At 42.3% G+C, this 87,725-nt stretch carries 91 protein-coding genes and 3 tRNA genes (1 of these 94 running past the window's edge); 36 read left to right on the plus strand and 58 right to left on the minus strand.

All coding sequences use genetic code 11. From position 1 onward, the window contains the following. The 6 genes in view from NZ875_02950 to NZ875_02975 are tightly spaced (at most 32 nt apart) and all read left to right on the plus strand, a layout consistent with a single transcriptional unit that may run on beyond the window. Nucleotides 1–59, plus strand: partial view of a hypothetical protein gene (locus NZ875_02950; GenBank protein ID MCS7174693.1) — the final stretch only. 388 nt of this gene lie to the left of the window's left edge; 59 of the gene's 447 nt are visible here — the last part of the coding sequence; its start codon lies off the left edge, out of view; the stop codon is at nucleotides 57–59. Then, on the plus strand, nucleotides 50–2,374 hold the full coding sequence (locus tag NZ875_02955; GenBank protein ID MCS7174694.1) for an MMPL family transporter: 2,325 nt from the start codon (nucleotides 50–52) through the stop codon (nucleotides 2,372–2,374). The genes NZ875_02950 and NZ875_02955 overlap by 10 nt, the downstream gene beginning before the upstream one ends. Continuing rightward, nucleotides 2,352–3,629, plus strand: coding sequence for a glycosyltransferase family 4 protein (locus NZ875_02960; GenBank protein MCS7174695.1), 1,278 nt, complete (start codon nucleotides 2,352–2,354; stop codon nucleotides 3,627–3,629). Before NZ875_02955 ends, NZ875_02960 begins: the two co-directional genes overlap by 23 nt. Continuing rightward, nucleotides 3,589–4,218: a hypothetical protein gene (locus tag NZ875_02965; protein ID MCS7174696.1), complete on the plus strand. Its 630-nt coding sequence runs from the start codon at nucleotides 3,589–3,591 to the stop codon at nucleotides 4,216–4,218. Before NZ875_02960 ends, NZ875_02965 begins: the two co-directional genes overlap by 41 nt. Next, nucleotides 4,215–4,934 (plus strand): biotin--[acetyl-CoA-carboxylase] ligase, encoded by a 720-nt coding sequence (locus NZ875_02970; GenBank protein ID MCS7174697.1) that lies wholly within the window; start codon nucleotides 4,215–4,217, stop codon nucleotides 4,932–4,934. Before NZ875_02965 ends, NZ875_02970 begins: the two co-directional genes overlap by 4 nt. A gap of 32 nt (nucleotides 4,935–4,966) precedes the next feature. Beyond that, on the plus strand, nucleotides 4,967–5,629 hold the full coding sequence (locus tag NZ875_02975) for a hypothetical protein (GenBank protein ID MCS7174698.1): 663 nt from the start codon (nucleotides 4,967–4,969) through the stop codon (nucleotides 5,627–5,629). Between the two features lie 94 nt (nucleotides 5,630–5,723). On the opposite strand, the gene NZ875_02980 is transcribed toward NZ875_02975, so the two are convergent. After that, the gene (locus NZ875_02980; protein ID MCS7174699.1) at nucleotides 5,724–5,957 is read right to left on the minus strand and encodes a S4 domain-containing protein; all 234 of its coding nucleotides are present in this window, start codon (nucleotides 5,955–5,957) and stop codon (nucleotides 5,724–5,726) included. A gap of 46 nt (nucleotides 5,958–6,003) precedes the next feature. Between NZ875_02980 and NZ875_02985 the strand changes: the two genes are divergently transcribed. The 8 genes from NZ875_02985 to amrB are packed head-to-tail and all read left to right on the plus strand — an operon-like array spanning nucleotide 6,004 to nucleotide 14,495. Beyond that, on the plus strand, nucleotides 6,004–7,197 hold the full coding sequence (locus tag NZ875_02985) for a type II secretion system F family protein (protein MCS7174700.1): 1,194 nt from the start codon (nucleotides 6,004–6,006) through the stop codon (nucleotides 7,195–7,197). A 30-nt stretch (nucleotides 7,198–7,227) separates the two neighbouring features. After that, nucleotides 7,228–7,608: a hypothetical protein gene (locus NZ875_02990; protein ID MCS7174701.1), complete on the plus strand. Its 381-nt coding sequence runs from the start codon at nucleotides 7,228–7,230 to the stop codon at nucleotides 7,606–7,608. Between the two features lie 4 nt (nucleotides 7,609–7,612). After that, nucleotides 7,613–8,593, plus strand: coding sequence for a hypothetical protein (locus NZ875_02995; GenBank protein MCS7174702.1), 981 nt, complete (start codon nucleotides 7,613–7,615; stop codon nucleotides 8,591–8,593). Continuing rightward, on the plus strand, nucleotides 8,565–9,143 hold the full coding sequence (locus NZ875_03000; GenBank protein MCS7174703.1) for a hypothetical protein: 579 nt from the start codon (nucleotides 8,565–8,567) through the stop codon (nucleotides 9,141–9,143). Before NZ875_02995 ends, NZ875_03000 begins: the two co-directional genes overlap by 29 nt. 2 nt (nucleotides 9,144–9,145) lie before the next feature. Beyond that, complete coding sequence (locus NZ875_03005; protein MCS7174704.1) at nucleotides 9,146–9,610, plus strand: hypothetical protein; 465 nt, start codon at nucleotides 9,146–9,148, stop codon at nucleotides 9,608–9,610. Continuing rightward, nucleotides 9,607–10,071, plus strand: coding sequence for a hypothetical protein (locus tag NZ875_03010; GenBank protein ID MCS7174705.1), 465 nt, complete (start codon nucleotides 9,607–9,609; stop codon nucleotides 10,069–10,071). The genes NZ875_03005 and NZ875_03010 overlap by 4 nt, the downstream gene beginning before the upstream one ends. A gap of 12 nt (nucleotides 10,072–10,083) precedes the next feature. Then, nucleotides 10,084–13,665, plus strand: a complete 3,582-nt coding sequence (locus NZ875_03015; GenBank protein MCS7174706.1) for a type II and III secretion system protein — start codon at nucleotides 10,084–10,086, stop codon at nucleotides 13,663–13,665. Beyond that, the gene (amrB, locus tag NZ875_03020) at nucleotides 13,662–14,495 is read left to right on the plus strand and encodes an AmmeMemoRadiSam system protein B (protein ID MCS7174707.1); all 834 of its coding nucleotides are present in this window, start codon (nucleotides 13,662–13,664) and stop codon (nucleotides 14,493–14,495) included. Before NZ875_03015 ends, amrB begins: the two co-directional genes overlap by 4 nt. On the opposite strand, the gene murJ is transcribed toward amrB, so the two are convergent. The 6 genes from murJ to NZ875_03050 are packed head-to-tail and all read right to left on the minus strand — an operon-like array spanning nucleotide 14,482 to nucleotide 21,239. Next, on the minus strand, nucleotides 14,482–15,924 hold the full coding sequence (gene murJ / locus NZ875_03025) for a murein biosynthesis integral membrane protein MurJ (GenBank protein ID MCS7174708.1): 1,443 nt from the start codon (nucleotides 15,922–15,924) through the stop codon (nucleotides 14,482–14,484). The genes amrB and murJ overlap by 14 nt on opposite strands. Further along, nucleotides 15,921–17,114 (minus strand): pyridoxal phosphate-dependent aminotransferase, encoded by a 1,194-nt coding sequence (locus NZ875_03030; GenBank protein ID MCS7174709.1) that lies wholly within the window; start codon nucleotides 17,112–17,114, stop codon nucleotides 15,921–15,923. The genes murJ and NZ875_03030 overlap by 4 nt, the downstream gene beginning before the upstream one ends. Before the next feature lies 1 nt (nucleotide 17,115). Further along, nucleotides 17,116–18,279 carry a class I SAM-dependent rRNA methyltransferase gene (locus tag NZ875_03035; protein MCS7174710.1) on the minus strand — a complete coding sequence of 388 codons (1,164 nt, stop codon included), beginning with the start codon at nucleotides 18,277–18,279 and terminating at the stop codon, nucleotides 17,116–17,118. Next, nucleotides 18,275–19,366, minus strand: coding sequence for an iron-containing alcohol dehydrogenase family protein (locus tag NZ875_03040; protein MCS7174711.1), 1,092 nt, complete (start codon nucleotides 19,364–19,366; stop codon nucleotides 18,275–18,277). The genes NZ875_03035 and NZ875_03040 overlap by 5 nt, the downstream gene beginning before the upstream one ends. A gap of 14 nt (nucleotides 19,367–19,380) precedes the next feature. Beyond that, nucleotides 19,381–20,058, minus strand: a complete 678-nt coding sequence (nfi, locus tag NZ875_03045) for an endonuclease V (protein ID MCS7174712.1) — start codon at nucleotides 20,056–20,058, stop codon at nucleotides 19,381–19,383. Nucleotides 20,059–20,060: 2 nt separating this feature from the next. Further along, nucleotides 20,061–21,239: an LCP family protein gene (locus NZ875_03050; protein ID MCS7174713.1), complete on the minus strand. Its 1,179-nt coding sequence runs from the start codon at nucleotides 21,237–21,239 to the stop codon at nucleotides 20,061–20,063. Nucleotides 21,240–21,451: 212 nt separating this feature from the next. On the opposite strand from NZ875_03050, the gene NZ875_03055 reads away from it, so the two are divergent. The 6 genes from NZ875_03055 to NZ875_03080 all read left to right on the plus strand — a co-directional run bounded on the left by NZ875_03055 (nucleotide 21,452) and on the right by NZ875_03080 (nucleotide 26,215). Continuing rightward, nucleotides 21,452–21,850, plus strand: coding sequence for a hypothetical protein (locus NZ875_03055; protein ID MCS7174714.1), 399 nt, complete (start codon nucleotides 21,452–21,454; stop codon nucleotides 21,848–21,850). A gap of 77 nt (nucleotides 21,851–21,927) precedes the next feature. Beyond that, nucleotides 21,928–22,311: a restriction endonuclease gene (locus tag NZ875_03060; GenBank protein MCS7174715.1), complete on the plus strand. Its 384-nt coding sequence runs from the start codon at nucleotides 21,928–21,930 to the stop codon at nucleotides 22,309–22,311. Between the two features lie 11 nt (nucleotides 22,312–22,322). Beyond that, entirely contained in the window at nucleotides 22,323–23,579 is a 1,257-nt protein-coding gene (gene ablA / locus NZ875_03065; protein MCS7174716.1) for a lysine 2,3-aminomutase, read from the plus strand. Then, complete coding sequence (locus NZ875_03070) at nucleotides 23,549–24,430, plus strand: hypothetical protein (protein ID MCS7174717.1); 882 nt, start codon at nucleotides 23,549–23,551, stop codon at nucleotides 24,428–24,430. The genes ablA and NZ875_03070 overlap by 31 nt, the downstream gene beginning before the upstream one ends. A 15-nt stretch (nucleotides 24,431–24,445) precedes the next feature. Then, nucleotides 24,446–25,549, plus strand: coding sequence for a DNA polymerase III subunit beta (gene dnaN, locus NZ875_03075; protein ID MCS7174718.1), 1,104 nt, complete (start codon nucleotides 24,446–24,448; stop codon nucleotides 25,547–25,549). A gap of 3 nt (nucleotides 25,550–25,552) precedes the next feature. Beyond that, nucleotides 25,553–26,215: an ABC transporter ATP-binding protein gene (locus NZ875_03080; protein MCS7174719.1), complete on the plus strand. Its 663-nt coding sequence runs from the start codon at nucleotides 25,553–25,555 to the stop codon at nucleotides 26,213–26,215. Here the strand turns inward: NZ875_03080 and NZ875_03085 are convergent. Both NZ875_03085 and NZ875_03090 read right to left on the minus strand, forming a co-directional pair. Beyond that, a complete protein-coding gene (locus tag NZ875_03085) occupies nucleotides 26,189–27,511 on the minus strand; it encodes a TldD/PmbA family protein (GenBank protein MCS7174720.1) in 1,323 nt (440 codons plus the stop codon). The genes NZ875_03080 and NZ875_03085 overlap by 27 nt on opposite strands. After that, complete coding sequence (locus NZ875_03090) at nucleotides 27,508–28,896, minus strand: TldD/PmbA family protein (protein MCS7174721.1); 1,389 nt, start codon at nucleotides 28,894–28,896, stop codon at nucleotides 27,508–27,510. The genes NZ875_03085 and NZ875_03090 overlap by 4 nt, the downstream gene beginning before the upstream one ends. Before the next feature lie 202 nt (nucleotides 28,897–29,098). Between NZ875_03090 and NZ875_03095 the strand changes: the two genes are divergently transcribed. After that, a complete protein-coding gene (locus NZ875_03095) occupies nucleotides 29,099–30,061 on the plus strand; it encodes an RNA methyltransferase (GenBank protein MCS7174722.1) in 963 nt (320 codons plus the stop codon). Between the two features lie 44 nt (nucleotides 30,062–30,105). Here NZ875_03095 and NZ875_03100 read toward each other — a convergent pair whose 3' ends face one another. The 13 genes from NZ875_03100 to NZ875_03160 form a co-directional block, all read right to left on the minus strand. Then, on the minus strand, nucleotides 30,106–35,058 hold the full coding sequence (locus NZ875_03100; GenBank protein ID MCS7174723.1) for a DNA-directed RNA polymerase subunit beta': 4,953 nt from the start codon (nucleotides 35,056–35,058) through the stop codon (nucleotides 30,106–30,108). 25 nt (nucleotides 35,059–35,083) lie between these two features. Further along, nucleotides 35,084–38,602 carry a DNA-directed RNA polymerase subunit beta gene (locus NZ875_03105; protein ID MCS7174724.1) on the minus strand — a complete coding sequence of 1,173 codons (3,519 nt, stop codon included), beginning with the start codon at nucleotides 38,600–38,602 and terminating at the stop codon, nucleotides 35,084–35,086. 157 nt (nucleotides 38,603–38,759) lie between these two features. After that, complete coding sequence (gene rplL, locus NZ875_03110) at nucleotides 38,760–39,155, minus strand: 50S ribosomal protein L7/L12 (protein MCS7174725.1); 396 nt, start codon at nucleotides 39,153–39,155, stop codon at nucleotides 38,760–38,762. A 2-nt stretch (nucleotides 39,156–39,157) separates the two neighbouring features. Beyond that, a complete protein-coding gene (gene rplJ, locus NZ875_03115; GenBank protein ID MCS7174726.1) occupies nucleotides 39,158–39,718 on the minus strand; it encodes a 50S ribosomal protein L10 in 561 nt (186 codons plus the stop codon). Nucleotides 39,719–39,866: 148 nt separating this feature from the next. Further along, complete coding sequence (rplA, locus tag NZ875_03120) at nucleotides 39,867–40,574, minus strand: 50S ribosomal protein L1 (GenBank protein MCS7174727.1); 708 nt, start codon at nucleotides 40,572–40,574, stop codon at nucleotides 39,867–39,869. Between the two features lie 22 nt (nucleotides 40,575–40,596). After that, nucleotides 40,597–41,022 carry a 50S ribosomal protein L11 gene (rplK, locus tag NZ875_03125; protein ID MCS7174728.1) on the minus strand — a complete coding sequence of 142 codons (426 nt, stop codon included), beginning with the start codon at nucleotides 41,020–41,022 and terminating at the stop codon, nucleotides 40,597–40,599. A gap of 45 nt (nucleotides 41,023–41,067) precedes the next feature. Next, nucleotides 41,068–42,132, minus strand: coding sequence for a transcription termination/antitermination protein NusG (nusG, locus tag NZ875_03130; GenBank protein MCS7174729.1), 1,065 nt, complete (start codon nucleotides 42,130–42,132; stop codon nucleotides 41,068–41,070). Between the two features lie 7 nt (nucleotides 42,133–42,139). Next, on the minus strand, nucleotides 42,140–42,337 hold the full coding sequence (gene secE / locus NZ875_03135) for a preprotein translocase subunit SecE (protein MCS7174730.1): 198 nt from the start codon (nucleotides 42,335–42,337) through the stop codon (nucleotides 42,140–42,142). 27 nt (nucleotides 42,338–42,364) lie between these two features. After that, nucleotides 42,365–42,440, minus strand: a tRNA-Trp gene (locus NZ875_03140). A 4-nt stretch (nucleotides 42,441–42,444) separates the two neighbouring features. After that, nucleotides 42,445–42,591, minus strand: a complete 147-nt coding sequence (gene rpmG, locus NZ875_03145) for a 50S ribosomal protein L33 (protein ID MCS7174731.1) — start codon at nucleotides 42,589–42,591, stop codon at nucleotides 42,445–42,447. 31 nt (nucleotides 42,592–42,622) lie between these two features. Then, nucleotides 42,623–42,709: transfer RNA gene (locus NZ875_03150), tRNA-Tyr, on the minus strand. A 12-nt stretch (nucleotides 42,710–42,721) separates the two neighbouring features. Then, nucleotides 42,722–42,797, minus strand: a tRNA-Thr gene (locus tag NZ875_03155). Nucleotides 42,798–42,917: 120 nt separating this feature from the next. Further along, the gene (locus NZ875_03160; GenBank protein MCS7174732.1) at nucleotides 42,918–44,729 is read right to left on the minus strand and encodes an aldehyde ferredoxin oxidoreductase family protein; all 1,812 of its coding nucleotides are present in this window, start codon (nucleotides 44,727–44,729) and stop codon (nucleotides 42,918–42,920) included. A gap of 80 nt (nucleotides 44,730–44,809) precedes the next feature. Between NZ875_03160 and NZ875_03165 the strand changes: the two genes are divergently transcribed. Together NZ875_03165 and glyS are read left to right on the plus strand one after the other, a co-directional pair. Further along, a complete protein-coding gene (locus tag NZ875_03165) occupies nucleotides 44,810–45,673 on the plus strand; it encodes a glycine--tRNA ligase subunit alpha (GenBank protein MCS7174733.1) in 864 nt (287 codons plus the stop codon). Then, a complete protein-coding gene (gene glyS, locus NZ875_03170; GenBank protein MCS7174734.1) occupies nucleotides 45,651–47,666 on the plus strand; it encodes a glycine--tRNA ligase subunit beta in 2,016 nt (671 codons plus the stop codon). Before NZ875_03165 ends, glyS begins: the two co-directional genes overlap by 23 nt. Before the next feature lie 3 nt (nucleotides 47,667–47,669). On the opposite strand, the gene guaB is transcribed toward glyS, so the two are convergent. Beyond that, on the minus strand, nucleotides 47,670–49,142 hold the full coding sequence (gene guaB, locus NZ875_03175; protein MCS7174735.1) for an IMP dehydrogenase: 1,473 nt from the start codon (nucleotides 49,140–49,142) through the stop codon (nucleotides 47,670–47,672). Between the two features lie 119 nt (nucleotides 49,143–49,261). Here guaB and NZ875_03180 point away from each other — a divergent pair, with 119 nt between their 5' ends. Genes NZ875_03180 through NZ875_03200 form a run of 5 tightly spaced genes read left to right on the plus strand, consistent with a single transcriptional unit; the run spans nucleotide 49,262 to nucleotide 52,777 of the window. Continuing rightward, complete coding sequence (locus NZ875_03180) at nucleotides 49,262–49,531, plus strand: acylphosphatase (protein ID MCS7174736.1); 270 nt, start codon at nucleotides 49,262–49,264, stop codon at nucleotides 49,529–49,531. Nucleotides 49,532–49,541: 10 nt separating this feature from the next. Next, nucleotides 49,542–50,150, plus strand: a complete 609-nt coding sequence (tmk, locus tag NZ875_03185) for a dTMP kinase (GenBank protein MCS7174737.1) — start codon at nucleotides 49,542–49,544, stop codon at nucleotides 50,148–50,150. Then, nucleotides 50,140–51,246 (plus strand): ABC transporter permease, encoded by a 1,107-nt coding sequence (locus tag NZ875_03190; protein MCS7174738.1) that lies wholly within the window; start codon nucleotides 50,140–50,142, stop codon nucleotides 51,244–51,246. Before tmk ends, NZ875_03190 begins: the two co-directional genes overlap by 11 nt. Then, complete coding sequence (gene yfcE / locus NZ875_03195) at nucleotides 51,243–51,803, plus strand: phosphodiesterase (protein ID MCS7174739.1); 561 nt, start codon at nucleotides 51,243–51,245, stop codon at nucleotides 51,801–51,803. Before NZ875_03190 ends, yfcE begins: the two co-directional genes overlap by 4 nt. Next, complete coding sequence (locus NZ875_03200) at nucleotides 51,800–52,777, plus strand: hypothetical protein (protein ID MCS7174740.1); 978 nt, start codon at nucleotides 51,800–51,802, stop codon at nucleotides 52,775–52,777. The genes yfcE and NZ875_03200 overlap by 4 nt, the downstream gene beginning before the upstream one ends. 56 nt (nucleotides 52,778–52,833) lie before the next feature. Here the strand turns inward: NZ875_03200 and tsf are convergent, their stop codons facing one another. The 32 genes from tsf to NZ875_03360 all read right to left on the minus strand — a co-directional run bounded on the left by tsf (nucleotide 52,834) and on the right by NZ875_03360 (nucleotide 78,808). After that, complete coding sequence (tsf, locus tag NZ875_03205) at nucleotides 52,834–53,430, minus strand: translation elongation factor Ts (GenBank protein ID MCS7174741.1); 597 nt, start codon at nucleotides 53,428–53,430, stop codon at nucleotides 52,834–52,836. A 45-nt stretch (nucleotides 53,431–53,475) separates the two neighbouring features. Next, complete coding sequence (gene coaD / locus NZ875_03210; protein ID MCS7174742.1) at nucleotides 53,476–53,961, minus strand: pantetheine-phosphate adenylyltransferase; 486 nt, start codon at nucleotides 53,959–53,961, stop codon at nucleotides 53,476–53,478. A 4-nt stretch (nucleotides 53,962–53,965) separates the two neighbouring features. Beyond that, nucleotides 53,966–54,589, minus strand: coding sequence for a serine/threonine protein phosphatase (locus NZ875_03215; GenBank protein ID MCS7174743.1), 624 nt, complete (start codon nucleotides 54,587–54,589; stop codon nucleotides 53,966–53,968). Next, entirely contained in the window at nucleotides 54,570–55,436 is an 867-nt protein-coding gene (lgt, locus tag NZ875_03220) for a prolipoprotein diacylglyceryl transferase (GenBank protein ID MCS7174744.1), read from the minus strand. The genes NZ875_03215 and lgt overlap by 20 nt, the downstream gene beginning before the upstream one ends. A 3-nt stretch (nucleotides 55,437–55,439) precedes the next feature. Further along, nucleotides 55,440–55,874 (minus strand): hypothetical protein, encoded by a 435-nt coding sequence (locus NZ875_03225; protein MCS7174745.1) that lies wholly within the window; start codon nucleotides 55,872–55,874, stop codon nucleotides 55,440–55,442. After that, nucleotides 55,871–56,440: an aminoacyl-tRNA hydrolase gene (gene pth / locus NZ875_03230; protein ID MCS7174746.1), complete on the minus strand. Its 570-nt coding sequence runs from the start codon at nucleotides 56,438–56,440 to the stop codon at nucleotides 55,871–55,873. The genes NZ875_03225 and pth overlap by 4 nt, the downstream gene beginning before the upstream one ends. Continuing rightward, nucleotides 56,437–57,093, minus strand: coding sequence for a 50S ribosomal protein L25 (locus NZ875_03235; protein ID MCS7174747.1), 657 nt, complete (start codon nucleotides 57,091–57,093; stop codon nucleotides 56,437–56,439). The genes pth and NZ875_03235 overlap by 4 nt, the downstream gene beginning before the upstream one ends. Before the next feature lie 12 nt (nucleotides 57,094–57,105). Then, nucleotides 57,106–58,056, minus strand: coding sequence for a ribose-phosphate pyrophosphokinase (locus NZ875_03240; GenBank protein MCS7174748.1), 951 nt, complete (start codon nucleotides 58,054–58,056; stop codon nucleotides 57,106–57,108). A gap of 1 nt (nucleotide 58,057) precedes the next feature. Continuing rightward, a complete protein-coding gene (gene glmU / locus NZ875_03245; GenBank protein ID MCS7174749.1) occupies nucleotides 58,058–59,404 on the minus strand; it encodes a bifunctional UDP-N-acetylglucosamine diphosphorylase/glucosamine-1-phosphate N-acetyltransferase GlmU in 1,347 nt (448 codons plus the stop codon). 12 nt (nucleotides 59,405–59,416) lie between these two features. Beyond that, on the minus strand, nucleotides 59,417–61,618 hold the full coding sequence (priA, locus tag NZ875_03250; GenBank protein MCS7174750.1) for a primosomal protein N': 2,202 nt from the start codon (nucleotides 61,616–61,618) through the stop codon (nucleotides 59,417–59,419). Nucleotides 61,619–61,631: 13 nt separating this feature from the next. Then, a complete protein-coding gene (locus NZ875_03255) occupies nucleotides 61,632–61,847 on the minus strand; it encodes a hypothetical protein (protein ID MCS7174751.1) in 216 nt (71 codons plus the stop codon). 2 nt (nucleotides 61,848–61,849) lie between these two features. Next, complete coding sequence (gene pyrR, locus NZ875_03260) at nucleotides 61,850–62,383, minus strand: bifunctional pyr operon transcriptional regulator/uracil phosphoribosyltransferase PyrR (GenBank protein MCS7174752.1); 534 nt, start codon at nucleotides 62,381–62,383, stop codon at nucleotides 61,850–61,852. Then, on the minus strand, nucleotides 62,377–63,222 hold the full coding sequence (locus NZ875_03265) for a hypothetical protein (GenBank protein MCS7174753.1): 846 nt from the start codon (nucleotides 63,220–63,222) through the stop codon (nucleotides 62,377–62,379). Before NZ875_03265 ends, pyrR begins: the two co-directional genes overlap by 7 nt. Further along, nucleotides 63,152–64,342 (minus strand): tRNA guanosine(34) transglycosylase Tgt, encoded by a 1,191-nt coding sequence (tgt, locus tag NZ875_03270; protein ID MCS7174754.1) that lies wholly within the window; start codon nucleotides 64,340–64,342, stop codon nucleotides 63,152–63,154. Before tgt ends, NZ875_03265 begins: the two co-directional genes overlap by 71 nt. Continuing rightward, the gene (locus tag NZ875_03275; protein MCS7174755.1) at nucleotides 64,299–64,937 is read right to left on the minus strand and encodes a cyclodeaminase/cyclohydrolase family protein; all 639 of its coding nucleotides are present in this window, start codon (nucleotides 64,935–64,937) and stop codon (nucleotides 64,299–64,301) included. The genes tgt and NZ875_03275 overlap by 44 nt, the downstream gene beginning before the upstream one ends. After that, entirely contained in the window at nucleotides 64,934–65,674 is a 741-nt protein-coding gene (gene deoC, locus NZ875_03280) for a deoxyribose-phosphate aldolase (protein ID MCS7174756.1), read from the minus strand. Before deoC ends, NZ875_03275 begins: the two co-directional genes overlap by 4 nt. Before the next feature lie 11 nt (nucleotides 65,675–65,685). After that, entirely contained in the window at nucleotides 65,686–66,234 is a 549-nt protein-coding gene (locus NZ875_03285) for an HDIG domain-containing protein (GenBank protein MCS7174757.1), read from the minus strand. Between the two features lie 4 nt (nucleotides 66,235–66,238). Continuing rightward, the gene (locus tag NZ875_03290) at nucleotides 66,239–67,429 is read right to left on the minus strand and encodes a hypothetical protein (GenBank protein ID MCS7174758.1); all 1,191 of its coding nucleotides are present in this window, start codon (nucleotides 67,427–67,429) and stop codon (nucleotides 66,239–66,241) included. A gap of 53 nt (nucleotides 67,430–67,482) precedes the next feature. After that, nucleotides 67,483–68,145: a DNA repair protein RadC gene (gene radC / locus NZ875_03295; protein MCS7174759.1), complete on the minus strand. Its 663-nt coding sequence runs from the start codon at nucleotides 68,143–68,145 to the stop codon at nucleotides 67,483–67,485. Continuing rightward, complete coding sequence (locus NZ875_03300; GenBank protein ID MCS7174760.1) at nucleotides 68,105–68,698, minus strand: Maf family nucleotide pyrophosphatase; 594 nt, start codon at nucleotides 68,696–68,698, stop codon at nucleotides 68,105–68,107. The genes radC and NZ875_03300 overlap by 41 nt, the downstream gene beginning before the upstream one ends. Then, nucleotides 68,625–69,170 carry a Gx transporter family protein gene (locus tag NZ875_03305; GenBank protein MCS7174761.1) on the minus strand — a complete coding sequence of 182 codons (546 nt, stop codon included), beginning with the start codon at nucleotides 69,168–69,170 and terminating at the stop codon, nucleotides 68,625–68,627. Before NZ875_03305 ends, NZ875_03300 begins: the two co-directional genes overlap by 74 nt. Next, entirely contained in the window at nucleotides 69,167–69,535 is a 369-nt protein-coding gene (locus NZ875_03310) for a NusG domain II-containing protein (GenBank protein MCS7174762.1), read from the minus strand. Before NZ875_03310 ends, NZ875_03305 begins: the two co-directional genes overlap by 4 nt. Continuing rightward, nucleotides 69,519–70,571 carry an FAD:protein FMN transferase gene (locus NZ875_03315; GenBank protein ID MCS7174763.1) on the minus strand — a complete coding sequence of 351 codons (1,053 nt, stop codon included), beginning with the start codon at nucleotides 70,569–70,571 and terminating at the stop codon, nucleotides 69,519–69,521. Before NZ875_03315 ends, NZ875_03310 begins: the two co-directional genes overlap by 17 nt. After that, nucleotides 70,541–71,530 carry an AmmeMemoRadiSam system radical SAM enzyme gene (gene amrS, locus NZ875_03320; GenBank protein MCS7174764.1) on the minus strand — a complete coding sequence of 330 codons (990 nt, stop codon included), beginning with the start codon at nucleotides 71,528–71,530 and terminating at the stop codon, nucleotides 70,541–70,543. Before amrS ends, NZ875_03315 begins: the two co-directional genes overlap by 31 nt. 11 nt (nucleotides 71,531–71,541) lie before the next feature. After that, nucleotides 71,542–72,066: an AmmeMemoRadiSam system protein A gene (amrA, locus tag NZ875_03325; GenBank protein ID MCS7174765.1), complete on the minus strand. Its 525-nt coding sequence runs from the start codon at nucleotides 72,064–72,066 to the stop codon at nucleotides 71,542–71,544. Beyond that, on the minus strand, nucleotides 72,020–72,751 hold the full coding sequence (locus NZ875_03330) for a hypothetical protein (protein MCS7174766.1): 732 nt from the start codon (nucleotides 72,749–72,751) through the stop codon (nucleotides 72,020–72,022). The genes amrA and NZ875_03330 overlap by 47 nt, the downstream gene beginning before the upstream one ends. 82 nt (nucleotides 72,752–72,833) lie before the next feature. Further along, nucleotides 72,834–73,742 (minus strand): ACP S-malonyltransferase, encoded by a 909-nt coding sequence (fabD, locus tag NZ875_03335; protein MCS7174767.1) that lies wholly within the window; start codon nucleotides 73,740–73,742, stop codon nucleotides 72,834–72,836. Next, nucleotides 73,736–74,677: an enoyl-[acyl-carrier-protein] reductase FabK gene (gene fabK / locus NZ875_03340; protein ID MCS7174768.1), complete on the minus strand. Its 942-nt coding sequence runs from the start codon at nucleotides 74,675–74,677 to the stop codon at nucleotides 73,736–73,738. The genes fabD and fabK overlap by 7 nt, the downstream gene beginning before the upstream one ends. Further along, nucleotides 74,658–75,089 carry a 3-hydroxyacyl-ACP dehydratase FabZ gene (fabZ, locus tag NZ875_03345; protein MCS7174769.1) on the minus strand — a complete coding sequence of 144 codons (432 nt, stop codon included), beginning with the start codon at nucleotides 75,087–75,089 and terminating at the stop codon, nucleotides 74,658–74,660. The genes fabK and fabZ overlap by 20 nt, the downstream gene beginning before the upstream one ends. Then, entirely contained in the window at nucleotides 75,086–76,312 is a 1,227-nt protein-coding gene (gene fabF / locus NZ875_03350; protein MCS7174770.1) for a beta-ketoacyl-ACP synthase II, read from the minus strand. The genes fabZ and fabF overlap by 4 nt, the downstream gene beginning before the upstream one ends. Nucleotides 76,313–76,611: 299 nt before the next feature. Beyond that, nucleotides 76,612–77,088: a metallophosphoesterase gene (locus NZ875_03355; GenBank protein MCS7174771.1), complete on the minus strand. Its 477-nt coding sequence runs from the start codon at nucleotides 77,086–77,088 to the stop codon at nucleotides 76,612–76,614. Nucleotides 77,089–77,113: 25 nt separating this feature from the next. Continuing rightward, the gene (locus tag NZ875_03360; protein ID MCS7174772.1) at nucleotides 77,114–78,808 is read right to left on the minus strand and encodes a hypothetical protein; all 1,695 of its coding nucleotides are present in this window, start codon (nucleotides 78,806–78,808) and stop codon (nucleotides 77,114–77,116) included. A 207-nt stretch (nucleotides 78,809–79,015) separates the two neighbouring features. Between NZ875_03360 and NZ875_03365 the strand changes: the two genes are divergently transcribed. Both NZ875_03365 and NZ875_03370 read left to right on the plus strand, forming a co-directional pair. Then, nucleotides 79,016–79,459, plus strand: a complete 444-nt coding sequence (locus tag NZ875_03365) for a MarR family transcriptional regulator (GenBank protein ID MCS7174773.1) — start codon at nucleotides 79,016–79,018, stop codon at nucleotides 79,457–79,459. After that, complete coding sequence (locus NZ875_03370; GenBank protein ID MCS7174774.1) at nucleotides 79,456–80,454, plus strand: NAD-dependent epimerase/dehydratase family protein; 999 nt, start codon at nucleotides 79,456–79,458, stop codon at nucleotides 80,452–80,454. The genes NZ875_03365 and NZ875_03370 overlap by 4 nt, the downstream gene beginning before the upstream one ends. A 3-nt stretch (nucleotides 80,455–80,457) precedes the next feature. On the opposite strand, the gene NZ875_03375 is transcribed toward NZ875_03370, so the two are convergent. Continuing rightward, on the minus strand, nucleotides 80,458–80,925 hold the full coding sequence (locus NZ875_03375) for a methylglyoxal synthase (protein ID MCS7174775.1): 468 nt from the start codon (nucleotides 80,923–80,925) through the stop codon (nucleotides 80,458–80,460). A gap of 65 nt (nucleotides 80,926–80,990) precedes the next feature. On the opposite strand from NZ875_03375, the gene NZ875_03380 reads away from it, so the two are divergent. After that, nucleotides 80,991–81,833, plus strand: a complete 843-nt coding sequence (locus NZ875_03380; GenBank protein ID MCS7174776.1) for a DMT family transporter — start codon at nucleotides 80,991–80,993, stop codon at nucleotides 81,831–81,833. Between the two features lie 69 nt (nucleotides 81,834–81,902). Here the strand turns inward: NZ875_03380 and NZ875_03385 are convergent, their stop codons facing one another. Beyond that, nucleotides 81,903–82,541, minus strand: coding sequence for a queuosine precursor transporter (locus NZ875_03385; GenBank protein ID MCS7174777.1), 639 nt, complete (start codon nucleotides 82,539–82,541; stop codon nucleotides 81,903–81,905). Next, nucleotides 82,525–82,938: a preQ(1) synthase gene (gene queF, locus NZ875_03390; GenBank protein ID MCS7174778.1), complete on the minus strand. Its 414-nt coding sequence runs from the start codon at nucleotides 82,936–82,938 to the stop codon at nucleotides 82,525–82,527. The genes NZ875_03385 and queF overlap by 17 nt, the downstream gene beginning before the upstream one ends. Before the next feature lie 221 nt (nucleotides 82,939–83,159). Here queF and NZ875_03395 point away from each other — a divergent pair, with 221 nt between their 5' ends. The 5 genes from NZ875_03395 to NZ875_03415 all read left to right on the plus strand — a co-directional run. Next, complete coding sequence (locus NZ875_03395) at nucleotides 83,160–84,932, plus strand: ABC transporter substrate-binding protein (protein MCS7174779.1); 1,773 nt, start codon at nucleotides 83,160–83,162, stop codon at nucleotides 84,930–84,932. 61 nt (nucleotides 84,933–84,993) lie between these two features. Next, nucleotides 84,994–85,947 (plus strand): ABC transporter permease, encoded by a 954-nt coding sequence (locus NZ875_03400; protein MCS7174780.1) that lies wholly within the window; start codon nucleotides 84,994–84,996, stop codon nucleotides 85,945–85,947. A 9-nt stretch (nucleotides 85,948–85,956) separates the two neighbouring features. Continuing rightward, entirely contained in the window at nucleotides 85,957–87,042 is a 1,086-nt protein-coding gene (locus NZ875_03405; GenBank protein MCS7174781.1) for an ABC transporter permease, read from the plus strand. Beyond that, a complete protein-coding gene (locus NZ875_03410) occupies nucleotides 87,039–87,551 on the plus strand; it encodes an ABC transporter ATP-binding protein (protein MCS7174782.1) in 513 nt (170 codons plus the stop codon). The genes NZ875_03405 and NZ875_03410 overlap by 4 nt, the downstream gene beginning before the upstream one ends. Further along, the coding region (locus NZ875_03415; protein MCS7174783.1) for an ABC transporter ATP-binding protein at nucleotides 87,529–87,725 on the plus strand (197 nt) is incomplete at its 3' end. The genes NZ875_03410 and NZ875_03415, both read left to right, overlap by 23 nt.

Genomic DNA, 87,725 nt, shown 5'->3' on the forward strand with positions numbered 1-87,725 from the left:
TCTCAGTGAGGATCTTCGCTTATAGTCAGTTGTTTTTGGTGGTGAGACATTGGCTCTAATCAAGTTTGTGCTGAAACGTTCTAAAATCTTATTCGCCATTTTCTTATTCTTGACAGCTTTATTCACATCCTTCGGGATCATGAAAATCTCGATAAATTCCGATTTGACAAATTTGGCCGATAAGCTCGACGAAGTGTACAAAGAACAGATAGATTTCTTATCAAAAAAGCTATCCTCGAATACCTTAATAGTACTCGCCCACACTGAGGGAAATGTAGATAAAACTAAGAAAGCTCTAGAACTTCTCAAACAACGTTTTGAGGAAAGTGGACATATTGCTGAAACATTGAAGATGGACAATCCTGAACTATTCGTAAAATATGGTTTTCTAGGTCTAGATACAGAGATTCTGAAGCAAATGAGTAAAACGATGAATCTAAATGAGATCAATTTCCTTGATTTTTCCCAATGGAGGCAAACTGTCACCTCGTTGTCGCTGCTATATGAACTTGCTGAAGACTATTCTAATAGGAAAGGAATCGAACAATACATATTGGTATCCCCCGATCGAAACATAATTTTGATTAATTTCACACTGAGGGAGAATTTGAGCGAAGTTAAAGCTATCAGTCAAGCCATCTCTGATCTGCGTGGTATAGCGAGAGACGTTAGTAAGGCCACCGGTGTCAGATTTGCTTTCACTGGAACTCCGGCAGGTGTATACGAATCAAATAAACAAGTGCAGAGAGATTTTGCGATTACTTCTGTAGTTTCATTGACGGGTATTAGCTTGATAGTTTATTTAGGATATGGAAGTTTCAGCGTTCTTTTGTGCCTTTTTCTTTCGATGGTGGTCGGTATGTGCTTGACTCTCGGTTTAGCAGGTTTACTAGTTGGTGAAATCAACATAGTTACCTCTTTCGTGAACGCGATGGTTCTCGGTTTAGGAATAGATTATGGCATCCACGTCATGACAAGGATCAGTGAATACTCTAAGCAAGCGAACATCGAAGAGAGTGTGAAAGAATCACTCTCAGAGCTCCTCAAACCCAGCTTAATGGCTCTTTTGACGACCATTGGTGCCTTCTCCTCCATGTACTTTGGTTTATCTAAACCTTTCGTTCAAATGGCTACTTTCTCCATAGTGGGCATGTTATCCTTTTACTCAACGATGATGCTTTTCTTGCCATCTTTGATACTCATGTTTAGAATCCGTCCCGCAGAGCAAGATAGACTTAAATTCTTATGGTGGCTTTTTCAACTAGGTAAGTCTAGAAGATTTGCACTAGTAATGATCTTTATTTTCATTGTTCTGATTCCATTTGGAGTGTTGAACCTGAAAGAGTATTGGTACACACCATCTGGACTCGTTGCAGAGAAAGCGGAATCAGCTTTAGCCTTTTCTCAACTCAAGCAAAGCTTTCAAAGAGTAGGGTTCGGTGAAATTTGTGTCGTAGCAAAGGACCTGGAAGAGCTGCGCAAGATCGATAAACTTTTAAGGAATTCAAATCTTTTCATACCACCTCTTTCAGTGCTGAGCTTACTAGAATTCTCCAAATTTGATGGTGGTAAAAGTACGCTCGATTTGTACGCACAACTCAGTGAAATGGTGAACAACCCGTTCCTTTTGGCCGTTTTCAAAAGAATCGGAATGTATCCTCAAATACTTGACATGCTTAGACTCCTCAAGAGTTCAAAAGATCTAACTGATATCTTAAATGAACTTAGAAAGGACGTTCCTCTTTTCTTCTATGAAAAAGATGATCAAATCATGTATGTGCTTTATACAGACACAGTGAAAGATCTATACAAAAACAATCACTTAAAAACGGTACAAAATTTTCTATCTTCCAACGGCGTCAAAACTTTCGGAACACCCACCATACTTTACAAGATCATGGAAGACATGAGAAAAAGCATGTATCAGTTAACACTCTTGACAGTAGTGGGCATTTTCATCATGTTATTGTTCGGTACCAGATCCTTGAAGGGTAGTCTGCTGATCGTTACAGCAGTGCTGTTATCAATCTTTGTGACGTTTGGTATCGGTGTACTCTTCAAAATTCACTCTACTTTCATGACATTGTTACTGATACCATTACTTTTAGGCTTGGGGGTTGATGGTTTAGTTCACATGAGGTACGCTATTTTGAAAAACGAAGAAGCTCACACTTATAGAACGTTCAGATCTGTCTTCCTTTCAATCGCAACGACTATAGCTGCCTTTGGGAGTTTCTCCCTCGCACGTGGAAAGCTGCTTCAAGAGTTTGGTATACTTATGGGAATAGGCTTCACAGTTTGTTTTTTCATCACCATCGTTTTGAGTTTTCATTTTTTCGGAGGTGAAACACGTGAGAATTGCGATGTTCACTGAAACCTATATCCCCCAAAGGAATGGTGTGGCAACCTCTGTCTTTCTCTACAAACGAGCGCTGGAAGAACGAGGCCATCAAGTTTATGTGGTCACGACCGTTGGTGATAACAGTGATGACATCTTCGTATTGAAAAGTAGTCAATTCAAGTATGAATCGAACCATGTGATACCTTTGAATGGCCGATTGTTGCCCGTTCTTGATTTCGTTCGCAACAAAGCTGTTGAAGTTATACACAGTCATGCTCCATTCGCCCTAGGTTTGAGAGCTCTTGCAGCTCAAAAATATTTGAAACTTCCGCACGTACACACGTATCACACACTCTTGGTAGAGTATCGCCACTACATTCCAAAACCTCTCACACCTTCTAAGGAAAGTGTTGCAGAGTTTTCGGCTTGGTTCTGCAACATGGTCAACCATATAATCGCACCGACTGAGAACATCAAGCAAGAGTTAGTACGCTATGGTATAGTCAAGCCCATACATGTGATACCTACTGGTATCGATGTTGATTCCTTTGAAAAGTCCCCAAGCTTCGATGTGCGTCATAGGCACGGAATATCAAAGAACACAAAGCTGTTACTCTACGTTGGGAGACTAGCGAAGGAAAAGAATGTGACCTTTCTCCTCCACGTACTCAAAAACCTTTTGGATAGAAAGAACGATGTGCATCTAATACTCGTTGGTGACGGACCTGAAAGGACTCAACTTGAAGAAGAAGCGAAGCAACTTGAGATTGAAGATAGAGTCACTTTCACTGGTGCGATAGCTCGAGAAACTTTAGTTAACTATTATCGACAAGCTGACGTTTTCACCTTCGCTTCAACGACAGAAACGCAAGGTTTGGTGGTACTAGAATCACTGGCTTCTGGAACACCTGTGGTAGCTGTGGCGAAAATGGGTGTCGCGAATGTTCTGAAAGATGGAGAAGGTGCTTTCCTATTGAAAGAAGTTGACTTGCAAGAATTCACCGACAAAATAGAATTGCTACTTTCTGATCCGAAGTTGTCCGATGAAATGAAATTAAAAGGAAAAGTTTATGTGAAGAAACACTGGTCGATACAAAAAACAGTGGAAGAGCTTGAAAAGGTCTACCAAATGAGCATCTCAGAAGGTGCAGTTGAGGTGGAGTATTACAGTAGTGTTTGGTTAGAGATCATGATAGAGAAAATGAAGCAAATCTCAAGCAAGATTTTTACTGCAGGAGGTGGCAGGCGTGTTACCTTTGCACCTTTTTCTCGGACACGTAGTCGCTGACCATGCATTCACAAACAATGCAAAGATAAGAACTTACAGAGGTTCCAAACTGATAGGCCATATACTTTGGTCGTTCTTCGCCATCCTCGCCTTTACGTTCGATGTTTTCTTGTATTCGAAGCTAGGCATTTTAATAATTGCTGTGTTTTTTACTATACATGCCGTACTTGATGTATTACGTGTGAAACTTTACCCCAAAAAGAGGTTATTGGATCTCGTTGAGGTTTTGGGCCTCGGTTTAGCCTTCTTTTTCAACATGCTTGGTTCAAGGCTATTGAGGAGTTCTTATTTATCCAGCGAGTTTGTTCTTTACTTACTTGGTATGTCCTCCGTTTCGGTTGGTATTACGTATTTTTTCAGAAACTTCTATCCAAAAGATGAATTCATGTCAGATATAGATGGAATCTCTGAAAGGCTCGCAGTGTTTGTTTTCTTGATGGCATCAAAGCCGTTGTTTGTTTTTCTCTCACTTGTGATCGCATTTCTCTACCGCTTAATCTTTATCAAGAGACCAAACCACACTTGGTGGATCAGTCCCATGAGTGGTTTGTTAATAAGTCTGGCATGGAGGTTCATGTTGTATCAATGATCGGTGAAAAAATCATACATTTACCGATTACGAGCTCAACGAACGATTTTCTCAAAGAAAACTGGAATATTTTTCCGCACGGTACCGTGGTGGTGGCTGATGTACAAACGGCGGGGCGTGGTCGATTCAATAGACCTTGGTATTCACCCGAAGGAGGTCTTTGGTTTTCTGTACTTTTCAAGCCGAGGAAAAACGTCAAACCGAATTTTTACACCAAGTTGTGTGCTGTTTCTATTGTGAGAGCTTTGAAACATCTAAAAATAGATGCAAAATTGAAATGGCCAAATGATATCTACGCTGACGGAAAAAAGCTTGCAGGGATACTCACCGAAACTATTTTCAAGGAAGAAAAACTCGTAGCAGTGATCGTTGGAGTCGGTATGAACATAAACAACGATATTCCCGAGGAACTCAATACGAAGGCTACTAGTCTGAAGCTCTTGACCAACGTCGAGTATAAAAAGCTTTCAGTTCTATCCATGATCTTACGGCAGATCAACAAAGCTTTGAAAGTTTATTCGAAAAAACCTGAAGCTTTAACAAGAGTTTGGAAAAATCTTTTGATGCAAAAAGAAGGCCAGTTAGTCTGCGTTCGCACCGACGATGAAACGCTCAAGGGTGAAATAATAGCCATAAATGAAGATAGTATCACACTCAGGACGGACCGAGGTCTGACCAGTTTAACATCACTCGAGATAATAGGATTTCAAACGTGATATAATTTACGCTGAAAATAGGGGGGATTTCGATGAAGTGGGTGGCAATTGTATGCGTAGTTCTATTACTATCATCGTGTCTGAGCCTTAGAACAGATAGCACGATGCAAGAAATAGATTTGATCCTGATCCCGAACGTCGGGATCTCTGATGGTTTGAACCTCAAGACGGAATTTGATGTAGTACTAGAATCTAAAAATTACATCTCCAATCTCAGTGGATACATCAGAAGTGGTAACTCTTCTCAAAAGCTGATTTTCACCCCAGCTGGAACCTTGACGAGTAAAACCTGGACGGCAAAAGTTACAATCATCCCTATAGATGAAGTGAATATCGAGATAGAGTACTATGCATATGGTTATCTGAAAAGAACTTTGGAAAAAACATTCAAAGCCGATGACGATGGAACAGTTGAGGTAACACTTGATATGGTGCGCGAGACTCCAGTCTCTACTGAAGTAGAAACAAGTAAAGTGTATGTATTGCTCAAATCGAACCGCATCGTCACAAATGTTGCGGGTTACTTGAAGGGTGAGAATGGGATTTACGAACTGAGCTTTAAACCTCTTGGTACTAACTGGATCGCAGAAACAAGTGTTGCCACAAGTGAAGTATTGATATCTACAACTGTAGAATATTACATCTTCAAAAAATACGCATACGTGAAGGACACGATAACAAAATTTTGGCCTTGATACTGTAAAGGAAAAATTTGCCGCAAATTCACTCAAAAAGTGTAAGGATTCAGTAATGTCTTCGTGATCCATATTTTCAAACACATTCTTTAGGTCAAAGCGGTTCTCTTTTAGATTCTCTCAGAATTTTGAAACTATTTTCTTCTGTGACCATTGCCTCTACTTCTCGAAATGGAAAGATTATTCTTATTACATCACCAATTTTCACTTCATAAGATGATCTAACATTCCTCCCATTAACTTGAACCTTCCCACTTTCTATCATCTGCTGTGCAACTACTCTGCGTTTGATCAAACCAGTTTGTTTTAAATATTTGTCTATCCTCACAAATACCACCCATTCGTAGTATACTTTTTATTAAGAGGTGAAATGCGTGCCGTATTTCAAGTATACGGCCTTGACACCCGAAGGAAGAAGAATAGGGGGAACTGTTCAAGCAAACAACGAATCTCAAGCTATAGATCTCATCAGAAGAAGGAACTACGTCGTTCTGAAAGTACAACCCGTCTCTGAGAAAACGGAGATAGTGCTCTTTGGTGTACATCTGAACGAATTAGTCATTTTCTGTCGCCAGCTCACTACGATGGTGAGTGCTGGAGTGAGACTTAAAGATGCCCTTTCTATACTCTCACGTCAAAATGTTTTCTCGCCCCGCTTCAGAAGGATCATTAATAACTTGGTTTTGTCGCTTGAAATGGGCATGTCCTTCTCAGAGGCTCTGAGAAATGAGAAAGTTTTCGATCAGATATTCATCAATCTAGTTTCTGCAGGAGAAGAAGGTGGTGTACTAGATAAATCTTTGGAAAAAGCTGCGGATTTCTATGAATCATCGAAGAAGTTACACGATGAGGTTAGATCGGCGATGGCGTATCCGACGTTTGTTCTCTTTTTCGCAATAGGAGTGATATTTTTGATAACTTTTTATATCCTGCCGAGGTTGATTTCCGTTTTCGGCAATATACCGACCAGCGGAGTCGTTAGGTTCTTGATGAATGCGAACAGATATTTGTCGCAGAATTGGCTATCAGTTTTGATAACAGTTATCCTGGTGATCACCGGTGGCATAGTTTTTTCAAAAACGAGATATGCTAGCTATGTCAAAGAATGGCTCGCCACACTTTTTCCACCAGTGGCAAAATTGAGGAACATGATGGCCGTAGAACGCTTTTGTAGGGTACTGGGTACACTGACAGGAAGTGGTGTCCTCCTGACGAAGGCTATCGAAATGGCCGCAGCGGCGTCGAACAGTCCAAAAATGATACGCGTGAGTAAACGTGTTAGCGAAAGAGTTCGTGAAGGTGCAAGCTTAAGGCAAGCGATGCTTGAGAGTGGGGTTTTTCCTCAACTCGTCTACGAAATGGTTGGAACCGGTGAGGAGACGGGTAAGCTCGAAGAGGTGCTTGTGAAAGTAGCAGAATTTTACGAAGATCAGATAAGAACTGGTGTGAAAAAACTAGTTTCCCTCGTTGAGCCAATGTTGATCGCAGGTGTCGGTGGATTCATTGCGTTCATGGCGTTGACCATGTACTCAACGATCTTCCAATTGCAACAGACTATAGGCAGGTGATTCTGAACGGTCATCGAGATTCTTTTCAAATTGCTTGTTTTAGTTTGTTTTGCCGTTGGGGTGTTTTCATGCTTTCCCATCATAGACAAAGTCATCGAATATGTTGAACCACTGTATGTGAAGTGTTTAACATACTCAGCATTGAGGTATGTTCACGGACAGAATCCATCTGGAGTGGTGACGATAACTGTTAGCAATGGTGAGATAAAATTTAGATGTGTACCATCAGACAGAAACAAGGACGTCTTGACGATCACAATGGTTCCCAAGGGGAATGTGAAGCTCATAGCGAAAGATTCAACCTCTATAGTCCTATCGCCTGTCGCAGTGCTTAAAGCTGGAAGTATCGTGAGCGACAAGTGGACTGTCAGTTTTCCTCCAGTGGTTGTTAAAGTGAACATCAAGAGGTGATAATGTGCAGATATTTCACAAGATGATCACAGCGATCGATATAAGAAAGGATCGAATCTACGGGATGAGAGCAAGAAAATTTGGAGGTATCCTTTCGAAACCCGTTCATGATACGGTGAGAATCGAAGGCAACGTGGTTGAACATCTCAGAAAACTTAAAGAAAAACTGAATCCCGATGTTGAAGATATCGTTGTTACTAATTTTCCAGTTGAAGATGTGCTTTTCAATACCCTGGATATCCCAAAGGAGATAAAGAGATCGGAGCTCAGAAACTATGTAACGGCTGAGATGTCTAGAATTTTGAACTTATCTTCCTCAGAGATAGCTTTAGATTGTCTTAGAAATCCAATTGGAAAAGTGCTGGTAGTGCTTACAAAAAGTCGACGTTTGAACGAATGGGTATCGAACCTGACCTCGGCGGGTTTCCCTCTACCCGATGTAGTGATACCAGACGTTTTCAAGTATCTACAACTAATTAGGATAACTACTTTGGAAACTTGCGTTCTCATTCTTTTAACTCCCGATTACAGTGGGGTCGTTGTGTACATATCGGGATCACCCGTTGGAATGAGAACTTTCGGACATTCAATAGAAGAAACTCTCATGATAGTGAGTGAGGAAACCGGTTTGAATGAAACTGAAATAATCGAAGAAATCTCTAGCTCAGGGAGTGGTCGTGTGAGAGATGTCTTTGAATCAATCGTAGTTGATCTTCCTTATTCTGTTGAAAGAGAGATCATATTCATGCTCAGTTCAGCTTTGCCTGGTTCTTCCATAAGAGACGTCGCTAATTTCTATGTTTTCTGTGACCCACCAGATTTAGCCCAGCATTATTCTAGATTGTTCGAAACTGTAGAAACCTTCCAAGGAAAAATTAAAACTTTGCAACCACAGATTTCTCCGAAAGGACTCGCCATAGGAACTTTGGGACTATTGCTCCGTGGGGGTGAAGAATTTGGAAAGAATAAACTTGTTCAGGTATAAAAGGCCCATCTTGAAAATTTCTTCATTCATTGTCTTCACCGCCGCACTACTTTCACCGGTCTTAGCGATGCGTTTCACACTAGAATTTTACAAACGTTCTGCGATCAATTCCATTCAACTCAATCATAGTAAAATAGTGGAAAAATATAAACTCAACTTAGTGGATACACCATTACCTTCTCTTCTCTCAGAGCTCGACAAAATCAGCAATCAGCTCGTTCAAACTAGCAAACACTTGCAGAATCAAATAGACTACTTAGAATCACACATAAAAAATCACAACGAGAAAATGGAACCACTCATAAAGGTTTTAAGTTCTTTGCAAAAGAGCGATCAAAATTGGATAGTGTTGAGACAATTCGAGTATGACGACTCAGTCAAAGTTGAACTGTACGAACTTTACGAACCATATGTTCCCAGGAAAGCAGATCTGTTGGAGAAGGTTTTGATGGAGCTTGGGTATAAAGTGAGCAAAAATGTTACTTATGACGCATCCATGAGATTCCTCAACAAGAAAATATCGAATGTAATCATAGAGGGAAGGAAGTAATTATGCCGAGAAAATTGGCCATCATCTTGTCTCTATCGATCGTCTTGGTTCTGGCACTTTATCTCGATGTGTACGATTATCTAAGATTCAACAATCTTTCTGCAAAGTTGGAAAGTTCACTTGCGAGGATCGAGCAGTACGACAGGAACGTATCGGAAAAAAGAGATTATCTGACCAAGCTAGAAAAGTTGTTGCAACCAAGAACAAACATCAAACAAATTGAATCTCTGGTGCGGTCAAACAATTTGTCTTTCTCTACGCAAAAAGATGGAACTTTTTTGATCGAAGGTAGATGTGAGCCGGAGAGGTTAACTTCCATCTTAGTAGAGTTTCTCAGCTACGCAAACTTGATAATTCAATCCGTGCACATAGATGGTTCAGAGATCTCTCCTGTAACAATCGAGCAGACACGGACACCTGTTTTTTTGAACATCAGAGTCGTTCTGAAGGGTGTGAAACTCGAATGAACAAGCGCCTGATAGTGCTTCTGTTTGTGCTCGTTGGTGTCTGGGGGGTGGCAATCTACGTGTTGTTCTTTTATCAGAAATCCCCCACGTTAGCTACTGCTGCTCAGAGGACAGAGAGTGTGATTCAACCAATGATCAGAAGACTCAATGAATCTGAGATAGAGAGATTCAGAAAAAACGTTGAAATGCCACATCCGTTGGTAAACGTTTTTGAGCCTTACGTCATGAAACTCGATAAAGAGAAATTGATGCGTCAAGCTCTGTCTCAGTTAGAAGTGCTACCCGGATACAAGTTCAAAGGATATTTCTCAAGTGAAACCGAAAATTTTGTCTTGCTTTCAGATGGGACTGCAAGATCCATCGGAGCCATTCTTGATGGCAGATATTTGATAGTCCATGCGATGAGTTTTGCAGCGATTGTTCTGGATCTTTCAAGCGGAAATCTTTTAGTAGTGAGGTGAGGGAGGGGTACGATGAGGAAATCATTTTTGTTGTTGCTTTTAATCGTTAGCGCTCTGATTTTTGCAACTTCACTGATCAAAATCTCGCCTATTTTCAGCCCATCCGGTGTGACTCTGTCGTTCGAATTCGATAGCGATGTGAGTGAGAAAAATGTATATTTGGAGAAGAACGCCTCAGGCTCTCTAATTTCTATATACCTTCAAGGCATTAAACCAGTGCTCGATTCGTTCTTCCTACCCATTGCCTACGGGCCCGTTGAATCTTTGAGGATCATCAACACGCGTCAAGGAAGCCTGGCCATGGTTCAATTGCTCGTCCCGAAGCAACCTGAGATGACCCTGTCGCGACGAACGTTGAAATTATTCTTCCCATCATCCGAGAAGAGACTTAGTATCGCTCTGACTGGTGGGGATCTGGAAACTGCGATCAAATATTTGGCCGAAGAATTAAAGTTGAACGTCGTACTCTCTGAGGCGGTGAAAAACCATCAGGTTTCTTTGAAGTTAGACAATATACTGCCGGAAGATGTGCTCAGAAATATTTTGGTGATCGTTCGGGTCAACAACGAACCTTTAGCTTACAGTTACATGCCCGACGGAACCTTGCACATAGGCACGAGGAGCGACATCGCAACCAGATTTGAAAAATTTTGGGGTGTTTTCGAGGTTAAAGACGAGAAAATCGTTCAAAAACTCGAATCCTTGCTTTCTCCAAACGTTGTTATGAGCTATTTGGCAAACAAATCTGTACTCTTCGTTTACGGCGATGTCCAAGAACAAGAGATCATAGCGAAAATCCTATCGCTCACCCCCCAGATCGAGACTAGGGAATTCATCTCAGTTGGTTTTATCGAGGAAACCAAGAAGTTGTTGGAGGCATTGAAAGGTTTATACAGCTTTGAATACCATCTTCTCGATGGTCTTGATAAGTTCATTTTGAAATCTGATCCCCAAACGCTCGATAGAGTCTTCCACTATCTAGGTGAACTTGAAAGATCTATCAAATTGAAACAAGTCCAGCAACAAAGAATAGAGGGCACTGAACAACAAACGATTCAGCGAACAGTTACTGATGTGGTCAGGATCATATATCCTAAAGAAGCCATCGAGATTTTAAAAAAATTGAACATTGGGGTTGAAGAAATTTCCTTCGGTCAACTCCAATTGACTGCAGAACCTGAAAAGATTGAACTTGCCAAGAAGATCCTCGAAGATCTCGGTTTCTTTGATGTTCAACAAATCAGGAAGATCACGGTTCCGAAAGCTTACTCAGAGAAAGTTTTGGAAGCCCTAACACAGATCATCGGTTTGCCGGTTTCGCGCATTCTTGCCTACGAAGACAAAGCTGTTGTAAATATTGCCCTACTGGCGCCCGCATCTGTACAAAGCACTGCTGAAGAACTCATCCAACGTTTAATACACATTTTCACAACGACCAAACTCAGCGAGATTTTCTTCCTCAAGGATAAAGACACATCTAAGCAAATCGCAACAATTCTCAATCAAGTTTATGATGTAGAAGCGAGCAGCATTGAGAATGTCTTGAAAATCACTGGTACGCCTCAAGATGTAGAGAAAGCGAGAAGATTCATTGATACCTTTGTAAAGCAAAGACACACTAAGGTATTAAACCTGACTGTAGAGCAAGATTTGTTCATAGAGCTCAAAACTCTTGTTGAATTGACGTTCGATGTCAAACTTGAAGCGAATTTGAGATCGCTCGGTTTGATAATCATGAGTTCCGAAGACAAAGAACAACTCGAATTGGCTGCCAAAGAGATTGAAAACATTACGAAGCTTTTGCTGAAAAAACCATCGGAAACCTATGAACTGGTACCAGTTGTCGAAGGTGTTGATTTCAACGATTTAAGGCTGTTGATGACCGAAATCTACAAAGTGAAGATCGAAAAGACACAGTTTTTTTACCTGCTTGTGGGTCAGAAAGAGTCAATTGATGGTGCAAAACAGCTTCTAGAAAATATCCGGAGATTGGTTGGAAAACCTATCGAGACAACTTACAAACTCGTGAAGGTCAGAAACGATCTGGACATCAATGCTTTGACAAAAGCAGTCGGTAGTGTTACTAAGGTAGAATTGATCAACATCGATAATCTCTTACTAGTTAAAGGTGAAGAAACACAGATTTCTAAAGCGATTGAACTTATCAAAATCATTGAAGAGAATGTCCCCATCAAGGTTGAAGAAAACAAAAAGCAAACCGTGATTGTGAAACAGCATATACCAAACTTCCCCACCGAAGAGTTCAAAACCTATCTGGGGAAGATCGGTTTAGATGTAGACCTTGAGGCATTCTCTACGTTGGGTGTAGTAGTCATATCTGGTCAAGAGGAGAAAGTGATCAAAGCTGGTGAAGAATTCGAAAGATTCTCTCAGATGGTTCTGAAGAAGATACAAATTCAGAGAGAAGAAGAACAAAAAAGACAAGAAAAACCTTTGAAAGTGAGGAAGATTTCAGAAAGCGCTGTTGCTGTAGAATGTGACAACATACCACTCAAGGACATCGTTGAAGCTGTGGCAAAAGAGCTTGGTGTTTCACTCATTTTTGTCTCTTCTCCACAAGAGACCATTACGATGAAAGTTTCCTCCATCGATTGGCAACAATTCAAGAACGTCATCGAGAAGAACTACGGTTATTCCTTCATAGAAACAGAGAATGTGACTGTTTTTTTGAAGTCATCCCCTACAGTTGATAAAACTGTCGAGCAAAAGTTTATTTACAAAGTTTCCCACAACTTAGATAAAATAAAATCCGTTGTCGAATTCTATGGTGGGAAAGTTTATCTGGATGATCTGAACGATTTGCTCATCATAACTGGTATCCCACGACAAGTTAAAGAAGAGGTGGAAAAGCTCATTGGCGAACTCTCCAAGCCTTTGAAACAGGTTGAGATAGAGGCAAAATTTATTGATAGAGGGTTAGTCGATGAACTAACCAGGGAAGGAAACATCAAACTCAACATGACTCCAATGTCGCTGGAGATGGGTAGTTCAGGAGGATTGAACCTTTCTATGGGAGTAATCGACCTATTGGATTATAGAACGATCTTGAGCCTACTTGGAGGGGCCACCGCAACTGTATCTTTGACTGCTCAAACTTCTAACAATTTAACTGATCTTCTAGCGAGTCCGAGGATAGTAACACTGAGTGGTAAAGAAGCTCGTATCTTAATTGGTGAGCACGTTCCATACGTTGCAGGCATAGATGAAAATGGTCGTCCAATACCAGCGTTTATGGACGTGGGTATACAGCTCAGGATAACCCCAACTGTACGCACTGATGATACAATTCACTTGCGTTTATTCACCGAAGTTAGCGAGGTGAAAGAACGCAAGCTCTTGGGTCTCGACACTTACGGAAAAGTCTCCAGAGAAGCTCAAACGGAAGTCATTCTCAAAAACGGTCAAACTCTTGTCATAGGCGGACTTGTTCAAGATAAGATCGTTAAGAACATATCAAAAGTACCTATATTGGGTGATCTTCCTTTCATAGGTCAACTGTTCAGATCTGTGACCGATAAGAAATCGAAAACCGAACTTCTCATTTTCATCACAGCAAGGGTGGTTGAACCATGAAGAGAGAACCTGTCGTGGCAGGTAGTTTTTATCCCTCCTCACCAAAGAAATTGATCGAACTGATAGAAGCTTGCTTTAAATCCGAACTGGGACCAGGTGAGATTCCAAAGAAGCCTGAAAGAGTCCTTGAGAAGGCGCTAGCTGTGATAGTTCCGCATGCTGGATACATCTACAGCGGACCTGTTGCAGCACACGCCTATGCAGAAGTTATGAAGCTTGGCAATCCAAGACTCGTCGTGCTCCTTGGTCCTAATCATACGGGATACGGTGCACGTATCGGTGTGTGGTCCGACGGTAGTTGGTCCACACCGCTCGGTGAGGTTCGAGTGTGCCGACAAGCAGCCGAGTTCTTTTTAGAAAAGTGCAAAGAGGCTTCGAAAGACGTTCAATGTCATATAGCTGAGCATTCGCTTGAAGTCCAACTTCCATTTCTCCAATACACCTTCAAGGAATTTGAAATACTTCCAATAAGTATGTTCCCTGTCAGTTTATCTGTGTGCAAATCAGTCGCACAAAGTTTGGATGAATTATTGAAAGTTTTCTCCTCCACATTGTTCGTAATTTCGAGCGATTTCAATCACTATGAAGATGACCAAACTACGAGAAGGAAAGATCAGCTCGCGATAGATGCGATACTGAAAAGAGAGCCGGAAAACTTGTACAAGGTAGTCGGCAGTGAAAAAATAACGATGTGTGGTCTTTCGCCGGTTGCTTGTTTACTCTACATGAAAAGCTTTTCAAAAGTGAGATTGTTGAAACACGCCACTAGTGCTGATACATCGGGTGATCGTTCGCACGTCGTTGGGTATGTGAGTTTCATCTTCGAATGATTTTGACCAACAATCGTGCTTCTTCTATTTTTAGAATCAAGCAAAGAGAAACATAGACAACTATACCAAATCCCACAAGGAAAAGCGTGAACAATTTTGAAACGCTCAGTTGTTCCAATATCAAAAGCACAAAGCCCATGACTGTGGAACAAAAAAGTACTTTTTGAAAGTGCTTCATATCGACCTCAGGACGAAGCTTGAGCATCAAGTATACAGACCCGATCACACCAGAAAGCGCCGTTGCTAAGGCTATACCAGCCGTTTTCAAAGTCAAACCTAAGACGAAATCGAGCACAGCATTCGAGAGAAAAGATATGACAGTCGCTTTGAAAGGTAATTTCATGTCCTTTCTCGCATGACATACCCTTGAGAGTAGAGCCATGATCGAGTAGAAAGGCAACCCTATGGAGTAAAACAAAAGTGCCGTGGCTGTTCTCAGCGCATCCGAGTGTGTGAATGCTCCGTGTTGATAAACTAGCACTGTTAGTCTTTCACTGAGCACTACTAAACCAACAGTTGAAGGAATACTCAAAAAGAACGTCGCTTTCATAGCGTCTTTCAAATGACTCTGTGATTCTTCACTCTCACCTGACATGAGAGGTAACACCACGGTCGACATCGCCACGCCAAAAACTCCAAAAGGCAGTTGGTAGAATCTGTTTGCGTACTGCAAAACTGAGACACTGCCTGGACCAATCAAAGAAGCTACATTCACATCTATCAAAACGTTGAACTCCGAAACTGTCATGGCAAGTAGAGCTGGAAAAAAGAGTTTGAAGAACTCTTGAACACCTATGAAAGTTGGTTTGTAGAAAAAACCCACCTTTCTCGCTCCAGGTATCAAACTCAACAGCATCATCATTCCGCCTAGAGTAAAACCGACTGTCGGACCCACGATTCTTGGATTGAAGAATTCACACGCGAGCGCCCCAAGAATGATTCCAATGTTCATAAAAACTGGCGACAACGCCGGAAGGAAAAATCGTTCAGAAGAATTCTGAACTGCGTAGAGAACGGCCCAAAGGAACACGAACACAACAAACGGGGTGCTGATACGCGCGAGTTTTGATGCAAGTAATTTGATCTCTGCATTCGCCCCACTCGCCAGAAAGAACGGTACAACTTCAGGGAAGAATTCCACAAAGAGCGTCAAGCTGATCGTCACGATTCCTAGAGTTGTTATCACGGCTGAAGCAAACTCATTACTGTTACCTTTTTCTTTGTAGAGGGGAATGAAGGCGGACGTCATTGCCCCCTCAGCGAAAGCACGTCTGAGAAGAAATGGAAAAGCAATGGCAATAGAGTATGCATCGAACTCGATCCCGACTCCGAATTTGTTCGCCAAAAGGATATCTCTCATCAAACCAGTGAGCCTTGAGATAAAGGTTGCGATCGCAAAGAGAGTTCCGTATTTCAAGACTTTCGTCATATCTTCTCCCTGTATGCTCTTATTCCTAAAGCCAAGATCTTCATAGCATCTCTCAGTTTATCACAATCTAAAACATAAGCTACTCTCATCTCATCAACACCAGCACCTGGTGTGATGTAAAAGCCATCGAGGGGAGCAACCATTGTTGTCTTGCCATCGACTTCAAAGTTGCTGAGCATGAATTTCACAAAGTTTTCTGTGTTATCAATGGGAAGCTTCGCTGCTATGTAAAAAGCTCCGTGGGGTTTTTTGAAAACAGCCCCTTCCACCTTCAACAGTTCCTCATAAACGACATCACGCCTCGCTTGGTATTCAATCCTCATTCGTTCAATGTAACTATCATCGATTGTCAACAAACCAATCGTGGCATACTGCGAGGTCATGGATGGGCACAACCGCGCTTGTGCAAATTTCAAGGCGGCTGAATACAATTCTCTGTTCTTGGTGACAAAAGTTCCTATCCTTGCCCCGCAGGCACTGTATCTCTTCGAAACACTATCCACCAATATGGTTCTGTTAGCTACTTCTTCAAAAGTCAACATAGAGATCGCTTTGTAACCATCAAATACGAATTCTCGGTAAACTTCATCGGAAATGATAAAAAGATCTTTCTCGATCGCTACGTCCACTATGATTCTGAGTTGATCTTCATCGTACACCGAACCAGTTGGATTACAAGGGTTTGAAAAAATCACCGCTTTAGTTTTCGGCCCAATCACTTCAAGAAACTTTTCCTTCTTTGGTACTGAATAACCATCCTCTGGATAGGTGCGAACTGGAACGAGTTTAATCCCGAGTTGGTGTGCAAAGCCTGCGTAATTCGCGTAGAATGGTTCCAAGACAATTATCTCGTCCCCAGGATCAGCCACAACAGACATCGCAAAAATCACAGCTTCGCTTCCACCATTCGTGACTATGATTTGTGAGGGATTTATGAATATTCCAAATTTACTGTAATAGTGTACGAACGCCTCCCTCAACTCGAGCAAACCTGCTGAATGAGTGTACGCCACCACCGAAGGTTTATATTTCTCAGCGTACTCAAAATACACAGGCGGTGTCGGTATGTCGGGCTGTCCTATGTTCAGATAGTAGATTTTCTTTCCTCTCTTCGCTGCTTCTTCAGCATACGGTATGAGCCTCCTTATTGGACTCGCTGGTGCTTCAACAGCACGCTGTGATATTTTCATATCAAAAACGCCTCCTCACCTCTGCTATTATGAACTTCAGATATCTAGTTTCAGGCACCTCTAACAAAAATGGATGATCAAATCCTTGACCCCCAGTATACAAAACATTCAAAAGCACCTTGCTATCGTTAGCTGCATCCAAGAGAATTGCCTCAAATTCTTGCTCAGTGATCACCTGAGTACACGATGCTGTGGCGAGCACGGCAGGTTTTTTTAGAATCTTCATGGCCCTCAAATTTATTTCCTTGTGCCCACGTTTTGCCGACTCCTTCGAAACCGAGGTCTTGGCAAAAGAAGGAGGATCCAGAACGACGAAATCGAACCGTTCAAACTGTGAATTTTCCTTCAACCAATCGAAAGCGTTTGCGCGAACAAGTTCGTACCTGCCATAGAACCCATTCAAAGCCAGGAGTTGTCCAGCGATCGAAAGGCTTCTCTCAGAATAGTCTATCAAAGTAACGAATCTCGCACCAGCTTTTAAGAGGTGAAGTGCAAAATTTCCAGTGTAACAGAATACGTCTAAGCATACTTTATCCTTGGCAAACAGAGAACAAATGTGACTGTTATGAAGTTGGTCAAGAAACGCACCAGTTTTCTGACCCTTCAAATCGGCAGCCAACAGCAAACCGTCATGTTCGAAATACAGAATATCTGCTCCTCTACCTACTAACCAATCACACCTCTCGTCCAATCCTTCCTTCAATCTTGTGGGGGCGTCTGATTTTTCGTAAATACCTAGCGGATTGAATTTTCTTAAGAGTTTTTCTACAATCAGACCTTTCAGCTTTTCCATTCCAAGGGTGTTGATCTGCAGAACAAGATATTCGCCATACTTATCAACAACAAGTCCTGGTAAACCATCAGCTTCACCGTTCACTAAACGATAAGTTTGACGATCTTCTAACAACATTTTACGCCTCTCGATGGCTTCTTCAAGCCGTTGGTCAATCATCTGTTCGATCGTGGCAGGTTGCGTTGAAAGCAATCTAACAGTGATCTTCGATTTAGTGTTGATGTATCCTAATCCATAGAATTTTCCGTTGGATAGATGAATTTTGATAACATCACCATTTTCAAAATCACCTTCGATCTTGGCGATTTCATTTTGGAATATCCAAGGATGAAAATCTCTACGATCAACCTTTAAATAGACACGGGCTTTAATGGATTCTCACCCTCTCGTAGAGGTACTTTATCAAATCTTCGGTGAAACTACCTCTGGTCCATTGGAGATGGGGAGCATTCTTTACCCTCGCTATCCAAAGTTCAAGCTCCTCTTCATTTATAGGAACCTTCACGTCCAAGCCCACACGTTTCAAAAAAGCTGAAACTTCACCAAGTACGGACTTCACAAAACCGACCTTCTCAGGTACCTCTAGAACTGCTTGCTCAACGATCGCATCGAGAAAGGCTGCCGTCGCGTCACCGTGCCTAATGTTTTTAAAGGTTGTCAAAGGATAACCTAGGGCGTGTGCGACTGTGGTACTCGTTTGGCTTATCACCATACCAGCAAGACAAGAAGCTAGTAACATATTGGCGCGAGCCTCTAGCTCATCTGGTTTCTGTAACACCTTCGGAAGATTTTCTGCAATCAATTCAATCGATTTCTTCGCATATAGATCAGAAATGGGAGTTGCTCTCCTTGAGAGGAAACCTTCAACCGCATGACAGAGTGCATCTAAACCTGTGGATCTCGTTAGCGATTGACTCATGTTCAAAGTGTATCGAGGATCGAGAAAAGCCAACTTTGGAAACGTCACTACTGGGTGAGAAAAACCGCGCTTGAAACCCTGATCGTCCGTAAGTACAGAATATTGAGTGACCTCACTTCCAGTACCGGCTGTGGTGGGAATGGCACAGATAGGTAACGCTTCAGTGTATTTAGAGACGTCGTATAGATCTTCAACTTTTAACTCACGATTCTTCATCAGCACTGCAACAGCCTTTGCGCTGTCCATGGGGCTGCCCCCACCGAGACCGATAATAAAATCAAACGAAGCTTCTTTATATTCGGATAGAACACTCCTTATCAAGCTGAAGGTCGGATTCTCTTCGACTTCATCGAAAATCTCATAGTCAGTACCAATCTGAGACAAAACTCTGAGTAAGTCGTCAAGGGAACCATTTTCCTTCGACGATCTTTTGCCGGTGAGAATTAAAGCTTTCTTACCAAGCGATTTCAAAACATCCTTATTTTGTTCAACACACTTTTCTCCAAAATAGATCTTCGTAGGCATGAAATAATACCACATATTGAAATACCTCCTCAGCTGAAAAGCCCTATCTGCCGACTCTTTTGAGTCAATTCATGAGCTAAGCGAGTTGGCTCAGGCAATCTGTGGCCCAAACAACATTTTAAGGTCAACTTTAAAGCAGAAAGGATATCACATTTGTGACCTGGAGACACGAACAAGGGTTTATTTCCAACTTTAGTTCTAACCACAGCACCGATCACCTCGTTTTTATCATACAGAAACGTGTAAGAACCTTGGACGTTCGGAGGTTCTATGAAACTCCCATAAAGGTGAGATTTTGCAACTCCTATGGTTGGTAAATCTATAAACAAACCCATATGGGACGCGATACCGAGTCTTCTAGGATGCGCTATACCTTGACCGTCGAACATCACAACATCTGGCGCCATCCTCAGTTGTTGCCATGCTTTCAAAAACACAGGACCTTCTCTGAAAGCTAGTAAACCAGGTACATACGGAAAAGTCACTTTTTCGCGCACAACTATTTGCTCAACAACTCTCATATTCATTAAATCTACAACTACAACGGCAGCAACACCAACATCCGCTTCTGGGAAAGCGAGATCAACTCCCGCAATGAACCTGACATCCCTCAGGGAAGTTAATTCTATCATCGATCTGAGTTGCTTTTGAATTTCAACCGCTTTCTCCGCAGATACATCCCATTCGTGGAGACTTCTGTAGTTCATACTCACCTCACCACTACAAAAGCATCTATGGGGAATTTCGGATAGATTCTATTCTTAGAAAGCTTATCGATCAGGTCAAAATAACTCCTCGATGTAGTAGAATCGTTCACAAACCTGAATTCAAACTCCTTATCTGGATAAACTTTTTTTAAGATGTTTTTCAGATCAGTTTGCTTATCAGACGATAGAAGAAAAACAATATCTTTGGTGTAGGTCAATCCCACATCTTCCCAAACCATGAGGATCGGTTGTACTTCAACCTTGCTCCAGAGGTTGGTTTGTTTCTCCAAAAAGGCGCGTGTTTTATCTGACGAGCCGTTGATCACAACCAATCGCAGGGCACCCGATCGCTGCATGGGACTCAAAGTTTTGAGGACTTGCTTATAAGATTCGATTTTCTTTTCATCTAGAACCACGTTACCACTGTTGTTTATGATGTAAGGAAAAGAAACAAACTCCATTGAAAATCCTTTCCTGAGCTTGGAAAACAGGTAAATCAATTCACCCCTTGAAACTTCAAAATCAATATTCTTTTGCAACCTCTGGAATATAGAAAGAAGTTTTTGAAAGCTCACAAGTCTCGCGTTAGCCATAAGTTTCGTCAACACCTCTTTTTGTCTCTCTATTCTGGCCAGATCACCCATCGAATCTTTCCTGTATCTTATGTAAGCGAGCAGTTCTTCACCCCTCATCTGGTAAATTCCAGGTTGAAAATCGATGTACAATTTTTGCACACTGTCGAAGTATTTCATAGGTTCCTTGACGTGTATTTCTACAGGACCAAGTTCGTCGCCAAGGTATTTGAACGCAGCGTAGTCTACGGTCACCGCTCCATTGAAATTTGTATCCAACATCTTCGATAAGGTTTGCTTCAAACCGGCAGTTCCAGATTTGGCATAGACGGAATTAATCTTATTGTTACCCAGAAGCAGATCTCGTGGCACGCTGCTGACCAGCACTTTCCTCTCGCGGTGATCCACCAGTACGATCATTATCACATCAGCTCGGCGTGTACTTTCTATTACAGCATCTACTCCGATCACTAAAAGTGAATACGGATTAGTTTCAGGCTCTTTGTAAAGGAAATATTTGAAAAGCCATCCAGAAAACAAAGTGAGAAATAGCAGTATGAAAAGACTAGTAACTAATGTCAAAATTGCCAATGTTCGTGCAAATGTCACTGGTTTCAAACCTTCCTCCAAAGTTCATTCTACCACATCGTAATACAACGAGCTGCTCAACAAGATCTCGATTTTCTCAAAAACAGTTCTTAATCGAGCCTTCTCAAGTAAAGATCAACAATTCACAATCGCGTTTCGCTGACAGTTTCATCAGAATATTAATAACGCACATCCACAATGTTCGTGTAAAATGTGCTTTGGGAGTCAGAAACATGAGATTCCTGTTTGAATCAATTGTTACACTTGGGCTGTTCGTCCTACTCTACATTCTAGTCAGAAAGCGTAAAGCCCAGCTGAAGGATATTGAAAACGTTGTTCGCTCAAAATTCAATAGAGAAGGCTGGTCTATTGTTTTCTCGTCGATCGAGAACGGTGCAAAGTTCACGTTGTACAATCGCAGGGAAAAGTTTGTGCTTGTAGTTTTCACAAAAAACTTCAATTTTGATATATTTAAACGCTCCGTAATTATAGCACTCTTGAACCGAGCAGAACGCATCGAAGTTTATCACTCGATGACAAATTCTCATGTGCGAAAAGCAGTAAATTACTTCAACAAGAACGGCAAACTCCACAAGACAAAGTTGATCGACTTTGAAGGGGAAATATCATGATGCTACGCCTTTTTATCTTTGTTCTTTTAATTGTTCTTCTTTCTATCATTCTGAATCGAAACGTACGAAAAAGAACAGTGAAAAGAAAAACTACTCCAAAAGATGGCCGAGAATTCGAGAGTTTTCTTTATGAGCTTTTCAAAAAAGCTGGTTATCAGGTACGTAAGACAGGATTCTCTCGTGATTTCGCTGCAGATCTTTTGATCGAAAATAGAGGCAAACTCGTAGTACTCCAAGCCAAGTATTATAACAAACCAATAGATAAAAGCGCTGTTGAAGAAGCTGTCGTAGCAGGAACAATTTATGGCACGAAGTATGTCGGTGTTGTCACGAACAACGAGATACCTGACCGTGTCAAAGATTTTGCAAGGCAATTCGAATCAAAAACGTTTGTAAGAAAAATCTATCTGATCGATGGAAAAGCTCTTGAGAGACTCAAGAGAGGCGAAAAAATCATTTGAGGAGGGAAGGTATGAGATATTTTAAAGAAATACCATTATGGAAAGATGTGAGTGAAAATGAATGGTACGATTGGAGATGGCAGCTTTCACACAGGATAATGGTTCTTGAGCAACTAGAAAGAGTTATAAACCTGACAGATCAGGAACGTGAAGGTATAAAACACTCTTTGAAATTTCTAAGAATGGCTATAACACCTTATTACGCGAGTCTCATGGATCCAGAGGACCCAAATTGTCCCATTAGAAAACAAGCTGTTCCAACAGTCAAAGAGTTGAACATAAGTGAAGAGGAAATGGTTGACCCCTTGCATGAAGATGTCGATTCTCCTGTCAGAGGTTTAACTCACCGTTATCCAGACAGGGTGCTCTTCCTTGTAACTGATCAATGTGCTATGTATTGCAGACACTGCACACGACGAAGATTCGCTGGAGAAACAGACGCACCACTTGCACGAGAATACATAGACGCCGCGATAGATTACATAAAGCAGAACAAAAAGATCAGAGATGTACTCATATCGGGCGGTGATCCATTGACGTTGTCAGATGAGAGACTGGAAGAAATCATTTCCAGACTGAGGTCCATAGAACACGTTGAGATCATCCGTATAGGTACGCGAGCACCGGTAGTCTTGCCAATGCGAATCACACAGTCGCTCGTTAGTATGCTCAGAAAGTACCATCCTATATGGTTAAACACCCACTTCAACCATCCAAAAGAATTCACTGCCGACTCAAGAAAAGCGTTGGCCATGCTGGCCGATTCAGGTATACCACTCGGTAATCAGACAGTGTTACTCAGGGGTATCAACGACTGCCCAAGAATCATGAAAGAACTCGTTCATGAACTTGTTAAGAATCGCGTCAGGCCTTATTACATATATCAATGTGATCTATCGAGAGGACTTTCACACTTTAGAACCAGTGTTGCAAAAGGAATAGAAATCATTGAATACTTGCGTGGCCATACCTCAGGTTTCGCAGTGCCAACTTACGTGATAGATGCGCCAGGCGGAGGGGGAAAAATCCCTGTTGGACCACAGTATCTCGTATCGATGGGAGAGGGAAAAGTCATCCTGAGAAATTATGAAGGAGGAATCTTCGCTTATAAAGAACCAAATGATTACAAAAGTCAATGCGAACCAGACGAAGATGTAGGAGGAATCGCTTCACTGCTCAGCGGAAAGGGCAAATATCTCTTACCACAACAGCTCGAAAGAACCAGGAGGATTCAGGAATGGAAAGAAAAGAAATCATCTACATCTTAGGTACTAAGAAAGGCGTTGGCAAAACTACCGTGTTGAATCACTTTCTTCGTCGCTGGAAAAATTGTTGTGTTGCGAGCATTGGATTGGATGGTGAAGAGAAGGACAATCTAACGAACGAACCAAAACCATGCGTTCATGTCACGAAATATCACCTCGTCTTGACAGGTGAAAGATTCCTGAACCTTTCAAAGTTCGAAGTGATAGATGTTTATTCCCACAATGCTATTGTAGGTCACATCATACTGGCACGCCCTTTAATTGAGACGACAGTGGTTCTCACAGGAGCAACCACTGCGATGATTCAACGAATCGTAGTTGAACAAAAATTTAGCAAAATCATCATAGATGGTGCATTCAACAGATTGATTCATGCAGGTGTGATAGACGGAGCAAAAATATTCTTAGTAGTCCACGGTGATGAGCTTGAAAGTATGAGGATTATCAAGAAAGTTCTCTTTGCTTCGAATCTACCTAGAGCCCCTCAGCATATCCTTGAAGTTTTTCACGAAAAAAGAGGCGTCTGGGCATTCACGAAAGATGGTAGTGTTACAAAAATCTCAGACTCTTGTTTGACTTTGAAGTATTTTAGTGAAAGCGGTTTTGAGTGGCTTTACATCTCAGGATTCGTTACGCAATCTATCTTAGAAATGAAAGATAAAATAAAAATATGCCTCGCTAATCCCATCGCCATTGCAGAAGTTCCGAGCAATTTTGATAACATATATACAGCGAACAGTATAAAGCTTGAGAGGATGTTCATCAACTCATCTGAGAATCGTGAATTGCTGAAATTTTTGAAGACATGGCTTGGAGATTCCATTGCTGAAGTTGATGATGTTTTTTCCGTCTGAGGAGGTGTTAATTCAGTGGCGAGGATAGCTGTGGACATGCAAGAACTATCCGAAAAGATTTCGATCGTATCGAAAGTGGTTCCCTCCAAAGTCATAAAACCAATTCTAGGTTGTGTCTTGTTTGACCTGAACGAAAAGGGTGTGTATCTCCTCGCTTCCGACTTAGAAACGAGTGTGAAAGCGAGACTCAACTGCGAGTATGAAGGACTTGGAAAATTCGCGGTAGACGCAAAAGTTCTCTATGAAGTTGTGAAAACACTACCGAACGATGTTGGAGCCACTCTTGAATTGACTCCTTCGAACCTTTCCATAGAGTGTGGAAAAAGCAAATTCAAACTTTCTGCAGTAGATCCAACCGATTTTCCAGAAGTATCGCTTGGTACCATTGGCGCAAGTTTTGAAATAGAAGCGAGTCTTCTCTACAACATGATTGAAAGAGTCATCTTCTGTGCTGCTGTGGACGAGTTTATGAGGAACCTCAACGGTGTTTATTGGGAGCTTGGCAATGGTTTTCTAAGACTTGTCTCATCTGATGGTTTCAGGTTGGCATTGGCTGAACAGAGATTACCAATCCGAAGCGAAATGGGATTCCTTTTATCCTTAAAGAGTATGAAGGAGCTCATGAATGTGACTCGAGGTTGTGGTGAGAAAAATCTTCGCTTCGAGTATGATGGAAAACGTGTTGGTATCATGGTTGCAGATGTAGAAACGGTGGTCAGAGTTGTTGAAGTAGAATTTCCAGATTACAAGAGAGTATTGCCAAAAGCGTTCAAAACAAAGGTCGTTGTTTCTACCAACGATTTGATAGAATCTCTGAGAAGGACCATGGTGATCGCCAAGAGAGGTAGCGAATCCATCAGAATTGAAGTCGTGGAGAACGTCTTGATTTTGAGCAGTAGAAGTCCAGACTATGGAGAGGTGAATGAAGAAATAGAAGTGCGGAAAGAAGGTGAAGATATCATCGCTGCGTTCAATCCTAAATTTTTGATCGAAGCTTTGCGACACATAGAAACCGAGGAAGTTGAAATGAACTTCATCGATAGTACGAGCCCTTTGCAGATGAACCCGCTTGACGTAGAAGGTTACCTTTACGTCGTGATGCCGATAAGGATTGTATGACACATGAGATTGATTTGTGAACGTGTAACAAAAAGGTTCGCAGGTACCACGGCTGTCAAAGATATCAACCTCGATGTAGAAGCAACTTGTATAGTTGTGATGGGGGCAAACGCAGCGGGGAAATCCACACTGCTGAAAATGATCGCCACAGTTTTGAGACCTGATGAGGGAAGATTGATTCTAAACGGTTTTGACATTGTGAAACATCCTCACCTCATTAGAAAGCGGTTGTCATATCTCCCAGAGGAGCCGGCGCTGATAGAAACGCTCTCCGCCCGTGAGAATCTCAAGTTTTTTGCAAAGATTAAAGGTGACAATGGTGAATTTTTAAATTTATCACGCATGCTGGGAGTAGATTTAGACGATCATAAACCTGCGAGAAATCTTTCAAAAGGAACTCGAAGGAAGCTTTCACTTTGTATCGCGCTTCTTGGTGAACCAGAAATCCTTGTACTGGATGAGCCAACGAGCGGACTTGACGAGGAAGCCAGAGCAGTCGTTTGGTCTAAGCTTAAGGAATTGAAAGAAAAAAATGTGGCGATGATCATCGCCACACATCAAATCGAAGAAGTCAAAGATTTAGCCGATGTACTTCTCATTTTAGATAAAGGTCATTTGATAAAAACAGTTCAACTAGGATCAGTTACCAGCAACATCCAGCTCTGAGACAATGACAGAAGGACCGTACCAATAACCTGATACGATTTCACAATCTGCACCTATACACTCAATGTTTTGAAGCAGCTTCAAGAAATTGCCAGAAACTGTGAACTGTTCTATCGGTTCAACAATCTTTCCATCAACCACTCTATAACCGTTAGCACCTAAAGAAAATTCTCCAGAGACGGGCCTAACTCCTGAATGTAAACCATCGAGCGCAGTTACTACCAATCCTTCCCCCAAGTTTTCGATCAATTCTTGATAGTTTGTTGAACCGACTTGCATCACGACGTTCAGAGGAACACATCTTTGGTTGAAAACGTTTCCAGTTGGCCTTATACCTTCTTTCTTTGCCGATCTTATTGAGTGGAAAAACGTGGTCAGAACACCGCGATCTATGAATTTTTTCTGCGTGGTTGGAACGCCTTCGTTATCGAATGAACGCTTCACTGGAAGTTGCTCAAAAAATGGATCTTCCAGGATTGTGAGGTTATCAGACGCGATCTTTTCTTGTAATTTTCCTTTTAAAGGTGAAAGACCCTTTTGTACAGCCTCAGCTGAGAAAATAGACATAAACGCGAGGAAAAGTTGCGCAAATACATCCCTTCGAAGCAAAAGTCGATACCTACCACTTTTAACGGTTTGAGCTCCAAGTTGAGAAACTGCTTCCAAGGCAGCTTCTTCAGCTATCTTGTCTACATCGAGTTCAATCGGACTTGAAGCATACCACGCACGAAAACCTCTTTTAGGTTTCTTCCCATCGGAGGCGACAAGATATACGAAAGCGGAACCAAATCCAAAGCTCTCCTCTAACTCTAAACCTTTCGTATTGAACAAAAGAATTTCATTCCTTTGATGACCATAGCCGCTCATGATAACGGTTTGCACTCTTTTATCGTAAGACATGGCTTTCTCTTCCATTCTTTTTGACAAATTTATCTTTTCCTTTACTGACAGATCTTCGAATGGATCTTCGTATCTGAAAGGTTCACGCTGTGGTTTCTCACCCCAGATGCTATCTTCATCGAGCGTGTCGGTGATCAAAAAGTTCTCGTAAGCACTGTTCACAAGGAATTCTGCAGAGCTTTCGTCCAGAATCTCCACTGTGGCAAAACAAGATTTTTTCTTTTTCACTGCTTTGAGAGTTGCTCGCTTCGATGAGGCATCGGTATAATTTTCTATTTTACCTTTACTCACAACAACTTCGAACTCCCTTTGATTCGAAACGACCACTTCACAATCATCAAAGCCTTTATCTTTAGCCAGTGAAAAAACTTTCTCTGCAAATTTTTTCTCGTTCATTTTCTTCGCCCCCCAACAATCAATTCTCTGACCCGAATGGTCGGCTGACCAACGTCGGCAGGTACCCCACCAGATATGGAACCGCATATTCCCTGACCACGAGCAAGATCATTTCCAACCATGTCTATGTTGTTGATGACCTCAATACCTTTGCCTATCAAAGTCGCGCCACGCACGGCTTTAGTGATCCTTCCCTTTTCGATGAGGTAACCTTCCATAACTGCAAAATTGAATTCTCCAGTAGCTGGATGGACAGACCCGCCACCCATACGCTTTGCGTAAAGTCCGTAGTCTGTGGCTGATATGATCTCTTCTGGCAAGTACTTACCAGCCATTATGAATGTGTTGCTCATCCTTGAGGTTGGAATGTATTTATAACTCTCCCTACGACCACAACCGTTGGGTTTTAGCCCCATTTTCTTGGAATGGAAAATATCGACCAAATAGTTTTTCAGCACACCATTTTCAATGAGCACATTGCGTTGTGTCGGTGTTCCTTCATCATCAATGTTACTTGATCCCCACGCGTTAGGTATAGTCCCGTCGTCGACAGCAGTGATACATTCGGCTGCAACCTTCTGACCAAGTTTGTCTGCAAAAACAGATGCCCCCTTTGCTACGGATGTGGCTTCCAATGCGTGCCCACAAGCTTCATGAAAAATAACTCCGCCGAACTCGTTTGCTATTACAACTGGCATCTTGCCTACGGGAGCATACTCAGCTCTAACCATCCTATCGGCTATTCTAGCTGCTTCCGCCCCAATGTCTTCAGGACTATGAAAGTTGAAAAACTCAAAACCCATAGAAGCACCAGGACCATAAAATCCCGACTCTTGCTCACCATCTTTCGTAGCAACCGCTGTGACCATGAGCCTTGTTTTGATTCGCCTATCATTTCCCACTATTCCCTCCGAATTTGCAATGAACACCTTTTGATCGTAGTCCCAGTATCGAACAACAACTTGCGTGATGAGACTAGAGTAGTTCTTTGCTCCTTCGTGCGCAAGTTTTAGAATTCTCGCTTTTTCTGTCTTCGAAATATCCAACGGATAAAAAATCACACGATTAAAATTCTTCACATCCAAGTTCTTCATATTTAAAGGCTTTTCAACAGGTTGACGCACTTCGAGAACTTCGATCAATCTATCAATCATGTTCAACAGCTGCTTCTCATTCGGATCGTTCGTATAAGCGTAAACTTGTTGATCATCCTTGAACAACCTGATACCTACACCAAAATTTCTTTCGCTAGTTGCTACGTCAATCTTTCCGTCAACCATGGTTATCTTCGTATCGAACCTGTCTTCGGCAAAAATTTCAACAAAATCTGCTCCCAATCTTAGGCCATAACCTATGACTCGTTCAACCAAACTTGCTTCTAACAAATTGCATCACCTCAGAACAAATTGTAGCATTTTAGGTTCGCAAAGCGTACATGTTCCTGTTTTATACTCTCTTCGGTGATGAAAACTGGAACTCGTTGCTTTATGTACATCGGGCCTTGAGGGTGCCGTTTGTAAAGAGATCAAAGAACTGGGTTTCAAGATAATCAAAGTAACAGCTGGACATGTTCATTTTTCCGCCGATTTGAGAGACATCCCGCGTATCAATGTTTGTCTATACAGCGCCGAACGAGTATTGATACTCCTTGCTGATTTCGAAGCCAGAAATTTCGATGAACTGTTTGAAGGGACTTTCAGTGCTAATTGGCAGGATTTCATACACGATCGAGGTACTCTAATCGTTGAAAAGGTCAAAGTTAGAAATTCCAAACTATCAGCCACGGGTGCCATAGCTTCGGTAGTCAAAAAAGCAATATATGAGAAGATACATTCCACTAAAGATCCAGATGGAATAAATTACCCTCTCTACGTGTACATAAAGAACGATAGAGTTTCAATACTCCTCGATACAACTGGACCAAACGCGCTGAGCAAAAGGGGCTATAGATTGAAGGTTTCCACCGCACCTTTAAGAGAAACTATAGCAGCTGGACTAATCATCGTTAGTGATTGGGATAGAGAAAAACTACTTGTAGATCCTTTTTGCGGTAGTGGAACGATATGCATAGAAGCAGCAAGAATGGCTTTAGATTTAATGAACACTAAGCGAGGATTTGCGTTTCAAACTTGGCCAATTTTTAAAGGTTCAACGACCTTTGATTCCACTGAACAAAAGAAGAAAAAAAGTGAGGTTGTTTCACTCGGTTTCGACAAAGATCCCCATGCCATAAAAATCGCCCGCGAAAATTCGTTGCGCGCAGAAGTTAATGATAACACAAAGTTTTTATGTAAACCTCTCGAGAAGCTGGGGAAATTCAAAAACGTACATGTGGTGACAAATCCTCCTTATGGTGTGAGAATTCGAAATAGCAAAGAGAATTTACACCTAACTCTCAAAAAGTTGTTCGATACATTTGAAAACTCGACAGTATGTTTAGCTAGTCCAGACGGTGAACTAGAAGAGTTATTTAAAACCAAAGCATCGAAAAAGCTGCGTTTTCAAAACAGTGGTATATGGACTTGGTTCTACATTTTTAACTCGAATTGAAAAAGGGCCCTTTTGGGCCCTTTTGTTCTCTTCTTAGAGGAAATTTAAGCCATTTTTTCTTCTTCCGCAGCACGAGGAGTTTCTTCAATTTGAATGTTGGCAAAGATTTCTAACCCAGTCCCAGCAGGTATGAGCTGACCAACTATGACGTTTTCTTTCAAACCTTGCAGATAGTCAACCCTACCCTCGATGGCTGCTTCAGTTAGAACTTGTGGCGTCTGCTGGAACGAAGCTGCGCTTAGCCAACCTTCTTGCTCCAGAGAAGCTTTGGTGATTCTCAACAATCTTCTTCTATACTTCATTGGCTCTTTAGGAGCGATTTGATAAACCGTAGGTCTACCATCCTCAATTACGACAATTTCCTTGATCCCAGCGTTGACAGATTTCTCAACAATTTCTTCCGTGACTTCCGCACCTTCAGGAGCAATTTGAACGATCTCATCGTTCACTTTTGCTACGACTCTCTTGGCTAGAATCTTCCCAACAACAGCACTCCTGTTGCTCTGTACGTGAGCATTAGATTTCAGTATCTCGTTGTTTATTCTCATAGCTTCAGCGAGTGGGAGCAGTTCTCCCGGCAAGAAATCTGTGTCACCTGGATCTACTACTTCGACTCTTCCGAGCATCTGCCTGATGATTATCTCAAAATGTTTATTGTGAATCTCAACTCCTTGTTCAACGTAAACCTTTTGAGTTTCTCTGAGCAAGTACATCGCTGTAGCTTCAACACCAAGTGTATCCATAAATTTTCTCAGTTTCACAGCACCTGTCGTGAGCATTTGGCCAGGTAGTACCTTCTGGCCTCTAGTGACATTTTCTTTGACTTTATCTGGTATTTCATATTCGTATATTTCCCCAGCGAGATCTTCAATATAGATCTTCTTCTTACCATCCACTTCTTTTATATCCCTCACGAAACCTGCGACTGAACTGAACACACCTTCAGGTTCTTTGAGTTTTTTCCTCGCCTCGAACAACTCTTCAGCTCTTGGCAATCCTTGTGTTATATCTGCGGCTGTCGCTATACCTCCAGTGTGGAACGTTCTCATCGTGAGCTGTGTTCCAGGTTCGCCGATCGATTGAGCTGCAATTATTCCAACTGCTTCACCAACGTTGACCACTTTGTGGTTAGACAGATCCATACCGTAGCACATTGCGCACACACCGCGTTCGGCTTCACAAGTCAATGGTGATCTCACGTAGATGTTTGGTCGCACTTTAACTGTTCTCACACCATTTTGTTCAAGTATAACAGCCGTTGTTTCATCTATTTCTTCTTGATAAACAAGTAGCTGCTTTTCACCCTTCTTGTCCCAGATTACCTCTTGAGATATAGTCCCAACGATGGGATAAATCTTTATCTTGATCTGCCTCTTACCAGCATTGCGAGCGTTGCGGATCAGATCCCAGCTGACTTCCGTACCAACTTCGTAAATCGTACCATCTTCAAGTTTGATCTCTTCATTCGTTACAGCGTAAGAAATTGGCAACTGCAAACTCTGAAGATCCAGAGTTTGTTCAATGCACACGGGGACAGACACAACATATTTAGATAGGAATTCAGCGTCCTCATCGGATAGTAAGCAATTTCTAGCATATTCTTTGTCAGTCTTTGGATTTCTCACCACTTCACCAGTCAGAGGATCCAAAACGTCTTTTGCCAGAACCCTGCCGAACAAAAAGTCTTTCAACTTTTGAACCGTCAAAGCGTCGCTCACAAGCTCCATTGCCTTAATTCCGTTTTCCGTCCCGCAATCAGTCATCGTTATGAACACACTCTGTGCGACGTCAACGAGTCTTCTCGTTAGATAACCAGCAGAAGATGTTCGAAGAGCAGTATCCGCAGCACCTTTTCTTGCGCCATGTGTTGATATGAAGAACTCAAGTGAATTCAAACCCTCCCGGAAATTCGAAATTATTGGTATTTCAATAGTTTTTCCGGAGGGATCAGCCATCAAACCTCTCATACCTGCCAACTGCTTGACCTGGTCTATGTTACCCCTCGCACCCGAGTTGACCATCATGTAGACCGGATTGAATGGATTTTCCCCGAGTGCTTCGTAGGTAACCTTTTGAACATCCTCCGTTGCTTTGGTCCAAACTCTTATGATTTCTTTGTATCTTTCTTCGTAGGTGAGGAAACCTTCGGCGTACTCCGCTTCAATTCTCTCGACTTTTTGTAATGCCTCTTTGATGATTTCATCCTTCTTCGGTGACACGACTAAATCTTTCAACGATATAGTTAATCCCGAGATGGTGGCATAATGAAAACCTAGATCTTTCATGTCGTCAAGTAAATCAGCCGTGGCTTCCATACCGTGCCTCTTAAAGGTTTCATATATGAGGTCTTTGATTTCTTTCTTGCCAAACGTTTTAGTATAATCTCTCAGATCTTCGGGAACGATCTCGTTGAATATGATTCGTCCAACAGTAGTCTTGACGATCTCTTCTTTTCCATTCTTTCTAACTTTTGCTAAAACTGGGGTGTGAAGACCAACGAAACCCAACGAATGGGCCAAGATAGCTTCTTCAGGCGAGCCGAATTTGTAGTCAACTTTATCCTTACTAACTGAATCGTAATTGTTGTTCACAGCCGTTAGATAGTAAATACCAACAATTATATCTTTTCCAGGCATAGAAATGGGTTTACCGTGTGCTGGAGATATGATGTTGTATCTAGACAACATGAGATATCTGGCTTCAGCTTGTGCAGCAGCAGATAGAGGCACATGAACTGCCATTTGGTCTCCATCGAAATCCGCATTGAAAGGTGGACAAACGAGTGGATGCAATTGTATAGCGTTTCCTTCTATGAGTTTCGGCTCGAACGCTTGTATGGACATCCTATGTAGAGTCGGTGCTCGGTTCAAAAGTACAGTTTGTCCCTTGATAACCTCTTCAAGGACATCGAACGCCTCTGGCATTTCGCGCTCAATGATGGCTTTTTTGAGCTTTCTAGCTGTTCTGCTACTTTCCCCACCTTCCTCGATCAGTCTTTCAAGTATGAAGGGTTTGAAAAGTTCAAGCGCCATTTTCTTTGGAAGACCACATTGGTGAATTTTTAACTCTGGACCAACAACTATAACTGCTCTTCCAGAGTAATCCACTCGTTTGCCAAGCAAGTTCCTTCTGAATCGACCTTTCTTACCTTTAACAAGATCAGTCAAAGATTTCAGAGGTCGACCATTTCTGTCAGCAACCGGCCTTCCCATTCTACCGTTGTAAATCAAACTATCGACGGCCTCTTGCAACATTCTCATTTCATTTCGAACCATAACCTCCGGTGCATTCAACTCCAGGAATCTTTTCAATCTGTTGTTTCTGTTTATGACTCTTCTGTATAAATCGTTTAAATCTGTAGTTGCAAATCTTCCGCCGTCTATTTGGATCATGGGTCTCAGCTCTGGAGGTATCACCGGCAATGCTTCTAAGACCATCCATTCAGGTCTTGTACCTGACTTGATCAAGCTCTTAACGATCTTCAATCTCCTAAGAAGTTTCAAAGCTCTTCCGCTACTTTTTGGAAGCTGTGTAAGCTCTGATTCTATTTGTGCCCTAAGTTTCTCAAGATCTATCATTTCAAGTAGTTTTTTTACAGCCGCAGCACCGTACTGTGCCTCTATCTTTCCGGGATAGAGCTCCTTGTAAGCTTCGTACTCATTCTCGGTGACGATGGAACCCACAGTTATGCCTGTTTCTTTCGAGAGTTCTTCATCTATTTTTGTGATAGCGAGGATTGGCCTATCGTTCTCAACCTCGGTTTCTACAGAGAATTGATTAGGATAGTATTCTTCGAACAATTTATACTCAGTCAGAGACAAATATTCATCCTCGAAAAGGAATCTGTCTGCGAGATAATCACCTGCTTTGACTCTGTCTCCATCATTTACATACGCCAAAGCTCCTTCAAAGATTGGATATTTCTTCTCAACAGCAACCTGTTCAACATAGATGAACCCAGATGATAGCACTTCGTAGGAACCATCCTCCAAAGGCCTCACGTTTAGATCCCTGCTGAATACCACCTTTCCAGAGGACGGGCTCTTTACCGCTTGAATTACACCTGCAGTCCAAATTTGATCACCAGCTTTGATCTTCGATCCATTTTTTACAGTGAGTCTCGAGCAGAACGGAATAGAGACGATCATGGGTTGTTCTTTGCTCGTTGCGAGTGGCTTCAACGTCAAACTTGATGTTAAATCGTCTATTTCGATCGTTCCATCGAATGGAGCATAAAGTGCTGGGATTTCCTTTTCAGCCACAATGATGTCATTCTGGGAAACTTCCTGTCCATTTTTGACCAGAAGGATCATTCCAGGAAAAACCTGCATTTGCGACCGAACGACGTTACGTACTATGATCCAAGTTATTGTTCTCCCTGTGTTTGAACGCTCATTCTTCAGACTCACTTCACCGTCTATCTCTGATATCACCGGAGTTTTTGGATTCTTGACTATGACAGCTTGCTCTGCCTCAAAATCAAGAACCTTTTTGTATATGTTGTATTCAGTCTCATAGATTACATCTGCTTCAGCAAACTGAGTCTTCTTGGGATTAGTAACGATGTATGCCTTCTCTATAATCCGTCTACTACCGTAATAAATTATGTTCTCTAAGTCTCGAGCTGATATGTTGAGCAAAGTGGAGAGTATGCTCGGAGTACTTTTGAGGTACCATATGTGAACCACTGGCGCAGCGAGTTCGATGTGACCCATTCTTTTGCGTCTAGCATCTTTAGATTCAACTCTCACACCGCATCTTTCGCAAACAGTTCCTTCATATTTCTTACCTTTGTATTTTCCACAAGCACACTCGTAATCCTTGGTTGGACCAAAAATCTTCTCACAGAAAAGTCCATCTCGCTCTGGCTTGAAAGTTCTGTAATTTATCGTCTCAGGTTTCTTTACCTCACCACTTGACCAGCTTCTGATAGCGTCTGGGGAAGCAACACCTATTTTTACCGACGCAATCTTTCGCTTGAAGGTAGAAATAGCCATCTTTCTTCCCTCCTTGGCGCCCAATTTAGAATCTGTCAATATCTACTTCGTTGCCATTTTCGTCGTAAACTCTTACGTCGAGCGCCAGACCTCTGAGTTCTTTGATTAACACCCTGAAACTTTCAGGTACACCAGGTTCGGGAATATTTTTACCCTTGAGAATAGCTTTATACACTTCGTTTCGTCCTTTAATATCGTCAGATTTTATCGTGAGCATCTCGTTCAAAGTATGTGCTGCGCCATGCGCTTCCAAAGCCCAGACCTCCATTTCACCAAATCTCTGGCCTCCAAACTGAGCTTTTCCACCAAGAGGTTGCTGATGAATAAGAGAGTATGGACCTGTAGACCTGGCGTGTATCTTGTCACGTGCTATGTGTATGAGCTTCATCATGTATATGCATCCGACGACGACAGGTTCTGCGAACGGTTCACCCGTTCTTCCGTCTCTTAGAATAACTTTGCCAGAAGGATCGTTTTCGTCATCGCCTTCTTCTAATCCAACGATCTTCCTTTCTTTGTACAACCACGGAAGGATGTCTTCCTCTTTGGCCCCATCGAAAACGGGTGAAGCAAACCAGCTGTTAGTCAATTTCGCTAACCATCCGAGGTGCGTTTCTAGAATCTGTCCGACGTTCATCCTAGAAGGTACTCCGAGAGGACTCAAAACAATCTGCACTGGAGTGCCATCCGGTAAGAAAGGCATATCTTCCTTTGGAAGAATCTTGGAAACTACACCTTTATTTCCATGTCGACCGGCAAGTTTGTCTCCAACTTCGAGTGTCTTTCTGCTCGCTACATAAACCTTGACCAGTTTATTCACACCTGGTCCGAGTTCCGCGACGTCCTCCTTGTCAAAAACTTGGACGTCGATGACCCTACCTTCGGTACCGTGCGGTAGCCTCAGAGAAGTGTCTTTGACATCTTTTCCTCGCTCACCGAAGACGGATCTTATTATCTTCTCCTCAGGAGTCGTCTCACCCTCACCTTTTGGGGTAACTTTGCCAACAAGAATATCTTGAGGCCTTACGTATGCACCAATTCTAACTATACCGTTTTCATCGAGGTTCTTCAGGGTCTCTTTGTTGACGTTTGGAATATCCGCCGTGATTTCCTCCGGTCCAAGTCTCGTGTCTCGAGCTTGAGTTTCATAAACTTCTATGTGAATGGATGTGAAAACATCATCCTCGAGTAGCTCTTCGCTGACGAGAATCGCATCTTCAAAGTTATAACCTTCCCAAGACATGAAAGCAACCAAGATGTTTCGACCAAGAGCAAGCTCACCCATGTCAGTCGCTGGGCCATCTGCGATAACTTCACCTTTTCTCACACGTTCGCCCACATTCACTATTGGTCTTTGATTTATGACAGTATCTTGATTAGTTCTAACAAATTTCATCAATCTGTATTCGTCGAAAATCGGTTTTCCATCTTTGTACATGAGGTTTCCATTTTCATCTGTTCTATGCACAACAATCCTTCTAGCATCAACTTTTTTCACTATTCCATCGTGTTTTGCTGTCACAAGATATCCAGAATAAAGCGCAGCATCGTGTTCAACACCTGTAGCCACAAAAGGCGCTTCGGGTTTCAATAATGGAACAGCTTGTCGTTGCATGTTGGATCCCATTAAAGCTCTGTTCGCATCATCGTGCTCTAGGAACGGTATCAGAGAAGTTGATACAGACACGATCTGTTTCGTAGACACATCCATGAACTGAACTTTTTCTTTCTCTACATACAAGATCTTTTGCAAATATCTTACAGGTACTCTGTCTTCGACAATCATCATATCTTGATCAACTTTCACAGTACAGGGTGCGATACAGTAGTGTTCTTCTTCATCTGCTGTCAAGTACACAATCTCATCCGTGACCTTACCTTTTCTAACTCGCCTGTAAGGAGTCGTCAGAAAACCAAATTTATCAACTGTCGCATAAACAGCGAGTGAAGTTATCAAACCTATGTTCGCGCCCTCTGGAGTTTCGATAGGGCACATTCTTCCGTAGTGGGAATGATGAACATCACGAACTTCGAATCTGGCCCTTTCTCTTTTCAAACCACCTGGACCAACAGCAGTTAATCTTCTTTTATGAGTCAGCTCCGCAAGTGGATTCACTTGTTCCATAAACTGTGAGAGAGGACTTGTGGCAAAGAACTGATTCACACCTGCAATGATGGTTTTTATGTTGATCAAACTCTGAACGGAGATTTTATCCAGTGAGTTGTAGAGAGTCAATCTTTCTTGAATGAGCCTTTGAGCTTTAGAAAAAGCCCTTTCAAACTCTAGTTTAATGAGCTCACCAACTGTTCTGACCCTTTTATTTCCGAGGTGATCCTTGGTATCCATGATTTCGGGATTCTTACTTACTTCCAACAAGTACCTGGTAGCCAGCACGAGATCCATAGGTGTGAGAACAAGATCTGAAGGCTCGTAGTTCATCTTTTCAGCTTCTGCTTCACTCAATTTCTTGACTTGAACAAGGTATTTTTTGTAAGCTTGCTGTAGTTTCCGATTTATCTTATATCGGCCAACTTCCGAGAGCTCAAACCTTTCTGGAGTGAAATATAAACTATTAAGATAAGCCTTAGCTGCATTAACCCTCGGTATTTCGCCTGGTCTTAGCTTCCTATAGATCTCTATGTATGCTTTATTTGAATCAACTTCTCCGTAAGTACTGTTGAGTTTTTCCAACGTTTTCTGCGCCACCGGGTGTGCTCTCACAATGGTTGTAAGTTTTGACTCAAGGATCGTTTTTGCAGCGTGTTCTGTTAATACGCCTCCACGTTCGACAATCTTTTTCCCTTCGACGACAACGTCTTGAAGAATTATTGAACCTACAGCTTTCATCATGGTGTACTCATCTTCTGCATCTATGATTTCTGGAAAGAGATCCAGTATATCAAGATCGTTCTCGTAACCCAAAGCCTTGAACAACAAAAATAGATTTATTCTCCTCTTTCGATCTATGCGTGCATAGAACATATCATCTGCTGTGTTGTAAAGGATTTCTAGCCAAGCACCCCTAACTGGTAAAAAGTGCGCAACATAAATGGGAGCTGCTGCTTGAGTTTTCGGTATTTCATCAACAAAATAAACTCCAGGAGCTCTCACAAGCTGGTTTACGACCACACGTTCTGCTCCATTGATTACGAAAGTACCATTATCTGTCATGTACGGTATCGATCCTAGGAAAGCCTCTTCCTCTCTCATTTCACCGGTGTTGATGTCCGTTATGCGAACAGTTGCGTATATGGGAACTTGGTAAGTTAAACCTTTTTGCTTGCATTCTTCTATTGATGCGTTAGGTTCACCAACCCTTGTGGAGACAAATTCTAATACAAAACCCTTTTCACCTTTTCTCAAATCACCTTTATGAGGTTGAGAAGTTATCGGGGAGAACTTCTTCAATATTTCCATTAAACCATTTTGCAAGAAATCTCTGTAGGACTCGATTTGGATGGCAATCAAGTTTGGAACTTTCAGAGCATCAACAGTGCGACCGAAAGTTAAACGCTCGCGCTTACCATAGAGAACCGCTCGCATTTTATCACCTCGTCAGATCAGCGGAGTGGAAGCACAGGGAACTGAACGAAGCCTAGGACGCAGGCACGCCTAAATATGATAGCATAAAATAACCTATACCAGCAAGGCTGGTATAGGTTTGATACAATCTTTTTGCAGCTGAGAAAATTTGTTCACATCACTTCAAAATAACCTCTGCGCCGGCTTCTTCCAGTTTTTTCTTGATCTCCTCTGCTTCATTCTTTGGGATGCCACTCTTGACTATCGCATCGGGACTACCAGCTTTCTCAACTAGATCTTTCGCTTCTTTGAGTCCCAAGCCAGTGATTTCCCTGACAACTTTGATTACATTGATCTTATTCGCACCGTGACTCTTAAGAACCACACTGAATTCTGTTTTTTCTTCGGCTGCTGCTTGCGTAGCAGGTGCAGCACTCGTTGGGGCTGCCACGGCTGCTACCGCTACAGGTGCTGCTGCCGTGACACCAAACTTTTCCTCCAGAGCCTTCACTAGTTGTGCAAGTTCTGCAACCGTCAATTTTTCGATCGCCTCAACGATTTGTTCCACTGTCATTTTTACACACCTCCAGTACTCTCAGATTTCTTTTTGTTCTCAATTGCACTCAAGACATACACAAGTTTTCTGAGTACACCGTTCAAAGTGAATACAAGACCGTAGATAGGTCCTTGTACCCTACCAACAACCATCGCGTAGAGTTCTTTTTTGGTAGGCAAGCTGGCCAAATCTGATACCTGTTCAGCGCTGAACACCTTTCCTTCTAGAAAACCACCTTTAAAGAAATTCTCAAGTTTCTTCTCTTTCGCAAAACTCACTAGCAACTTTAAAGCATCCAGTGGATCGCCAGCCATGACATAGAATACAGCCGTTGGTCCTTTAAGGAAATTTTCGTAATCTGCTTTACTGTACCCAACTTTAGCGAGTGTTATTGAAGCAAGCGTATTTTTTACAACCGTCAATTTGGCATCCTTTCCATATTTCGAAGCTATTCTTTTACGCAATTCTCTGAGCGTTGCAACATCCAACCCAAAGAAATTCACAAACACCAACAGATTCGCCCTTGGAAAAATCTGCATCAAATTCTCCAGAATTTGTTGCTTCTTCTCTTTCGTTATCAACAACAACACCTCCTTTCAACAAAAAAGGTCTCTTCTACAAGAGACCCCGCTCAACCAAAGCAGCATCTTTCTTGTTCGCCTCGGTAGGCGGGGAACCATCCCTTTAGGATACCTACTTTCTTCGGCGAAGCGTACGATTGGTTCAGTATTAAATTTTTGCCGCTTCCAGCTCAGAAAGATTAAGTTTCACACCAACTCCCATTGTGGATGTCAATACAGCCTTTCTGATGAATTGACCTTTGATGCCTCCTGGTCTCATGCTCACAATTTGTTTATAAGCTGATATCAGGTTCTCTTTGAGCTTTTGGGCGTCGAAGGAACACTTTCCTATTGGTAAGTGGACTGAACCAGTTTTGTCACTTCTCACTTCGACTCTTCCCATTTTGAACTCTCTTACAGTAGATACTACATCATCAGTTACTGTACCGGATTTCGGTGAAGGCATCAACCCACGAGGACCTAAAATTTTTCCAAGCTTTCCTACAGATTTCATCATATCTGGAGTTGCTATGGCCACATCGAAATCTGTGAATCCCTCGTTTAGGATTTTCTCGACCAACTCATCTCCTCCAACTACATCTGCTCCCGCTTTCTTGGCTTCCTCAGCTTTATCACCCTTTGCAAAAACCAAAACTCTCACTGTTCTTCCTGTGCCATGTGGTAAGATCACAGTACCTCTGATTTGCTGTTCAGGGCGTTTGGGGTCTATGTTTGTTGCAAGGTGTAATTCCATTGTCTCATCAAATTTTGCTGTCGCGTTCTTCTTCACAAGGTCTATGGCCTCATCAATACTGTAAAACTTTGTTCTATCCACTCTTTGTCTGATCTCTAAGTACCTTTTGGAGTGTCTCGGCATAAGCCTCCTCCTTTTCAAATGTTTAGTCAACAATCTCTATACCCATACTCTTCGCTGTACCTTCGATGATCTTCACAGCGGCTTTGAGATCATTCGCTGTTAAATCCGGCATCTTGAGTTTAGCAATTTCCTCTATTTGCTTCCTCGTTACCTTACCCACGATCTTCCTTTTCGGTTCACCAGATCCTGTTTCGATGTTCGCAGCTTTCTTTAACAAAAAGGATGCTGGAGGTGTTTTTACAACAAAGCTAAATGACCGATCTTCATAGACCGTTACTATGACTGGTAGTATCATCCCTGCTTTATCCGCAGTTTCTGCGTTGAATCTCTTGCAGAATTCCATTATGTTGATCCCGCGTTGACCCAGCGCAGGCCCAACAGGAGGTGCAGGAGTTGCTTTCCCAGCAGGTAACTGCAGTCTCACCTGCGCTACAACCTTTTTAGCCATCGCGTTTCCCTCCTCCGTGGTTAAATGGGATCAGCTCCCTCCCACTCATTGGATTTTCTCCACCTCAGACACCTTAACTGTTACAGGGGTTTCTCTTCCAAATATCGTCACAGCAACTTTGAGTTCCTGCTTGACAGGATCTATTTCTTTCACGACACCTGCAAAATCTTCAAATGGTCCTGTGGTTATTTTCACGACATCTCCAACTTTTATGTCCATCTCGACACGAACTGGTTTTGTTTTTTCTTCATACGTTTCAATACCTGCGAGTCTCAAGATAGCTCTAGCTTCTTTCGGTTTAAGTTCCAAAGGTTGACCACCAGAGGCGACAAAATCTATCACCCCAGGGACGGTTCTAGCAAACTGCCAGGTATCGTCGTTCATCATCATCTCGGCAAATATATATCCTGGAAACATCCTCCTTTTTTGAGTCCTTGCTATTCTTATTTCCTTCCTCGTACCCAGATCGACTACCTCCACACGACCATTCACTGGAGAATGTACCTTTCTCCCTTCGGCAAGTAACTCTCCGTTCCTCACTTGCTTACCTTTATATATTCTGCTCGGATCATAAAGCTCATATGGAATATGATAAACATCAATCTCTCCATTTTCCAACTGCACTTCTACACGCTTGACACGCTCATTCTCAATGATTTTGCCATCTATCTCGCAAATATACTCTCCATCTTTTGTTAAAGGCATTCCTTGCCTTATTCTCGCACCTACTTTGATACCATTTACAAGTTTTGAACCTTCTGGGATGAGGTAAGTCTTAGAATACTTTTTATCGATCGTTTCTATAGTTATCCTCCTGTAATTCTTCGTTGTTACTATTGTGCCGCTGTGCCTCACATGTACAGCTGGTTCCTCAGCAATCAGATCACCTTTTTTAACATCAGAACCAGTCTTAACATGCAATTTGGCGTTCGGCGATACCGAGAGCCTTTTTAGAGATTTTCCCGTTGCGTCTATGATCGTTTCCTCAGGAATAACAATTCTGCCAAAGAACCTTTCGTAACCAGCAGACCTTATTTTAGTTTCCAAATTTTCCTTTGCACTTTCCTCTTGACCTGCCATCGTCCTTAGAATGTACCACTTCTTCCTCATTCACGAATCACCCAATACCGAGCGCGCGCAATATAGCTCTTATACCACCCGAGAGAACCAAATCGAGCAGAAAGAAATATACCCCCATGACTACCAGAATGAATATCACAACAGAGGTCGATACCAACAATTCTTTCCTATTGGGCCAATGGGTCTTCTTCGCTTCCCCAAAAACTTCTCTAAAGAACTTCCTTATTCTCTCCATAAATATCCCTCCGTGTAACATAAAAATTGGCAGGGCCGGCAGGTCTCGAACCTGCAACCGCCGATTTTGGAGACCGGCGCTCTACCAATTGAGCTACGGCCCTGCTCCTATTTAGTTTCAACGTGCTCTGTATGCTTGTTACAATTTGGGCAATACTTTCTCAGGCTCAGTTTAGTTTTCTTTGTATTGTTTTTCTCTGTATAATAATTCTTGTTTCCACAAACAGAACACTTCAGAGCTATTTTAACTCTCATAAATTTCACCTCTTTCGATCAGAATACGAAATGGTGGTGAGGGGAGGATTCGAACCTCCGAAGGCAATCCGCCAGCGGATTTACAGTCCGCCCCCTTAGGCCTCTCGGGCACCTCACCACCCCATTGGCCTGGAGCCAGCGAAGGGACTCGAACCCCCAACCTGCTGATTACAAGTCAGCCGCTCTGCCGGTTGAGCTACGCTGGCCCGTGGCCCTGTAAATTATACGCGACGATACGTATCTTTGTCAATGAGCAACCGCATTGATTAAAATACTACAAATGTGACGTGCCTACTATTAAATGTTCGTTATCTAACCGTTGCGAATCACTTCAATATGGAACCGAGTTCGCTCAATACGAATTCTAAATCAAGTTTCTTTAGAGTATCAACAGTGGGTATACCTCTCTCATCCCAGCCTCGAATTCTATAGTATTCAGACAAAAGATCGTCGTAACGATCGCGATCCAAGTGTTGCCCATTCACACCATCTTCAAACCAACGCCTGGGTGGATAATCCATCGTTCTGTTCCAATTACCTTGGAACTCTCTCACCCAATAGCTTCTTATTAGTGAATAAACTCTATCAGCTGCTAGATAGATATCATCCAGTGTATAATTTTTCCCTACAATGCTGCTGAGAATCTTCGCATACCACTCAAGATCCAAACCAAGTTCTACCCATGGTAATCTGCACGCCGTTAACATTTCGAACATACCGCCTCTGATCCTTTGTTGTTCAACAACTTTAGCAGCTTTATCCAATGAGTAATCAACAACGTACTCCTTGCTCTTTGACTCTTCCATTGGAGTGGAACCGATTTCCCAAGCGATCACCCATGCTTCTTTATGATGCGCTCCAATCGCACAAGTTCCATAGGCTAGCGCCATAGCTGGATAAATATAACAATTGTAAGCTGAAACTTCGAGCCCTTTGACGTGCATAGCTATTTCCTCGAGCCCTAACCGATCGGAAGCTCTCTTTACGCCTTCAGCCAAAAGAGCACCTAGCTCACCTTGCTTAAATGCAATCTTTTTGATAAGCTCTAGAGCACCTTCATAATCACCAAATTTTGGTCCTTCTTTCAGTACACCGCGCTCAACTGCTTCCATAGCGAATCCTAAGACAGCACCCAACGAGATGGTATCCATACCAAATTCATCTGCTAACCTATTGAGATGTGCGACTCGATTCAAGAAAGCTATACCAGTGTTTGGACCGAGCATACCTACGTTTTCATAGTCAACTTCGCTTTCTTTTCCCTCGATATCGAGCACCACATTTCCACAAATCATATTGCAGTTAGGACAACCTCTTCTTGAGATTTTCATTGCTTCCATCGCGTAACCGTCGACAGTCCTAGCATATTCGAATTTCACTTGGGAAAAGTTCCTTGTTGGAAGTGCTCTATTTTTGTTTGCCCATTCCACAGTCGCCATAGTTCCTTGACGTATCCAAAAACTATACGCTGGCAAAGTTGGTATTAATTTGAAAACTTCACGCGTATATTTTTCAAAGCTTTCTTTATCTTTTACTTCCACATCCTTGGTACCCTTGACCACTATAGCTTTCAACTTTTTACTTCCCATAACTGCTCCTATACCTGGTCTTCCACCTGCCCTGCCTTCTTGAGATATTACGACAGCATACCTAACTAGATTTTCTCCGGCAGGGCCAATGCTTAGAACACCGACATTACCATGTACCTGTTTCAAACGTTTTTCAGTTTCGAATGTTGAGAGCCCCCATAGCCCTTCAGCACTCATTATGTGAACGTCATCGTCATCAATATAAAGATAGACAGGTTTATCTGCAGCTCCTTCGATGACGATAGCCATGTAACCGGCTTTTCTCAAATATACCGAAGCCATCGTCCCAATATTGCCATCACCGTAACCACCGGTGAGTGGACTCTTCGCGGCTAGCACTAGTTTTCCACCGCTCGGTGTCCTAAGACCATTGAAAGGGCCTGCCGCCACCACAAGCTTGTTCTCTGCTGATAGGGGGTCCACTCCCCTCACTTCATCCCACAAAATTTTTGCAGCGAGTCCACGACCACCTATGAACTGTTCTAGTACTTTCTCACTGATAGGATCTTTCGAGATTTTCTTTGTTGTGAGGTTAACTCTCAGTATCATACACTTTGCCCCCTTATCAATTTTTCGCGTGATAATTTTACCACACACTCGCTTATAATCAGTGCAGTGGAGGTGAAATTTTGTACCTGCAAGATGTGATCGCTAAGTTGAACGAATATTGGTCCTCGCTCGGCTGTATGATCGATCAACCTTACGACTTGGAAGTTGGTGCTGGAACATTTCATCCTTCAACTTTCTTCGGATGCTTGCGAGAAAGCGAATGGAAAGTTGCGTTCGTTCAACCAAGTCGTCGTCCAACTGACGGAAGATACGGAGAAAATCCAAACAGGTTGCAACGATACTTTCAGTATCAGGTGATCATTAAGCCTTCCCCAGAAAACTCACAGAAAGTTTATTTAGATTCACTGGTAGCACTAGGTATAAATCTCAAAAAACACGACGTGCGGTTCATAGAAGACAACTGGGAATCACCAACACTCGGTGCCTGGGGTGTTGGATGGGAAGTCTGGCTTGACGGAATGGAAATCACGCAATTTACTTACTTTCAACAAATAGGTGGAATTCCTCTCAGATCGATACCGCTTGAAATTACCTACGGTTTGGAAAGAATTGCGATGTATCTACAAGGTAAAAACAACATTTTCGACGTGATGTGGAACGAGAAAATAAGCTATGGTGAACTTTACAAAGAAAACGAGAAACAATTTTCAAAACACAACTTTGAGACAGCAAGCGTGGAGAAACTGTTCACTCTCTACGATATCTTTGCATCCGAATTCGAGTCTCAGATAAAAGAAGGTTGTTACTTGGTTGCCTATGATTACATGGCAAAATGTTCGCATATATTCAATCTTCTAGATGCAAGAAACGCGTTCAGTGTGACGCAGAGACAGGAATTCATAAAATCCATAAGGTCTATGGCAAAGCGCTGTGCTGAAGCCTTCAGGGGAGGGAATTTGAATGATGAACTGCGTCTTGTTTGAAGTCGGTGTCGAAGATTTACCAGCGAGCGAAATGAATTCCATAAAAGATCAGCTCAAAGAATTGATACCCAATTTGTTCCGTGAAGCCCGAATTCCTTTCGATTCTTTCGACACGTTTGTGACGAACCGCAGAATAGCCATTCTTTTAAAGGGTGTGGCAAACACACAAGAAGACGTTACATTGGAAAGACGTGGCCCATCGGAAAAAGTGGCTTTTTCTGATGGACAACCTACCAAAGCGTTGCTTGGGTTTCTATCATCGTGTGGTGCAAACTTTGAGGATTTATTTCTCAAAGATGGTTATGTTTACGTCAGAAAAATTTTGAAAGGCAAGGATGTTCGTGAAATTCTACCAGAAGTGTTGACTAGGGTTATTACTAGCCTCAAGTTTTCGAAACCAATGCGTTGGGGTGATGGGAGATACGAATTTGTCAGACCTGTGAAATGGGTCTTGGCTCTTTTCAACAATGAAATCATACCACTGGAGCTCTTCGACAAAAAATCAGATAGATTCACCATGTCTCATCCATATTTGGGAAAACGGATCAGTATAAACCACCCAAATGATTACGTCCGAATTCTTAAGGAAAACTTTGTAGCTGTTGATGAAGAGACAAGAAGAAAAATGATTCTTGAACAATTGGATCAGATGGAGAAAGAATATCTTATTGTTTGTGAAAAAGATTCATCACTTATTGAGGAAATATGCAAGATCACCGAATGGCCACAAGCCATAGTTGGAAAGTTCGATGAGAAGTATCTGAAGCTCCCGAGAGAACTCATTACAGTAACGGTCAAACACCATCTCAGCGCTTTCTCGACGACCAGAGACGATCGTCTAACGTGCCATTTCGTCGCGTTCATAGATAGACCAAAAGATGATTCGACCATCATAACAAAGGGTTATGAAAATGTTGTGAATGCGCGTCTTGAGGATGCACGGTATTACTTTGAAATGGATAGAAAACGCAAGCTTGAAGATTTCAACGAAAAATTGCGTGGTATAGTTTTTCAAAGAGAACTAGGAACACTCTATGACAAAGTTCAAAGGATACTCACACTCACTCGATATCTGGTGGAAAAAATTTCGGCAAATTCTATTATGAGTAAAGCTTTACGCGCGGCCTACTTGAGCAAGGCAGATACTGCAACCCATGTGGTATACGAATTTCCCGAGCTTCAAGGTATCATGGGTAGAGTCTATGCCACTTTGGATAGAGAAGATGAACTCGTTGCACTAGCTCTTGAAGATCAGTATTCTCAGGAACCTAAGACTGAACTTGGAGCATTGATCGGTATATGTGATAGGGTAGATACTATAGTTGGTAACATTGCCCTAGGCAACATTCCTACTGGCTCAAAGGATCCTTACGGCTTGCGCACCAAAGCTGATACAGTTTACTGGTCAATTGTGCATTTCAACTGGGATATTGATCTCGCTGATTTTCTATTGAAAGCTAAAGAGCTATTAAATATTGGACTCGATGAAGTGAAGCTTTTTGATTTCATGAACGCTCGTTTTTACGCCTTTTTGTTATCTAAGAATTTCTCCTTCGACATCGCCCGTGCCGTTAACCACCTGTGGAGAAGACCACTTCGTGGATATTTGTCTGCACAAGCTTTGACCAAAGCTCGCAATGGCGAAGATTTCAACAACATTGCTGTAGGATTCGAAAGAGTACATAACATAACTAAGAATCATCTTGACAAACACTTTGATGGAGCGTTGTTTGAAAAACAAGCAGAAATAGATTTGCTGAACCAGTTTGTCATTTTGAAAACCAAAGTGGAAGAAAGCTTAACCAAGCTTGATTATGAAGATGCAATAAAACATCTTTCATCTTTGAAACCCTATATAGACAAGTATTTTGACGAAGTGTTCGTCATGGTCGATCAAGAAGACATAAGACGCAATAGATTAGGCTTTCTCAAGAACATAGACGAACTGTTCATGCTCGTTGGAGATCTAACGCAGCTAATAAGAAAAGAATAGCTCTCACTCTCTTGGTGAGGATGTCCAATAGTTCGAAGCCTCCCTGGTAATTATTATGTCGTGTGGGTGACTCTCTCTTAATCCAGCCAGAGTCACCTTTATGAATTTTGCTTTTTGTCTGAGTTCTTGCAAGTCTCTTGCGCCAACGTATCCCATACCAGCCTTAAGACCCCCGACAAGTTGATGAACAACATCCTTAATTGTTCCTTTATAAGGAACCATTCCTTCAACACCCTCTGGTACAAGCTTAGAATTCTCGCTCTGAAAATATCTATCTGCACTCCCTCTTTTCATGGCTGATTCGCTACCCATGCCGCGGTAAGCTTTATATTTTCGTCCTTGATACAGAATTGTTTCACCAGGCGCCTCTTCCGTCCCAGCAAAAATGCTACCTATCATCACAGAGTCTGCCCCCGCAGCAAGTGCTTTGACTATATCTCCTGAATATCTGATTCCTCCATCAGCTATGAGTGTGATGCCATGCTCACTAGCTACTTTTGAGCACTCAACAATGGCTGTGAACTGGGGAACTCCGACACCAGCAACAACACGAGTAGTGCAAATCGAACCAGGTCCAACCCCCACTTTCACCCCGTCGGCACCGGCCTCGATCAAGGCCTTCACACCTTCAGCTGTAGCAACATTGCCCGCTATGATTGGCAAACCTGGAAAATTTTGCTTCAGTTTCTTCACAGTTTCAATAACTCGTTTAGAATGACCATGGGCGGTATCAACAACTACGAAGTCAACTTGTGCATCTTTGAGTGCTTGCACTCTTTTGAAAACGTCTTCCCCGGTTCCAACAGCTGCTCCAACGACCAACCTCCCCTTGGTATCCCGTGACGCAAACGGATGTTCGATGACACTCATTATATCCTTGATCGTTATGATTCCAACTAATTTATCGTTATCGTCAACTAAAGGCAGTTTCTCGATCCTGTATTTGTGCAAAATATGCTTGGCTTCCTCTAGAGTAATGTTCGGCTTTGCCACAATCAATTTAGAACGTGGAGTCATGAGCTCACTAACCGATTTTGAGAGGTTCGTTTCGAACCTGATGTCTCTGTTCGTGATTAAACCAAGTAACTTCATATCCTCGTTGACCACAGGCAAGCCGCCTATTTTATACATCGACATTAGCTTTAAAGCTTGCTCTACTGTCTCATCCGGTCTTATAGTTATAGGATCATATATCACACCGTTCTCTGCTCTTTTCACCAAGCTGACTTGGTACGCCTGTTCTTCAATGGACATGTTTCTGTGTATGACACCGACACCGCCTTCCCGGGCCAAGGCTTTTGCCAAAGCGGCTTCCGTAACGGTGTCCATCGCAGCACTGACGAGAGGTATATTGATCCAAATATCTGCCACAAGCCTAGTTCTGACGTTTACTTCCGATGGTAAGACTTCGCTATATTGTGGCACCAAAAGCACATCGTCAAACGTGAGAGCTTCTTCATACTTCAAATGGGACACCTCCTTTTGGTATGATGTTTTTTAGGATTATAACATCCAACTGGACACTTCCGTTCCCATCATGTAGAGAAATATCTGTAACATAATTTGAAACCCTGGTGGAAAAAAGAGGTGAAAACTTGAAAGCCGTATTCATAAAAATTTTTGGTCATGTTCAGGGGGTTGGCTTCAGATACTTCACGCACAGAATAGCCAAAAAACTCAGGATAACAGGTTATGTGAGGAACGCCGAGGATGGTACCGTTGAAATACACGCCGAAGGAGATGAACGAATGCTCGAGCAGTTCCTTTCGGAAGTAAGTAGAGGCCCTACGATGGCGATCGTAACCGACGTTCAAGTAGAAGAAGTCCCGATTGAAGGATACAGGGACTTCGACATCATTCGCTGAGGTGAGTGCTGTGTTTATCAGTTTCGAAGGTATCGATGGGAGTGGTAAAGGAACACAAGTTCAGCTGTTCACAGATTATCTTCGGAAGAAAGGCGTGGATTTCATATACGTGAGAGAACCGGGTGGCACACCATTCGGTGAACAGATCAGAAACATATTACTGGTTGACCGAACGTTGACCGCGAAAGCCGAGTTGCTGTTGTTTCTCGCAAGCAGAGCTCAATTAGTTGAGACGATTATAAAACCCGCCTTAGCTCAGGGAAAGTTAGTTGTTGCTGATAGATTCGCTGACTCAAGCGTTGCATATCAAGGTTTCGCCCGTGGCTTAGGCGTAAACATTGTGAAAGAGTTGAACAATTTCGTGACGGACGGCTTGAAACCAAATTTAACATTCTACATAGATATACCAGTTGAATCGGCTCTATCACGAAAAAAACAACTCGATAGAATCGAGGAGGAAGGAAAGGAGTTCTTTAGGAAGGTTAGGAAGGCCTATCTGGATTTGATTGAAGAAGAACCCGATAGATTCGTTCTCGTGAACGGTGAAGCAGATGAGCTGACGATTCACAACTTCATCGTTGAAACATTCGAGAGGAGGAAAAAACAAAATGCTATTTAACTTGTTTCTCGTTGAGATGAAAAGAACTCTGAAAAATCCTTACATGTTGACTTTGATCCTTTCTATACCACTCGCTGTTGTAGCCGTAGCTGTCATTTTGTTCTCCAGCTTCAGTTTCCTCCAAGCAAGGATAGGTATATTGAATCTCGATACAGATCCTTTGTCTCGCCTTACAGTGGGTGTTGTCATGTCTATGTTCAAAGGCGGCAATGTGAGCTATGTGTCCACAAATTACGAGCAAAAACTGTTGAATGGTGAACTACAAGCGATTATCGTGATACCAAAAGAGTTCTCTAAGAAACTCTATGCGGGACAGCAAACTGAATTGATTTTTATCCCCAGCCCGGTTGATTTACAAGTTTCTACCATCATGTATAGAACCTTTCGTTCTTTGCTTGAGGATTTGAACGGTAGTCCTTTTTTCGATCCACAAGTTATCAGGTTTCTATTCACATCCCCAGGTTATCCATCGCCAAAACTTTCTGTACTTGACAAAGAAGAAGCTTTAAGTTTCCTTTCGATCCTTGTGCCGATCGGTGTTTTTCTCTCAACTGCGTGTGTTTTACTTGCCATAGTCTCAAACACTTTTCAGTTAGATGAGCAGTCACGATTAACAGAAATCTATATCACAATGAATGTGAACAGCTTCACATACACGGTTTCGAAGATTTTGACATACACTACTATAGGTTCTATCATCTCCCTCCTTGCTTTTTTAGCGTTTGTTTTCTTGAACATACCTTTTGATCTGACAACCACACTCAATTTGATAGTGCTCAATGCTTTATTCCACGCATGCCTTGGAATAATTCTATCAGCAGTTTCTCCAAATACCCAAATCTCAGCACTTTTGAGTGTTGCAGTCGCTGCAATAAGTTTTTACTTCAGCGGTAGTGTTGTACCCGTTTCATCAATGCCCCTTCTTTTGCAAGGCATTGCACGAAATTACCCCTTATTCTTGATCAACTACGCACTGAGAAAGAAACAACTATTTTCTATGAATCCCAGCAGTGATGTTAAATTGGTTCTCTCATACATACTGATCTCATTCGTGGTGTGTATCGTCCTAGGTTCGATGAGATTGAGGAGGAAATGAATTTGAGAAGGATATTGATAGTGTCCGATACTCACGGTTCACTGACAAGCTGGAAAAAGTTAAAAGCCTTGGTAGGAAGCGTTGATGAGATTTATCATCTTGGTGATGTGTTGTATCATGGCCCAAGGAACCCATTACCGGAAGGTTACGATCCATCAAAACTGGCGGAGGAGTTGAAACATGAGAATCTTTTCTTAGTTCGTGGTAATTGCGACGCAGATGTCGATTTACTCGTCCTTGGCATATCGGAAGCACCGAAAGTGCTGCTATTGAGCTTTGGGGGCATTGATTCTGTTCTAACGCATGGGGAATTTTTCGTTGATGAACAGCATGCACTTCGCTTTCTAGAAAATTACAGAGCTCAAATTTTATTCTATGGACACTCACACGTCCCGAGGTTCGACCAATTCGGTCTGAAGTTGGTTATAAACCCTGGAAGTTTATCTTTACCAAAGCTTCATACTGACCCTAGTTTTGTGCTTCTTGAAATTGGTGATTCAATAAAGATTTCGTTGATTTCGTTGGACGGTAAGATTACTAGGGAGGTCTTTCTGTGATAGATCTTGCTGGAATGATTCGAAATGCCAGTGCGAGAATCACAGTTATATCACACCGAGAAGAAATGCTTCCTGTGGACATAGAGTATGTACCTTCCTCTTGGCCAGTTGAGGAAGATCTGATCACAGCTCAATGTCCAAAGAAAGTGATCTTTGTGGATAGTAGGCGAAGAAGATACGCTTCCATAGAAGTGGAAGGGTGTGTGATTTTGCTCTCACAAGTTGTCACTGGTGCCGTTTTGCTGGAGAAAGATCGTTGTGTACCATTGTTTTCCCCAGATAATCCACCCATGGTAAATTTGGTGCTCGGTATGCCAGAATTCATAGCGAACTTGTGGGGTTTGTCATCCGATCAGCGTGTCATGATCGGTAACTTGGTTTGCGATGTGGCCGTTGGTCTCAATGCGAAGGATGCTACCGATTTGTACATGCAAGGGATAGAGAAGAAAATCGTGGAGAAATTCCTTCCAGATGCCCTCGTTATCAAGGATGGTGCGATAGATTTTGCGACACCAACCTTCCTCGTTGAACACGGCCCTATAGGTTTGGTGAAGAATATACATAAAGCCTATGTGGACCGTGATAAATTCAAGGTCTTCAGTTCAATGAAGAAAGGACAAAGATCAAAATGTATTGCGGTAGAACTCGGCCATGATACAGAATATTTGAAAATCATGACTTACTTGAAGCTATCTAGCACACCAGGATTGAGAGGTTTAGTACGCATTGAAACTGTGATCGAGAAAGATAGATTCGAACGTGTCAAAAACGACGTCTTTGCAACCCTTGCAGGGGTCTGTGATACCCTAATAAAAGTAAGCGATGACAGTGGTTTAATACCGAGAGCTCCCGAAGACACACTACCCATGGTATTTCTAGAGAGGTACCTAGACCAGTACTTTTACAACGAAACCTATGTCAAGTGTGCCCTAATTCAATCAATAAACTCCGGGGATTTCAAGAAAACTTTCTAACCACCATAATCGGAAAACAACCCCGGCCCAGCCGGGGTATTATGAGATTCTCAACTTCACTCTTCTCCTACCTGCATCCTGACGAACCTGGTAACTCTGATGTTTTCCCTAATTTTAGCGATAGCTTCTTCAATGATTTGTTTCACAGTTTTCGTATCATCGAATATATACTTTTGATCGTATAAACAAACATCTTCAAAAAACTTCTCCAGCTTACCTTGGACAATTTTATCTATTACTTGCGGTGGTTTGTTAGTATCTTTGAGTTGCGCCAAGTAAATTTCTTTCTCTTTCTCTATGACCTCCTGTGGCACATCTTCCCTTGAAACGTACCTCGGGTTCATTGCTGCCACCTGTTTGGCTAGATTGTACGCAAGTTCCTTGAATTCAGGCATTCGGGCCACAAAGTCTGTTTCACATCCGAGTTCCAGGAGTACACCTATTTTGTCATTGAAGTGTACGTATGCGGTTACGATGCCTTCTTTAGTGGCTCGAGATGCTTTCTTTTGAGCGACAGTTGTTCCTCGCTTTCTTAGTATTTCAACTGCTTTTTCAAAATCACCATTCGCTTCGCTCAAAGCTGTTTTGCACTCCATTACACCAGCACCTGTCATTTCTCTGAGCTTCTTCACCATATCAGCCTTGACTTCCATCCTTCGAACCTCCTCAGATTAAATTTATCAAGAAACCGTGCGATATTATAGCATACCTTTCCCGTACATCTCTTTCAAAACATCCAAAACATTCGATGGAACCCAATTGCTCACGTCTCCTCCCATGGATGCTACTTCCCTGACCAATCCAGATGATAAGAACGAAAACTTCTCATCAGTCATCAAGAAAACTGTCTCCAATTCTGGCCACAGATGCTTGTTTGCAATGGCCATTTCCAATTCGTATTGGAAATCTGTCACAGCCCTCAAGCCTCGTACAATGGTTTTGATATTCTTACTTTTGGCATAATCGACGAGCAAACCTCTGTGGCTATCAACATGCACTCTCGGCTCGTCCTTTAGAAGCTCTTTTATCAATTCGAGTCTTTTGTCGAGGGGCAGAAGCGCTTTTTTCTTCGGATTGATCATGACAACGACCCATAGTTCATCGAATATCTTCAAAGCCCTGTGTATGACATCCAAATGACCATAAGTGATTGGATCAAATGAGCCTGGATACATAGCCTTCATCAATTTAACCTCCACACTTTGAACTGTAAACTTTCATAGTCCCAAGAGCTATCGCCGATAGCTTGTTCCCATAAACACATCCTGTGTCCAAACCTATTTTGTCTTTCATTATTAAAACCTCTTGGAAAGGTGTGTGACCAAAGAAAATCCTATAGCTGGGTAAAGGTGCCTCGCTGTAAATAAACTCATATCTGATCCAAAGTAGGTCGAATGGGTTTTGTTTTTCAATCGGGATATTTGGCCTAACTCCAGCATGAACAAACAAATCGTTACCTTTTATAGCGTATAGGACTGTAGATTGAATGAAATCGATATGCTGCTTTGGTATTTTATCTATACCTCCATAACTTCTCAGTGTCGCATCCGCACCATTCATAAGCCACAAATCGAAGTTTTCACCTTCCAAAATATAGTCAAGCAGCATTTGCTCGTGATTGCCCCTGATGAAGATGCACTCATAACTCTTTGAAAGGTCCAGCAGTATTTCAAGCACACCTTTACTATCTGGACCCCTGTCTATATAGTCACCCAAAAAGATCAATTTTGATTCAGCAGTCAGTGGTAAGCTTTCCAAAAGTTTCATCAAGCTGTTCGAGCATCCGTGTATATCACCTATCACAAACGTCAATCATTCCACCCCGCAACGCTACATACAGAGTGAATCCAACGATTATCAACGTTGAACTGAGAAGTTGTGCAAGCCTGATCGGTCCAACGTACATGCTATCTAGTCTGAATCTCTCTATGCAAATTCGTCCCAGTGAGTAGAAACACAGATAAAGCGAGAACACTTCTCCAAATCTTTTTCTGTATCGTTCCAAATAACGTTTCAATACCAAAAATGTCAGAAAATTCCAAATCGACTCATACAAAAAAGTCGGGTGAAAATAATCATACGACTTGAATTCGAACGGTCGCATAGTTGGTGGGACATACATTTTCCAGGGTAGATTTGTTGGCTCACCAAAAGCCTCATAATTGAAGAAATTACCCCACCTTCCAATGGACTGGCCAAGTGGAAGATACGCTGCGCCGATGTCCAATGCTTGAAGTGGTTTGAAGGTGATACCCTTTTTAAAATTCGAATAAATCAAGAAAGTTGCTATACCAGCTAAGATAGCCCCCTGAATCGAAAGACCGCCGTGCCAAACTTTTAAAATTTCCGAGGGATTTCTAGAGTAGAATTTCCAATTGGAAAAAACATACAAAACTCTCGCACCAATCACGCCAAACACAACAGAATAAAAAACAAGTTCATCCACTTGCTCCAAGTTCACATTCTCTTGCTTGGCCTGCCGGCGAGCAAGCGAATAAGAGATAAGAACACCTGCGAGAATGAAAATGGAATAAAACCTCAACTCGAAAGTGCCCAACTTAAAAAGATATCTTGGAAGGATCAATTTACCTTGAAAGGTGAGAATTAAAAAGGTCACAAGAAATGATAAGAAACCAAGTGGTATCAGAAAACGTTTCATTGTTCACTTCTCCAAGATGCTTTTTTCAATAGCGCTGATCTGGTTTTTAATCTTATGGGCTGTTCTATAATCTTCTTTCCTTAAAGCCTGTTCCAACCTGTGCTTGAGAACATAGACACGCCTTAAGGCTATTTCTTTCTGATCGAACTGATTTTCCCCTTCCTTTCCAAAGAGGGTTTTCAGTACAGCTATAGGCACAATGGAGAAAACGAAATCACGCGGCAAAAGGTTATCGACGTGCAACTCCCCGATATCAGAATCTTGGACAATACGAACATAACCTATAAGGTACTTTAAATTCTTCCGACGGATTTTCATGCCCTCTTTGAGAACTTTTATCAAGCAACTCCTACACAGATGGATTTCTTTAGATATACCATCCAAGAGAAACCTATAGATTTTGATGTTCACGTTGGTTTTACAAACGTCACAATTCACACGATCACCTCTAAAGAGTTGTACAAAGACATCGCCTTTTGGACACCTTCTGATAAAATCACTTGAACAGCTTCAACGGCCACATCTAAAACTTTATCCAAAATAACTAGTTCTTCACTAGAAAAATTGCTGAGGACAAATTGAGCAAGGTCTATTCCCTCAGGTTTCGGTCCGATGCCAATTCTCACCCTTACGATCTCATCAGTTTCAAGCGCTTCAATTATGGACTTTAAACCGTTATGACCTCCCGCACTACCCCTTTGCCTGATTCTGATCTTTCCGAGAGGTAAATCGATATCATCGTACACAATGATTATATCATCGACCGAAAGATTGTATCTGACTAGTAACATCTTAACGGCCTCTCCGCTGACATTCATATAAGTGAGAGGCTTGACGAGGCAAACTGTACCACAATTCATCAATTCATAACTTTCCTCTCGAACAAAATTCGAGTTGCATCCGAGTTTTTCAATATATTTGTCTAAAAATATAAAACCCACGTTATGCCTATTCAAGGCATAACGCGGTCCTGGATTACCCAATCCGATTACGAAATGTTTCATTCCTTCTCTTCTTCAGTTTCTTCAACTTTCTTGCCTTTCTTTATCACTTCAGGCTCGACTTCAGTGGGAGTTGTTGCGGCGATCTCTTCAACTTGGAGACCCTTCGGTACAATCACGGTCACAAGAGCCTCGTCGGGTGGTAACAATACTTTCATACCTGCTGGTAACTTTAAGTTGCGAACATGATAAGATTCACCTAGATCCAAATCACTGACATCTATTTCTATGTGCTCAAGTAGAACTGTCGGCAAAGTTTCTACTGGTAACTCTGTACGTAGTATTTCCATGATGCCACCCTTTTCAACACCAATGGGCTTACCGATCACGCGTAACGGTATCTCGATCTTCATAGCATGCCCTTTCGCTGGCTTATAAAAGTCGACGTGGACGACTTCATCGGTCACCTTATCAATTTGAATCTTCTTGACGAAGGCTTCTATAATCTGAATTTCTTCACCGACCTTGATCTGCAGGGTGACTGGTTTGGCTTCAGAAAAGGTATGAACGAATTTCTCAACTTCTTGCTTCTTTAATTTGATAGGCATTGGTTGGCTCTCAGGACCGTAAATAACAGCTGGAATCAAACCCTGTTTTCTAAGCCTTCTAGCTGACCTTTTTCCACGCTCCATCCTGATCTCAGCTGCGAGCTGCATTTTAACACCTCCTCATTTGAACAAGATGCTTACAGATAGATTTTTTCTGATCCTCATGATTGCTTCACCTAAGAGATTAGCGATACTTATCACATGAAATTTGTCCGGTAAATTCTTGTGATAAACCGTGTCTGTTACATAAACTTCATCTATTTCGCTATTTTGAATCCTTTCTACAGCGTTACCAGAGAGAACCCCATGCGTTGCACACGCAAGTATGCGCTTTGCACCGGCTTTTTTCAAAGCTTGTGCGCCTTGGATCATCGTTCCTCCAGTATCGATTATGTCATCAAACATGAGCGCCACTTTGCCTTTGACATCTCCTATTATATTGACAACCTCAGCAACGTTATCCATCGGACGGCGCTTATCCAATATCGCCAGAGGAACTTGCAACTTTTCCGCAAGTTTGCTCGCGCGTCTCACAGAACCAACGTCTGGAGCAACAACTGTGATGTCTTTCTTGATATCAGCATAACGTTTTGTGATTTCCTCAATGAAAACTGGAAAACTGTAAAGATTGTCCAGTGGAATATCGAAGAAACCTTGTATCTGTTCTGCATGGAGGTCTATCGTGAGGACACGCGTGGCACCAGCAACTGTGATAATATTCGCTACAAGTTTTGCCGTTATAGGATCTCTACCTTTGGCTTTTCTGTCTTGTCTCGCATAACCAAAATATGGGATGACAACTGCTATACTGCTTGCAGAAGCTCGTTTGAAAGCGTCAACCATCACTAAGAGTTCCATTATATTTTCGTTGACAGGGGGGGAGAAGGACTGGAGAACGAACACATCGTGTCCTCTAACTGTCTCGTTTATTCGAACGTTTATCTCTCCGTCCGAAAAACGAGACACTTGACAATCACCTAACCTGAGCCCGAGATATTCTGAGACCTTTTGAGCAAGAGGAGGGTTTGAATTTCCAGCAAAGAATTTTAAATCATTACGTTGAAACGGCATCTCAAGTTTCCTCCTTTTTCCTAATAACCCATCCTGGTTTCACCACTTGCCTGCATCGCGCGATGGCTAAACTCCATTCTGGAACATCTTCAGTAATGACAGAGCCAGCTGCAATGAAAGCACCTTTACCGATTTTCAAAGGAGCAATCAAGCAACAGTTACTACCTACAAAAGCGCCATCATCTATAAATGTGGGATTTTTCCTCTTCCCATCAAAGTTACATGTTATTGTACCTGCTCCCACATTGACGTCTTCTCCAACAGTGGCGTCACCAAGGTATGCAAGATGTTGAGCCTTGCTCCGAGAACCTATTTTTGAATTTTTCACCTCCACAAAATTACCAATCTTGACACCCGATTTCAACACCGTACCTTCCCTCAACCTAGCGAAAGGCCCAACGGACACATCATCTTCAATTGTTGCTCCAACACAATCAGAACTGATTACACGTACTCTGTTACCAATCAGACAATTCTCAAGTCTCGCCATAGGACCTATAACGCAATCTTCACCAATCTTTGTCTTACCAAGCAGCAGAGTCATTGGATAAAGTATCGTATCGCAACCTATTTCAACGTCTGCATCCACGTATGTAGTTTCAGGATCGATGATGGTAACTCCCTGTAACATGAGCCTCTCTAAAATTTCAAACCGTTTTTTTCTTTGTGCGAAGGCCAGCTGAACTTTGTCGTTTATTCCCATGAACTGTCCCCAATCATCGGACTTGTGAACACCAACTTTGCTCATCATCCCCACCACATCAGTGAGGTAATACTCTCCTTTTGCGTTGTTACAATTCACCTTTGGCAGAGCACTCAGCAATTGCTTTCCCTTGAATATGTAAATTCCTGTGTTGACTTCCCTTATCATCTTTTCCTCATCAGTTGCATCAGCTTCTTCAACTATTCTCACAAAATTCCCCTTAAGATCCCTAACAATTCTTCCATAACCAGTTGCGTTCTCCATCACAGTTGAGACGATCGTCACATCATTTTCATCTTCTTTGTGTTGATTTGCAACTTTTCTCAACGTTTCAACCTTTATCAATGGCATATCACCGTAGAGTATCAGGACATCATCATCCGGATCAATGAAATCTTTTGCACTCATAACAGCATGTGCGGTGCCAAGTTGCTCTTGTTGAATCCGAACCTCAATCTCAGGCGGGAGGATCTCTCTGACTGTATCCGCGGAATATCCTAATACGATGCACACACGCTCACTCATCAATTTTGCGACATCTAAAACCCACAGCAACATGGCCTTTCCACAAATAGGATGCAACACCTTGGGCAATTTTGATTTCATTCTTATTCCTTTTCCGGCTGCCAACACCACAACACGCACTTTCTCACCACCTCACCAAAGTCTCGGTGGATTGACAAACACTCTCCAACCCACTTTTCCCACCTTGGCCAGAATATTGCTGAGCTTATTGAGTGTCCCTCTAAGATCGCTCGTCTTTATCAAAAAGTGGTATCTGAATTTACCTTTCAGTTTGAAAATTGGATGTTCAACTGGGCCTAGTAAGGTTTCAGTTTCAAACAAATTCGCACAGTAGTTCACCATTTCCCACCCAACTTGCGGAAGATCACTTTCGAGAACCACTTGAACCAGATCACAAAAAGGAGGATATCCTAATCCCTTCCTTTTTTCTAACTCCAGTATGTAAAATTCTTCTGTATTTGAAGTGAACACAAATCTCAAGAGATCATCTTCTGGATGAAAAGTTTGGATCAATACTTTAGCTTTACCGAAGTAACTACAAAATTTTCTCAAAAATTGGAACATCCTAAGATTGGTGTTGTAATCTGGCTGAGCGAGTAAACCGTCGTAGTCTAAGACGCAGATCAATCCGACCCTGTCTAAACCAATACCTTGAACGACAAGCCTGCTCCCCACGAGTACATCGATATCCCCAGATTGCAGCTTCAGGAATTGTTCTTGAACTTCGAAAGGATCAAATTCTTCGGCCTCTAACCTTACGATTTTCGCGCTAGGTATGTAATACTTCAAAAGTTTCTCAATTCTCTCAGTCCCAGCCCCCCTAGGGTAGAGAGCTTTCGCACCACAATTAGGACAAACAGATCGAGCGTCTTCCGTATGCCCACATTGATGACATTTGAAGATGTTCTGAGATTTGTGAAAGCTGAGTGCGACGTCACAATTCGGACATTTAAGCAAATGATTACAAACGAAGCATATGACATATGGCGAAAACCCTTTCCTTCGAACTAAAATTACAGCTGCGTGTCCTTCAGCAAGAGTTTCTCTCAAATTTTTCACTAATTCTTCCGATAAAATTGGTTTATTTCTTTCTACTTCTAGCACTGCAATGTTTGATCTTTGCTCTTCTTTTTGAGCTTTCAGCCAGACCAAATGTTGTTTCCTATGGAAATCAACCAAGCGAGGTTCACAAGACGAAACGACGAGTGGAATATTTCTAAACCTTGCCTTCATTTCAACCATTTCCAATGCGTCGTACACTGGGTCATCGAATTGATAGTAGGCATCGTCCTCACTCTCTTCTACAACTATCAAACCAAGATTCTTGATCGGAAGAAATGCAGAGATTCTTGTACCAATCACTATTTGAGATTTTCCACTAACTGAATCAATCCAAACCTTAGCCCTTTGAGATTTCGACATACGTGAGTGATAAACTTGTACGTTTACATCTAGAAATTTTCTGATTAAACCTGCTACAGCGTAAGCGAGTGAAGAAAGCGGCACCAAGAAGAGCACGGTTTTACTCTCGCGGATAGTTCTCTCTATCATGTCAACAATTTTATACACACGGTGCTCTATGCTAGAGCCCACCAAAACTGTTTTAGTATTTGCAATTATATCCAAACTTACTTTTTGTATTCTGTCATGCTCTATTTTCATCGGTAGAAACTGCGTCAACTCGATCACGCCTTTTTGTTCCAATTGCTTGATTTTTCGAGTGTTAATTCCAAACAGTTCGATCAATTGCTCAACTGTCGCATAACTATTCATTAAAAGATAACTTATCACTTCGTATTCAATATCATCGTTTGCGCGCGATAATACTTTGAATCCCCCTTTGAGAACCACGTATGATTTCAACAAACGAGGTTTCGGGATCTTACCACCAAAGATTTTTTTCACCCTTATATAACCTTTGCTCAAGTAGTTCCTAAAACTCTCCGATCCATACTTGTCGAGGAAATCCTCTAGTGGGAGTGAGTCAAAACCGACCAAAGGCGAGCAAGCTTCAACCACACTCTCTGCATAATTGTCAATGAAAGATGGAAAAGCTAAATCGAACAGCAACCCCGGTGGAGAAAAGAATTTCTCTGAGAGCAATCTTATCGATTCAACATCTTCAGGAGGTATGAAACTCGTACGGTCCAACCTTTCCAAAACTTTTTTGAGGTTGCGCTCAGCTGTTTTTTCTGAAATCCTTGTCACATAACCTAAAGTTTTCTTGCCGTGAAAATCGACTACAACTCGTTCACCCAATTCGAGCGGTTCTTCGCTTTTGTAGGAAAAGAGACAACGGAGCGGGATTTTTGAGATGGCCAGATCGTACACCATTGTTCAAAAGTCCTCAAGCTTCCTTTGTCCAGATCACTTTCTTGCCGTCCACTATAGATTGTAATTCTTGTGGCACCTTGACCTGACCGGACTTGAAAATCTCAATGATGAGATCAACAGGAATAGATGTGTCCAACCATATCTCGGACACATCAACGCTGGACATTTCGCGTGCGACCATTTGCATGAGACTTCTTTCTATGGCTCGTATGTATTTCTCTAGGTCCATTTTCACTCCTCCAAATGAACTATGTAAACAGCATCTTCTCCGTCGATCTCTTTCAAGCAAACTTTGACTCTTTCTCTCGCTTTGGAAGTGGGCAGGTTTTTACCCACAAAATCGGCCCTTATCGGTAATTCTCTATGGCCTCTATCGACCAGAACAGCTAGCTGAACTTCTTTCGGCCTACCGCGCTTCGAAATAGCATCGAGCGCGGCACGCACAGTTCTACCGGTAAACAAAACATCATCCACCAAGATTAAAACTTTGTCTTTCAACTCAAACGGTATTTCGCTCAGGTCCAGATCTCTTTTTCTTTCATCGTCCCTGAATGGACTCACATCGAGTTTTCCAACTAAAACTGGTTTGTTCTCTATATCACGAAGAAAGTTTGCCAATCGCAACGCCAAGTAGACTCCTCTGGTCATGATCCCAAGTAAGGCTACGTTTTCCAAACCGCGATTTCGCTCAAGAATCTCGTGAGCGATTCTCAACAAAGACCTTCGAATTTCATCCTCACTTAAAACTTTTACTCGCTTCACCATCTCACGCCTATACGAAAATCAATGTGATAGTCATAATTTAGTTCTTTGAAGAAATCCGAACTGTCAACTTTTGAGAATGGATAGAAAAGTGAAAGTTGAATGTTCAAATTCCCCACCTTGAAGGAACCACCAATATCAACTGCCAGAACTGAGTCTTTATCCACCGTGTAGAACAAAGGTACAGTCACGTACAGATTTAAAGGCTCTATGCTCAGTTGAGCACCTGGACAGACTGTCCAAAGATCATTGAAACCATACATCACGTCCAAAGCGAATTTCATCTGATCGTAATCGAGACAAACACCTGCTCCTACACTTGCTTGATTCACTAAGTTAGGATTTGAAGACCAAATCCTGAAATTTTTAACCGTTAACCCATACCCTAGAGCACCACCCTCACTGAATTTTCCCTTTGCTCCAAGATCGAGAACCACCGAAGTATTAACAACTGCATTTTGAACAACCCTTTCGATACCAAAATTCAAACCTAAAGATCCCAGACCTGCGGTCCCAGCCACTCCATAAATGAACGACAACCTCTCCTGGTTGAAATCGCTGAATTCTGCAGATATTGCTACAACACCTGCTAATGTATCAATAGGAGGTTCGATCAAAGCGAAAGTGAAGGATCTCACATTACGATCTCTAGAGATGCGCAAAGTATTCGAGAGGAGAATTTGTCTCACTTCGTTCTCAACGATTCCAGCAGGATTTGTTCTGAAAGCCCAAGGTCCAGAAGAAGTGGCAGAACGACCATCTGCAGAAAAATCAACAACGTCGGCAAGACATATCGACATCAAAAGTAGAAGGATCAACACAGTTCCCCCGACGTTCTTCATAAGTTTTAACCACCTCCTTCCTCATTTCTTCCACTTTACCTTCCTTTATTGATTTTCTCACAAATTCCATGAACTTGAACATGTAGTAAAGGTTATGGTGTGTCAACAACATTCCGGCTAGAGCTTCTCCTCTGTTCAAAAGATGATGTATGTAAGCTCGCGTATAGTTTTGGCATACTAAACAATCGCATCTCTCGTCGATCGGTGATAGATCCTTTTTATAACGAGCTGATTTTATGTTCAACCTACCAAGGGAGGTTAAAGCTCCTCCGTGACGAGCCAATCTGGTTGGATAAACGCTATCGAACATATCAACTCCCAGTGTGACCAATTCAATTATCGTTTTTGGAGAACCACCGCCCATAAAATATCTCGGTTTCTCCCAAGGCAACTCCGAAACCGTTACATGCGTAAGTTGGAGAGTTTTTTCAAAAGGTTCTCCCAAGCTTAAACCACCTATCGCAAAACCATCGAATGCTAACTGCGATAAGAACTGTGCACTTGCTTTCCTTAAATCCTCGAATGCTCCACCCTGAGCGATTGCAAACAGCATTTGCTGTTCTTTGACGCCATGCTTCAAACACCTCTTCGCCCATTCATGAGTTCTCCTCATCGCATCTAAGGCTTCTTTATAGCTCGATTCGATGGGTAGACAATGGTCTAGGACCATCACTATATCAGAACCGAGCACCTTTTGAATTTCCATAGACATTTCTGGTGTCAAGAACAACTTCGAACCATCGTAAGGTGAAACAAACAAAACCCCATCATCACTAATTTTTCTGAACTCCTTCAAACTGAACAGCTGGAAACCCCCGCTATCTGTAAGGATACCACCGCTCCAAGCCATGAATTCGTGTAAGCCACCATGAAGTTCTATCACTTCTAAACCGGGTCTTACTGCAACATGGTAAGCATTGGATAGAATGATACCAGCACCGATCTTCTTTAGTTCATCACTCCTCATCAACTTCACATTGGCGTTGGTACCAACTGGCATAAAGATCGGTGTTTCAAAGACACCATGTGCGGTAAACAACCTGCCAAGCCGCGCAGAACCATGTTGACAGATTATTTCAAACCTCGATTCCGGCACGTTGTTTGGCGATCTCTCTGACATCTCTCAAAGCCCCTTCTATTTCACCTGTGAGAGTTTTCAGCTCATGCATCATGTCTCTCACGAATGTTTCATCCTTGATGGATTTGAGGTTAATCAACACATTTGCTTTAGCGGAGCGAAACGCACCAGCAGCCAATTCTGCAGCACTTATGGCATCTGATATTGCATTGACATTCCCCCACCGCGCTACGATTTGAGCTGCTTTGATCACATCCCTCGAGTACCTGCATATCTCGTATGGGATATGTGCTGCTCGCTTCAAAGCATCTTGTATTGATTTCTTCCGCCTTTCCTTTTCCTCTTCAGTTTCTTTCGGTAATTTGTAAGCTTCCATGACTTCATCGAAAGCCCTCGCATCTGACTCCGAAAGTTCAATCAACATATGTCTAAGTTCTTCCATCTCTTCCACCACACGTTCCATTTCAGCGTGCCATTCTGCATAATCTTGCCTACTCAAAGTCAGTTGTGCTACCATCTCGTTAAGAGCGGCACCAAAACAAGCAACGATGGCACTTACAGCTCCTCCCCCAGGTGTGGGACTCTTGTCGGCCACTTTTTCAACGAAGTCTCTTATTTGCATTTTTTCAAAGCTCATCTCGAAACCCCCTCTTTCACTATTTGAATGCTCGAGCTGGTCCCAATTCGACTGGCACCAGCCAACAGCATTTGTACAGCTTGCTGGTAACTCCGAATACCTCCAGATGCTTTTACATTCAACCTTGGTGCACACCACTTCATGAGATGAACATCCTCAACAGTCGCACCGCTTGAACCAAAGCCCGTAGAAGTTTTAACGAACTTTGCACCAGCTAGTTCCGCTATCACACACGCAGCTATCTTTTCTTCCAGGTTTAAGTAGCATGTTTCGATTATCACTTTCACTGGCTTCCCACGGCTCGACTCAACAACCGATTTGATATCCTCGTAGACATACTTGTAATCTCTCGATTTCAATTTCGAGAGATTGATCACCATGTCGATTTCATCAACACCAAGTTCCACAAGTTCCTCCGTTTCCCTCGCTTTGCAATACTGAGTATTCGCACCGAGCGGAAAACCAACCACGCTCACCACTTTGACGTTGGAATTTTTCAGTCTATGGATTGCACGTTTTACGTGCACCGGATTAACACAAACTCCGCAGAATCCATATTGAATGGCTTCATCACATAGTTTGTCTATCTCTTCCTCAGTAGCTGTTGGCCTTAAAAGTGTGTGTTCTATCGCCGAAATTACTTCATTAACAGAAAAATTCCGCGATGGCAATTCGAATTTGTAGCTCTTCTGATATTCAATCAATTTTCTTTCAACAAGCTCCTCAATGCTATTCATGTCATATCCCCTCACAAACCTAGTTCAGCTCTTATCGATTTCATCGCTTCGAGAGATATTCCCAAGAACTCTTCCAACGAGAGTCCCATTTCCTCGCACTTCATCATTTGTTGCCTGTTAGCGCCTTTGGCGAAGAGCTTTTCTTTGAAACGCCGAATCAAAAAGTCCACATCTATGACTTCCAGAGATTTTTCCGGTGTTATTAACGCTGCAGCCACTATAAAACCAGACGTTGGGTCTGCAACATAAATAGCCTTTTCTAGAAGTGTTTCACGTTCCTTTTTTTCACAGTGTGCTAACACTGCATCCAAAACTTCTTTTGGAATCTCGTAAGATCTCAGAATCTCGATCGTTTTCAGTCCGTGTAAATCAGGTTTGTCTTTGGTGTAATCGTAGTCTAGATCATGAAGCAAACCTGCCAATCCCCAGAGTTTCTCATCTTGCGCGAACTTTCGTGCCAAAGCTTTCATGATAGCTTCCACCGCAAGACAATGTTTTATTAGGTTTTTTGTCTTCACATGTTCATATAAAAGCTCCAAAGCTTTCTCTCTTTCCAACATCCGCTCAAACCTCCCAAAGACACGTATTTTTGCAGTGTCTTTCTCCGAAGTACAACCTGAGGTACTCAGGATCTTTGAAGAAAATCCAAGCATCCTGATTTGAAAGCATCTTGAGGAATCGCTCGAGATCTTCTTCGTTAGAAATGATCCTGAAATTTTTAGAAATTCTATGAGACCCGAGTACATTTCTGATCAAAGGAGGCTTGTCACTCAGCTCGGTCTCCGTGTACAAAACTTCCCCAACATTCGTCATGAAACACTTCATATGCTCAAAAGCTCTAACAAAATTTCTATTCAAATTGAAGCTCACAAGTACGAGTCGTGCCAGAGGATCCTTCACGGCAACTTCCTCGAGCAAAGGTTCGTTCACCGTCTCACCTTGGATGAGTCTCAACGATTCGTTGAGTACTATCATTCTCGGACAATAAGGATAAATTTTTCCTATCGTGCCTCTATACTTTGCAAAAACATATTGTGCGCATGCAAAACCCCTCTTTTCCAAGGCTGGTGCCACCTTTGCGAGCTTGTCTTCGGACTCAACCAAAGCAGAGACTATGAGAAGCATAGATTTGTATCCATCTTTAGATACACAATTGGCGAAAGTTGATGGGTTGAACCGACCGTCTCGATAAGCTTCGAGCAATAATAACGTGTAAGGATCATTCGTCAACTCTGAATAGACTTGAAAGAGTTTGCAAGCTTCATTGAACCTCCCAAAAGCTAAGAAAACTTCAGCTGCCGTCAAATAGGCCAATGTCTGTCCTGGATAATTCTTGAGTAACTGTATGGTATCTTTGATGACACTCTCGTTGAATGTATAGAGCTCACTCAAAATCTTCAGGGATTCCACATAGATGGAACCAATTCTGCTTGAATCTATCTTTTCTCTTCTCAGAAATCTGATCAAATTGAGTAGAACATTTCTGTGTGTTTCGTCTTTCACTAAGTGAAGTTTCTTTTGCAGTGACTTTTGAATGATTTCATCAGGCACCCCGTAAGCAAAATGATTCAAATCGTGAATGGACCAGATTTCTTCGATAGGTAGGTCTATTTCAAGTTCGATCTCGATTCTCGGTTGAAGATGCTTCCGTTCTTCGGGCCGGCGCTCACGCAGGAGCCCCTTTTTCTTGAGATCCTTTTCTAATTCATCTTTCAAACGGAGGAGATTCAAAATTCTTTCATCATATTCCTGCAAACTTTCTCACTCCAGGAGAGTAATTTTTTCCTCTTTTGAAATTCTACCACAGCTTAATCAACTTCTCTGATCTTTCCATTCGCTCTGAAACTGTAATAATTACTTTTACCAACTATGATGTGATCTATAACTTTGATTCCTAAAATCTTTCCAGCTTCAACCACACTAGTTGTCACCCGTTCGTCATCCTTGCTCGGTGATGGATCACCAGACGGATGATTGTGAACCAAAATCACCCCAATCGCATTGGTTCTCACGGCCAGTCTGAAGATATCGCGTGGATGAAATAGAGTTAGATTGTTCGTACCCACAGTTACATCTTTATAAGTTATCAATGAAAGTCTGCTGTCAAGCAAGATCACTCGTGCAATTTCTTTCTCGCAAAGTCTCATGTCGTGGCAAAATTCGAAGACGCTAGAAGGATTGTCAAGCACTATGCGAGGTTTGGATAACTCCGCGTAAAGTCGCTTGCCAAGCTCAAAGGCGGCCTTGATGCTCGCTGCCTTTGCCAAGCCGATGCCTCCCAGAGAGGCTATCTCATCCAATGAAGCGTTCGACAAAGATCTCAATGAATTGTCAAATTTGTCTAGAACTTCCTTTGCGAGTTCATTGACTTCCTTACCTTTCTTACCTGTTCTCAATATGATCGCTATCAGTTCAGCATTAGATAGTCCTTCAGATCCAGCAAGTTTCATACGCTCTCGAGGCCTCAACACACCATAACCCCCTTGAGTAAAGATAATTCCAAACATCGTAAATTGGTAAACCTATTACTACATATGGATCACCGATGATCGACTCCACGAAAACCGCTCCAATATCCTGTAGACCATACGAACCCGCCTTCCCAGAGGAAAACTTCGAAGCATAAAAGGAAACGAAATCCATGGAGACCTCTCTGAACTTGACCTTGGCAGATTTCAGCTTCATCCACACCTCGTGCTCACTCACGATGGCAACAGCAGTGTGAACTTGATGCCATTTTCCCATCAATTTGCAAAGTTGCTGTTGAGCTTCATCCACACTGGCAGGTTTACCGATGGTCTCGCCATCTAGGTCAACAACTGTGTCAGCTGCTATAACGATGGCATTTTCTCTAACTTCAAAAACCTTTGTTGCCTTCATCAAAGCAAGTTTTTCAGCTGTCTCTTGCGGTGTTGTGAAATTTGGTTCTTCTATGTTCGGATCAACGATTTCAAACTCGTTCACCATCGTTCTCAGTATTTGTATTCTTCTTGGTGATGTCGAAGCCAAAACTATTCTTCGCACGTTTCACCACTCTTTCTGTCAGATACGCATTCAGAATCGCACCAGGTACACCGAAGATCAGCATCTGGGGTAAAACTACCAAAAAAGTCCAACTTTTTATTAGCAAAGCACCGATCATTGACTGAGTTATGTTGTTCACAACGCTGCCAATGATACTCACACCTACCAAACCGAAGATGAATGTTCTATAAACCAGAACTTCCACTAAAGCTGACGTTGTAGATCCCGCGATTGACATAAGGGAAATTACATTGAACAATCGTCCGGTGATTAAAGAACCAAGAACACTTTTCAAAAGAGCAACCATTAAAACTGTTCCCCAGTCGAAAAGAGTCACAGCAATGAGGACAACCAAGTTCGACAATCCCCAACGACCGAACGGTAAGGGAAACGGAATGAACGTCTCGAGAAAATATACCACCGCACCAAACGAAGCTAATGAAGAAATTAAAGCCAATTTTTGTGATTTCACCAAGTCATCACATCCACGCCAGCGTTAGTCGATTTTTTGAACTTTATTAATACTCTGTTAGGAACGCATATGATGGTTCCACCAGATTTTACACTGCCAGTTTTCTCACAAATCTTCAAAGGGCAGTTGGAATCCTCAACATGAACCTTGTATCCATCAAAAACGATCTTCATGAGGTATTTATCACCATTTCGAAGTTCGTAAGAACCAGGCGCCTTTATTTGCATGATCGTTTTACCTTCAACGAGAACCTCAACGGACTGATTTACACTCGCTCCTCGCAGATAAAAAACAAGGAAAATAAATGTAAGAGCAGTTATTAGCAAGATATCGAGTTTTCTCAGAACTCTATTTTGGTTGTTCATAAACTACCATTGTCGACGATTTTCGGATCGTCCCGTTTTCTTCCACCAACAATACACTTCCACCGAATTTTGGGAATTCAAGCACGACAAATTCCCAGTCTTGACCCATGACAAATCCGGCAGTTGATAACGCGTCAGCTGTAACAGCGTTGTCTGCCACGACTGTGACAGATATGGCTCCTTTAGCTGGAAAACCCGTTTTGGGGTTGAGAATGTGGTGGTACCGGATCCCGTTGAGCTCGAAATATCTTTCATAATCACCCGAGGTCGCAACAGCACCTGAAGTAAGGTATAGATAAGAAATTGCTGTATCTGGTTTTCTCGGATCGCGAACACCGATGACCCATGGCCTTGAACCAAATTTTGGTCCAAGTATCCTGATATCTCCTCCTGCCTCAACGAAACCTGTACAGTCTTTATCGACTTCTTTGGCTACTTGGTATGCTCTATCCAACGCGTAACCTTTCGCTATCCCACCGAGATCTAATTTCGCACCATTTAGAAGCCTAATTCTTCTACGCTGATGATCGAGCTCCACCTTGTCAACACCAGAACGCTGAAGAGCACGGTTGATTTCATCCAGAGTTGGGATTCTATTAGGTATTTTCTCTGCGATTTTATCGAATCCCCACAATTGTATGAGATTACCCAGAGCAGGATCAAACGCACCGTTCGTTATCTTGCTAAACCGTATTGATACATCCAAAAGAACGAAAGTTTCTTCGTCCACATCGATCCAATCTGTAGAACCATTGATCCTACTCACCACGCTTGCTGGGTCGTTAGGATTGTATTTCTTGTACACTCTATCGAGTTCGTTGAATATGATTTCAGCTAAGACTTTTGAATTTTTCTTCGATGAGACAACTATTCGACAATAAGTACCAAGGGTGAAGCCATTCAGTTCATGATAGCTTGGAGTAGCTCTGAAGAACGATGTCAGAAAAATGATCAAAAGGATCGTCAAAAGCGAGAGTGAAATGAATGCTAATCTTTTGTCAAATTTCAGAACATTCTTACTATTTTTCTGCCGCATTTACTGCACCTTCCTTCTGGATCCAATCCCACGATTTTTACATCGTAACCTCTTCGAACGATCGACAACGCACCACAATCAGGGCACACCGTTTTTTCATACTCAGGGTCCCAGAGATTTCCTATATAGACAAAATCCAAGTATTTTTTTGCGAGTTGGTAGGCTTCTATCAAGAAGTTAACCGAGGTTGCTGGTGCATAAGATTTATAGTTCGGATAGTATCTAGACAGGTGTAAGGGAATGGATTTGTCTAAACTTGCGATCCATTTGAATTCTTCCTCCAACATACCCAAATCATCGTTCAAACCAGGTACGATCAATGTCGTGAGCTCTACGTGAACGTTGGCTTTCACACACATTTCAATTGTGGTTTGCACTGCTTTCAATTTTCCCCCAAGCTTGGCATAAACACGATCATCGAAAGCTTTCAAATCAATGTTCAATGCGTGAATTGATTGAAGTAACAATTTAAGAGGTTCTTTCTCAATCATACCGTTCGTAACGAGAACGTTATAGAGTCCCTCCTTAGCTGCAACCCTTGAAGTGTCCAGTACAAACTCGTACCAGATGAACGGTTCATTGTACGTGTAAGCTATACCCCTTGAGCCTCTACTTTGAGCTATGGAAACCAACTGCTGAGGAGATACACGCTTCGTTGGTGCAACTTGCTGGGAGATTTCCCAGTTTTGACAGTAGAAACATTTCATATTGCACCCAAAGGTACCGACGGAGAGTATGAGTTCAGCAGGATTGAAATGGTACAGAGGTTTCTTTTCTATGGGATCTAGGGCTATTGAAGTTATTTGACCATAATTTAAGGTTTCCATAACTCCGTCTTGATTTCGTCTCGCAAGGCAAAAGCCAATTTGTCCTTCGTCCAGCACACAATGATGGGGACAAAGTTCACACTTAATTCGGTTATTCTCTAATGTAGAAAAATAAAGTGCCATCCTTTGCACTTGACCACCTCTCAATGATACCTCTCAACTGTGAATCTGTACACATCGAATCTCTCGCGTTCGGAGATACCTGCCTTCCTCAAAGCTATTTGAATCTGCTGTTCGACGGTGTCCACCCCTGGTAGATCTGGCAACAGAAGCCCCCTTTTGTAACCACTCACGACGATCACACCATATTTCTTTGGATCGAGCTGACTCAAATCTTTAACTTTCTCAGGTTCGCTCAAGATATCTACCGTTACATCTATTTGATCGAGCTCATCCTCAGCCACTGGCGGAAACCTGGGATCTTCCGTTGCCGCAGCGATTGCATTATCCCTCACTTCAATTGCCAGATTCGCTTTCGTGGGCATAAAGGTACCGATACATCCTCTCAAAGAACCATCGAGTAGATGGAGACTAACGAAAGCTCCTGCCCTGCGTAATAAGAGCGCTTCGGGCGCGCCATCTCGAATCGGATCTGCTATTTTTCCGTCTTTAATATAATTCTCAATACTCTTGATCGCCCACTTTACGAATGGATGGTTGCCTCTCATCCACTTTCACCTTCTTCAGAAGTTCATACACCTTAGAAATCGGCACTGGATCAACATCGCAAGAGAAGGCATGGCAAATTTTAGACTCATGTGTGAAAACCTGAACCAATTCTCGAGCCACCTTAAGGTAACATACCTTATCTTGCTCTTCAACCGTGAGGCAATTCAAAATTTTTTGTAACTGAACTATACACGTATCACCTACTCCTGGTAATTTTAAAGAGAAAGAATTTTCGCTTGTACATATGTTGAACAAAAATCCAAATCTCTCAAGGACTTTACCTAGGGATCTCGGTAATAAAACTGTGACCAACCGTTGAGGATGAATTTCTTTTGTCAAAACAAGCATACGCATCAGATAATTCAACACAGTGTGAATTCCCAAACCCCGACACGTTATACTCGAATCAGCAGAAGGGACATAAGCTACATTCATTCCTACAGAACAAAAACTGTAAGCCAATCGTAAAGCATCATCGTTTCCTATTACCAAAATTTTCTGCACAGATTCACGTTGAGCAATCTTAATGATTTCTTTTCTCACATTACTCAGGGACGACTCCAACATTTGTGAAAGATCTTGAATGTTCTCATTGAAATTCAACAACATCAAACCACTTCTGTTCAATTCCTTGAACAGCTCTTCAACACCTGGACAGATCCCTCCGACAATTGTCCCAATCATTAGCTTTCCCTTAATTTGAATTATAACTAAAAAAAGAAAGAAGGGCGGAAAATTCCGCCCCTCGATCTTTTCGACTGATTTTTCAAACAATTTGCGAGACCAATTTCCTTTCTTCTGAGAGAACCTCCGAAAAGTGCCTGCAACTTTCTGGTTTAATTTTTTTGATGAGATTCGTCAAAATTTTCTGCGGTCCTACCTCTATAAAGTTGTTGACACCAAGCACAATCATTCTTTCCACCGATTGGTACCACTTCACGGATCCGCTTATTTGGTTGAGTATATTCTCTTTGATCTCTTCAGGATCTGTGGTTTCCTTCGCAGTACTGTTCATCACGATTGGCCATCTCGGTCTTCTAAACTTTACACCTCTTATCTCTCTGGCCATTTTTTCTCTTGCTGACTCAAGCAATGGCGTGTGAAATGGTCCACTAACTTTCAACTCGATCACACGTTTTGCAATATTCCTCAATTTTTCTTGTGCTTTTCTCACTGATTCGACTGTGCCACTTATAACTGTCTGGTCTAGCGCGTTATAGTTTGCTATCCAAACCCCTTCCATATCGGAGATGATTTCCTCCACTTTCGCAACATCGAGACCTATCACAGCGATCATGCTACCAAGACCAGGTGGAACCGCCTGCGAGATATACTCTCCTCTTTTTCTCACCAGGTACAATCCCAACTCGAAGTCGTAAACGTCCGCTGCAGCCAGTGCTGTGTACTCACCCAGACTGTGCCCAGCCACGATACTTGGTACTATACTTCTCCTGATCAATTCATCGAAGGCCACATAACTGGCAAGATATATCGCAGGTTGAGCGTTCTCCGTAAGTTTCAAAACATCATCATCTGTGTTCATCAACTGATACATGTCTATTCCCAAAACTTCTTTCGCTCTCTCAAAGAAGTATTGAGCTCTCGGATAAGTCATGAATTCTTTCCCCATTCCAGAATATTGAGATCCCTGGCCGGGAAATATGAAAGCTAACATGATATCACCTCCCTACAGAGCTTTTCAACAGTTTCAAAGAACTCTTTCATAATCCGTTCGATCAACTCTTTCACCGTTGGTACATCCTCTATCAAACCACACACTTGGCCTGCCATGAAGGAACCAGAATCGATGTCCCCGTCGATCACCGCTCTTTTCAAACTACCCACCAAAATCATTTCTGCCTCTTCTGGGCTCTTCACTTCCAGATCACATACTTGTCTCGCAAATGGCGTCTTGAGAACGCGTGCCGGGTGACCAAGCTTTGCTCCCGTTACGACCGTGTCACGTATCGATGCACTCAGAATCCTTTTCTTGTAATTTTCATGCACTTCGGATTCAACTGTAGCGAGAAATCTTGTTCCCATTTGGATACCTTCAGCACCTAGCGCGAATGCAGCCGCCATGGCTCGCCCATCCGCAATTCCACCGGCTGCAATAACTGGTATTTTCACGGATCTAGCAACCTTGTTTACTAGCACGATCGTACTGACTTCTCCTATGTGCCCACCAGATTCCATGCCTTCCGCCACAACAGTATCAGCACCAGCTCTTTCAACTAGTTTTGCTAGAGAATCTGAAGCCACAACAACTGCAACTTTGATACCATGTTCTTTCAGCTTTTGTATGAACTTTGTAGGATTACCAGCCCCGAATGTGACCACGGGTACTTTCTCTTCTACAACGGTTTCCAAGAGTTCTTCTACGTACGGGGAAGCGAGCATTATATTCACACCAAACGGTTTGTTCGTCAAAGATTTGATCTTTTCGATTTCATCCCTCAACTGTTCTGCTCTCATAGCTCCAGAACCTATCACCCCCAAACCTCCAGCGTTAGAAACAGCAGCAGCCAATTTCGCTGTTCCAGCCCAAGCCATTCCACCCATGACGATGGGATAGTCGATTTCAAACAGTTCAGTCACCCTGTTCTTCATACTTTTTCACTCCCAATAAAAGTTCTGCGACGGCCACGGTTCTGTCATTCACCACAGCTTTAGCTTTCACCTTCACCACATTCAACTTTTTTTCGATTATCTCGATCTCGTACCTTAGAACATCACCTGGTTGAACTGGCAATTTGAACCTAGCGTTGTCTATTCCTAGAAAGAGCGGTATCAATTTTTCCTCAGGTTTCAACAATAACAACCCTGCGGTCTGCGCCATGCCCTCTATGATCATTACACCTGGATAAATGGGGTAGTTTGGGAAGTGACCCAGAAAAAATATTTCAGAAACAGTGATGTTCTTGACTGCCACGATTCGCTTTTCATCTTTTTCTATCACTTTGTCAACCAGTAATATAGGGAACCTGTGTGGCAGGATACGGAGTATTTCATTCACATTCAACCTTCATACCTCCCAATGACGATGGAAACATTGTGCCCCCCAAAACCGAAAGAGTTCTTAACGAAATTTTTGATGTTCAAACTCAACGGCTCCTTTCCAACAACATTGATTTTCACGTCGGGATCCTTTTCATCCAAGTTCGGCATAGCGTGGAGAAAATTTTCTTGCATTTCTAGAATCCCAATAACTGTCTCTGCAGCAGCCGCCGCACCAAGCAAGTGCCCCATGAGCGCTTTGGCACTGTTCACAAAAACGTTACTTCCAAAAACTCTTTCTATCGCTTTTGCTTCTGAAACATCTCCTGCAGGAGTACTCGTAGCGTGACAACTCACATATTGAACATCTCTCGGTGAAATCTTCGCATCTTCCAAGGCAAGCCTCATAGCTTTTTCTGCACCAACTCCATCAGGATCTGGGGCACTCATGTGATATGCATCATCGTTCATTCCAAATCCTTTTATCTCAGCGATTATGTTTGCTTTTCTCTCGAGCGCTATCTCTTCCGATTCGAGGATGAGAATAGCTCCTCCCTCTCCCATGACGAAACCATCGCGTTGAACATCGAACGGTCTAGAAGCTTTTTGAGGTTCATCGTTCCTCATCGAGAGAGCGCGCATACTTGCAAACCCAGCCAAGGGAAGAGGAGCAATGGTCGCTTCAGCGCCTCCCACGATAGCTACATCTGCATAACCATGTTTGATCAGCATGGCTCCAAGAGCTATGGAATGTCCCGAAGAGGCACATGCGCTCACCGGTGCGAAGTTGATACCCTTCAGTCCGTACTCAATTGAGATGATTCCAGACGCCATATTTATGAGCAACATAGGTATCAAAAATGGACTCACTTTCGAAGCCCCACCTGCGAGGAATTTGTTGTTCTCTACATCTAAAGTGATGAATCCTCCCATACCTGAGCTTACGAGTACCGCCGTCTTCTCAGAAAAGACAGATAGATCTATTCTTGATTGTTCTAAAGCTTCTTTGAAAGCGGCAAGAGCAAAATGGACAAACCTATCAGTTCTACGCGCAAGTTTTTTATCCATATATTTCTCAGGATCGAAATGCCTAACTTCGGCGGCAATTTTAACAGGGAGATTGCTCGCATCAAAGCTGCTGATTCGTTCAACAGCTACAACGGATCTCTTCATATTCATTGTCACTTCTTCCTTACCAATCCCCAACGGACAGACTATTCCCATTCCCGTGACCACAACGCGTCTCATATCGATCACTCCTTTGATTTGTACTTAGTTCCATGCGAATTATATTGAGCAAAGAAAAGGGCCGTCAAAGTGGCCCTTTTAGAATGAAAAAATATGATCTTGTTTTTTTAACACAACGAAAGCTTATTCCCAAATAATCCATTGAAACGCCTTTTCATACACCTGGAGTCAAACAATGAACTTCAGTTTTTATGGTCTATAAACCTTTTACCTCACCTTCTCTGCTGTTCGACGATGAGGTTTTGAACAAAACTACAGAGGATTATGCTTCCTTAGTTTACACTAAATACATTTTTTCTTCATATCTGATAAACCTCCACTTTCCGAGAACATGGTTCAAGGAAAACAACACTCGCTTTCTCAGCGATGTACCCACTACCATCGCCAGGGTTTATCAAAAGGCACTTACCGACCTCCTTGATATCGGTTTTATGTGTGTGACCATAGAAGATGAAATCATAATGTTGAGATTGCAATAAGGCATCCAGTGCAAAAGGTTCATGCATCATTGCTATTCTTCTCTCGCCAACCAAGAACTCAATTGGACCTTTCACGATCCGACCTGAGGACCTTTGGCTGAGAAGAAGTATTTCTCCGTCGTTGTTTCCAAAAACCCCATAGAATTCAGCATTGAATTTCAGAAACTTATTCAGAGAGAACGGAGAAACTATGTCACCGCAGTGAAAAATGTGTGTCACGTCACGTTTTCTTGCTTCTTCCAAGAACTTGTCGATGTTGTGCAAATTATCGTGTGTGTCAGAGATTATGAGCCACATTTTTTCACCCCCCGCACATTACATTTTAATCCGCAAAGAGAGCTAAACAATTTTGGTTGAAAGTACAGAAAGCTACTAACGTTGTGGTCAAAGAACTCAGGTTCACGGAATGGACTTCCAACCTGTTACTGTAGAGAATATAAAGATTCTGGCCTACAATTTTCATCGCTACTGGAAGGTTGGAACTGACTTGACTTAGCTGGTTACTATCAGTTCTTCCAAGATAGACTCCTTTACCAAATATTCCCAAGCAAAAGAGGTCTCCTGAAGCATCAACTAACCTCACATCGTTTTGAACGATTATGCTTCGAATAGGGTTAAGACCATTTTGATCACATCCATGAATTTCAACGAGGTAGTTGTTATTCCTGTAACAAGACACGAAAACCAAGCCACCACGTGCGAATATCCTTTGCGCGCCATCGATGTTTTTTGTATCGATCAGTTGTAGAGTTTCAGGGTTTAGTATTCGCACTGTTGTACCACTGAGAACTAACAAATGACGGTCGAGACTGATATAGGTTCCACTCATCTGAGTTGAGGTAGCATCGGCTAAGTTGTACAGATTGACCCTTCTCACCACATTGGATGCGATTTGAGCGAGGTATCTGTCATTCAAGTCAAAGTTGGAGGAGAACAACAAAAGATCGTGTCTCTGTGAACTAGTTATCTTCAGATCCTCGGTACTCAATCTCACCACCGAATTATTCGTAACAACAAACAGGTCATTCCCTACCGCTCGAACAGCCTTTATATCTCTTGAAACGTAGTTTGAAACTTTTTGTTCAACGCGTGATCCGTTGAGCCCACATCTAATCACATTTCCATCCTGCAAAGCTACAAAGATACGTGGGATATCTCTTACGACAGTGAACATCTTTGAAAAACCACTGTGCTTTCCTTCAAAGCTCACAACATTGAACACGTAATTGTACTCAGCATTCTCAACAACGTCTCTGTCCAGATAAAAAGTTTCTGTTCCTTCAAAGATCCTTATCCAATGATCTTCTTCTCCTTTATAGATTTGATACAGAGAAGCGCCTTCCACAGGCTCCCAGGAAATCAGAATGCCTTCTTCAACGTTCGTTAACGTAGCTGAAGAAACTGTCTTTATAAAGTCTGCTTCGATTATCACCTTTATATTCCCAAAATGATTCACAGTGAAAGAATACTTGTTCAACCTTCCTGGTTGTAGCTCAATCCCGAAGAAACCTTTCTCTGGCCAGACGAGCATCTGTCTTTCCATTTGATCATACAAAGTGAACTTCGCGTTCCATACGGCACTCGAAAGGTTCTCAAACTGAAAAGTGGCGATTCCATTCTGAAAATTTCTCTCCTCGATCCGTATATCGTTAGAATAACTCAGTTCCAATTTCACACGAGCAACTTCAGTTGAAACAACAGAAATATTGATTTGTAAGCCAGCGGTATTCAAAAGCATAGGTACATTCACCGTATTTTCCACGTTTGGAAGCACTTCCACCTGCGTTTGGCCGACGTATAGAACGTGGTCTTGATCGTCTTTCAGTGTAACCGAAACACTCCAAACACCTTTCTCGATGGATTGAAAACTAATATCACTCTGGCTTGGAAACTCAAAAGTTCGGGAAATAATCCTTGAACCTTTGCTGAGTATTATGACACCGTGACTTGGTCCCACTTCTGGTATAGCTTTAGGCATGGAAATCTTGACAACGAGAGTCCCTGTTTCCTCGCGCAACGAAAAAGTACATGAAGTGACCGCTAAAATCAAACAAAAAATGAGCAAGAAACAAGCCCTTGCCAAAATCAACACCCCCAACAAGTAGATGTTCGATCTAAATAGATGTTCGACCTATCGTGATTTTATCAACGATTGGAGCAAGTTATGGTCATTTTGTTTAATTATTTGACTGTTCAATGTTTTAACTGTATAATAGCTTTGGTGATGAATGTGGAAGGAAGAAAAATTGTGGAAGCCATTATCGAGTTGACCTTGACTTTTTCGAAAATGATCAAGTTTCATCCAGAACTAGAAAAATTGCGTGCAGTAGAGCTTTACACATTGTTCTATTTGCTCAGACATGGTCCATGCAAAATGAAAGATCTCGCCCAAGCCCTCTCCATGACGAAAGCGAACATTACACATTTGGTGGATGCTCTCGAACGGAAAGGTTTTGTTCAAAGAATCTTGAACGATTTGGATAGGAGGATCGTTCATGTTTATGTAACAAATTATGGGAAGAAGATTTACGATGAATTGATAGAAGAGTTGTCTAAGCTAGTCGAAAATGTCGCTTCTAAATTGAAACCGGCAGATTTAGTCATCATTTCACGAGGCTTCGAAAAATTCCTCGCAGAATTTTCTGGTTCTAAGGGGGGAACAAAATGATCGCTGTGACTGGTGGCACAGGGCATCTTGGAAATGTGCTCGTTCGAAAACTGGTCGAAACTGGTGAAAGAGTGAGAGTTTTGGTAGCACCTTTTGAGGACATCAAACCGTTGGAAGGTTTGAACGTAGAAATTGCAAGAGGCGATATAAGGGATCGAAACTTAATCAACAATTTTTGTGAAGGAGCAAGTATCGTTTTCCACCTAGCAGCAGTCATATCGATCTTTGGCAAGAATAATTTGGTCTACGACGTGAACGTGAACGGGACCAGAAACGTTATAGATTCCTGCTTGAGACATCGCTCAAGACTGGTCTATGTGAGTTCAGTTCACGCTTTTGCAGAGCTCCCTAAAGGTTCTCTCATCGATGAAACCGTACCGATAGATCCCAATAGGGTGACAGGGACGTATGCGAAATCCAAAGCGATTGCAACCAACTTAGTCTTAGAAGCAACCAAACGTGGTCTCGATGCCGTGATAATGTGTCCAACTGGCATCATAGGCCCGTACGATTGGCGCATATCTGAAATGGGTAATTTGTTGTTACTCCATTTGAGCGGAAAATTGAGAGTCCTAATGGAAGGTGGCTTCGATTTTGTGGATGTGCGAGATGTCGCAAACGCTTTGATAGTTGCTTCCAAAAAGGCAAAGAGTGGAGAAATTTTCATAATTGGTGGCACATACATAACTGTGCGCGCTCTGATCCAATTGCTCGATAAGATTGAACCGAAGCATTCTGTGAAATTGTTTTTGCCGATTTGGCTTGCTAGAATCATCTCCTATTTCACAACACTTGGTCGTTTCTTCGATAAAAAAGTGCCTCTCACACCCTATGCAGTGTTCACGCTCAGTAGGAACTATATCTACTCACATGCAAAAGCAGCAAGAGAGCTTAGCTACATACCAAGACCTATAGAAGACTCGTTGAGAGATACAATAATGTGGCTTAAATCTTCTTTTGATCTCACACTGAAGATCGCACACGATAGCATTTGATCATTACTCCTTGACTATCTTCATTATACGTTCGCGCAGTTGTGTTTCATAATCCGGCTGTATTTTTTCGTACTCTTGCTCGAACAAGGGTGAAGAGATCAAAAAATCGGCACTCGAACGGTTGATAGCCACTGGAATATTGTAAACTGTGGCGAGCCTTATCAAAGCTTTGATATCGACGTCGTGCGCGAGTGGTTCGAGTGGATCCCAAAAGAATATGAGGACATCTATCTCACCTTCAGCGATCTTCGCCCCTATTTGTTGATCGCCCCCAAGGGGTCCACTTTTGAACTTGTACACTTTCAACCCCGTTCTCTCCTCAATCAAGGTACCTGTCGTACCGGTGGCATACAGTTCGTGTTTGGATAGAGTACCTTTGTTGAACTCAACCCACTCAATCAAATCTTTCTTCATTCGATCGTGTGCAACCAGTGCTATTCTTTTTTTCTTTGAAAGCTTGATTCGTTGCAAATTCACCACCCCCACGGTTTTATTGTAAACTCGGGAAGTTAAAATTCAAATTGGGGTGAGAGGAATTGAATCGAAAGATAGCTATACTCTTCCTCATCATTACTGCAATATTGTGGAGTTTAGGAGGGTTACTCATAAAACTTGTGAACTGGAATCCCATCGCCATAGCTGCAGGTCGAAGCATCATATCTGCTCTTCTGATGCTCGCCTACGTGAGAAAACCTAAGTTTAACTGGAGTCGTGATCAAATACTTGCCGCCCTTTTTTACTTCGGTACAGTCACACTATTTGTGACAGCAAACAAGTTCACCACTGCTGCGAATGCCATACTCTTACAGTACGGTGCCCCAGTCTACGTTGCCATTTTCGCACCATTAATTCTGAAAGAGAAAACGAAAACTGCCGATTGGATCGCTATAGCTTTCGCTCTGTTTGGAATGACTCTGTTCTTTTTCGACGAACTTGAGGTCAAGAATTTGTTTGGTATAGTCATCGCCGTCGCAAGTGGTGTTTCATTCGCCTTGTACATCATCTTTATGAGAAAACAGAAAGATGCTTCGCCCATAGATTCAACGCTATTAGGAAATATTTTGACAGCGTTGGTTGGACTTCCATTCATATTCAGTCAAAGCTTTGAATTTCAAAACGTTCTAGGGATCGTCCTTCTTGGAACCGTGCAGCTCGGTCTTTCTTACATACTTTACTCCATAGCGATAAAATACGTCGAAGCACTTGAAGCGATACTGATTCCAATAATCGAACCGATACTCAATCCAATCTGGGTGTTCCTTGCATTCGGTGAGAAACCAGGAAGTTGGGCGTTGCTTGGTGGTATCATTGTTCTTTCTTCTGTTACGTTACGATACTCAGTGCCGCTGTTGGTAAGAAATTTCAACACAACAAAATGATCACAAAATGAGCAGTGTTACAAAAAGCAATCTAGAGAGGATTCATCTCTCACGTTGCTATTAGAGAAATTAAACTGTTTCCCTGACGATCCATTTACCACTGACCAGTTTGACTCCAAGATAAACGAACGGTGTATCGATCAACGCAATTATGAATTTCACCACATATTGAGAGAAAATCATCCTCAAAAGTACGTTCCCTGGTACAACATTAAAGAAAGCTATCGTTATGAACACACACGTGTCTATGAATTGTGAAACGATAGTGGAAAAGTTGTTCCTCATCCACAAGTATCTCCCTTCAGTGATTCTCTTCCACAAATGGAAAGCCCAAACATCATGAGTCTGTGAGAGAACATAAGCGATCATGCTGGCAAGAACTATCCTTGGTGTAGAAGAAAACACTTTCACGAAAGCTTCATTTTGCTCAAAGAGACTCGCCGGTGGATAAACTGTGACGATTTTTGAATAAAGAACTAATACTACGGAAACAAAGAAACCAGACCATACGATCTTCTGAGCCACCTTTTTGCCATAAACTTCGGTTACAATATCTGTGATAGAAAAGGTGATGGGATAACACAACACTGCAATTGGAACGACGAACGGACCGAGATTCACCAGTTTCGAAGCAGTTATATTCGATGCAACTATCGCGAAGATGAAAATACTTGTCAACACTATGAGCTTTTCATTCAATCGTTCCACGCTCGTACCCTCCCAGATCTCCCATTTGCGTAGTTGTTTTGATACCTCCACGAATATTGTATATCACGGTCACCCTTAGCCTATTGGTTTTAAGAATTTTTTTCAGATCCTCATATATCCTCTTGGTGACTTCTTCTTGATATATTCCAACATTTCTGAAGCTAACGAAGTAGTATTTGAGAGATTTGAGCTCGACGATTTTACCGCCGTCTGGATAGTACTCTATGATGACTCTTCCTATATCCGGTAAACCAGAGAAAGGACACACGGCGGAGAACTCATCAGTTTCAATCTTGATGTATTCGTCTTTTCCATCAAATTCTATGGTTTCCAAAAAATCAGTTCTTATCGCTTCGTACCCTTCAAAGTTGAAAATCCTTCCCTCAGCTTTCGGCACGATATCGCCTCCTCCAAGAAGTTAAGTGTAGCACTTTTTTGGAAGATTTGAAGCCTCCTGACTGCATGGAGTGTGATCGTGAAATCCATATGGTCATCTTACTTCAAAATGAATGCTGGGGACTTCGAAAACTATCAGTTAACATTCTCTGGTCTTGCTTGTGCTATCATAGTTGGGGTATGTGAAATATTGTAATGACATTTCTGAGAGGGGGTGTTCTCATGAAAAGGTTCTTACTTTCGTTGCTTTTGCTATCGATTTCCATCGCACTCTCAGCAGAGTTCCTTGTGGAAGATGAACTTTTGACACCGGAGCCTTCGCCAAAATGGGGTGGAACTCTCAGACTTGTTTTGCCTTCTACACCGGAATCTTTCTTGATGTATGGTACGCTCGATTCTTCAACTTACAGTATCACGATGGGACCTATGTTTTCACCACTGGTGGAGATGCATCCTGTAACGAACGAAATCAAGCCAGCCCTTGCAAAGTCTTGGACAGTTTCATCCGATGGTAAAGAGGTGACATTTCATCTGCGAGAAGCTTACTGGTCGGACGGAAAACCCATCACGTCAGACGATGTGATCTTTACGTTCAAGTATTTCGTGATGAACCAGTTTGCACGCGGTAACTCGATAGACAGATTCACTATACCCGATGAGAAAGGTGTCAACAAAATGATTGAGTGGATCAAGATCGACGACAAAACAGTGAAAGCATTACTTCCCTCTCCTTACGGAGCATTCTATACTGTGCTGTCCCACGTTTACATCTATCCAAAACACAAACTTGAACCTCTCATTGACAAAAACGACCTTGGATCCGTCAATAAAATCTGGCTGTCCAACACCGATCCCAAAGAGATCGTTGTGAACGGACCGTTCAAACCTGTTCAACTCATCACCGATCAAAAACTCATTTTAGAGAGAAATCCCAACTTCTGGAAAGTCGACAAGTATGGATACAGACTACCATACTTTGACAAAATTGAGTATTTGATCATCAGGGACGAACAAGTGAGGCTCGCCAAGTTCATGGCTGGAGAGATAGACTTCATGGCGATATCTTCGAGGGACTATCCGATGCTGAAGGAACAGGAATTGGCTGGCAAGACACCGTACGTGGTTTACGCTACACAACCCAATCAACCTACACCAAGTCCGATACACATCTCCTTCAACTTCGATGTGGATGATCCCGAGTTGAAAGAACTGTTCAGAAAACTTGAATTCAGAGAAGCTATGGAATATGCTCTCAACAGGCAAAGGATCATAGAAGAGGTATTCGCGGGCCTCGCTATACCAGATGCAGGTTTGATGCTTCCATCGAACAAGGCTTTCTACAACCCCAAGATAGAACAACTCCTCAGACCTTATGATCTAAAAAAAGCTAATGAATTACTGGATAAGATAGGATTGACGAGGAGAGACAGAGAAGGTTACAGGCTCTTCACGACTGGGAAGAGAGTCGAGTTCAATTTGCTTGTGCAGAGTTCTCCGAAAGAATACCAAGATGTTGCACTCATCTTCGCTGAGGATCTCAGAAAAATAGGTATAAAGGTGAACCTACAAATACTGGATGCTTCGTTGGTTGGCCAGATGTTCGGCGCGGGGAATTTCCAAGCTGGAATCAGAGCGTTCGGGAATCAACCAGACCCACAATTGAGAAAAGCGATCTGGCAACCTGGGACTCAGCTGTACTATTGGCATTACTCAACGATGGACAAGACTAAAACACCCCCACAACCTGTGTTCGAAAACATGTTCGACTGGGAAAAGAGGATATGGGAATTGTTTGAAAAAGGTCAAGTGGAGATGGATCCAGTTAAAAGAAAAGCTTACTACGACGAATGGCAGGAACTGTATCACATCTATCTACCTGTGATTTTCGTGTGTAAAGGCATGAACATTTGGGGTTTCAACAAAAATTTGGGTAATGCAGGCTTAACGAAAGAAGGCATGTTACGCTTCACGGTCTGGACAAGTTACAGGAAGTGAACTGAGGCTCCCCGTTAGGGGGAGCCTTCCTTCAGGGTGATTCAACGTGTGGTCCTTCGTATTGAGAAGAATTCTGATCATGATACCTATGATGTTCTTCATCTCAGTTATATGTTTCATTGTAACTGAACTTCAACCGGGAGATTTTCTTTCACAGTATTTGGAAAATCCAAGGATATCGCCTCAACAAATTGAGACATTGAGAAGGGAATTGGCTCTCGATAAACCTGCTCATCAGAGGTATTTAATATGGATAAAGAACATCGTTACCAAGGGGGATTTTGGATACTCTTTTTCCTATCAGCGTCCCGTTGTCGAATTGATTTGGGAAAGACTTGGTTGGACCGTTGCAATTTCGATTTTAACGATAGGTTTTCAGTGGCTCTTCGCAACACTCATGGGGATCTATTCAGCTTTACATCCATACAGAGCGGGTGATTACACTCTCTCCATTTTGGGGTTCGTAGGTCTTTCCATACCGGAGTTTTTCCTCGCACTGGTTTTAATGTACCTTACACTGAAGCTCGGTGGTACAACAGTCGGTGGGCTGTTTTCACCACAGTTTATAGGATCTCCGATGAGTTGGGCAAAGTTCATCGATCTTTTGAAACATCTGTGGCTTCCCATAGTTGTTATAGGTTTGAGCGGGCTCGCGGGATTGATGAGGATCATGCGTGGTAACATGCTGGACGTGCTAGGCTCACCTTTCGTAACGGCTCTGAGAGCTCGAGGTTTGGACGAGAAAACGATCAGAAGGCATGTAATAAAAAACGCGTTGAACCCGTTAGTGAGTATTGCAGGTATGGAACTTCCAAACGTGTTCAGTGGAACGATCATCGCTTCGATCGTTCTAAATCTTCCCACGATAGGTCCATTTTTTTACAACGCCCTGCTGAACCACGATCAATATTTAGTAATGACCTTCCTCATGTTCATAGCGATCATCACGCAAATTGGGAACTTACTTGCTGACATCGCACTTGCTTTGCTTGATCCAAGGATAAACATCAGTTGAGGTGAGATCATGAACACGTGGCAGAGAGTTTTCTATCAATTCAAAAAGCACAAACTTGGTCTTGTGGGATTGTGGATACTCGTGTTTTTATACATTCTGATCATCCTTGCAGACTTCATATCACCGTACAACTTTACCGAATCGCACAGCAGATTCACCTACGCACCCCCAACGAAGATCAGGTTCTTTCACCAAGGAAAATTTAGAGGACCTTTCGTGTACGCCTTGAAGAGAACTAGAGATCCGGTGACATTCATGGTGAAGTATCAAGAAGACAGATCAAAAATCTATCCGGTGAAATTGTTCGTGCAAGGGGAAAAATACAAATTCTGGGGTTTGTTTGAAACAAATCTTCATCTGTTTGGCATAGAGGTCGATTCGAACGAGATGATGCTACTTCTTTTTGGGGCAGACAGGTTCGGCCGAGATCTATTCTCGAGGATCATCCACGGTGGTAGGGTTTCTCTGACGGTGGGGCTCGTGGGCACGTTCATCAGCGTTTTGATAGGTTCAATCGTTGGTTCGATATCAGGTTATTACGGTGGTTGGATAGATGTGCTCATACAAAGATTCATAGAACTACTCAGATCTTTTCCAAGAATTCCTCTGTGGCTTGCTCTCTCTGTGATACTACCACCGAGCTGGCCGAGCACGTGGGTTTATTTTGGTATCGTGGTCGTGTTGTCATTGATAGGTTGGATGGGTATAGCACGTGTAGTGAGAGGTATGACACTCAGTTTGAGAGAGAAGGAGTTCGTGCTAGCGGCAAAAGTCGCTGGCGTGTCGAATTTCAAGATCATTACGAAGCATCTGATCCCAAACATGATGAGTTATCTCATTGTGGTTTCGACACTCTCTGTGCCTGGCATGATACTGGGCGAGAGCGCCATAAGTTTCCTTGGACTGGGAATAAAGGAACCTATGACCAGCTGGGGTTTGTTACTGAACCAGGCCCAATCATTGACAGCACTTTCTACAAGTCCTTGGCTTTTGATACCCGGTTTTTTCATCATGATCTCAGTCTTGGCGTTCAACTTCGTTGGTGATGCCCTGAGGGATGCCTTGGATCCATACAGGACGGTTGAGAAGATATGAAATTACTCGAGATAATGAACCTGAAAGTTTATTTCAACACACTCGACGGACTTGTGAAAGCTGTAGATGGTGTTTCGTTCACACTCAACGAGGAAGAGACCCTCGCGATCGTTGGTGAATCGGGTTGTGGTAAGACCGTGACCGCGCTCGCGATTTTGGGTTTAGTCAAAAGAGCCTTCGTTGAAGGTAGCATAACTTTTCGTGGGGTCGAACTGACGAAACTTTCTGAGGAGGAGTTTCGAAATATACGTGGTAAAAGAATCTCTATGATTTTTCAAGAACCGATGGCTTCTTTCGATCCTCTCTATAGTATTGGAAAACAAATGATGGAAGTTGCGATGAAACATTTAAACACTTCTGAAGAAGAAGCGAGGAATCTTTGCCTCGAGATGCTGAAAAAAGTTCAAATTCCTCTTCCAGAGCAACGTTTCAATCAATATCCTCATCAAATGAGTGGGGGGATGCTTCAAAGGATAATGATAGCTTATGGCCTTGCTGACGAATCCTGACATCGTGATTGCGGATGAACCCACCACAGCTTTGGACGTGACCATACAAGCACAGGTACTCAATTTGTTCAAAGATCTTCAAGGGCAGTTTCGTATGTCTGTAATCTTCATCACCCACGATCTTGGAATCGTCGCAGAGATCGCCGATAAGGTACACGTGATGTACGCTGGAAA

Source organism: Pseudothermotoga sp. (genome assembly GCA_025060105.1).
Taxonomy (GTDB): domain Bacteria; phylum Thermotogota; class Thermotogae; order Thermotogales; family DSM-5069; genus Pseudothermotoga_A.

What these genes read in the sequence shown, in the direction of transcription:
- lgt (MCS7174744.1), bottom strand. Translation starts at nt 55,436, where the DNA reads ATGAAACGTTTTCTGATACCACTTGGTTTCTTATCATTTCTTGTGACC.
- NZ875_03330 (MCS7174766.1), bottom strand. Translation starts at nt 72,751, where the DNA reads ATGATTGGGACAATTGTCGGAGGGATCTGTCCAGGTGTTGAAGAGCTG.
- amrA (MCS7174765.1), bottom strand. Translation starts at nt 72,066, where the DNA reads ATGAGAGGCAACCATCCATTCGTAAAGTGGGCGATCAAGAGTATTGAG.
- rplK (MCS7174728.1), bottom strand. Translation starts at nt 41,022, where the DNA reads ATGGCTAAAAAGGTTGTAGCGCAGGTGAGACTGCAGTTACCTGCTGGG.
- nusG (MCS7174729.1), bottom strand. Translation starts at nt 42,132, where the DNA reads ATGAGGAAGAAGTGGTACATTCTAAGGACGATGGCAGGTCAAGAGGAA.
- secE (MCS7174730.1), bottom strand. Translation starts at nt 42,337, where the DNA reads ATGGAGAGAATAAGGAAGTTCTTTAGAGAAGTTTTTGGGGAAGCGAAG.
- NZ875_03100 (MCS7174723.1), bottom strand. Translation starts at nt 35,058, where the DNA reads ATGGCTATTTCTACCTTCAAGCGAAAGATTGCGTCGGTAAAAATAGGT.
- rplA (MCS7174727.1), bottom strand. Translation starts at nt 40,574, where the DNA reads ATGCCGAGACACTCCAAAAGGTACTTAGAGATCAGACAAAGAGTGGAT.
- tgt (MCS7174754.1), bottom strand. Translation starts at nt 64,342, where the DNA reads ATGTCAGAGAGATCGCCAAACAACGTGCCGGAATCGAGGTTTGAAATA.
- NZ875_03365 (MCS7174773.1), top strand. Translation starts at nt 79,016, where the DNA reads ATGAATGTGGAAGGAAGAAAAATTGTGGAAGCCATTATCGAGTTGACC.
- NZ875_03105 (MCS7174724.1), bottom strand. Translation starts at nt 38,602, where the DNA reads ATGCGAGCGGTTCTCTATGGTAAGCGCGAGCGTTTAACTTTCGGTCGC.
- rpmG (MCS7174731.1), bottom strand. Translation starts at nt 42,591, where the DNA reads ATGAGAGTTAAAATAGCTCTGAAGTGTTCTGTTTGTGGAAACAAGAAT.
- ablA (MCS7174716.1), top strand. Translation starts at nt 22,323, where the DNA reads ATGAGATATTTTAAAGAAATACCATTATGGAAAGATGTGAGTGAAAAT.
- deoC (MCS7174756.1), bottom strand. Translation starts at nt 65,674, where the DNA reads ATGAATAGCATTGAGGAGCTTGTTGAAAGAAAATTGATTGAATATCAG.
- priA (MCS7174750.1), bottom strand. Translation starts at nt 61,618, where the DNA reads ATGGTGTACGATCTGGCCATCTCAAAAATCCCGCTCCGTTGTCTCTTT.
- amrB (MCS7174707.1), top strand. Translation starts at nt 13,662, where the DNA reads ATGAAGAGAGAACCTGTCGTGGCAGGTAGTTTTTATCCCTCCTCACCA.
- NZ875_03190 (MCS7174738.1), top strand. Translation starts at nt 50,140, where the DNA reads ATGCTATTTAACTTGTTTCTCGTTGAGATGAAAAGAACTCTGAAAAAT.
- NZ875_03310 (MCS7174762.1), bottom strand. Translation starts at nt 69,535, where the DNA reads ATGAACAACCAAAATAGAGTTCTGAGAAAACTCGATATCTTGCTAATA.
- fabD (MCS7174767.1), bottom strand. Translation starts at nt 73,742, where the DNA reads ATGTTAGCTTTCATATTTCCCGGCCAGGGATCTCAATATTCTGGAATG.
- NZ875_03315 (MCS7174763.1), bottom strand. Translation starts at nt 70,571, where the DNA reads ATGCGGCAGAAAAATAGTAAGAATGTTCTGAAATTTGACAAAAGATTA.
- murJ (MCS7174708.1), bottom strand. Translation starts at nt 15,924, where the DNA reads ATGACGAAAGTCTTGAAATACGGAACTCTCTTTGCGATCGCAACCTTT.
- NZ875_03085 (MCS7174720.1), bottom strand. Translation starts at nt 27,511, where the DNA reads ATGAACGAGAAAAAATTTGCAGAGAAAGTTTTTTCACTGGCTAAAGAT.
- NZ875_03255 (MCS7174751.1), bottom strand. Translation starts at nt 61,847, where the DNA reads ATGGACCTAGAGAAATACATACGAGCCATAGAAAGAAGTCTCATGCAA.
- NZ875_02975 (MCS7174698.1), top strand. Translation starts at nt 4,967, where the DNA reads ATGAAGTGGGTGGCAATTGTATGCGTAGTTCTATTACTATCATCGTGT.
- NZ875_03275 (MCS7174755.1), bottom strand. Translation starts at nt 64,937, where the DNA reads ATGAGCTTTGAAAAAATGCAAATAAGAGACTTCGTTGAAAAAGTGGCC.
- NZ875_03355 (MCS7174771.1), bottom strand. Translation starts at nt 77,088, where the DNA reads ATGTGGCTCATAATCTCTGACACACACGATAATTTGCACAACATCGAC.
- tsf (MCS7174741.1), bottom strand. Translation starts at nt 53,430, where the DNA reads ATGGAAGTCAAGGCTGATATGGTGAAGAAGCTCAGAGAAATGACAGGT.
- rplL (MCS7174725.1), bottom strand. Translation starts at nt 39,155, where the DNA reads ATGACAGTGGAACAAATCGTTGAGGCGATCGAAAAATTGACGGTTGCA.
- NZ875_03285 (MCS7174757.1), bottom strand. Translation starts at nt 66,234, where the DNA reads ATGTTGGAAAGAGAGAAAGCTTTGGAGCTTTTATATGAACATGTGAAG.
- NZ875_02970 (MCS7174697.1), top strand. Translation starts at nt 4,215, where the DNA reads ATGATCGGTGAAAAAATCATACATTTACCGATTACGAGCTCAACGAAC.
- NZ875_03235 (MCS7174747.1), bottom strand. Translation starts at nt 57,093, where the DNA reads ATGCAGCTCGCAGCTGAGATCAGGATGGAGCGTGGAAAAAGGTCAGCT.
- NZ875_03080 (MCS7174719.1), top strand. Translation starts at nt 25,553, where the DNA reads ATGAGATTGATTTGTGAACGTGTAACAAAAAGGTTCGCAGGTACCACG.
- NZ875_03370 (MCS7174774.1), top strand. Translation starts at nt 79,456, where the DNA reads ATGATCGCTGTGACTGGTGGCACAGGGCATCTTGGAAATGTGCTCGTT.
- NZ875_03410 (MCS7174782.1), top strand. Translation starts at nt 87,039, where the DNA reads ATGAAATTACTCGAGATAATGAACCTGAAAGTTTATTTCAACACACTC.
- nfi (MCS7174712.1), bottom strand. Translation starts at nt 20,058, where the DNA reads ATGAACTACAGAAGTCTCCACGAATGGGATGTATCTGCGGAGAAAGCG.
- NZ875_03240 (MCS7174748.1), bottom strand. Translation starts at nt 58,056, where the DNA reads ATGCCGTTTCAACGTAATGATTTAAAATTCTTTGCTGGAAATTCAAAC.
- fabK (MCS7174768.1), bottom strand. Translation starts at nt 74,677, where the DNA reads ATGAAGAACAGGGTGACTGAACTGTTTGAAATCGACTATCCCATCGTC.
- pyrR (MCS7174752.1), bottom strand. Translation starts at nt 62,383, where the DNA reads ATGGTGAAGCGAGTAAAAGTTTTAAGTGAGGATGAAATTCGAAGGTCT.
- NZ875_03395 (MCS7174779.1), top strand. Translation starts at nt 83,160, where the DNA reads ATGAAAAGGTTCTTACTTTCGTTGCTTTTGCTATCGATTTCCATCGCA.
- fabF (MCS7174770.1), bottom strand. Translation starts at nt 76,312, where the DNA reads ATGAGACGCGTTGTGGTCACGGGAATGGGAATAGTCTGTCCGTTGGGG.
- NZ875_03030 (MCS7174709.1), bottom strand. Translation starts at nt 17,114, where the DNA reads ATGAAAATATCACAGCGTGCTGTTGAAGCACCAGCGAGTCCAATAAGG.
- pth (MCS7174746.1), bottom strand. Translation starts at nt 56,440, where the DNA reads ATGAAACATTTCGTAATCGGATTGGGTAATCCAGGACCGCGTTATGCC.
- NZ875_03160 (MCS7174732.1), bottom strand. Translation starts at nt 44,729, where the DNA reads ATGATACTGAGAGTTAACCTCACAACAAAGAAAATCTCGAAAGATCCT.
- coaD (MCS7174742.1), bottom strand. Translation starts at nt 53,961, where the DNA reads ATGAAGGCTATGTATCCAGGCTCATTTGATCCAATCACTTATGGTCAT.
- yfcE (MCS7174739.1), top strand. Translation starts at nt 51,243, where the DNA reads ATGAATTTGAGAAGGATATTGATAGTGTCCGATACTCACGGTTCACTG.
- NZ875_03055 (MCS7174714.1), top strand. Translation starts at nt 21,452, where the DNA reads ATGAGATTCCTGTTTGAATCAATTGTTACACTTGGGCTGTTCGTCCTA.
- NZ875_03265 (MCS7174753.1), bottom strand. Translation starts at nt 63,222, where the DNA reads ATGAAGAACGTCGGGGGAACTGTGTTGATCCTTCTACTTTTGATGTCG.
- NZ875_03070 (MCS7174717.1), top strand. Translation starts at nt 23,549, where the DNA reads ATGGAAAGAAAAGAAATCATCTACATCTTAGGTACTAAGAAAGGCGTT.
- NZ875_03010 (MCS7174705.1), top strand. Translation starts at nt 9,607, where the DNA reads ATGAACAAGCGCCTGATAGTGCTTCTGTTTGTGCTCGTTGGTGTCTGG.
- NZ875_03405 (MCS7174781.1), top strand. Translation starts at nt 85,957, where the DNA reads ATGAACACGTGGCAGAGAGTTTTCTATCAATTCAAAAAGCACAAACTT.
- NZ875_03005 (MCS7174704.1), top strand. Translation starts at nt 9,146, where the DNA reads ATGCCGAGAAAATTGGCCATCATCTTGTCTCTATCGATCGTCTTGGTT.
- NZ875_03040 (MCS7174711.1), bottom strand. Translation starts at nt 19,366, where the DNA reads ATGTGGTATTATTTCATGCCTACGAAGATCTATTTTGGAGAAAAGTGT.
- NZ875_03015 (MCS7174706.1), top strand. Translation starts at nt 10,084, where the DNA reads ATGAGGAAATCATTTTTGTTGTTGCTTTTAATCGTTAGCGCTCTGATT.
- glyS (MCS7174734.1), top strand. Translation starts at nt 45,651, where the DNA reads ATGATGAACTGCGTCTTGTTTGAAGTCGGTGTCGAAGATTTACCAGCG.